Genomic DNA, 115,343 nt, shown 5'->3' with positions numbered 1-115,343 from the left:
CGAGCTGATCCTGGAGCGGGTGCTGGAGCACGCGGGGCTGGAGAAGGGCCGCGAGTACCAGACCCAGGTCAGCCTCAAGAGCGCCGACGGCGAGCGGTTCCAGCCCGACGTGCTGATCATGCTGCCGGGCGACAAGCAGGTGGTGGTCGATGCCAAGGTCAGCCTCACGGCCTACCAGCAGTTTGTCGGCAACAACGACGAGGCTGCGCTCAAGCAGCACGTGCAGTCGCTGCGCAATCACGTCAAGGGTTTGTCGAGCAAGGACTACAACCGCCTGGAGGGCCTGCACAGCCTCGATTTCGTGCTGTTGTTCGTGCCCATCGAGGCGGCGTTCTCGGCGGCGCTGCAGGCTGAGCCCAACCTGTTCCAGGAGGCCTTCGACCGGCAGATCGTGATTGTCAGCCCGACCACCTTGCTGGCCACACTGAGGGTGATCGACAGCCTGTGGAAACAGGAACGCCAGGGCCAGAACGCCCGCGAGATCGCCGAGCGCGCCGGCTGGCTGTATGACAAGTTCGTGCTGTTCATCCAGGACCTGGACGAGCTCGGCGCCCGCCTGGCCCAGGTCGACAAGGCCTATGCCGCGGCACGCAACAAGCTGTGCGAGGGGCGCGGCAACCTGGTCAGCCGCAGTGAGCAGCTCAAGCTGCTCGGCGCACGGGCCAGCAAGAGCCTGCCGGCCGAGCTGGTCGAGCGCGCCCTGAGCGACGAGGTCCTTACTGAACCAGGCTCAGATGCCGATTGAGCAGGGCGCGCAGCGCTGCCGGCTTGACCGGCTTGGCCAGGTAGTCCAGGCCTGCGGCATGGACCAGGGCGATGGTCTCGTTGCGTCCGTCGGCGCTGATCACGACACCGGGCACTGGCTCGCCCAGGCGCGCCCGTAGCCAACCCATCAGACCGGTACCGGTCTCGCCGTCATCCAGGTGGTAGTCCACCAACGCCAGGTGCGGGCGCAGGCCCTTGCCGAGCAGGGCCTCGCATTCGGCCTGGTTGCGCGCGGTCCACACCTGGCAGCCCCAGCGGCTGAGCAGGCTATTCATGCCGATGAGGATGCTGTCTTCGTTGTCCACGCACAGCACCTGCAGCCCGGCCAGCGGCTGGCCGGCCTGTTCCACGGGGGCGGGCGTCGCGGGCGCGGGGCTGCGGGCGATGGGCACGCTGACGCGGAACACGCTGCCCTTGCCCGGCCAGGAACGTACCTCCAGCGCGTGCCCGAGCACCCGGCACAAACCATCGGCGATCGCCAGGCCCAGCCCCAGGCCTTTCTCGGCGCGGGTCTGGTGGCTGTCCAGGCGCTTGAACTCCTGGAAGATCACCGCCAGCTTGTCGTCGGCGATGCCGGGCCCGCGGTCCCACACTTCAAGCCAAAGACGTTCGCCCTTGCGTCTGGCGCCGAGCAGGATCGGACCCTTGCCGTAGCGCAGGGCATTGGTGAGGAAGTTCTGCAGCACCCGGCGCAGCAGTTTCATGTCGCTGTCGACCTGCAGGCGGCTGCCACGCAGGCGAAACTCCAGGCCCTTCTCGGCGGCCAGCACCTTGAACTCGGCGCCAAGGGTGTCGAACAGCTCATGGAGGGCGAAAGGCTTGATGTCGGGGGTGACCTTGCCGTTCTCCAGGCGCGAGATGTCGAGCAGGTCGCTGATCAGCTCTTCGGCGGAGCGCAGCGAACTGTCCATGTGCTGCACCAGTTGCCGGGCTTCGTCGTTCATGCCTTCGGCCTGCTGCGACAGGGCGGCGGAGAACAGCCGGGCGGCGTTGAGCGGTTGCATCAGGTCGTGGCTGACCGCGGCAAGGAAGCGGGTCTTGGATTGGCTGACCGCCTCGGCGCGGCTCTTGGCCTCGGTCAAGGCTTGGTTCAGCTGTGACAGCTCATGAGTACGCTCGGCGACCCGCTGTTCCAGCCCTTCGTTGGAGTCGCGCAGGGCCTGCTCGGCTTCGCGGAACGGGGTGATGTCGGTGAAGCTCATGACAAAGCCGCCGCCGGGCATAGGGTTGCCGATCAGCTCGATCACCCGGCCATTGGGGAACAGCCGCTCGGAAGAGTGGGCACGGCCCTGGCGCATCCAGTGCAGGCGCCGCGCCACGTGCACCTGTGCCTCGCCCGGGCCGCACAGGCCGCGTTCGGCGTTGTAGCGGATGATGTCGGCGATCGGTCGGCCGACGCTGATCAGCCCGTCGGGGTAGTTGAACAGTTCGAGGTACCGGCGGTTCCAGGCCACCAGGTGCAGGTTCTGGTCGACCACGCTGATGCCCTGGTTGATGTTCTCGATGGCCCCCTGCAGCAGCGCACGGTTGAACTGCAGCACTTCGCTGGCTTCGTCGGCGATGCGCACCACGTCCTCGAGCTGCATGTCGCGGCCTTCGATGGCGGCCTTGACCACCGCCCGGGTCGAGGAAGTGCCGAGAACGCCGGCCAGCAGTCGTTCGGTGTGCTCGATCCAGTCGCCGTCGGCGTTCTGGTTCGGGTTGAAGCCCTTGCCCTGACGGTAGGCGAAGCGGATGAAGCTTTGCCGCGCGCGCTCTTCGCCGACGAATCGCGCGGCGAGCTTGAGCAGGTCGTCGATCTGCACTGCCAGCAAGGGTTTGCTGGAGGGGCGGGCATTGGTCTGCTGGCCGATGAAGCGTCCGGCTTGCCAGTGCTCGGAGACCCGCGTGCGCGACAGGATCGAAACCCAGACGAACAGGGTGAAGTTGCCCGCCAGTGACAGCACCACGCCCTGGGTGAGCGGGGTTATCGGCAGGTTGAGTGGGTTGCCGTGCAGCCAGGCCAGGCCCGGGAACACTTGCAGTGGCCAGCCCAGGCTGTGGGCGGCGATTGGCAGGACCAGGGTGTAGAACCACAGGAAGATGCCGGCGGCCAGTCCTGCGAATACGCCGCGGCGGTTGGCCTGCTTCCAGTACAGCGCGCCGAGCATGGCCGGAGTGAGCTGGGTGACTGCGGCGAAGGCGATCTGGCCAATGGTCGCCAGGCTCGCGGTGGAGCCGAGCAGGCGGTAGCTGACATAGGCCAGCAGCAGGATCACCACGATGGTCACCCGGCGCACCGAGAGCATCCAGTGGCGGAATACCTCGAATGGCCGTTCGGCGTTGTTGCGCCGTAGCAACCAGGGCAGCAGCATGTCGTTGGAGACCATGGTCGACAACGCCACGGCCTCGACGATGACCATGCCGGTGGCCGCCGAGGCGCCGCCGATGAACGCCAGCAGGGCCAGGCTCGGGTGCGCCTCGGCCAGCGGCAGGCTGATCACGAAGGAGTCGGAGATCACCGTGCCCGGCAGCAGCATCTGCCCGGCCAGGGCGATGGGCACCACGAACAGCGCTGCCAGGGCCAGGTATAGCGGGAACACCCAGCGCGCCAGGCGCATGTCCTGTGGCTCGATGTTCTCCACCACGGTGACGTGGAACTGCCGCGGCAGGCAGATGATCGCCATCATCGCCACGGCGGTCTGCACCACCATCGACGGCCAGTTGATGGTTTCTTCCCAGTAGTCGTTCAGGTGCACGGATTGCCGGGCTTGGGTGAACAGGTCGTCGAAGCCGTCGTACAGGTTGAACACCACGAAGGCGCCCACGGCAAGGAAGGCCAGCAGCTTGACCAGCGATTCGAAGGCGATTGCCAGGACCATGCCGCGGTGGTGCTCGGTGACGTCCAGGCTGCGGGTGCCGAAGACGATGGCGAACAGCGCCAGCACCAGCGATACCACCAGTGCGGTGTCCTGCACCCGGCTGCCGGTGGCGTCGGCGTTGGCGCCGATCAGCAGGTTCACCCCCAGCACGATGCCCTTGAGCTGCAGGGCGATGTACGGCAGGACGCCAACCAGGCAGATCAGCGCCACCACCACCGCGAGGCTCTGCGACTTGCCGTAGCGGGCAGCGATGAAGTCGGCGATCGAGGTGATGTTCTGCTGCTTGCTGATCAGCACCATCTTCTGCAGTACCCAAGGCGCGAAGATCAGCAGCAGCACCGGGCCCAGGTAGATGGGCAGGAACGCCCAGAGCTGCTCGGCGGCCTGGCCGACCGCGCCGAAGAAGGTCCAGCTGGTGCAGTAGACGGCCAGCGACAGACTGTACACCCAGGCGCGCAGACGCGGCGGCAACGGTGTGCTGCGGCGGTCGCCGTAAAAGGCGATGGCGAACATGATGGCCATATAGGCCAGGGCGACCACGGCGATCAGCCCGCTGGACAACGACATGCAAACTCCGGAGCAAAAAAGAAAACGCGGTCCCGATCAATCAGTCTGGCACGCAGGGCGCGGTTCGTCAGCGCCGACGATGGTCGCAGTGGCAGGACGTCGCAGGCCCCGCGATGGGCCAGTATTGCCAACTAAGCCTGGCGGGCCCTGCGTGTGCCCATCCAGTAGAACACCGCCGCCAGTAGCACCGACCCGATCAACAGGCAGAACACCGTCACCGGCACCACATGCCCCAGTGCCAGCCCTACCAGGATCGGCCCGAGCCCAGCGCCGAGGTTGGAGAGGTTCTGCGCGCCATAATAAACCCCGCGCAGATGCTCCGGCGCGATCAGGTCGATGAACATGAATTCGGCCGGAATCACGATGATCTCGCCCAGGGTGAATACCAGCATGGCCAGGCACCATGCCGGCGCCGAAGCGGCCACCGAGAACCCTAGCAATCCGGCAACGAACATGGCCATGCCTGCCATCAGCCAGGGCATCAGGTGCTGACGGGTGATGCGTCGGCCGATCAGGTACTGCAGGCCGATTACTGCCAGGGCATTGGTGGTGACCAGGTAGCCGGCCAGACGCGCCACCTCGGCGGGATCGTTCAGGGTCACTACCAGGTATTGCGAAAGGTAGGCGGTGAACTGGCCGAACACCACTGCACTGAGCACGCCGCCCAAAGTGAAGCACACCAGGCGCCGGTCGCGCAGCATGCCCAGGGCGACCTGGGTGAAGCCCGCTGCCGGCCTTTCCTCGCGCAGGCTCAGCAAGTTGCGTTCGCCAAGGCGGTAATAGACCAGGCTCAGGCTGAGGCCGATCAGGGCCGAAACCACGAACGGCAGGTGGTCGTCCGCCTCGATCAGCAGCACCCCCAGCATCGGCCCCGCAGCCCAGGCGATGTTGTTGAAGGTGTACTTGATGGCGAACACTTCGCCGCGTTGGTTCTCCGGCAGCAAGGCACAGAACCCCGCCTTGGCGGCAATGTCCACCACGGTCTGGGCCAGGTAGGCGATCACCAGGAAGCAGAAGAACAGTGCAGCCGAAGTGCTGGCCACGATGCCGAGGAAGGCCACGGCGAACACCAGGGTGCAGGCGACGATCAGGGTATGACTGTGCAGGGTGTCGACCAGGTGTCCGCCATAGAGGCTGAGCATGGAGGCCAGGAGCATCGCGCCGCCGACCAGCAGGCCGGTCTGGCCGACCGACAGGCCCAGGTGCGTTGACAGGTACACCACCAGATAGGGCAGGGTGATGGCCCGGGCCATGGTCAAGGTGAAGGTGGTGAACAATAGCAGGCGAACCGCAGCGGGGTAGCCTTTGAGGGCGCGTAGCATCGACTGATCCTTGTCATTGTCAACGGTCAAGCATATGTCAAGTGCGGGCCGGGCTGCTATATCTTTGAAATCGATAACAGATAGAGAAATTACCCGTTATATAGATATTCTTTCCAGGCATAAGATATTCATACCTTACACAAGGGCAGGAGACAGCTTATGCCATGCACCCAGACCCGCGCGCCTTCCTGGCGCCCGTTCAGCCAGTTGGCCCACCCCCGCGAAGTGATCCGCCAGTTCACCCCCAACTGGTTCGCCGCGACCATGGGTACCGGCGTGCTGGCCCTGGCCTTCCATCAGGTCCAGATGCCGGGGTTGGACAGCGTGGCCGAGGGCCTGTGGTGGCTGACCATCGGCCTGTTTACCCTGTTCTGTATCCTGTACGGCGCCCGCTGGGTAATGTTCTTCGATGAGGCGCGGCGGATTTTCGCGCACTCCACCGTGTCGATGTTCTTCGGCACCATCCCCATGGGCCTGGCCACCATCCTCAACGGTGCCCTGGTATTCGGCTTGGCGCGCTGGGGCGAGGGCGTGGTGCCGTGGGTTGAAATGCTTTGGTGGCTGGACGTGGGCCTGGCGCTGCTATGCGGCGTGGCAATTCCCTACCTGATGTTCACCCGCCAGGAGCACAGCATCGACCAGATGACCGCGGTGTGGCTGCTGCCGGTGGTGGCAGCGGAGGTCGCCGCCGCCAGTGGCGGGTTGCTGGCGCCGCACCTGGTGGATGCGCACCGGCAGTTCCTGGTGGTCATCACCAGCTATGTGATGTGGGCGGTTTCGCTGCCGGTGGCGTTCAGCATCCTCACCATCCTCATGTTGCGCATGGCCCTGCACAAGCTGCCGCCGGCCAACATGGCCGCCTCCAGCTGGCTGGCGCTGGGCCCGATCGGTACCGGCGCGCTGGGCATGCTGGTGCTCGGTGGCGATGCGCCAGCGGTGTTCGCCGCCAATGGCCTGGGCAGTCTCGGTGAGGTGGCGCGTGGGCTGGGGCTGGTGGCCGGGATCGTGCTGTGGGGCGCCGGGTTGTGGTGGTTGCTGACGGCGGTGCTGATCACCCTGCGCTACATGCGCCAGGGCATGCCGTTCAACCTGGGCTGGTGGGGGTTCACCTTCCCGCTTGGCGTGTACTGCCTGGCCACGCTGAAGTTGGCGGGCTGGCTGCAGTTGAGTTTCTTCAGCGTATTCGGCCAGGTGCTGGTGGTGGCCTTGGCCATACTCTGGGCGCTGGTGGCCAGCCGAACCTTGCGCGGGGCCTGGCGCGGCGAGCTGTTCGTGTCGCCGTGCATTGCCCAGCGCTGAGCGGCTTCACAGGTTAGGGGTGTAGTCGAAGGCGCTGGTGGCTTGGTCATCGGTGAATGGGGTGACGGCCGAATGCTTGTTCATCACGCTGTTGACCAGCGACCCTGGGAACATCTGGATGCTGTTGTTGAAGCGCTCCACCTCGCCGTTGAAAATCACGATGGCCGCGCCGACGTTCTCTTGCTGCTCGGCAATTTCACGCATGAGGTTGTTCATCAGCTCCGAGGCCTTGAGCTCGGGGTAGGCCTCGAAGGCCACGCGCAGCCCACCGAGCAACGAACGGGTGGCGCCCTCGGCTTTGGCCAGGATCTTGCCGTTCGCTTCCACAGGCAGTTCGGCAATGGCGCTGCGCAGGCGGGTGATCCCGGCCAGCACGCTTTGCTCATGATCGCGGTACAGACCAGCCTGCTCCTGCAGCGCATCGAGGACCTTGGTCTTCTGCCGCTCATAAGTCAGCACATCGGCCCAGGCGCGTTTGACGCGGTTATGGTTACCGACGATGCCGTTGTACAGGCTGATGACGATCAGCGGTACGCCGATCAGTACGGCCAGCAGGATAAGGGCGAAAAGGTCCATGTCAGTGCTCCGTCTGGATCTGTACCGGGGTAGGTAGATTGAAATTGTCGTCGTGCTGCTCGGCCAGTGTGTGCACGGCGTCGAGCAATACGGTGAGCTGCGGCAGGTGCACGCCGTGCTCGATCAGCAAGCGGAAATCGCTCGTGCGGGTCAGCTCGCAAGTCAGCTTGAAGCCAAGCGGGTTGTCGTTGCAGCTCAGGCACAGATGCCCGTTCTGCGAGAACTCCAGGTTGGGCGTCTCAAGCTGGCGATGCAGTTCGATCAGGAGCTGGCCGCTACTAGCGACCAGGCTAGGCAACGGGCTTGCCTTTATCGTGCATTCCCGTGCAGATTTGTGGCTTCGGGCGCTGAGCGTGCCTCCAATGACAAAGCCCAACCAGGTACAAGGACGATGAGTCACCCCTCGCAATTCACCCTGCTCGGCAAGCGGCGCTTCCTGCCGTTCTTCATCACCCAGTCGCTGGGTGCCTTCAACGACAACCTGTTCAAGCAGTCGCTGATCCTGGCGATCCTCTACAAGCTGAGCCTGGAAGGCGACCGCTCGATCTGGGTCAACCTGTGCGCCTTGCTGTTCATCCTGCCGTTCTTCCTGTTCTCGGCGCTGGCCGGGCAGTTCGGCGAGAAGTTCGCCAAGGACCGCCTGATCCGTGCGATCAAGCTGGCCGAGATCGTCATCATGGCCATCGGCGCGACCGGTTTCGTCACCCATCATCTGGAACTGATGCTGGTGGCGCTGTTCGCCATGGGCACCCACTCGGCGCTGTTCGGCCCCGTGAAATACTCGATCCTGCCCCAGGCCCTGCGTGAGGAGGAACTGGTGGGCGGCAACGGCCTGGTGGAAATGGGCACCTTCCTGGCGATCCTGGCCGGCACCATCGGCGCCGGTATGCTGATGTCCTCCAACCAGTACGCGGTGCTGGCCGCCACCGGGGTGGTGGGCACCGCGGTGCTGGGCTACCTGGCCAGCCGCTGGATCCCCCGCGCCGCTGCTGCCGCGCCGCAGATGAAGCTGGACTGGAACATCTTCAAGCAGTCCTGGCTGACCTTGCGCCTGGGCCTGGGCCAGACCCCGGCAGTATCGCGCTCGATCGTTGGCAACTCGTGGTTCTGGTTCGTCGGCGCGATCTACCTCACGCAGATCCCGGCCTACGCCAAGGACTGGCTGCACGGCGACGAGACCGTGGTCACCCTGGTGCTGACCCTGTTCTCGGTAGGCATCGCCGTCGGGTCGCTGCTGTGCGAGCGCTTGAGCGGGCGCAAGGTGGAGATCGGCCTGGTGCCGTTCGGCTCGTTCGGCCTGACCCTGTTCGGCCTGCTCTGGTGGTGGCACTCGGGGGATGTCCCGGTCGGTGCCGTGCCCCATGACTGGCTGACCTTGCTGGCCATGAGCCAGGCCTGGTGGATCATGCTATCGATTGTCGGCCTGGGTATTTTCGGTGGCTTCTACATCGTGCCGCTGTACGCGCTGATCCAGGCGCGCACCGCGGAAGGCGAGCGGGCCCGGGTGATCGCCGCCAACAACATTCTCAACGCGCTGTTCATGGTAGTGTCGGCGATCATCACCATCGTCCTGTTGAGCCTGGCCAAGCTGAGCATCCCGCAGCTGTTCCTGGTGGTGTCGCTGCTAAACATCGCGGTCAATGCCTACATCTTCCGCATCGTGCCGGAATTCACCATGCGCTTCTTGATCTGGCTGCTCAGCCACTCGATGTACCGGGTCGAGCACCGCGAACTGCAGCGCATTCCCGACGAAGGCGCGGCGTTGCTGGTATGCAACCATGTGTCGTTCGTCGATGCGCTGCTGATCGGCGGCGCGATCCGCCGGCCGATCCGGTTTGTCATGTACTACAAGATCTACAACCTGCCGGTGCTCAATTTCGTGTTCCGCACCGCGGGCGCCATCCCCATTGCCGGGCGCGGCGAGGACGAGGCCACCTACGAGCGCGCCTTCGCCCGCATCGCCCGGTACCTGGCCGATGGCGAGCTGGTGTGCATCTTCCCTGAGGGCAAGCTGAGCGCGGATGGCGAGATCGATGTGTTCAAGGGCGGCGTGAACCGCATCCTGCAGGAGACGCCGGTGCCGGTGATCCCGTTGGCGTTGCAGGGGTTGTGGGGCAGCTTCTTCAGCCGTGACCCGAACAAAGGCTTCTTCAAGCGCCTGTGGTCGCGGGTGACCCTGGTGGCCGGCGCCGCCATCCCGGTGGAGGCGGCGCAGCCCGAGGCGCTGCGCGAGCAGGTGAGCCTGCTGCGCGGCGACGTTCGCTAGGGGTAACGGAGGAAGGTCAGCTGGCGCTGACCTTCAGGCCGACCAGGCCGGTGATGATCAGGGCGACACTGGCCAGGCGGATCAGCGCCATGGATTCACCGAACAGGATGATCCCGGCGATCACCGTGCCGACCGCGCCGACGCCGGTCCAGATGGCATAGGCGGTGCCCAGCGGCAGCTCCTTCATGGCCAGGCCCAGCAGGCCGAGGCTGATGACCATGGCGCCGACCGTCAGCACGGTGGGCAGGGGGCGGGTGAAGCCGTCGGTGTACTTGAGGCCGACAGCCCAGCCGACTTCGAACAGGCCGGCGAAGAACAGGATGATCCAGGACATGGTGAGTCTCCATCGTTATCAAAGATGGGGCCGTCCCCGGTATGTTCACGCACAGCGTCGTGAGGCCGTCCTCACAGTGCGCACTATAGTGCCCATTTGCCGAGGCTGGGGCAAGTTTCAAGGATCGGTGGTTGCCTCATCGCCGGCAAGCCGGCTCCCACAGGGTTAGCGCATGGCTGGCTTCATGCGGTCGGTGTGGGAGCCGGCAGGCCTGCGATGAGGCCGGGTCAGGCAACATCAATTTCTGGCAGATACGATGTTCTCAACCTCGGGCGCAGGCTCCTTCATCCGCCGGAACCACGTCGACAGCAAAGCCCCGGAGATGTTGTGCCATACGCTGAACAGCGCACTGGGCACCGCGGCCAGGGGTGAGAAGTGCGCCGACGCCAGGGCCGCGCCCAATCCGGAGTTCTGCATGCCCACCTCCAGTGCCAGCGCCTTGCGCTGGGCCAGCGGCAGCTTGCACAGCTTGCCGGTCAGGTAGCCCAGCAGGAAGCCGAAGCTGTTGTGCAGCACCACCACCGCCATGATCAGCAGCCCCGATTCGGCGATCTTCGCCTGGCTGACCGCCACCACCGCGCAGACGATCATCACGATGCTTACCACCGATACCAGCGGCAGCACCTGCACCGCCAAGTGCACCCGGGCGCCGAGCAGGCGCTGGGCGAGCACGCCGAGCACGATCGGCAGCATCACCAACTGCAGGATCGACCAGAACATGTCCATGAACGAGACCGGCAGCCACGCCGAGGCGAGGAACCAGATCAGCGCCGGGGTGAGCAGCGGGGCGAGCAGGGTGGTCACCGCGGCGATCGCCACTGCCAGTGCCAGGTCGCCCCTGGACAGCCACACCATGACGTTCGACGCCGTGCCGCTCGGGCAGCAGCCGACCAGGATCACGCCCACGGCGATTTCCGGCGGCAGATGGAACAGCTGGCACAACAGCCAGGCCACCCCGGGCATGATCACGAAATGCGCCATGACCCCCAGCGCCACCCGCCAAGGCTGGCGGGCGACGGCGGCGAAGTCGTCGAGCTTGAGGGTCAGGCCCATGCCGAACATCACCAGGCCCAGCAGCGGCACGATGGCGACCTTGAGGGCGACGAACCACTGCGGCTGAAGGAAGGCCAGGCAGGCGAACACCAGCACCCACAGGGCGAAGGTGTTGCCGACGAAGCGGCTGAGGGCGGCGAGGGCACGCATGGGGCAATCCTTGTTGTTCTGTTCAGCTGCCCCCGATCATACTCAAGACCAGCTCAGAATGGGCCAGCCGTTGGTTTGCGCGTGCTCGCGCAGCACCGGGTCCGGGTTGACCACATGGGGGTGATCCACCTTCAGCAACAGCGGCAGGTCGTTGCGCGAGTCGGAATAGAAGCTCGCGCCCTCGAGGTTTTCCTGTTCCTGGTCGAGCCACTCCAGCAGGCGGGTGATCTTGCCTTCGCGGTAGGTGAGCACGCCGTGGGTCTTGCCGGTGAACACGCCGTTGACCGCTTCCAGTTCGATGGCCAGGTATTCGTCCACGCCCAGGCGCGCGGCGATCGGGCCGACCAGGTGAGCACCGCTGGCCGAGATGATCAGGACCCTGTCGCCACGCTGGCGGTGCTCGGCGATGCAGCGGCACGCATCACCGTAGATGATCGGCTCGATCACATCCTCGACCCAGGGCTCGACCAGGTGCTCCACCTCTTCCAGGGTGCGCCCGGCGATCGGCTCCAGGCTGAAGGCCATGTAGTCCTCCATCTGCAGGTGGCCTTTGCCGTAGGCTTCCATCAGTTCATGGTCGCGCTTGAGGAAACTCTTGCCATCGACCCAGCCCAGTCGGGCCATCTGCTTGCTCCACAACGACGCGCAGTCGCCGTGGATGAGGGTTTCGTCCAGATCGAAAATTGCCAGTGCCATGCGTTGAATCTCCTTAGGCCACTTCCCGTAGCGCCGTGGGGTCGATCGACAAGGATACCCGTTGTCCGTCCGCGTGCAGATCGCTGGCGCAACGATTGAGTACGTCCACCACCAGTTCCACGCCGCGTACCTGGACGCGGTAGCGGATCACGTTGCCCAGCAGGCTGTGGCTGCGGATCTCGCCATCCAGCTCGCCGTTCAGGCTCAGGGTGATCGACTCTGGCCGGATCGCCAGGCGCGCGTCCACCGGGCGTTGCAGCAGGCGGCTGGCGCTGTCGGCGTCGAGCAGGTTGTAGTTGCCGATGAAGCCGGCGGCAAACAGGTCCACGGGCGCGGTGTAGAGGGTTTCGGCATCGCCGCTCTGGACGATGCGTCCCTGGTTCATCAGGACGATGCGGTCTGACATGGTCAGCGCTTCTTCCTGGTCATGGGTGACGAAGATGGTGGTCAGCCCCAGCTCGCGCTGGATGGCGCGGATCTGTTCGCGCAGGTGCTTGCGAATACGCGCATCCAGCGCCGACAGTGGCTCGTCGAGCAACAGCAGGCGCGGGCGGGTGACCAGCGAGCGGGCCAGGGCCACGCGCTGGCACTGGCCGCCGGACAGCTGGTGCGGGTAGCGCCCGGCGAAGCTGCCCAGCTCGACCAGGTCGAGTACCTCGCGCACCCGTGCCTGGCTTTCGTCGGCCTTGACCTTCTGCATGCGCAGGCCGAAGGCGACGTTCTGTTCCACGGTCATGTTGGGGAACAGTGCGTAGCTCTGGAACACCATGCCGATGCCGCGCTTCTGCGGGCTCAACGGCACGATATCCTGGCCGTCGAGCAGGATCCGCCCGCTGTCCACCGGGGTCAGCCCGGCGATGCAGCGCAGCAGCGTGGACTTGCCGCAGCCGGAGGGGCCGAGCAGGGTGACGAACTCGCCGCGTTCGATCTGGCAGTCGATGTTCTCGAACACCGGGCTGCCGGCGTAGCTCTTTTGCAGTTTCTGTACGCTGACGAAGCTCATGTCAGGTCTTGTCCTTGTTCAGGCGGTTGGCAACCCAGGTCAGCACCAGCACGAAGGCGAAGTAGGAGATCACCAGGGCGCTGTTGAAGTGGCCGCTGCTGTTGCGCATGTTGTTCAGGTACACCTGCAAGGTCTCGTAGCGGGTGCCCACCAGCAGGTTGGCGAACACGAACTCGCCGAACAGGAACGAGAACGACAGCAGCAGCGCCACCATCAGGCCCTTGCGCAGGTTCGGCAGCACCACCAGGAATGCCGCCTGCCAGGTGCTGGCGCCGAGCAGTTGCGCGGCGTCCATCAGGTCGCGCAGGTTGATCGCCTGCAGGTTGTTGGTAATCGCCCGGTACATGAACGGCAGGGCGATGGTGAAGTAGCAGCCGATCAGGATCCACGGCGTGCCGACCATGGCCATCGGCCCGCTGCCATAGAGTTGCAGCAAGCCCACCGCGGACACCACCGGCGGCACCGCGAACGGCAGCAGGATGAGTACGTTCATCAAGGCGTCGAGCTTGGGGAAGTGGTAGTGCACCACGAACAACAGCGGCAGGATCAGCACCACCGACAGCACCAGCGCGCCCACGCACACCAGCAGCGACTGTCCGAAGGCGGCGAGAAAGCGCGGTTCGCTCCACAGTGCCACATACCACTTGATGGTCAGCCCGCTGGGCAGCAGGGTCGCCGACCAGCTGGTGGCCAGCGAATAGAGCAGGGTGCCGGCCAGTGGCAGCAGCAGGATGAGGAACAGCAGGTAGACCACCGCGCGGTGGTAGAGCCCGCCGCGTTTGTTTTCAGCGCGCATGGTAGCTCCTCTTGAGCAGCCATTGATGGGCCACCGTGACCACGGTCATCAGGCCCACCAGCACCATCGCCAGCGCGCTGGCCAGGTTCGGGTCGAGGCTGATATCGCCGGCGACAAGACCGGCGATGCGAATCGGCAGCACGTTGAAGTTGCCGGTGGTCAGGGCGTAGACGGTGGCATAGGCGCCCAGGGCGTTGGCCAGCAGGATGACGAAGGTGCCAAGCAGCGCCGGGGTAAGCACGGGCAGGCCGATGTGCCGCCAGAACTGCCAATGGCTGGCGCCCAGCAGCGCGGCGGATTCACGCCAGTCTTCGCGCAGGGCGTCGAAGGCGGGGTAGAGCAGCAATACGCCCAGGGGGATCTGGAAGTAGGTGTAGACCAGGATCAGGCCGGTCTTGGAGTAGATACTGAAGTCGCCGAGCAGCCCCATCTGCTTGAGCAGCAGGGTGAGCGCGCCATTGAAACCGAGCAGGATGATGAAGGCGAACGCCAAAGGCACGCCGGCGAAGTTGCTGGTCATGTTGGCGAAGGCGCTGACGAAGTCGCGCAGTTTCGAGTCGACTTGGCGCAGCGAATAGGCGCCCAACGTGGCGATGACGATGCCGAACAGGCTCGACCAGAAGCTGATCTCCAGGCTGCGTTGCAACGCCTGCAGGTAGAACTTCGAGGCGAAGATCTTGCTGAAGTTGGCCAGGCCCCAGCCACTCTCGCTTTGCAGGCTGTTTATCGCAACCCAGGCCAGCGGCGCGATCTGGAAAATGATGAAGAACACGGCGAACGGCAGCAGGCAGAGCAGGGCCAGGTAGCGGCCGCGATGGCTTGCATTCACTTGAGCAGCTCCCGGCAGACCGGTTTGTCGTGGGCGGCGCCGAGCAGTTCGCAGATCGTGCCGCACAGCTCGGTCTGCAGCGGCTTGGCCGCAGGGTCGAGGCTGAAGGCTTCACCGAACACGAACAGCGGCACTTCACGCTCCTCGGCGAGCAGGCCGTTGTGCGAGCGGTCGTTGTTCATGCCGTGGTCGGCGGTGACCAGCACCTGGTAGCCCTCCTCGAGCCAGCGCGGCAGGTAGTCGGCCAGCAGGATGTCGGCGCTGCGCGCGGCGTTGCGGTACTGGCTGCTGTCCAGGCCATGGCGATGGCCGGCGTCGTCGATGTTCATCGGGTGCACCAGGAGGAAATTCGGCGCATGGCGACGGCGCAGGTATTCGGCGTCGGCCAGCAGGTGCGAATCGGGGTAGTGGTCGGCGTAGTAGAACAGGCCATGCTGGATCGGCAGCTTCGGCGCGTGGGTGTGGCGGTCGCGCAGCGGGTCGAACGGCGAGCGGTTGTACAGTTCGCTCATCCAGTGGTAGGCCGCCGCCGCGGTGCCCAGGCCGGCCTCGCGGGCGTAGTGGAACACGCTGCGCTGGTTGGACAGGCGGTTGACGTTGTTGTGCACGATGCCGCTGTCGATTGGCGGTACACCGGTGAGAATGCATTCGTAAAGTGGTCGCGACAGCGACGGCAGCTCGCACTCCACGCGGTACAGCGCGGCGCGGTCGGCCTCGACATAGGCGTGCAGGTGGCCCATGGCGTGATGGGCCACCTGGTGGTTGAGGCCGTCGAGCAGGACCAGGATGACGTTGTGTGACATGTTGGCTCCAGGGGAAACGGGGCCTCGTGGGAGTGGCGGTGCGCCGATGCTCCCACGAGGTGGATGGCGCTTACTCCATCTCGATGATCACCTGCTCCTGCCACTTCTGTGGCAGGGCCTTGGAGGTCGCTTCCCAGGCCGCAGCATCTTTGATTGGCTGGGCGGCCTTGTACTGCTCGTTGGGCAGCAGCTTGGCCTGTACATCCGCCGGCAGCTTCAGGTGTTCGGCACGGATCGGTCGGGCGTGGCCGATGGCCAGGTTGGTCTGGCCGGCATCGCTGAAGATGTATTCACGGGTCAGCTTGGCCGCGTTCGGGTGCTTGGCGTATTTGTTGATGATGGTGGTATAGCCGGAGATGACCGACCCATCGGAGGGGATCAGCACCTCGAAGCGTTTCGGGTCGATCTGTTCGCGGTAGCTCAGGCCGTTGAAGTCCCACACCACGCCCACTTCCACCTCGCCTTTCTCCAGGGTCTGGATGGTTGGGTTGGCCAGCGACAGGCGCTTCTGCTGGGCCAGCTTGGTGAACAGCTGCAGGCCCGGCTCGATGTTCTTCTCGTCGCCCTTGTAGGCGATGGCGGCGGCAAGCACGCCGTTGGCGGCCTGGGCGGCGGTGCCTACGTCACCGATGGCGACCTTGTACTTGCCCTTTTCCAGGTCGTGCCAGGTGCTTGGGCGGTCCTCTTCCTTCACCAGGTCCTTGTTGATGATGAAGGCGATGGTGCCGGTGTAGGCCAGCGCCCAGTGGCCGTCCTGGTCCTTGGCCCACGCCGGGACCTGGTCCCAGGTGCTTGGCTTGTAGGGTTGGGTCACGCCCTTGGCGACCGCGATCGGGCCGAAGGCCGCGCCGACGTCGCCGATATCGGCGCTGGCGTTGTCCTTCTCGGCATCGAACTTGGCGACTTCCTGGGCCGAGCTCATGTCGGTGTCGCTGTGCTTGAGGCCGTATTTTTTCGCCAGGTCTTCCCAGGTGCCTTTCCAGTTGGCCCAGGCATCGGGCATGCCCACGCTGTTGACCGTACCTTCCTTGCGGGCGGCGTCTTCAAGGGCCTTGAGGTCCTGGGCCATGGCCGAGGTGCAAAAAGCGATGGCCGAACCGAGCAGTGACGCCATGAACAACTTTTTCATCCGAAGCTCCTTTGGTGGGTGCCTTGCATTCGTTGTTATGAACTGAAGCGGTGCTTGCGACCCCTTGGTCTAGGTCAGCAAACCTTGCGCCAAGGTAGGCCTGTTGCGTGACAGTTTGATGTAAGGGGCGGGGGCGGGTGGCAGGCCCAAGGCCCTGGAACTACAGCGTAGACCAGATCGAAAGCCTTGATTCGCGTGGGCTGGCGCGGATCTGGCAGATCTGGCAAGTGCCCTGTGGCGCCTGTGTCACAGGATGTTCATCAGCTGTCCCTAGGCTTGCACTACGCTCCAACTGCCCCGTTTCGGGGCTGGACTAGTCCAGATAGGTAACCTTTGATGCAAGCGACGCCACCGCGCGCGGTAACAGCTATCTGCCATGCGCTGCAGGAGCAGATCGAACACGGCCTGCTGGCACCCGGCGGCAAGCTGCCGGCCGAGCGCAGGCTCAGCGAGGTGTTCGACACCACGCGTATCACCCTGCGCGAGGCGCTGGTGCAGCTCGAGGCCATGGGCCTGATCTACCGCGAGGAGCGCCGTGGCTGGTTCGTCGCGCCCGAGCGGCTGACCTACGACCTGATCGAGCGCAGCCATTTCCATGCGATGGTGCGCGACCAGGGGCGGGTGCCGAGCACTGAGTTACTGTCTGCGCGCCTGCAGCCGGCCTCTGCGTCGATCTGTGCGCGCCTGCGCCTGCCGGCGTTGTCCAGCGTGGTGAGGATCTGCCGTTTGCGCCGGATCGATGGGCGAGCGGTGCTGTATGCCGAGCACTATCTCAACCCGCGTTACTTCCCGGGGATCCTCGAGCTGGACCTGGCGCGGTCGCTGACCGAGATCTACGCGCGGGAATACGCCATTCACTATGGGCAGGTGTGCTTTGAAATCCTGCCGACGGCGTTGCCGGCCGAGGCGGCGGCTGCCTTGAAGGTGTCGGCTGGCAGCCCCGGGTTGCATATCACCCGGGTCAACAGCGACCAGCATGGGCACCTGATCGACTGCGACCTGGAATACTGGCGTCACGATGCGATCCGCATTCGCGCCGAGGCTGGGTAGGGTGAACATCGCGGTGCGCCGATGCGACTTGCCCCGCGATGCGATCTAGCTGGAAACGTTGCTCTGAGCCATTGCCCCTCCGCCAGCCGTCACCACCTGCACCGACAGCCGTGGCGTCGCCAGATCCAACCCCGCTTCATCGAGCTGGCGCTTCAACGCCAGGTTGAACGCCCGCGACACCTCCCACTGCTTGATCGGCGCGGTCTTGAACCGCGCCCGCAGGATCGCCGAGCCCGACTCGAAGCTCTCTACCCCCTGCAACTCCAGCGGCGACCAGATGTTGCGGCGCATCAGCGGGTCGTTGCGCAGTTTCTGCCCGACCTCGCGGATCAGGGTGATGGCCTGGTCGATGTTCATGCTGTGCGGGATGGCCACGCGGAAGATCGCGTAGCCGAATTCGCGCGAGTAGTTCTTGATGCTCTTGATCTCGCTGAACGGGATGGTGTGCACGATGCCATCGATGTCGCGCAGGCGCACGGTGCGGATGGTCAGGCCCTCGACCGTGCCCAGGTGGCCGCCGACATCCACGTAGTCGTCGATGGCCAGGGAGTCCTCGATGATGATGAACAGGCCGGTGATCAGGTCGGCCACCAGCGACTGGGCGCCGAAACCGATGGCCAGGCCGATGACACCGGCACCGGCCAGCAGTGGGGTGACGTTCATGCCCATGTTGGCCAGGGCGACGATCACCGCGATGATGACGATCACCACGAACATCACGTTGCGGATCAGCGGCATCATGGTCTGCGCACGGGCGTTGGCCAGCCCGCGCCGCGAATGCACCAGGGCATGGTGCACGGCGGTGTCGGCGAGGATCCACACCAGCCAGGCGACGATCAGCGTACCGGCCAGGCCCAGCAGGCGCAGGCTGACTTCATGGCCGTCACCCTCGGCGAAACTGATCATCGAGTGGCCCCAGACGCGCAGGCCCAGTTCGATGAACAGCAGCCAGATGAACAGGTGCACCAGCACATAGCCGAAGTTGCGCAGGCGTTCGGTATAGACCGCCTGGCGCTTGTTGGCGCGCCTGGGCTTTGCCGCGTGGCGACGGACCAGGCCATTGAGCACCATGCACACCACCACCAGCACCGTGCACATCAGCGACTGGCGCAGGGCGGTGCTGGTGTCGCCGGCGGAGACGAAGGTGGCGAACAGCGAGATCGCTACCAGGATCAGCGCCGGGAGGTACCAGAAGCTGCCGAGCAGTTCGATGGTGTCGCTCAGGGTGCGCCGGGTCAGTCGCCGGGACAGGGGCTGGTTGCGGATCAGGTGGGCGATCGGGCGGCGGAAGCGCAGGATGAACAGCCCCGTGCACAGAGCTGCGACCACATTGGCCAAGGTGGCCAGGGCATGGGCCAGGTGGCTGCCCAGCGCGGTGGTCAGGCGTGGGTCGCTCATCGCCTCGCCGAACGCGGCGAAGCTGCCGATCAGCCACAGCGGGCGGAACGCCTGGTGTCGCAGGATATGCAGGGCGCGGTGGCGATGCGGGCCGTCGAGCAGCGAGAAGGCAATTACGCAGATGGCCGAGAACAGGGTGCCGACCACCAGCGCGTAGGCCAGCACCATGGCCATCGACTTGCCCAGCGAGGAGGGCAGGGCGAAGCTCAGGTACACGGTGAACACCAGCGCCACCAGCCAGGGCCCCAGCTTGCGCAGGGCAAAGCGCACCAGGTCCCAGGTCCGCGGGTGTTGCGGCAGGTCTTCGGTCAGGCCGAAACGCAGGCGCACACGGTGGCCGATCCAGTTGAAGGCATAGGCCAGCAGGCCCCAGACCAGGATGACCCCGGCGAAGCCAAACAGGATCGCCGGCCATTGATGCACCGGCACCACCAGTGCGGCCAGTTCGTCCTGGGCTTGGTCGATTTCCAGGGACCAGCGCTTGAACGGGCTGGCATCGCCGCTGAACTGTTTCTCGAAGTCGTGCAGGGCACCGCCGATCAGGCCGAGCACCCCCTGTTCGACGGTGGGTTGCGATTGCCGGGTGGCGTCGCGCAGCTTTTTCAGGTCGGCCAGCAGCTTGGCGCGTTGCTGGTCGTTTTCCAGGTTCTTGATCACCTCGTCCAGGGACTTGCCCAAGGGCTCGCTGGCTTCGGGCTGGGCGGGCGTGCTGGAGCCGAGCAGGCCTGGCAGGCCGGCGGCGTGCGCTGGCGTGACGAGCAACAGGAACAGCAGCGTGATGCAACGCAGGAGGGCTGGCACCGGGAAATCTACCTCAGGTCAAACGTTTGCCCGAGTGTAGAGGTTTACGACGGCAGTTTCTCGAGGATCTTCCAGCAGGTGAGGCCGAAAATGCCGAGGGTGCCGATCCACATCATCAGCACGCCGACATTGCGTTCGCGCAGGCTGAAACCGATGGTCAGCAGCATCAGGAACAGGAACACCGGCGCGAACAGGGACAGGAACGGCGATGACATGGACAGCATCCTTCTGTTTTGGGGGCCATGTATCAAGCATAGCGCTTTGCAAGCGAGGCGGATTGACCGGGGGCAGGTGCTGATCCGATCGCGGGGCAAGCCGCTCCCACAGGTCCGCGTGGGAGCGGGTTGGCCGTCAGGGCAGTTCGCGGCTGCGGTAGAAGGCGCCGAGCACCTTCACCAGGTGGGCCAGGTCATGGCTGCCGCACAGTTCGCGGATCGAGTGCATGGCGAAGGTCGGCAGGCCGATATCCACCGTGCGCACGCCCAGGTGGCTGGCGGTGATCGGGCCGATGGTCGAGCCGCAGCCCATGTCGCTGCGCACCACGAAGCTCTGCACCGGGACTTCCTCGGCCATGCACAGGTGGCGGAAGAACCCGGCGGTTTCGCTGTTGGTGGCGTAGCGCTGGTTGTTGTTGACCTTGATTACCGGGCCTGCGTTGAGCTTGGGGCCGTGGTTGCCGTCGTGTTTGTCGGCGTAGTTGGGGTGCACGCCGTGGGCATTGTCGGCCGAGACCATCAGCGAGCGCTGGATGGTGCGCACATAGTCGTCGCCATCGGGCAGCAGGCGTTGCAGGGTCTGCTCGAGCATCGGGCCATCAGCGCCGCAGGCCGAGCAGGAGCCGACTTCCTCGTGGTCGTTGCACACCAGTACGCAGGTCTCGTCGCCTTCGGCGTTCAGCAGCGCCTGCAAGCCGGCGTAGCACGACAGCAGGTTGTCCAGGCGGGCGGCGGCGATAAAGTCGCCGTTCAGGCCGATCAACGCGGCGTCCTGGGTGTCGTAGAAGCTCAGCTCGTAATCCAGCACCACGTCGGCGTTGAGGTCGTGTTCGCGGGCTAGCTGCTCGGTGAGCAGGGCGCGGAAGTCGACGCGCTCGTCGCCGGCGACCTGCGCCAGGATCGGTGGCAGTTCGGTCTGCGGGTTGATCTGCCAGCCTTCGTTGGCGGTGCGGTTGAGGTGGATCGCCAGGTTGGGGATCACCGCGATCGGCAGCTTGAAATCGATCAGCTGGCTTTCCACCTTGCCGTCACGGCGGAAAGTGACCCGGCCGGCCAGCGACAGGTCGCGGTCGAACCAAGGGGCGAGCAGGGCGCCGCCATAGACTTCGACGCCCAGTTGCAGGAAGCCCTGGCGCTGCAGTTCGGGCTGCGGCTTGACCCGCAGGCATGGGCTGTCGGTGTGGGCGCCGACCATGCGGATACCGCCGATCAGCGGCGAATGCTTGCCGAGCTTGATGGCGATGATCGAGGAATCGTTACGGGTCACGTAGTAGCGGCCGCCAGGCACGGTGGCCCAGCTGTCGCGTTCGTCCAGGCGCTGGTAGCCGGCGGCCTCGAGGCGTTGCGCGAGGCTGGCGGTGGCGTGGAAGGGCGTCGGGGAGGCCTTGAGGAATTCGATCAGGCCGGCGTTCAGGGCATCGCGCATAAGTCACTCCAGACAGCAGTGGCGCGAGTTTAGCGTAAATGCTCGAAAAATTGTGTCAGCCCTATCGCGAGGCGTTGGAGCGGGCTTGCCCCGCGATCGGGCCCGAGTCTCAGAACGGCGCCGGACACTCGAATTTCAGGCGTTCGCCGGACACCGGATGGGTAAAGCTCAGCATCGAGGCATGCAGGCACAGCCGCTCATGGGCCGCCAGCGCCTCGGGGTTGGCGTACAGCCGGTCGCCGAGCAGCGGGTGGCCGATCGACATCATGTGCACGCGCAGCTGGTGCGAGCGCCCGGTGATCGGCGTCAGCTCGACCCGGCAGTGATCGCCGCAGCGCTCGACGATGCGCCAGAAGGTCAGGGCATGCTTGCCCTGCTCATGGTCGACCACGTGGCGCGGCTTGGTCGGCGGGTCGTAACGCAGGGGCAGGTCGATGCTGCCGCTGTCGAGCGCGGGCTGGCCCCAGCACAGCGCGGTATAGGCCTTTTCGGTCTCGCGGTCGTGGAACTGGCGTGACAGTTCACGATGGCTGTCGGCGTCGCGGGCGAGCAGGATGATCCCCGAGGTTTCCCAGTCCAGGCGGTGGACGATCAGGGCTTCCGGGTAGCCGTTTTCCTGCAGGCGGGTGATCAGGCAGTCCTTGTTGTCCTCGGCGCGACCCGGCACCGACAACAGCAGGGTCGGCTTGTTGATCACCAGGACGGCGGCGTCTTCGTGAAGGATCTGGATGTTCGACAGCGGCATTGCTAGGTCTCGGTGAAATGGCGGAAAGCACTGGGGCCGCCTTGCGGCCCATCGCCGGCAAGCCGGCTCCCACAGGGTCCCGCGTTGTCTGTGGGAGTCGGCTTGCCGGCGATAGACTGCAAAGCAGCCCCAATGATTACACCCAGCTGCGCGATCAGCGATCAGGCAGGGTGATGTTCAGTTCCAGAATCGAGCAGCTGCCCTGGTTTTCCAGTTCAATCTGTACGTCGTCGTTGCCGATGTTGACGTACTTGCGGATCACCTCCACCAGCTCCTTCTGCAAGGCAGGCAGGTAGTCCGGGGTGCTGCGCTGGCCACGCTCGTGCGCCACGATGATCTGTAGACGCTCTTTCGCTACCGACGCGCTGCTCTGTTTCTGTCTGCCACGAAAGAAGTCAAAAAGGTTCATGGTTTATTTGCCTCCAAACAGGCGCGCGAAGAATCCTTGCTTCGGCACTTCGATGAACCGCAGTGGCTTGGGCTTGCCCAGCAGGCGGTCGACGGTGTCGCTGTACGCCTGGCCTGCATCGCTCTGGTCATCGAGGATGACCGGGATGCCCTGGTTGGAGGCTTTCAGCACGGCTTGGGATTCGGGGATGACACCCAGCAGTTCGACCGAGAGGATTTCCTTGACGTCCTCGACGCCAAGCATTTCGCCTTTTTCGACGCGCTCGGGGTGGTAGCGGGTGATCAGCAGGTGTTCCTTGATCGGGTCTTCACCCTGTTCGGCGCGGCGCGACTTGCTCGACAGCAGGCCGATCATGCGATCGGAGTCACGTACCGACGAAACCTCGGGGTTGGTCACGACGATGGCTTCGTCGGCGAAGTACATCGCCAGGTGCGCACCTTTCTCGATACCGGCCGGCGAGTCGCAGACCACGAAGTCGAACTGGTCCTTGAGCTCCATCAGTACCTTTTCGACGCCTTCCTTGGTCAGGGCGTCCTTGTCGCGGGTCTGGCTGGCGGCCAGCACGAACAGGTTTTCCAGGCGCTTGTCCTTGATCAGGGCCTGCTGCAGGTTGGCTTCGCCGTTGACCACGTTGACGAAGTCGTACACCACGCGGCGTTCGCAGCCCATGATCAGGTCGAGGTTACGCAGGCCGACGTCGAAGTCGACGATGACCGTCTTATGCCCGCGCAGTGCGAGGCCGGTACCGATGGCGGCGCTGGTGGTGGTCTTGCCCACACCCCCCTTGCCGGAAGTGACGACGAGAATCTTGGCCAAGGTGTTTCACCCCTAAATAAACGGGACGTGGGTCCCTGCAAATACGAAAAACGGCAACGTGAAAAAAGTTGCGCTAAAAATGCCGGCAAGTATCCGTTAAAGACGGGTGATGTTCAACACGTCGCCGGACAGGCTGACCTGCACCCCCGAACCCCATAACGGATCGCGGCGCAGGTCTTCGCACACTTTGTACTGGCCGGCGATGGAGACCATTTCCGCAGTCATCTGCAAGCAGAAGATGCGTGCCTTGGTATTGCCCTTGATACCGGCCAGGGCGCGACCGCGCATGGCGCCGTACACATGGATGTTGCCATCGGCGAGAAGTTCCGCGCCGGGGCTGACCGAGCCGGTCACCACCAGGTCGCCGCCCTGGGCGTAGATCTGCTGGCCGCCGCGCACCGTCGAGGTGATGATCCGCGTCGGGCGCACTTCGGGTTCGGCCGGCGCAGGTGGAGGCGCTGGGACTGGCTCGGGCTTCTTCACCTCGGGTTCCGGCTCGAGCGGACGTTCGCGGGCCCCGGACGGCGGCAGCACCGGCAGGTCGATGGCGATGGCGGCGGCGATGTCCTCGATGCGGCTGGCGCGGATCGCCAGGGTGCGCAGGCCATGGTGACGGCACACGCGCATCAGCCCGGGCAGGTCGATGGCGCCTTCGTCATGGGGCAGCTTGTCCAGGGCCAGGACCAGCGGCGTGTTGCTGAAGAAGTTCGGCGCCTGCGCGACCTTCGCCGCCAGTTGGCGGTCGAGGGACTCGAGGTCGTTGCGCGCCAGTTCCAGTACGGTGATGGCAAGCATGCTGCCCTTGAGCTGGAACACGGGGGCGTTGTCGGGTGTCTGGTTGGTGCTCATGGTCTGCATAGACGGCTTGTTGCGAAAAAAGTGCCCTGACTTATAGCGATAAGACCGTTTGCCCGCAACCGATGTAGAATGCCGGGCTCATGTCTTGCCGGAAGCTTCAATGGAACGCCCGCGTTTTCGATCCTCTTTCCTTCACCCGCGATTCTGGGGCCTGTGGCTGGGCCTGGGCCTGCTGTGGCTGGTCGCCCAGCTGCCGTACCGGGCCTTGTTGGCGCTGGGGCGCGCTCTGGGCGCGGTGATGTACCGGCTGGCGGGTGAGCGCCGACGCATCGCCGCGCGCAACCTGGAACTTTGCTTCCCGGCGCTGTCCGGCGACGAACGGCAGCGCCTGCTCAAGGAAAATTTCGCTTCCACTGGCATCGCTTTCTTCGAGATGGCCATGAGCTGGTGGTGGCCAAAGGCCCGGCTGGCGCGCCTGGCTCACATCGAAGGTATCGAGCACCTGCAGGCCGCCCAGCGTGAAGGTGAAGGGGCCATCCTCATGGCCGTACACTTCACCACCCTGGAAATCGGCGCCGCCTTGCTGGGCCAGGTGCATACCATCGACGGCATGTACCGCGAACATGGCAACCCGGTGTTCGACTTTATCCAGCGCCGCGGTCGCGAGCGCCACAACGCCGACTCGCTGGCGGTGGAGCGCGACGACGTGCGCGGCATGCTCAAGCTGCTGCGCAAGGGCCGTGCGATCTGGTACGCGCCGGACCAGGACTACGGCATCAAGCAGAGTATCTTCGTGCCGTTGTTCGGTATCCCTGCGGCCACCGTCACCGCCACCACCAAGTTCGCCCGGCTGGGCAAGGCGCGGGTGATTCCATTCACCCAGAAACGCCTGGAAGATGGCAGCGGCTATCGTCTGGTGGTGCATCCGCCGCTCGAGGACTTCCCCGGTCAAACCGAGGAGGACGATTGCCTGCGCATCAACCAGTGGGTCGAGGGTGTGCTGCGCGAGTGCCCGGAGCAGTACCTTTGGGCGCATCGGCGCTTCAAATCGCGGCCTGAAGGCGAACCACGGCTGTACGACAAGAAAAAGCGTTAGGGAGCGGGCTTGCCCCGTGATAAGGCCGGTACTGGCAACCACTGACTCCAGGAAGGATGCATGACCTCAACCACCGGCCTGATCCTCTCAGGCGGCGGTGCCCGCGCCGCCTACCAGGTCGGCGTGCTGGCCGGCATCGCCGAGCTGCTGCCGCCGGGCGCCGCCAATCCTTTCCCGGTGATCGTCGGCACCTCCGCCGGTGCTATCAACGCGGTCAAGCTGGCCAGTGGCGCCACCCGCTTCGCCGAGTCGGTACAGCATCTGACGGCCTTCTGGCAGAACTTTCGCAGCCACCTGGTGTTGCGTAGCGACTGGCCAGGGGTGATCCGCCAGGCCAGTCGCTTCGTCGGCCACAGCCTGCTGGGCCTTGGCGGCCAGGTGCCGGTGGCGCTGCTCGACAGCCGCCCACTGCGCGGTCTGCTGCACGAGCATCTGGACCTGGACGGCATCGCCCACTCCCTGGCGGCCAATCAGTTGCGCGCCATTGCCGTGACCGCGTTCGGTTACGAGTCCGGCCAGGCGGTGACGTTCTACCAGGGCCGCCACACCATCGAACCCTGGCTACGACATCGCCGCATCGGCATACCCACGCCGTTGACCATCGACCATCTGCTGGCCAGTTCGGCCATCCCGCTGCTGTTCGCGCCAGTACGCCTGGGTGAGGAATATTTCGGTGATGGCGCCGTGCGCCAGTCAGCGCCGATCAGCCCGGCGCTGCATCTGGGGGCCAGTCGCGTACTGGTGGTCGGCGTCAGCGGCAACCCCCAGCGACCGTCGCCCCCCTTGCCGACCCAGCGCGTGTTCAGTGGCCAGCAACCGAGCCTGGCGCAAATCGGCGGGCATATGCTCAACAGTACCTTCATCGACAGCCTCGAGGACGATATCGAGTTGCTGCAGCGGCTCAACCATCTCAGCCATCTGCTGCCGGCGCACCTGGACGCCCGGCGCCTGGGGTTGGCGTCGATCGAGGTGCTGGTGGTGGCGCCCAGCCAACCGCTGGACGAGATTGCCGCCCGTCACCGCCGCGAGCTACCGGCGGCGCTGAGGCTGTTTCTGCGCGGGCCGGGGGCGACCAAGACCAGCGGGGCAGGGGTGTTGAGCTACCTGCTGTTCGAGGCGAGCTATTGCAGCGAACTGATCGAGTTGGGGCGCAAGGATGCCTTGGCCAAGAAGCGGGAGCTGTGCCAGTTCCTGGGGATATGAGGGCCGCTGTAATGGCCTTTCCCTGGCTCGTCGTGGCGACGACCCGCCGCGAAAGGGCCGCGTAGCGGCCCCATGCTTACTATTCGGCGATCTGCAACTTGCGCGACTGGGTATACACGTATCGCAGCTTCTCGTACTCGAACGGCGAGTTGGTCTGCCCGTAGCGGAAGTTGGTGGTGTAGCGCTTGTCCACTGCCCGCAGCACGGTCAGCTCCGGGTGGTCGCTGGCGGTGTCGGGCACGTTCAGGTAGTTGATTTCCTTCTCCCCCACGTAATCCACCACCAGCCCGGTGGTGTCGCGCAGGTTCGACGGCCCGAAGATCGGCAGCATCAGGTACGGTCCGTCCGGCACCCCGTAGAAGCCCAGGGTCTGGCCGAAGTCCTCGCTCTGCCGAGGCAGGCCCATCTTGGTCGCCGGGTCCCACAGGCCGCCGACCCCGATGATGGTGTTGAACATCAATCGGGCGGTGATCTGTGCCGAACGCTGAGGCTTGAGCTGTAGCACACTGTTGAAAAGGTTGGGCACATCACCCAGGTTGTTGAAGAAGTTGCTCACCCCGGTGCGCACGAAGCTGGGGGTGATGTAGCGGTAGCCGTCGACCACCGGCAGGAACACCCATTGGTCGAAGCGGTAGTTGAAGTGGTAGATGCGCCGATTCAGCGACTCCAGCGGGTCATAGATGTTCAGCGCGGCCAGGGTCGAGCGTTCGAATTCGCGCTGGTCCAGGCCGGGATTGAATTTCAGTTCGCGCAGCGGGTCGACGAAACCGTCCGATTCCACGGTGAGGGTTTCGGTCTTGTCGGCCTCGACCACGCTGGCACGTGGCGCGACTTCCTCGGCCAGGGCGCAGCCGCTGGCGAGCAGGGCGGTGACGAGCAGCAGTCTGTTAACCACGGAAGAACTCCAGCATGGCGTCGCTGTTGACGCGGTAGTTGAGGTTGCCGCAATGGCCGCCATGGGGGTAGAGCGTCAGGCGTTCGCCGAATACCCGGCGCAGGAAGCCGATATCGCCTGGGCCGAGAATCACATCGTCGGCGTTATGCATCACGGCGATCTTCGGGTTGTCACGCAGATAGTCCTCCAAGGCGTAAAGGCTCACCTGGTCGATCAGTTGCAGCAAGCTGTTGCCGTCGGTGCGCGCGCGCCACATCGGGATCACCTGCTCGGTCAGGTAGCAGTCGAAGTCGCACTGCAGGGCCCGTTTGAAGAAGGGTTCCAGGCTGCTGCCCTCGGTGATCGGGAATTTAGGCGGAATGATCAGCCCGCGACGGTTGATCAGGTCGGAGGTAAAGGCGATGTCGGCGGCCGAGAAGCGGAACGAGGTGCCGATGAGCATGGCCATCTGCTCGTTGGACAGGTGCTCCCGCGACTTCTGGAAGTCGTAGAGCAACGCATCATTGAGGTCGATATAGCCCTTGTCCTGGAAGTAGCGGGTGAGCTTTTCCAGCATCAGTTCATAGAAAGTGGTGCTGCGATCGATGCCCTTGACCCGGGTCTGCACCAGCTTGTCCAGGTTGGTGATCGAGGTGTACAGGTTGACCGGCGGGTTGAGCAGCAGCACACGCTTGAACTTGAAGCTTTGGCGGGTTTCGTCGAGCTTGCTGACGAACGCCGCGTCCAATGCACCCAGGCTGTAGCCGGTCAGGTAATACTCGCTGACCGGCAGGCGTGCCTGCTGGGCGCGCACCGCCTGCATGACCCGGTACAAGTCCTTGGCATCTTCGCTCGACACCCCAGGGGTAGCGAAGCGCGAGGCGGCGCTCATGAAGTCCCAACTGGTGGGCGAGGACAGCTGCACCACATGGTAGCCGGCCTGGTAGAACAGCTTCTTCAGGTATTCGTTGATGCTGCTGGAGTAGGGCGCGCCGGTGCCGGCGATCAGGAAGATCAGCGGCGCTTCGTGATCTTGCCTGGCCAGGCGGTAGCGCAGCTTCTTCACTGACCAGAAGTTGTCGGGCAGGGTGAACTCGCGTTCCGGGCGCAGGGTGAGGCTGTAGTCGGCCTGGTCGATGTCATCGTCGCTGGGCAGCGTCGGGCGCTTTTCCGGCGGCGTGGTGGCGATGGTCGCCTCGAACGGGTTGGTCAACGGGTAACCGTAGCTCGCGGCATCGACATCCCGCGCCGAGGCGGCCGCAGCCATGAGCAGGCCGCCGAGCAGGGCGGCGAGGCGCAAAGATCGAAGCATGTAGTCCCCCAAGGAAAACGCAAGGTCGTGCATTACGCAGGCTAGGACCACTGCAGACTGTACAAAGTTGCCCGTCGCCCTGTCGTTCGTCGCACCAGATGTTGCCGCGCCAGCCAACGTTTGTCTTGTGCAACATAGCTGCTAGGCCATGATTTTGCCTTTCAGCACTGCGCTGGGGGATCATGCAGCGTTTCCATTACCGCTGTTGGAGAACCGGATGTCTCGTACGTGGCCACTCTATGTCCTGCTGGCGTGCCTGGGCCTGTGGCTGGCGGCCAGCTATGGCGTGCGTTATGGGTTGATGGAGGATGCCCGGTGGGTCGGGTTGTGCAGTGCGTCAGGGGATACCTGGCAATGCCAGGCGCGATCATTGCTCGGGTTGGCAATCCACTTTCAGGTAATGGCCTGGGCGGCACTGGGCCTGGCGTTGGTCTGCCAGTTGTGGCCGGGGCGGGGCGGCTGGTGGCTGGCGGTGCTGGCGTTGGTGTTTGGGGGGCCGGCACTGGTGCTGTATACCGCGAGCATCGCGGTGTTTGCGTTGGTGCTGGCGGGGTTGCGGCTGGTGCGGTAAATGCGCGGCCGCTGGGCGGCCCTCGCCGGTAAGCCGGCTCCCACAAGGTCTGACACGCTTATCTTTGGGAGCCGGCTTGCCGGCGAATCGAGGACGAAGTCCTCGCGCTGGGTTTCACGCCGGGCGCAACCTCAGGCTGCGCCACAACGCCCCGACCATCAATACGCTGACCACCGCCCACCCCCACGCCTGCGGGTTCTGCAGCCCTTCGCGGAACAACTGTGGCGCCACCCCGGCACCCACGATGAAGGCGAGCAGGGCCACCTCGGCTCGCCGCGCCGGGACTGGTCGCAACAGATAGACCAGCGACGGCAGCAGCAACGCAGCGCTGGGAAAGCTGCGATAGCGGGGGTCGAATACCATCGCCAGCATGCTCACCGCCCCCGCGAACCCTGCCGCCAGCAACCATAAGCCTGCGTGCGCCTCGAGCCAGGCGAACAGCCGCTGGCGCCAGCCATCACGCCGGGCCAGCGCCAGTGCGCCGTGGGCCAGCACCAGCAGGTTCAGCCCGGCCAGGGCGAATGCCCATAACCACTCGCCGGCAAAGCGGGCATTGGTGCGAACCAGCTCCCCCCACAACCCCAGGCAGCCGGCGCCCAGGGCCACGAGCAACGGTAGCAGCAAGGTGGCGCGCTGGTCGGCTGGACGCCCGGCCAGGGCAAGGACCGCCAGCATCAGGGCCACGCTGGCCAGCAACCAGTGTGGCCACAGTGCCAGGTTGCTCACCGGCCCTTCGAGCACGCCCTTGTCCTGGCGGTCGGCGTCGTACAGCCCCCAGTAGCCGCCCACGGCGCCTTCGCTGGCGCGCTTCCACGGCTGGTCGAAGGCTTCGATCAGGTTGTAGCGCCAGCCGTTGGCTTCGGCCAGGGCGACGAAGCCGCGGATGAAGCGGGCCTCGTTGACCCGGCTCGGCTCGGCGGTTTCGCGCTGGCGGCCCTCGCTGGGCCAGCCGGTTTCACCGATCAGGATGTCCTTGGGCGCAAAGCGGTTGCCGAATACCTGGCGCACCTCGGCGACATGGGCCAGCGCCGCATCGATGCCGCGGGGCTCGTCCTCCCAGTAGGGCAGCAGGTGGATGGTCAGGAAATCCACCGCCGGTGCGATCTGGGGATGCTGCAGCCAGAACTCCCAGACATCGGCATAGGTCACTGGCACGCTGACCTGGCTTTTGACCTTGGCGATCAGGCCGGCCAGGCGCTCGCCGGTGATTTCCTTGCGTAGCAGCGCCTCGTTGCCGACGATCACCGCGCTGACCACGTCGGGGTTGGCGTTGGCCGCGGCGATCAGCAACTCTACTTCCTTGTCGGTGTCCAGCGGGTTGGCGTTGACCCAGGCGCCGAGCATCACTTTCAGCCCGTGCTTGCGCGCCAGCGCCGGGATCGCCTCGAGGCCGGTCATCGAGTAGGTACGGATGCACTGGAAACGCTCGCTGAGCAACGCCAGGTCGGCATCCATGCGCGCCGGGCGCAGGCGCAACGGCTGGTCGAAGGGCGACTGGTCCTTGTCGAAGGGGGTGTAAGAGGCGCACTGCAGCTTGTGCGTCGGGCTAGCGGCATCGGGCAGGTGCACGGGCCTGCCGAGCCCATACCAGAGGGCGGCGAGAAAGAGGAAGGCGAGCAGGCTGGCGAACAGGTAGAGCGTGCGCAACATCGGGCGGTCCATCGTCGTATTCGGGAGCTGGGGCTACTGCGCGGCCCCTGGGACCCGTGATAGTAGCCCGGCGCCAAGCATTTGGCATGCAAGGATCGCGCAGGCTGCCCTGACTGGGTGACGCTAATGGCACAGTGCTGTCGCTGATCGCTCGCTGAACGTCGCTGCCAGAGCAGGTCGCAGGCGCAGGCAGGTCGATGATGCAATCTCCAAGACCTGACGAGGGATGCTTTGATGGCGACTATTACAAGAATGCGACGTTTCCTGGGCGTGAGTACCGCCCTGGTTTTGGCCATGAGTACTGCGCAGGCAATGGCCAAGGAAGTCAGCATCGGTTACGTGGATGGCTGGTCCGACAGCGTCGCCACCACCAACGTGGCCGCCGAAGTGATCAGGCAGAAACTCGGCTATGACGTGAAGCTGCAGGCCGTTGCCACCGGCATCATGTGGCAGGGCGTGGCCACCGGCAAGCTCGATGCCATGCTCTCGGCCTGGCTGCCGGTGACCCACGGCGAGTACTGGACCAAGAACAAAGACAACGTGGTCGATTATGGCCCCAACTTCAAGGACGCCAAGATCGGCCTGATCGTCCCCGAGTACGTCAAGGCCAACAGTATCGAAGATCTCAAGACCGATCAGAGCTTCAAGCAGAAGATCGTCGGGATCGATGCCGGCTCCGGGGTCATGCTCAAGACCGATCAGGCCATCAAGGACTACGGCTTGACCGGGTACAAGCTGACCGCCAGCTCCGGCGCGGCGATGACTGCGGAGCTGGGCCGCTCCTACGCTAAACAACAATCCATCGCCGTGACCGGCTGGGTACCGCATTGGATGTTCGCCAAATGGAAGCTGAAGTTCCTCGAGGATCCAAAAGGCGTGTATGGCGCCGCTGAGACGGTCAACAGCATCGGCAGCAAGGAATTGGCGAGCAAGGCTCCGGAAGTTGCCGAGTTCCTCAAGAAGTTCCAGTGGCAGTCCAAGGATGAGATCGGTGAGGTGATGCTGGCGATCCAGGAAGGCGCCAAGCCCGAGGCGGCAGCCAAGGACTGGGTGGCCAAGCATCCGGAGCGGGTCAAGGAGTGGACCGGCAAGTAAGCGCTGGAAGAATCGCGGGCAAGCCCGCTCCCACAAGCATCGTGGGGGCGGGCTTGCCCGCGATGCGTTTGCGGTTGTTGCAAATTTTGCAAAACACCGTTGCATCTAAGACTAAGGTCGTCTGGTTGGCGTCCATCGGCAGAATAAAGTGGAGTCGGGTTCTCCCTAATCTGTGCTGCTAGGACAAAAACAATGAACGACAGCATTTACCAATCGATACAGAACAGTCCGCGCTTCAAGGAACTGGTCACCAAGCGCGAGCGTTTCGCCTGGATTCTCTCGGCGATCATGCTCGGTCTCTATTGCGCCTTCATCCTCCTCATCGCTTATGGCCCGCATGTGCTGGGTGCCAAGCTCAGCGCCGGCTCGTCGATCACCTGGGGCATCCCCCTCGGTGTCGGGCTGATCCTCTCGGCATTCGTGCTCACCGCGCTCTATGTCCGCCGCGCCAACGGCGAATTCGACGAGTTGAACAAGGCGATCCTCGAGGAGGCCAAGCAATGATCCGACACGCCAAAACCCTGGCCGTCCTGGCCTGCGGTGCCTTCGCACCCGCCGTGTGGGCCGCCGATGCCTTGACCGGTGAGGTGCAGAAACAACCGCTGAACGTCGCTGCCATCGCCATGTTCGTGGCCTTCGTCGCTTTCACCCTGGGTATTACCTACTGGGCCTCCAAGCGCAACAAGTCCGCGGCGGACTATTATGCCGCCGGCGGCAAGATCACCGGTTTCCAGAACGGCTTGGCAATCGCCGGTGACTACATGTCGGCAGCCTCGTTCCTGGGTATTTCCGCCCTGGTGTTCACCTCGGGCTACGATGGCCTGATCTACTCCATTGGCTTCCTGGTCGGCTGGCCGATCATCCTCTTCCTGATTGCCGAACGCCTGCGCAACCTGGGCAAGTACACCTTCGCCGATGTTGCCTCGTATCGTCTCGGTCAAAAGGAAATCCGCACCCTGTCGGCTTCCGGTTCGCTGGTGGTGGTGGCGTTCTACCTGATCGCGCAGATGGTCGGTGCCGGCAAGCTGATCGAGTTGCTGTTTGGCCTGGACTACCATGTCGCAGTGATCCTGGTCGGTATCCTGATGTGCCTGTATGTGCTGTTCGGCGGCATGCTGGCCACCACCTGGGTGCAGATCATCAAGGCGGTGCTGTTGCTGTCCGGCGCCAGCTTCATGGCATTGATGGTGATGAAGCACGTCGGCTTCGACTTCAACACCCTGTTCTCCGAAGCGATCAAGGTACACGCCAAGGGCGAGGCGATCATGAGCCCGGGTGGTCTGGTCAAGGACCCGATCTCGGCCTTCTCGCTGGGCCTGGCGCTGATGTTCGGCACCGCCGGCCTGCCGCACATCCTGATGCGCTTCTTCACCGTCAGTGACGCCAAGGAAGCCCGCAAGAGCGTGCTCTACGCCACTGGTTTCATCGGTTACTTCTACATCCTGACCTTCATCATCGGCTTCGGCGCGATCCTGCTGGTCAGCACCAACCCCGACTTCAAGGATGCCGCCGGCGCCCTGATCGGCGGCAACAACATGGCAGCGGTACACCTGGCCGACGCGGTAGGTGGCAGCGTGTTCCTCGGCTTCATCTCGGCAGTGGCCTTCGCCACCATCCTCGCGGTGGTCGCGGGCCTGACCCTGGCTGGTGCCTCGGCGGTGTCCCATGACCTGTACGCCAGCGTCTGGCGCAAGGGCAAGGCCAACGACAAGGACGAGATCCGCGTGTCGAAGATAACCACCGTCGCCCTGGGCGTGCTGGCGATCGGCCTGGGCATCCTCTTCGAGAAGCAGAACATCGCCTTCATGGTCGGCCTGGCCTTCTCCATCGCCGCCAGCTGCAACTTCCCGGTGCTGTTGCTTTCGATGTACTGGAAGAAACTGACCACCCGCGGCGCCATGATCGGCGGCTGGATGGGCCTGGTCAGCGCGGTGGGCCTGATGATCCTCGGCCCGACCATCTGGGTGCAGATCCTCGGTCATGAGAAAGCCATCTATCCCTACGAGTACCCGGCGCTGTTCTCCATGATCATCGCCTTCGCCGGTATCTGGTTCTTCTCGGTCACCGACAAGTCCAAGGCAGCCGAGAACGAACGTGCACTGTTCTTCCCGCAGTTCGTCCGTTCGCAGACCGGCCTGGGGGCCAGTGGCGCAGTCTCGCACTGATACCTCGCGCGGAACACACAATGCCCCGGCCAATGCCGGGGCATTGTGCTTCCAGGCTTGTGACATGACTTGCCGCTAGGAAATTTCTTAGGCTCGCTCGGAACGGTCTTAGTCATCGTCGTGACGTATTCACCAATACTTCTCCTCACCCGCTGGCCATGCGCCGGCAGGCATTGACCACTTCAAGGAGATCAGATTCGTGAAACGTACGTTACTCGCCCTTCCCCTGGCCATGTTCTTCGCGGGCTCCGCTTTTGCGGTGGACCCGATCGAGAAGCAGGTCCAGGTGACTGCCCAGGTGCCGACCGACGCTTTCTTCGTCGAACCGGTGGGCGGCAACTGGATGAACGACCCGCAGGAAATGGCCTGGAACTCGTATCAGGCCAAGCTCGATCCGATCCGCAAGGAATTGCAGGTCAAGAGCACTGTGGGCCCGATCACCGCCTATCTGGTTTCGCCGGCGGTCATCGCCAGTGGCACCGAAAACATCGGCCTCGACGTCAAGGTCGGCGACACCGTGTTGCAGACCACCCCTGCCGAAGTCGTCAGCGCCACCCAGGCGGCACCGGGCGCGATCATTGGCTTCGAGGTGGCGGCCCAGCCTGCGCCAGCTAGTGGTTATGTGCCGGGCAACTACCAGGGCCTGGTGAGCATGATCTTCGAAACCGCCGCACCCTGAGTCCTCTCTCTTCGTTCATCCGTTGTTCCCCCTGACCCTCGGCTCCCGCCGAGGGGCGGGTGGGTATTGCCTGCAAGCGACGCCTCATGACCAATCATTCCACCCTGGCGGCCATGGGCCGCTGGTTGCTGTTGCCGGCCTGGCTGGCCGTCCATTCGCCCGCCAGCCAGGCCGCCGGCAATGCACTTGGTGCCCTCGATGGCCTGCCGCGCGAGTTCGAAGCACATTTTTTTGATGTGCCGCTGGCAGTCCGGGTCGACCTCGATGGGCGCTACCTCGGTGATGCCATGGTGGTGCTCAGTCGCGATCAGCGCGTGCAACTGCTGGAGTTCACCGATACCCTCGACAGCCGTGAACCGGAAAGCCTGCGCCGCCGCTGGCGCGAGCGCCTGATTGACGGCCGTCCGTTGGGGGACTGTCGCGCCGATTGCCCCGACGGCCTGCGCGCGGTGCACTACAGCCTGGTGAACTCGCAGCTGTCGCTATTGACCGACCAGGCCGAGATCTCCGATGTCAGTGAACGTTTTCATCGTCAGCCGGAGCAGGGCAGCTATGGGCTGCTGCTGCGCAACCAGCTCAACCTGGTCAATGACGGCCATGCCACCAGTGGTCGTTATGCCTTGCAGGGCCAGGGCAGCGTGGGCAACTGGACCACCTTGGCCGACGGCCAGCTCGACCGGGGCAGCGACAGCCGCCAGGGCACGCGCCATCGGGTCGACCAGTTGTATGCCGAGCGCCTGGTGGAAAACCAGTTCTATCGGCTGGGATACTTCACTCCCAGCGCCCAGGGTTTGACCCGCCAGCCGCGGTTGATGGGCTCCAGGGCTGACACCACCCTTGGCCTGATGCTTGGCAGCAGCGACAGCCTGACTATCGACACTGGCGCACCCAGTGCCACGCCGATCTACGTGACCCCCAATCGTCCAGCCGTCGCCGAGGTCTATCGCAATGGCGTGCTGATCAACAGTCAACCGGTGCAGCCTGGTTTGCAGGCCCTCGACACCAAAGTGCTGCCCGGAGGCATCTACGAAGTCGAGGTGCGCCTGGTCGAAGACGGCCAGGAAACCTCGCGCAGTCAGGAATTCATCTACAAACCCAGCAACTGGCGCAGCACCGACGCGCCCTGGCGCTACAACCTGTACCTGGGGCGCCAGAGCACGTTGTTGAGCAACTGGGAGCGGGGCAACGACGACAGCCTCGCCGCTGGCGTGCTGGCCAACTACATGCTGCATCCGCGGGCGATCCTGGGCTTGTCGGCGCAGCGCGTCGATGACGCCCTGCAGTATGGCACCTCGCTGGACTGGGACATGCGGGAGCGGTTCAAGCTTTACGCCAACCTGTTCCAGACGCAAGGCCAGGGCAACGGCTACGACTTCCAGCTGATCCATGCCTATGACAGTGGCTCGTTTGTTGCCAGCCACAGTCGAACCTGGCTGGCGCGCCCTGAATGGCGTCGCCTCGATGATGGAGCGTCGCGGCCATTCCAGGCACGCCAGACGCAGTCGTCCCTGTCGCTGAGCCATCGCCTCGATCCGCGCAATACCGTCAGCATGCGGCTGTCGCAGGCTGAAGGCGCCAATGCCGGCACCGGTCTCGACCTGGGGTGGTCGTACTATGGCCGGCTGCTGGGCTCCGATGCCAACTGGCGGTTGTCGCTGTTCGATCGTCCAGGAACGGCAGCCACCGGCGAGTCTCGCAGCCGCGGCGTCAACTTGAGCCTGAGCATGAGTCTGGGTGGCGGCAGTGGTCGGCGTGTGTCCGCCAGTGTCGGCAGCCGCACCTCGCGCGACGGTGGTCGCGACCTCAACGCCTCGCTGGCCTACCAGCAAGATGTCGATATCGGCCCACTGCGCAGCGTCGGCGCTACGCTCACTGCGGACCGCTACGGCGCAGGGCTTGGCGGCGACACCCAGTTCGAGAACCAGGTCGTGCACGGCGACGCCTATGTCCAGCGTTCGTCCTACAGCGGCGACTTCAACGGTGGCCTCAATCTGCAGAGCATGTTGGCCGTGGGAGCTGGCAAGGCGGCCATGAGTGGTCAGTACCTGCCGCACCAGGCCGGGCTGATCGTAGATGTCGAGACCGATATCGACGGGTTGAAGCTGCGCGCCGACGACCGCCATGGCGGTTCCGCCAACCTGCGGCCTGGGCGCAACGTGATCCCGGTTGCAGCCTACAAGGCCGGGCATGTGCAGTTCGACTTCGAGGGCAGCGCGGGCACCGCAGCCGTCATCCAACCCGCGAGCCTGGACTATCACCTCAACCGTGGCGGCATCGAATACCGTCAACTGCGGGTGTTGCGTACCGTTACCGTGTTGGGGCGCCTGTTTGACGAGCATGGCAAGCCGATGCGCGGCGCCCAGGTGATCAATCACGCCAGCCGCAGTGTTACCGAAACCGATGGCTTCTTTGCGGTCGAGATGAGCGAGTCGACCCCTAGCCTGGAGGTTCGCCAACAAGGGCGAGCGGTGTGTCTGCTCAGCCTGGACATCAACACCCTCGAGCGCGAGGACGATGTGCTGCTGGCTGGCGATCAACGTTGTGTGCCTGGGGTGGCGCAGGTCGAAGCAGCGGTTGCACGCAATGGGCAGGGTTAAGCCGTTCAGTAAGACGCATCTCAGGTGATAGCCCTGCACAGAGCAAAGGCCTACTGCCGTTTGGGACGTTTCAGGTTGCCATGCGGGAAGGATCCCGCTGGTTCGGCCATGGCCACGGAGCCACTCCCCATCAATACTTTCCCGTCAATGACGCACGGAGTTCGCATCATGAATATTTTCCGCCTGCTGGCCTCGACACTGCTGACGCTGCCCCTGGTCGCCAGTGCCGCCCCCGAGCTCAATGTCGGCGCGCTTTACGACTACATTGACGGTGACAAGAGCACCTTGCTCAAGCGGGTACGCAACAGCGGCGACACCACTGCGTTCGTCAAGGTCAGCGTCGCCGAACTGGTGTATGACGCAACTGGCGTTGCCCGTGAAATTGTCACTGATGGGCTGCCACTGGAGCAGCGCGGCTTGGTCGCCAGCCCGGCGCGGCTGATCGTACCCGCCCAAGGCATGCAAGCGGTACGCCTGCTTTACCGTGGCTCACGGGAGCAGGAGCGCTATTTCCGTCTGCGCTTCGTGCCGGTGCTACCGGAGCAGGGCGATGGTTTCATGGTGGATGAGCAGGAGGCTGAAAAGTACCGTGACAGCCTCAAGGCTGGGGTCAATCTGCTGGCCGGATATGGCTCGCTGTTGTTCGTCCGGCCTGCCGAGACACGTTATCAGACCCACGTAGGGCGCGCAGGCGGACAACTGACGGTCGTGAACCAGGGTAATGCCACGGTCGTGCTCGATCATTTTCGCCTGTGCCAAGCCGCAGGGCAGAAATGTGGGCCCGCCACCAAACACCACATCCTGCCGGGTCGCACCCGACAGTTCGATGGGCAGGTCGGCAAGGTGCATCAGCTCGAGTTAATCGAGGGCGGTAATGCCAAGGCAATGGTGGTGGAGGGATGATCGTGCGTTTTTCTTCCACCAGACAGCGAGGGTGGGCGCGCTGGGGCTGGGCGATTGTACTGTGCGGGGTCATGCCAGTGGCCAGCGCATTGGAAGTGACTATCAGCGCACAGTATCGGGGTGGCGGATCAGGTCGCTTCGAAAACACAACCCCACCGGGTGGGGTGTGCAGGTACTGGCCTGCCACGTGCGGAGGGGTCACGACGGTCGACTTGCCGATTACCTTCACGAAAAAAGCGGTACAGGAGGCGGCGGATCCGCGCGACGAGTTCTTCCTGCAGCTTCCCGGGCGGCGTGAGGTGGATGTCTACCACGATGAAACCGGTGAGCCGCGACGAATGAGCTTCGAGTGGACGTTGTTCAGCGTGGTTGCCAAGAGCGCAAGACTCGATCGCAATCCAACCTATAGCCGGATACTCGGAGGATGTGTTTCCGGTGGTGGAGCGTCCGGCGGTTGGGGGGATGGCAGGGCTCGGGTGCTTTGGCGTCTCAGTGATTCGCTGACGCCTGGAGCTTGCTGGTCGCGTAGCACCTATGCCCCCGCAGGCACTGTGATGCAGGCTGACGTGGAAGAACTCAGTGTGGGTTTCAACCTGAACATACCGCCACCGTACCGGCTCAAGGCCGGCAAGTACCGGGGCTTCACCACCTTTCGCATCGGACCGGGCGGTGATTTCGACTTTGGTAACGATGTCAGCAACCTGAGTGGTGACAGCCTCACCGTCAATTTCGAACTCGATGTGCAGCACGCCTTCATGTTCGAGTTTCCACCCGGCTCTGATCGCGCTGTGCTGGAGCCCAGGAACGGCTGGCAGGCCTGGTTGGCAGGTGGCAAGGCGCCGCAGCGCATCTATCGCGACCTGCCGTTCAGGGTGTGGTCCACCGGCCCGTTCAAGGTCTACAAGCTTTGCCAGCACGACATGGGCGCGCATTGCGCGATCAGCAGTGACGAAGGGGAACAGGTGGCCGTGGAGGTCGCCATGAGTCTGCCTGCGGGTATCCAGCACCGGGGCCAGGCGGTGGAACGCCTGCAGTTGCCTACTGGCCGCTTCGCGGCGCTTCAGTTCGAGGCCGCCATGCCAACGCTGAACCGACCAGGCCAGTTGCATTTCGAGGTGGGACGCAATGATGTACAAGCGATGCTCAAGCACCCTGGCAGTAATTATGCCGGCCAGGTCACCGTTGTCTTCGACGCCGAGCTTTAAGCGGCTGACGTAGCGCGCGAGGTAAACGCTATGCACAGAGCCCTTGTGGTCGACGACCACCCTTTCATCCGCAGCACTGTCTGTATGCTGCTGCGCCAGCAACGCCTGGAGATCATCGGCCAGGCCGACAATGGCATCGACGCGGTGCGCCTGGCCCGTGAGCAGACACCGGACCTGGTGATTCTCGATATCGCCATGCCGGGCCTGGACGGGCTGGAAGTAATCGCCCGGATCAAGGCCCTGGGGACGCTCACCCGTATAGTGGTGCTGACCTCGCAACTGGCCGAGTCCTACTCGTTGCGCTGCATGCAAGCTGGGGCCGTTGGGTATGTGTCCAAAACCGATGATCTCGATGAACTCGGCAAAGCGGTACGCGCAGTTCTGTCAGGCTACAGCTACTTTCCCGAAGTGGCGCTCAGCTCGGTCAACCGCCGCGACCTGCAGGCAACCGAGGCACAGTGCATCGCCAGTTTGACCGATCGCGAGTTGATGGTCCTCCAGCACCTGGCGCGAGGCTATAGCAACAAGGCCATCGGCGAGGCGATGTTGCTGAGCAACAAGACCATCAGCACCTACAAGATTCGCCTGCTGGAAAAGCTGCGACTCAGCTCGTTGATCGACCTGGCGGATTTCGCCCGTCGCAACGCGCTCATCTGAGCGCGGTCCCCGTGTTCCTGCGTGCCTTGCTGATAGGGATACTGGGGGGGCTGAGCTACCTGCCAACTTGCGGGGCCGTGCAATTGCATGCACGTCCCGCCCCACAGACGCCGCCGCCGGCCCTGGATAACGAGGAACTGCGTTGGCTGTGGGAGCACCGCGAGTTGCGCCTGGGCGTGATCGCCCGTGACAATCCACCGTTCGACATGCTTACCACAGGGCAGGCCTACGAGGGCATCACCGCCGACTACGTCGGACTGCTGGCGAGCCAACTGCGCCTCGAAGTGCAGTTGCAGGTGTTTGCATCGTTCGCCGAGGCGGCAGCTGCCCTGCGCCAAGGCAGTATCGACCTGCTCGGGTCCGTCAGCCCACAGCAGGCGCTTGAGGCAGGTTTGCATCTGTCTGCGCCCTATGCTCAGGATCGCCCCTTGCTGGTCGCCCCGCAGCAGCATGCGCGGGAACGAGTCAGCAGGGGCGCCAGCTTCAGGTTGGCGCTGGTCGACGGATACCGCCCGCGTGAACAGGTTCAGGCGTTGTACCCCTTGGCCGAAATCCAGCTTCATCCCTCGCCGTTCAGTGCCTTGGCGGCCCTCGCCTTGGGTGACGCCGACCTTTATCTGGGCAGCACGCTGGGAAGCCGTTATCTCCTGGGCCGCAACCAATGGAACGGTGCCGAGGAAATTGGCCATGCGGCCCTGGCCCGCCAGGCTGTCGGTTTTGCCATGGCCCGGGACAACAAGGCGTTGATCGGCCTGGTGGATCGGGTACTGGACGGCCTTGGTGATCAGCATGCGGATATTCACGAGCGTTGGCACGCCCGACCTGCTGCCGTGCACAGGTCGCCAGGCATCCCGCTGAGCGATGCCGAGCGGCACTGGCTAGCCGAAAACCCACGCATCAAGGTCCTGGTGAATGAACAGGCGATGCCGCTGAGCTATCGCGATGGTAAAGGGCAACTGCAAGGGCTGAGCCTCGATCTGTTGCAATTGCTTGGTCGGCGAACGGGCTTGGAGTTTCAGGTCGAGGCAGGTGGTACTACGGCACAGATGGTCGAGCAGGTGCGTATGGGAAAGGCACAACTGATTGCCGGCCTGCCCTACAGCCCGGCGCGTGGAGAGCGCCTGGGATTCAGTCGAGGCTATCTGAGCTCTGCGTATGTACTGGTGATGCAGGGGCACGCCGACCGGCCAGCTGAGCTGGCCCAGCTGAACGGGCGGCGGCTGGCACTGGAGGAGGGCAGCTTGGCGCAGGTGTTGCTGGCCCAGGCGTATCCGAGGGTCGTGCAGTCACCGGTCAGTGGCGCATTGGAGGCGGTACACGCGGTGGCCGCCGGGAGGGTCGCGGCAGCCGTTTTGCCCCTCGACCAGGCCCGCTTGCTGGTCGCGCGCTGGTACCCGGGGCGGCTGCGGATCAGCAGTCTGGCCTTGCCAGCGGCGCATTTCGCGTTCGCCAGCAGCCCGGGGACGGTTCATCTCCAGAGCATCCTTGACAAGGCAATGCTCGACCTTGCCCCACGCGAAATCGATGCTTTGGTCCGGCGCTGGCGCAGTCCGCTGATCGTTGCCGCCAGTGCCTGGCAGCGGTACCGGCCTCACCTGCTGCTGGGATTTCTCGGCGCTTTTGTCGCATTGGTGGTGGCGCTGCTGTGGATCCGCTACCTACGCCGTCTGCAGGTGCAACTGCGGCGGGCCAAGCAAGGGGCCGAGGCAGCAAGCCACGCCAAGACGCATTTTCTGGCAGCCATGAGCCATGAAATCCGTACGCCGTTGCATGCCCTTCTGGGCATGCTGGAACTTGCCCAGCGCAAGGCGAGCCAGGGCGTGCTCGATCACTTGGCCATCGAGGTGGCCGCTGACGCTGCCCGGGGACTCCAGGAGCTGATCGGCGATATCCTCGATGTAACCCGTATCGAGGCGGGCGAGTTGCAGTTGACGCCGGCAGTGGCATGCCTGCGCCAACAGGTGTCGCAGGTTATCCAGTGGTTCGACCACCAGGCCCGTGACAAGGGATTGCGGCTCGATCTGACTGTTGAGGGAGAAGTTGACCGCCCGGTGCTGCTTGACCCGGTGCGCTTTCGGCAGGTGTTGGCGAACCTGTTGAGTAATGCGATCAAGTTCACCCCGCAGGGGCGGGTACAGGTGAGTGTCTGTGCTCAGTCCCGCAGCGATCGCCTGGTGGTACGCCTGATCGTCGAGGACACCGGTATCGGCATTGCCAAGGCCGAATTGGCCGAGCTGGGCCAGCCCTTTCGCCAGGCCAGCAACCAGTCCCAGTCCCCGCGCTGCAGTACCGGGCTTGGCTTGGGCATCTGCCGCAGCTTGTGCCAGATGATGGGCGGTGACTTGCAGTTGAACAGCGAGCTGGGCAGGGGCACCCAGGCGCAAATTCACCTGGAGCTGCCAATACCCCCACTGGATCCGTCAGCGACCGTGGTTGAGCGATGCGGTGATGCCCCTTCGGATGCTGTACCGCTGCGCGTGCTGGTGGTGGACGACTATCCGGCGAATCGATTGCTGTTGGCTCAGCAACTCGACTACCTAGGGCATCAGGCGCGGGTTGCCGAAGATGGAGCGCAGGCTCTACGGCTGTGGTTGAACGAGCACTTCGATGTCGTCATCAGCGATTGCCGCATGCCGCGCCTCGACGGTTATGGTTTGGCCAAGGCGATTCGTCTGCATGAGCGACGCAAGGGCCGGACAGCGTGTCGGTTGGTCGGGCTCACCGCCAGCGCGTTGGCGGACGAACGACGGCGATGCCGTGCGGCAGGCATGGATGATTGCCTATTCAAACCCCTAGGCTTGCAGGCGCTGATTGGCGCCCTGGGCGGTAGTGTTGCGCAGCAGGGCAAGCGTCTGGGGGCTCAGTGCGCGGACAAGGCGGTGTTCGATTTCGAGCATCTGCGACAGTTGGCGGACAATGATCAGGGCGCGCTGGAGGCGGTGCTCGCCGACCTGCGTCGCAGCAACCGTGATGATCTCGCCCGCCTGGCAGATTCAGCCGAGGACCCAATGGCTCTGGCGGTCTTGGCGCACCGGGTCAAGGGCGGCGCACGCATCTTGCGCGCGGTTGACCTTATCAACGCCTGCGAGCGGCTCGAAGGCAGTTGTGCCCGCGAGCCCTTGGATCTTGAACGACTGCGCCGAGATGCTCAGGCCTTGCATGCGGTGATGCAAGACCTGGAGCGCTATCTGGCCAGTTTCACTCAGGACTCAGGGATGAGTCTCATGCCAGACCGGGTTCATATCCTGCCAAGCAACAAGAGGATCAACAGGACCACCAGTACCACCCCGATAATGCCGGACGGGCCGTAACCCCAAGCGCGGGAGTGAGGGAAAACCGGTAAGCCGCCGATCAGCAGCAGGATCAGGATGATGATGAGTATCGTGGTCATGGCGAAGTCCTTGCGTTATGGAAGGGCTGGGGCATAGCGGTAGCCGCTTAATGTTTCCGACCGGTGCCCTTGGATAAAAATTCAATCCACCTGCCTGGCGTTTTAATGGCCTGCCGCCCGATGGCGCCGTATTCAGCAGTTTGATGCCGTACCGGCAGCCGTGGAGTTGTGGCTAGACTCCAGCCATTCCCACTGTTCAAGGCGCTGCACCATGCACAACCGAATGATGATCACTGGCGCCGGCTCCGGCCTTGGCCGCGAGATTGCCCTGCGCTGGGCCCGGGAGGGCTGGCATTTGGCCCTGGCAGACGTCAATGAGGCGGGGCTGCGCGAGACCCTGGCCTTGGTGCGCCAGGCGGGTGGCGACGGCTTCACCCAACGCTGCGACGTGCGCGATTACAGCCAGCTTACCGCCCTGGCCCAGGCTTGCGAGGAGAAGTTCGGTGGGGTCGATGTGATCGTCAACAATGCCGGAGTGGCCTCTGGTGGCTTTTTCGCCGAGCTGTCCCTGGAGGACTGGGACTGGCAGATCGCGGTCAACCTGATGGGCGTGGTCAAGGGCTGCAAGGCGTTCCTGCCACAGCTCGAGCGCAGCCGCGGGCGAATCATCAACATTGCCTCGATGGCGGCGCTGATGCAGGGGCCGGGCATGAGCAACTACAACGTGGCCAAGGCCGGCGTATTGGCGCTCTCTGAGAGCCTGCTGGTGGAGCTGCGCCAGGTGGAGGTAGCGGTGCATGTGGTGTGCCCGTCATTCTTCCAGACCAACTTGCTCGATTCGTTCCGTGGGCCAGATCCGGCGATGAAGGCGCAAGTGGGCAGGCTATTGGAAGGCTCGCCGATCAATGCGGCCGATATCGCCGAGTACATCCATGCTCGGGTGGCTGCTGGAGAGTTCCTGATCCTTCCCCATGAAGCCGGGCGACAGGCCTGGAAACTCAAGTGTCAGGCGCCTCAGCGGCTATACGATGACATGGCGGACATGGCGGTCAAGATGCGGGCAAAGTCGCGTAAAGCTAACTAATCAGAGAGTTTCTGTAGGTTTTCTTTACCTTCACAAGTAGGAAATGTCTATTTCTGCGACGAAGGATTGAGTAGGCGAAAGCTGGCGAGGCAGTCTCCGATTTTCCCTTGAGCGAGAGGCAACGGAGCATGCTGGTTATCGGACGCGAAGTGGGCGAAGTCATCGTCATTGACGGCGGCATCAGGATTCAGGTGATGTCGGTGGAGAACGGCCAGGTGCGCTTCGGCATCTGCGCTCCTCGAGATGTTGAGGTGCATCGGATAGAAGTCTACAAACGTATCAAGGCCCTGGAGCTACAGAAGCAGCGGGCCTGACGGGCCGTTACTCCAGCAGTTCCCGCGGCACTTCATGCCGGGCCAGCAACTGGCATTGCTGGCTTTCCAGGTCGAACAAGATGAACGCCTGCCCTTTGGCCAGTGCCTGGCGTACCCGAAGCACCCGTGTTTCCAGCGGTGTGTCGTCGCCATTGTCGGTGCCGTCGCGGGTGACGAAATCCTCGATCAGGCGGGTCAGGGTTTCGCTTTCGAGTTGGTCGTGGGGAATCAGCATGGGATTGCGCAGTGGTGAAGGGAATGAGCACATGCTACGTGAAATCATCTGTCATGCGCAGTCGATTGGCGTAGGAGGTCTGTGTAGGAGCGGCGCAGCGTCGCTCCTACAGATTGTGCACATCGCTATCAGCCCTTGTTGCCCACCAAGCTGTCCACCGCCGGCACCCTGGTGTCGCTTTCCATTTGCGCATCGTGCTCCAGCTGGTGGCTGAAGCGCTCCAATGAAGCGTTGGCTGGCTGTGAATCGCTGGCAAACACCGGCGGGCTCAGCAGGTAGGCACCGAGCAGCCGGCTGAGGGCCGCCAGACTGTCGATATGGGTGCGCTCATAGCCGTGAGTGGCGTCGCAGCCGAACGCCACCAGGGCGGTGCGGATATCGTGCCCGGCGGTCACTGCTGAGTGGGCGTCGCTGAAGTAATAGCGAAACAGGTCGCGGCGCACGGGCAGGTCGCGGTCACCGGCCAGTTTCAGCAGGTGGCGCGACAGGTGGTAGTCGTAAGGTCCGGACGAATCTTGCATGGCCACGCTCACCGCGTGCTCGCTGGACGCCTGTCCCGGTGCCACCGGCGCGATGTCGATACCGACAAACTCGCTGACGTCCCACGGCAGGGCAGCCGCGGCCCCCGAGCCGGTTTCCTCGGTGATGGTGAACAACGGGTGGCAGTCGATCAGCGGTTGCTGGCCGCATTCCACCACGGCCTTGAGCGCTGCCAGCAACGCCGCCACGCCGGCTTTGTCGTCCAGGTGACGTGCACTGATATGGCCGCTTTCGGTGAACTCAGGCAAGGGGTCGAAGGCGACGGAGTCACCGATGGCGATGCCCAGTGCTTCACAATCGGCGCGGGTGGTGCAGTAGGCGTCCAGGCGCACCTCCACATGCTCCCAACTGATCGGCATCTGGTCGATGGCGGTGTTGAAGGCGTGACCGCTGGCCATCAACGGCAGTACGCTGCCGCGGTACACGCCCGTGTCGGTGAACACGCTGACCCGGCTGCCCTCGGCAAAGCGGCTCGACCAGCAGCCCACCGGTGCCAGGGCCAGGCGGCCATTGTCCTGTAACTGGCGAACGCTGGCGCCGATGGTGTCCAGATGCGCCGAAACGGCACGGTCGGGCGAGCTCTGGCGGCCCTTCAGCGTGGCGCGAATGGTACCGCGACGTGTCAGCTCGTAGGGGATGTTCAGTTCATCCAGGCGCTCTGCGACGTAGCGCACGATGGTGTCGGTGAAACCGGTGGGGCTGGGGATGGCGAGCATTTCCAGCAGAACGCGTTTGAGGTAGTCGAGGTCAGGTTCGGGGTGTTTCTCAGGCATCAGGATTACTCCTTTGTTTCGAGGGCCTCATCGCGGGGCAAGCCCGCTCCCACGCGATTGCGTGGGAGCGGGCTTGCCCCGCGATGGATTTCAGGCCAAAGCCCGGCTATGCGGGAACAACAAGTCGACGAAGCGCTCGGCCGTCGGTTGCGGTTCATGATTGGCAAGCCCGGCGCGCTCGTTGGCTTCGATGATCACATAGTCCGGGTGCTCGGCATCGCGGACCATGAAGTCCAGGCCGACCACTGGGATCTCCAGGGCGCGGGCGGCGCGCACGGCGGCATCGGCCAGCACCGGGTGCAGGCGCTCGGTGACATCCTCCAGGGTGCCACCGGTATGCAAGTTGGCGGTGCGACGCACGGCCAGGCGTTGCCCGGCGGGCAGGATGTCGTCGTAACCCAGGCCCTCTCCTTTGAGCGTACGTTCGGTCTCGTCATCCAGCGCAATACGGCTCTCCCCGCCCGTGGCGGCCTGGCGCCTGCGGCTCTGCGCTTCGATCAGGGCACGGATGCTGTGCTTGCCGTCGCCGATAACGTGAGCCGGATGGCGAATCGCCGCGGCCACCACTTCGAAGCCAATCACCACGACGCGCAGGTCGTAGCCGGCATGGAAGCTTTCCAGCAGTACACGGTTGTCAAAGCGCCTGGCCTGTTCCACGGCGTTGCTGACTTCCTCGATCGTCGTGAGGTTGACCGCCACCCCTTGGCCCTGCTCGCCATCAACCGGCTTGACCACAACAGCGCCATGCTCTTCGAGAAACGACAGGTTTTCGTCGGCGTTGCCCGCCAATTGCTGCGCCGGCACCTGCAGGCCGGCATTGTGCAGGGCGCGCTGGGTCAGGCGCTTGTCCTGGCACAGCGTCATGGTCACCGCGCTAGTCAGGTCGCTCAATGATTCGCGACAGCGGATCCGCCGCCCACCCAGGCTGAGAGTGAACAGGCCGCTGGCGGCATCATCGACCTGCACCTCGATGCCACGTCGCAGCGCTTCGTCGACGATGATCCGCGCATAGGGGTTGAGCGTCGCCTCGGGGCCGGGGCCGAGGAACAGTTGCTGATTGATGCCGTTCTTGCGCTTGATGGCGAAGGTCGGCAGGTTGCGGAAACCGAGCTTCTTGTATAGGCGCTTGGCCTGGCGGTTGTCGTGCAGCACCGAAAGGTCGAGGCAGGCCAGGCCGCGGCTCATGAAGTGCTCAATGAGGTGGCGCACCAGCACTTCGCCGACGCCGGGACGCGTGCACTGAGGATCCACCGCCAGGCACCACAGGCTGCAGCCGTGTTCAGGATCATCGAAAGCCTTGCTGTGGTCCAGGCCCATGACACTGCCAATCACTGCTTGGCTGTCCTCGTCCTCGGCCAGCCAATACACCGGTCCGCCGAGTTCTCGTGGGGTCAGCAGCTCGGGGTCGACCGGCAGCATGCCGCGGGCCTGGTACAACGTGTTGATCGCCTGCCAGTCCGCTGGCCCCTGCGCCCTGCGGATGCGAAAACCACGGAACACCCGCTGTGCAGGGCGATAGTCGGTGAACCAAAGGCGCAAGGTATCGGAAGGGTCGAGGAACAACTGCTGCGGCGCCTGGGCCAGTACCTGTTGAGGCGCCGCGACATACAGGGCGATGTCGCGCTCGCCCGCCTGCTCCTGCAGCAGGTCTTCAGCCAGGCTGAGCGGATCGGGGTAGGTATGCCCGATCAAGAGCCGTCCCCAGCCACAGTGCAGCGCCCGTGGCCTGTCGTGAGGCTCGCTGCCATCACCGGCCAGGCGTGCCTGCAGACGCTCGTAGGATGGCGCCTGGCCGCGCAGCAAGCGCTGGCCGTAGGCGATCTCATGGGCTTTCATCGGTCAGATTCCTTGTTCGCTGAGCCACAGGTTCAGGGCCGCCAGTTGCCACAGCTTGGAGCCGCGCAGGGGCGTAAGCTGGCCGTGTGGGTTACTCAGCAGGCGGTCGAGCATGGCCGGATCGAACAGGCCGCGATCCTGGCTCGGGTCGGTCAGCAGCTCGCGTACCCAGCCCAGGGTGGCACCTTCCAGGTGTTTGAGGCCGGGTACGGGGAAGTAGCCCTTCTTGCGGTCGATCACCTCGTGGGGGATGACCCGGCGCGCCGCCTGCTTGAGCACCTGCTTGCCGCCGTCAGGCAGCTTGAAGCGCGCCGGGATGCGCGCCGACAGCTCTACCAGGCGATAGTCGAGGAACGGCGTGCGCGCTTCCAGGCCCCAGGCCATGGTCATGTTGTCGACCCGCTTGACCGGGTCGTCCACCAGCATCACCGTGCTGTCCAGACGCAGCGCCTTGTCCACCGCGTCCGCCGCGCCGGGGCGGGCGAAGTGCTCGCGGACGAAGTCGCCGGCCGCGTCGTTATCCAGCCGCCAAGGCGCCTGCACGGTGTCGCGGTACTCGGCATGGCTGCGGTCGAAGAAGGCCTTGCGATAGGCCGCGAAGGCATCTTCGGCGCCATCGACCTGCGGGTACCAATGGTAGCCGGCGAACAGTTCGTCGGCGCCTTGGCCGCTCTGCACGCCTTTGCAATGCTTGGCCACTTCCCGGGACAGCAGGTAGAAGGCGATGCAGTCGTGGCTGACCATCGGTTCGCTCATGGCGCGGAATGCCGCCGGCAGTTGCTCGATGATCTCGTGCTCGGCGATGCGCAATTGGTGGTGGCGCGTGCCGTAGTGCCGGGCGATCAGGTCGGAGTACTGGAACTCGTCGCCGCGTTCGCCGCCGGCATCCTCGAAACCGATGGAAAAGGTCGACAGGTCGTCCACCCCGGCCTCGCGCAATAGGCCGACCAGCAGGCTGGAGTCGACACCGCCGGACAGCAGCACGCCGACATCCACCGCCGCGCGCTGACGGATGGCCACGGCGTCGCGGGTGGCGTCGAGCACGCGGCTGGTCCAGCCTTCCAGGTCGAGATCGCGTTCGTCCGGGTTCGGGCCGTAATGCAGCTGCCACCAGGTCTGGCGCTCGACTTCGCCATGGCGGTCGACGCGCATCCAGGTGCCGGGCTCGAGCTTCTGCACATTGGCCAGCAGGGTGCGCGGCGCGGGCACCACGGCGTGGAAGTTCAGGTAGTGGTTGAGCGCCACCGGGTCGATCACCGGGTCGATATCGCCGCCCTTGAGCAGCGCCGGCAAGGTCGAAGCGAAGCGCAGGCGCTCGCCGTTTCGCGACAGGTACAGAGGTTTGACGCCCAGGCGGTCGCGGGCCAGGAACAGGCGCTGGTTGTCGCGCTCCCAGATGGCCAGGGCGAACATGCCGTTGAGCTTGGGAAGCAGTGCCGCGCCCCAGGCGTGGTAGCCCTTGAGCAGCACTTCGGTGTCGCCATCCGACCAGAAGCGGTAGCCCAGGTCCTGCAGCTCCTGGCGCAGCTCGGGAAAGTTGTAGATCGCGCCATTGAAAGCCAAGGCCAGGCCCAAGTCATTGTCGACCATGGGTTGTGCCGAGCCGTCGGATAAATCCATGATCTTCAGGCGCCGATGGCCAAGGGCGATCGAGCCCTGGCTATGGAAACCCCAGGCATCGGGGCCACGGGGCGCCAGGTGGTGGGTGATGCGCTCCACCGCGGCGAGGTCCGCCGGGCGAGGCGCTTGGTCGATGGGGGTGAAACGTAACTCTCCTGCTAATCCGCACATAAGTCCTTACCGGTTTTGCCGTTGGGGAGGGTGTGCCGCGAAGGCGGGCACTTAGGTAGTGACCGGGGCAGGATGTGAGAGTTTTAGATCGATCTGTTATATAGGGCGAGTGGTCGCCGGTTTCGCGAGTAGGACTTTCGCCGACAAGGTGCTTCTGTGCATTGAAGCTACCTTGCCGACAATGAGGTTGGAAATGGTCAGGCCAGGTTCACCGTTGCCACCGGCTTGCGTGATGCCAGGCTGACCAGCACGAAGCTCAGCAGGCCGATGCCCAGGCTGTAGTAGATCGGCGAATTGGCATCCAGGCCGTCCTTGAACATGAAGAACAACGCGGTGGCGAAGCCCAGCGTCATACTGGCGATGGCGCCGGCGGTGGTCGCGCGTTTCCAGAAGATCGCCCCCATCAGCGGGATCAGCATGCCGCCCACCAGCAGGTTGTAGGCCAGGGTCAGGGCGCTGATCACATCGTTCACCGCCAGGGCGATGCCCAGCACCACCAGGCCGGTGAGCAGGGTGAAGAGGCGGTTAATGCCCAGGCTCGACTGCTTGCCCCCGCGTAGTTTTGGCAGCAGGTCTTCGGTCAGGGTGGTCGAGGCGGCCAGCAGGCCGGCGCTGGCGGTGGACATCATCGCGGCCAGGGCGGCGGCCATCAGCAGGCCACGGATGCCCTCGGGCAGTTGGCCCTTGATCATCTCGGCGAAGGCGTTGTTCGGGTTGGCAAGGTCCGGCATCAGCACGTGGGCGGCCATGCCGATCAGTGCGCAGGCCAGGCCGTATAGCACGCAGTAGACACCGGCGGTGGTGCCGGCGCGCTGGCAGACCTTCTCGTCACGGGCGGTGAACACGCGCTGCCAGATGTCCTGGCCGATCAGGATGCCGAAGAAGTAGATCAGGAAGTAGGTAATGATGGTGTCCCAACCGATGGTGGTCCAGCTGAAGCTGGCCGCCGGCAGCTTGGCCACCAGGGCATCCCAGCCGCCGGCCTTGTACAGGCACACCGGCAGCAGGATGAACATCAGGCCCACGGTCTTGATCACGAACTGGACGATGTCGGTCAGGGTCAGCGACCACATGCCGCCGATGGTCGAGTACACCACCACCACGCCGCCGCCGAACAGCAGGGCCATCCAGAAGGGCACGTCGAGCAGGACCTGCAGCACTGTGCCCATGGCCAGGGTCGAGGTCACCGCGATCATCAGTGCGTAGGCGAGCATGATCGCCGCGCTGGCCTGGCGGGCCATCGGGTTGTAGCGGCGCTCCAGCACCTGGGTCACGGTGAAGATCTTCAGGCGCAGCAGCGGCTTGGCCAGGAACAGGTTGAGGGCGATGATCCCCAGGCCCAGGGCGGCGCACAGCCAGAAGCCGGAGATGCCGTGCACATAGCCCAGGCGCACGGTGCCGACGGTGGAAGCGCCGCCGAGCACGGTGGTGGCCATGGTGCCCATGTACAGGGTCGGGCCGAGGTTGCGCCCGGCCACCAGGTAGTCTTCGTGAGTCTTCGCGCGCCGCATGCCGTACCAGCCAAGCGCGAGCATGCCGGCGGCATAGATCAGTACAACGATGATGTCCAAGGCCATTGGGGGTCTCCCGATTATCTTTATTATGGCGAGATCGGCCGTCCGGACGGTGCAAGGCGCCCGGCGGTTCTGTCTTGTGTTGGCGGGCCTCTATGGCCCTCCCGAATGGCTCCTGCCGGGGGTGTTTCTATGCTGGTGTCGTGACGTCTTCATCGCTGGCAAGCCAGCTTCCACAGGAAACCGGTTTGCCAGCGATGAGGTATCAGCGGCGTACCACCCCTGGCAGCACGCAGAGCATTTCGAACAGCAGGTTGGCACCCAGCAACGAGGTGTTGCCGGTGGTGTCGTAGGGTGGGGAAACCTCGACCAGGTCGCAGCCGATCAGGTCCAGGCCGTGGCAGCCGCGGATGATCTCCATCGCCTGGATGGTGGTCAAGCCGCCGATCTCCGGGGTGCCGGTGCCGGGCGCCCAGGCCGGGTCGATGCCGTCGATGTCGAACGACAGGTAAACCGGGCCGCCAGCGACTTTCTCGCGCACTTCGGCCATCAGCGGCGCCAGCGACTTGTGCCAGCACTCCTCGGCCTGCACCACGCGAAAGCCCTGGCGGCGGCTCCAGTTGAAGTCGTCGGCGGTGTAGCCCTGGGCGCGCAGGCCGATCTGCACCACGCGGTCGCAATCGAGCAGGCCTTCTTCCACGGCGCGGCGGAAGGTGGTGCCGTGGGCGATCTTCTCGCCGAACATGTGGTCGTTGACGTCGGCGTGGGCATCGATGTGGACCAGGCCGATCTTGCCGTGCTTCTTGTGCAGGGCACGCAGGATCGGCAGGGTGATGGTGTGGTCGCCGCCCAGGGTCAGCGGGATGACATTGTGCTCGACGATTTCGTCGTAGGCCTCTTCGATGATGCGCACGGCGTCGAGCAGGTTGAAGGTGTTGATCGCCACGTCACCGATGTCGGCCACCGACAGCGAGTCGAACGGGGCGGCGCCGGTGGCCATGTTGTAGGGGCGGATCATCACCGACTCGGCGCGGATCTGCCGCGGGCCGAAGCGGGTGCCGGAACGCAGCGAGGTGCCGATGTCCAGCGGCACGCCGATGAACGCGGCGTCCAGGCCTTCGGCGCTTTGCAGGTGGGGCAGGCGAAGCATGGTGGCGATGCCGCCGAAACGCGGCATTTCGTTGCCGCCCAGTGGTTGGTGGAGAATCTTGTCCACGGTGGGCCTCATCAGTCGGTCGATTGTTCTGTTTGTTCGAACCTGTGCCGCCGCGCGCCTGGATCATCTGGTCATGCTGGCGGGCAGGGACATTTCGCCGCAGTCTGCGCAAGGTAGTGGTCGGGAAGAATCGCTACCGACAAATACTTACTTCAGGATTCTCTGAACTATCGGCCGGCAACCGAGTTAGACTCTGGCGATTTCCACCCTGCGGACCCTGCGCCATGGCTTCATCGCTGCCCGACCTGAAACTGCTGCGCATCTTCGCCAGCGTGGTGCGCCACCAGGGGTTCGCCAACGCCCAGCGTGACCTCAACCTGTCGACCTCGGCGATCAGCACCTACATGAGCCAGCTGGAAAGCGCCCTGGGCATCGTGCTCTGCCACCGTGGCCGGGGCGGCTTCAGCCTGACCAGCAAGGGCGAGCTGTTCCACCAGGAGACCTTGCGCCTGCTCGGTGAGCTGGACGGTTTCGAACAGTACGCCGCGGCGCTCAAGGGCGAGCTGCGCGGCACCCTCAACCTGGGGGTGATCGACTCCACCGTTGGCGACAGTGCCCTGCCGCTGGCCGAGGCCATCGGCGCCTACAGCCAGGAACACCCGGCGGTGCACCTGCATTTGTCGGTCTCGAGCCCCTACGAACTGCAACTGGGGGTGCAGGACAACCGCCTGGACCTGGCCATCGGCGCGTTCTCCTCGCGCATGAGCGGGCTGGTGTACCAGCCGCTGTACCGCGAGCAGCACTGGCTGTATTGCAGCAGTCGTCACGCGCTGTTCGGCGAGCGGCGCATTCCTGAGCCGGTGATCACCCAGCAGCGCATGGTCGGACGGGGCTACTGGAGTCAGGCCGAGCTGGCCAGGCATGGTTTCAAGCACAGCGCGGCCACCGTGGAGAGCATGGAGGCGCAGTTGATCCTCATTCTATCCGGCGCCTACATCGGCTACCTGCCCGAGCACTACGCCCAGGCCTGGGTCGACAAGGGCGACCTGCGTGTGCTGTCGCCGGCCACGTTCGGCTACCAGGCACCGTTTTCCCTGATCATCCGCCGTGGCCGCAGCCGGGAACCGTTGATCCAGACCTTCCGCGACCTGCTCAAGAGCCAGCTCAACGTAGGGTGAGGACTGTCGCGTTGTGAACATTCCGTCAGGGCGGGCGAATTTTCTACAAAACTTGACCGCTGGCATGCTGGCCTTCTGCTAAATATCTACTTGCTTTGATGATTTTCCCACTCATCTGGATAAGCAAGGGATCGCCAACGATGCGCATGAATTTGCCCGTCACCGAGCACGAAAGAACCTTTCCCCAAGACCAGCGGCTGATCTCCACCACCGACCTGAACAGTCGCATTACCTATTGCAACGACGCATTCGTGGCCATCAGCGGCTTCACCTACGACGAACTGGTCGGCCAGCCACACAACCTGGTGCGTCATCCCGACATGCCGCCGGCGGTCTTCGGGCATATGTGGGACACCATCAAGCAAGGCAAACCGTGGATGGGCGTGGTCAAGAACCGCGCCAAGAATGGCGATTTCTACTGGGTCAGCGCCTACGTCACGGCGGTGTACGAGAATGGCCGCATCAGTGGCTACGAATCGGTGCGCTCGGTGCCGAGCCGGGAGCAGATCCGCCGGGCGGAAAAGCTGTACGCCCGTCTGCGGGCGGGGCGCTCGCCGGTCCCGCTGGCAGCACGCCTGGGGCATGGGATCGGCCATGGCTGGCCGCTGATCGGCGCGGGCCTGCTGTCGGCCGCCGCCTACCTGTGGTTTCCCCCCTATGCGGCGCTGGGGGTGCTGATGGCCAGCCTGCTGGCGGCCTGGTACGTGGTCGAGCACCGGCAGAACCAGTCGATTCGCCGTACTCTCGAAGAGCACCCCAAGGCCTTTACCAGCCCGCTGGTGGCCTTGACCTACAGTGACAACCCCGGCCTGCAGGGCCAGCTAGACCTGGCCATCATCAGCGAAGAGGCGCGCCTGCAGACCGCGCTGACCCGCCTGGTGGATGCCGGTGTCGGGGTCAAGTCACGGGCCGCGCAGTCCGCCGGGCTGTCCGATGCCCAGGCGCAGATGCTCGACCGCCAGCGCAGCGAGACCGACCAGTCGGCCACCGCCATCGCGCAGATGGCGGCGACCATCCAGCAGGTGACCCATAACGTGCAGACCACCGCCCACGCCGCCAGCGACGCTGACCAACTGGCCCAGCAGGGCAGCGACCTGGCGCAGCAGAGCCTGCGCGCCATGGGCAGCATGAACGAGGCGGTCAGCGACATCGGCCAGGCGGTCAATGCCCTGGCCGAGCAGACCCAGTCCATCGGCAGCGTGGTGGATGTGATCACCTCGATTGCCGAGCAGACCAACCTCCTGGCGCTCAATGCCGCCATCGAGGCGGCGCGGGCCGGCGAGCAGGGCAGGGGCTTCGCCGTGGTGGCGGACGAGGTGCGGTCGCTGGCGCAGCGCACCCGCGCCTCGACCGAGGAGATCCACCACATCATCTCCACCCTGCGTTCCGGTGCCGACCGTGCGGTGGCCAGCGCCAGCCGCGGGCAGCAGATCTCCAGCGACAGCGTGCACAGTGTCGAGGCGGTGCAGGAGGCGTTGTCGGGGATCGCCCAGGCGATCAGTCGCATCACCGGCATGAGCCAGCAGATGGCCACGGCGTCGGAGCAGCAGAGCCATGTGGCCGAGGATATCAACCAGCAGATCGTGCGCATCGCCCATTTGTGCGACGAGAGCGCGGGGCAGGCCAAGCAGGGCGCCGAGATCAGTCAGGACCTGGAGCGCATGGCGGAGTACCTGCACAGCCTGGCGGAGCGGTTCAACCGCTGATGCCCGTTGCCTTCATCGCCGGCAAGCCGGCTCCCACAGGGACAGTGCAAGGCTTGAGGTTTGCGCGGTCGGTGTGGGAGCCGGCTTGCCGGCGAAAGGCCCGCAAAGCGGGCCCAAATTTCCAGCCTGTGGCAAAATCCCTCCGCCAACGGAGATCCCCATGCCCAGACCTCGCTGCGAGCGCTGCCAGCGCCCGCTCGCCCATTGCCTCTGCCCACTGATCCCGCACCTGGACAGCCGTACCCGCGTGATCGTGTTGCAACACCCCAGTGAAACCGCCCACGCCCTGAACACGGCTCGCCTGGCCGCCCTTGGGTTAGTGAATGCAGAGTTGCGGATCGGCGAGGTGTTCGATGACCTGGCGACCTTGCTGACGACACCGGGTTATCGCCCGGTGCTGTTGTTCCCAGGTGATGAGGCAGAGGTCCTGCAGGCATACGGCCAGGGTGATGATCTGCCGTTGCTGCTGATCGTACCCGACGGCACCTGGCGCAAGGCACGCAAGATGCTCTACCTGAACCCGCAGCTGGAAGCCTTGCCACGGGTGACGCTGGGCGCAGTCCTGCCTTCGCGCTACCGGTTGCGCAAGGCCCCTGAGCCAGGCGCCGTATCCACCCTCGAGGCGATCGTGCAGGCGCTGAACGTGCTGGAAGCGCCTGCTGGCTTCGATGCGTTGTTGCGCCCGTTCGAGGCGTTGATCGACGGGCAGATCGCAGCCATGGGCGCGGAAACCTTCGAGCGTAATCACGGCCAGGGTTGATCAAACGGTTGGCTGTGCCGGCCTTATCGCGGGGCAAGCCCGCTCCCACTGATATTCAGATCGCGCTCAGCGCTCGCGCAACGCCTCGGTCCGGGCCTTCATCACCGGCTTCAGCAGATAGTCCAGCACGCTCTTCTGCCCGGTAATGATGTCCACCGTGGCGACCATCCCCGGGATGATCAGCAGCGGCTTGTTGTCGCCCCCCAGGTGGTTCTTGTCGGTGCGCACCTGGATCAGGTAGAACGCATTGCCTTTGTCGTCGGTGACGGTGTCCGCGCCGATCAGCTCCAGCTTGGCCTTGAGCCCGCCGTAGATGGTGTAGTCGTAGGCGCTGAACTTGACCATTGCGGTCTGCCCCGGGTGCAGGAACGCCACGTCCTGCGGCCGTACCTTGGCCTCGATCAGCAGGTTGTCCTCGATAGGCACGATCTCCACCAGGTCGCTGCCGGGCTGCACCACGCCGCCGATGGTGTTGACCTTGAGCAGCTTGACGATGCCGCGCACCGGCGACACCACGGTGGTGCGGTTGACCCGGTCGTCGATGGCTATGCTGGTGGCGGTGATCTTCGACAGTTCGGTGCGTTTGTCGTTGAGCTCCTTGGCGGCGTCGGAGCGAAAGCTTGCGTCCGATTCCTGAATCTTGCTGCGGATCTCGGCGATCGCCGCTTCGGCGCGGGGTATGGCCAGGTTGGTCGCGTTCAGCTGGCCGCGCGCCTCGACGCTGCGCTGCTTGAGGCGCAGGATCTCCACCGGGGAGATGGCGCCCTTGCTCACTAGCGGCGAGGACATGTCCAGTTCCTGCTGCAACAGGCCCACCGCCGAGCGGTACTGGTCGACCTTGGAACGAAACTCGGCCAGCTCCTGAGTCTTCTGCCGTAGCTGTTCATTGAGGGTCTGCTTCTCGCTGGTCAGGCGGCGCTGGCGTGATTCGTATAGCGCGGCCTCGTCCTCGGCCACCTGCGGCGCCTTGGCGCGTACTTCGCTCGACAGCACGAAGGGGCGGCCTTCGGATTCGGCCGACAGGCGCTCCACCTGCGCGGTGAGGGCGTAACGGTCGGCCTCGCTTTCACCCTTGTTCGACTTGAAGCGCGTGTCATCCAGGCGCAGGAGGGTGGCGCCCTTGTCGACCATCTGCCCCTCGCGCACGAAGATCTCGGTGACGATGCCGCCTTCGAGGTTCTGCACCACCTGCACCTTGCTCGACGGGATTGCCTTGCCTTCGCCGACGGTGACTTCATCGAGCACCGCGAAGTTGGCCCAGACCAGCGCCACCAGCAGCAGGATCGCCGCCAGCCACACGGTCAGGCGCGACAGGCTGGGCGACTCCTGCAGGGTGGCGCCGGCCAACTCTGGCATATAGTCGCGTTCGGCGCGGCTGTCGCCGCCCTGGAGGTAGCTGCGCACGCTGTGGCTGATGGGCATGTTCTACCTCCGATGCAGGCCGGGGCCCGCTCCCACAGGGATTCAACAGTGTTGGTTTACAGCGCCGCGCCGATACGGCCCTTGCGCAGCGCGTCGATGACCGCATCCTTCTGCCCGTCGGCAACGATCTTGCCGTTGTCCAGTACCAGCAGCCGGTCCACCAGGCTGAGCATCGAGGTGCGGTGGGTGACCAGCAGCAGGGTCTTGCCGGGCACCCAGTTCAGCAGGCGCTGGCGCAGTTGCTCTTCGCTGCTGTTGTCCATGTGGCTGGTGGGCTCGTCGAGTATCAGGATCGGCGGCTCCAGCAGCAGGGCCCGGGCCAGCAGCACGGCCTGGCGCTGGCCGCCGGAGAGCAGCTGGCCGCGCTCGCCCACCGGGCGGTCGAAGCCTTGCGGGTGCTGGCGGGCCAGCTCGCTGACGCCGGTCAGTTCGGCGACTTCCAGCATGCGCGCGTCGCTGACGTGCCGTGCGCCGAGGGTGAGGTTGTCGCGCAGGCTGCCGGCCAGCAGCGGCAGGTCGTGGGCCACGTAGCCGAGTTGGCTGCGCAGGTCGCTGATATCCAGTTGGCGCAGGTCGAGGTTGTCCAGCAGCACCTGGCCTTCGTCGGGGTGATGGAATCCCATCAACAGCCGGGCAAGGGTGCTCTTGCCCGAGCCGCTGCGGCCGATGATACCGATGCGCTCGCCCGGCTTGAGGGCGGCGCTGACGTCGTTGAGGGCTGGCGCCGTTTGCCCGGCATAGCGGAAGGTGGCGTGGTTGATGGTGATGCCACCTTGCAGCGAGGTGTGCTCCAGCGCCTGGTGCTCGGCCTCGCGCTCCTGGGGCAGGCTCATCAGGGCGTCGGTGCTGCGCATGGTCAGCTGGGCTTGTTGGTAGCGGGTGATCAGCCCAGCGATCTGGCCGAGCGGGGCGAGCACCCGGCTGCCGAGCATGTAGCTGGCCACCAGCGCGCCGACGCTGAGGTTGCCGGCGATGATGCTGTACACCCCGGCGACGATCGTCGCCATGCCGCAGAACTGCTGGATGAACAGCGTGCCGTTGCTGGCCAGCGACGACAGGTTGCGGGCATGGGCGTCGAGGCGGGCGATGGCGCCGTTGGTGTGTTCCCACTGGTACTGGCGTTCGCTTTCGGCGCCGCACGCCTTGAGGGTTTCCAGGCCGCCGAGGGTCTCGATCAGCAGCGCCTGGCGCACCGCGCCGAGGCTCAGGCTTTTTTGCACGGTGTCGCGCAGGCGCACCTGGATGAACAGCGCCAGGCCTACCGCCAGCGGGAAGGCGATCAGCGGGATCACCACCAGCCAGCCCCCGAGCAGGCCGATCACCAGCAGCATCAGGGCCACGAACGGCAGGTCGATGATGCTGGTCAGGGTCACGGCGGTGAGGAATTCGCGCAGCCCTTGGAAGTCATGGATGCTCTGGGCGAAGCCGCCGATGGTGGCCGGGCGCGCCTTCATGCTCATGCCGGTGATGCGTTCGAACAAGGTGGCAGAGAGAATCAGGTCGGTCTTCTTGCCGGCCAGGTCCAGCAGATGGGCGCGAACCATGCGCAGCACCAGTTCGAAGGCGGTGCCGATGAACAGGCCGGCGACCAGCACCCACAGGGTGGACAGCGCCTGGTTGGGGACCACGCGGTCGTAGGTCTGCATGACGAACAGCGGCACCATCAGGCCCAGGAGGTTGATCAGCAGGCTGGCCAGCAGGGCATCGCTGTACAGCCAGCGGGAGTGGCGCAGGGTGTCGCGGAACCAGGCGTTGACCCGCGGGATCAGCGGCGCGCGTACATCCTCCAGGGTATGCCGGGGGCGCGCGAACAGGGCCTGGCCGCTGTAGGCCTGCGCCAGGGCTTCGCGCTCGACCCACTGCTCACCACCCTCGGCCTCGCAGGGCAGCAGCAATGCCCGGCCGTTTTCGCCCCAGCGTTGCAGCACGGCGCTGCGGCCGTCATCGAGGATCAGCAGCACCGGCAAGTTGAGCGGGGAAATGGCGTCCAGGTCACGCCGCAGCACGCGAGCCTGCAACCCGGCACGCGCGGCGGCGCGGGGCAGCAGGCCCAGGCCCAGGCGTTGCTCGGCCAGTGGCAGGCCACTGCACAGGCTGGCACGGCTGGCCGTGCAGCCATGCAGCTTGCACAGGATCAGCAGGCCATCGAGCAACGGATCATCAACATCCAGGCGCGGTTGCGCGCTTTGCATACTGGTCACGATGGCCTACTCCTGCCGCGGTGGACGGGAAATGGGCGCTGGCGAAAAGTCCCTTGTCTCGTCAGAACCTAACGCATGTCAGGCAATGTCGCCTCGTTGCGCACTTCGGTCTTGGCGATGGCTTCCGGCGGCAGCGAGATACGCTGCTTGCTCAGCAGCTCGCCCATGGTCGCCAGCACCCGGTACATGGAGAACTCTTCGGTATAGCGCACCTCGGTGTAGCGACGGTTGGCGTTGTACAGCTCGTTCTCGCTGTCGAGCACGTCGAGCAGGGTGCGCTGGCCCAGGCCGAACTGGTCCTGGTAGGCGGCACGCACGCGCTGGGTGGTCTCGGCGTACTCGCGGGCGCTTGGGGTCTGCTTGCGGGCGTTGTTCATCGCGTTCCAGGCCAGGCTGAGGTTTTCGTTCAGCTCGCGCAGGGCGTTGTTGCGGATGTCCATCGCCTGGTTGATCTTGTGCGCGTCCGACTGCAGGCGGGCCTTGTCGCTGCCGCCGCGGAACAGGTTGTAGCTGAGCTCGACGCCGGCCTGCCAGTCATTGTTGTCGTGCCCCTTCTGGCCGCCGAGGTTGTTGTTGGCACCGGTGGCCAGCACTGCATCCAGGCGTGGGTAGAAGGGCGACTTGGCCACTTCGTATTGCTGCTCGGCGGAGCGCACGTCGGCCTGCGCCGACTTGAGGTAGGGGTTGTTCTCGAGCATGCCCTGGCGGGCATTGAGCAGGTCGCCCGGTACTTCGCCCTTGATGGTGACCGGGGTTTCCAGCTCGTCCGGCAGGCGCCCGACTACGCTGTAGAAGTTGGCCTCGGCGTCGGCCAGGTCGACTTCGGCGGTATCCAGGTTGTTCTCGGCCAGTGCACGACGGGCGCGGGATTGGTCGAGGTCGGCGGTGCTGCCCACGCCGCGCTCGCTACGCAGGCCGATCTGGTCGTTGACCCGCAGGTGGGCCTGCAGGTTGTTCTTGGCCAAGCTCACCAGCTCGCGGCGCTTGAGCACCTCTAGGTAAACCTCGATCGCACGCAGGGCGATGCTCTCGGCAGTGGCCTGGGTGTAGTAGGCGCGTGAGGTGGCCACCGCTTCGGTGCGGGCGACCTCGTTGGAGGTATTGAAGCCGTCGAACAGCATCTGCCGCAGGCGCAGTTCCGACTGGGTGTAGTTGAGCGTTTCCTTGTTGTGGTTACGCGTGCCGTCCGGGTTGAAGCCGCGGGTGTTGGTGTTGTCCGAACGTTGCCGGCCGTAGCCTGCGACCAGATCGACGGTTGGGTAGTACCCCCCGCGGGCGAACTTCACATCCTCGTCAGCGGACAGCCTGCTGTTGCGGCTGGCGCTGATCTCGGGATGCTGGTCCACGGCGTTCTGGACAGCCTCGGTAATCGACATCGCCTGACTGTTGGCACACGCCATGGCCAACAAAATCGCACTGGTGATGGGGGTTAAAGCGCGCATGGGGTACATCTCCCTGGTCCTGAATAATGTCCTGCTGTTCGCCAAAAAAATGACGAAAAATTAGAATCAAACCGTTTCAGGTTTGTAACAACAGAGCTAAGAACATTTACCGGGCGAGCTAAGAAGATTTTTTCATAAGATATATGCGAAAAAAAACTTATGCGGTCTAAGAAATCCGGGACATTGTTTCATTCAGGTGGTTACGGGAATTGGCTGGGACAGGCGATTTTCGGGCTTTGGTGAAAGTTCCAGATTTTTTGCAGCTAAGGAGACAGGGGAGGAAGGCGAAAGCGGAATTTGGCGACAAAAAAATGGCACTCAATAATGGCCATTCGCCCTGTCCACTATCGCGGCAGTCGTCACAAGGAGCGTGGTTTCTCACGAACGTGACAGCAACGGTTCCAGCAACCATGGCACTCGGAACCTTGCGCACATTACCCGGCACGCCTTGATCTGCGAAAAGCCCATCGGCAGGGGAGGCGTACGCTCATGGCTAAATTAGTCGGTGTGGTCGGCAAGGTAGTCGGCCAGGTATTCGCGGTGGGCGATGACGGTCATCGCCGCCTGTTGGTGGAAGGGGATCGCCTGTTCGCCGGCGAGCAACTGGAGACCGGAAGCGAGGGCGCGGTGGCGGTGCGCTTGCAAAACGGTGCCGAGCTGACCCTGGGCCGTGGTAGCAGCCTGGAGATGACCCCCGACCTGCTGGCCGATCGCGCTCCTCATGTACAAGCGCCGGACACGCAGCCCAGCAACGCCCAGCTCAGTGACGTCGAGCAACTGCAAAAAGCCATTGCCGCAGGCGCCGACCCCACGCAGGAAGCCGAAGCGACCGCGGCGGGCGGCAACCCTGGTGGCGTGTCGGGTGCGCTCGGTGGCGGCCACAGTTTCGTGATACTGACCGAGGTGGCCGGTCGGGTGGATCCCACCATCGGTTTCCCTACGGCGGGCTTCAACGGCTTCCCTTTGCTGGCCAACCTCGAGCTTGGTGGGCTCGATGGCAATGACGCGGCGCCCCTGCCAGCCGGCGCGCCACCCGCCGACAATCCGGTCAGCCTCACCGGCCTGGATGTCAGCCCTGCCGAGTTGAGCCTGGACGAGGCGAACCTGCTCCAGGGCTCGGCCAGCAACCCTCTGGCCTTGACCCAGTCGGGCAGCTTCACGGTGGTTGCCGCCGATGGCGTGTTCAACCTCAGTGTCGGTGGCATCAATGTGGTCACCGCTGGCGTGGTGACCGGCGTCGGCCAGTCCATCGTCACCGGGCTCGGCAATGTGCTGACCATCACGGGCTACAACCCGGCCACGGGCGTGGTGAGCTACAGCTACACCCTGACCGGCGCGGAACATCATCCGGACGGTGCCGGGACCAATACATTGGGCGAGCAGTTCCCGGTGCTGGTCAGCGACACCGATGGCGATGTGGCCAGCGGCACGCTGGACGTTATCGTTCGTGACGATGTGCCCAGGGCTGTGAATGACAGCAATGCCACCACCGCCACCGAGCAGCATCTGGAACTCAGCGGCAATGTGCTGACCAACGATATCCAGGGCGCGGACCGCATCCCCAGCGGCCCGGTGGTGGCCGGTACCTTCGTTGGCACCTACGGCACCCTGGTGCTGGCGGCGGATGGTTCCTACACCTACACCCTCAATACCAACGATCCGGACTTCAAGAATCTGCACGGTGGCGGCAGTGGGGTGGAAAACTTTACCTACACCCTGAAAGACGCCGACGGCGACACCAGCACCGCGACCCTGACCCTCAACGTCAGCAACCTCGATGACCCGGTGACCCTCGGCGGGCTGGACGTCAAAGGCGGCGAGCTGACCGTCTACGAGAAGAACCTGGCCGACGGCAGTGCACCCAATCCCGATGCGCTGACGCAGAGCGGCACCTTCACGGTGACGGCGCCCGATGGCCTGCAGACCTTGAACGTCGGCGGCATCACCGTGTTCAGTGGCGGCGTGGCGGCAAGTTTCCCGCAGTCGATCACCACTACGCTGGGCAACACCCTGACCATCACCGGTTACAACCCGGCCACGGGTGTGATCAGCTACAGCTACACCTTGCTGGACAACGAGAGCCACGCCAACGGCGACGGCGCCAACAGCCTGTCCGAGCATTTCACCGTCACCGCCACGGACACCGATGGCAGCACGGCCACTGGTTCGCTGGACGTGAACATCGTCGACGACCTGCCCAAGGCCAATCCCGATGCGGCCAGTGTCGTCGAAGGCGGCACGGTCAGCGGCAACGTGCTCGACAACGATACGTCTGGCGCGGACGTACGGGCCGATGGTCGTTACGTGGTGGGTGTGCGAGCCGGCTCCGACACCTCGACATCGGCCAGTGGCCAATTGGGCGATCCGGTCCAGGGCCAGTACGGTTACCTGACCCTCGATGCCCAAGGCAACGCCACCTATCACGCCAACCCCAATGCCGTGGCGCCGGCGGGCGCCACGGATGTCTTCGTCTATACCGTGCGTGACAGTGATGGCGACGAAAGCACCACCACCATTACCATCGACGTGCGCGATTGCTCGCTGATCGCCGGGCCTGACAGCGAGGTCACGGTCTACGAGAAAGCACTTGATCTGAACAAGGATGGCAACGATCTGGCCGGTGGCAATGTTACCGGCAGTGAACCGGGTTCCACCGGCGAGACGGCCAGCGGTTCGTTGGCCAGTTCCGTCAGCGGTGGCGTGGGCGGGCTGACCTTCACCTTGGTCGGTAACGCCACCGGCCAGTATGGCCAGATCCAGCTCAATACGGATGGCACCTACACCTACACCTTGACCTCCGCGCCGAACTCGCCGAAGCACGTCAACGATGGCCCGAATGTGCTGACTGAATCCTTCACCTACCAGGTCAAGGATTCGCTCGGCAACACCACCACCAGCGCCATCGTGATCAGCATCGTCGATGACGTGCCCAAGGCTCACAGCGACTTTGCCAATGTCTACGAAGGCGGCACGGTCAGCGGCAATGTGCTGGTCAACGACGTGGTTGGTGCCGATGTGCGTGCCGATGGGCAATATGTGGTCGGCGTGCGCGCCGGCAGCGACACCGCGACCTCGGCCATCGGCCAGCTGGGCAGCAACGTGGCGGGGCAATATGGCTACCTGACGCTCGACGCCCAGGGCAATGCCACCTATCACGCCAATCCCGATTCGGTGGCACCGGCCGGTGCCACGGACGTGTTCGTCTACACCATCCGCGATGCCGATGGCGACGAAAGCACCACCACCATCACCATCAACGTGCACGACAACTCCCTGGTCGCCTGCCCGGATGACACGGCCAAGGTCTACGAGAAAGCCCTGGACCTGACCAAGGATGGCAACGACCTGGCAGCGGGCAATGTCACCGGCAGCGATCCGCAGTCCAGTGCGGAAACCACCAGTGGTTCGCTGGCAGGTTCGGTAAGCGGCGGTATCGGTGCGTTGACCTTCACCCTGGTCGGCAATGCCACCGGCCAGTATGGCCAGATCCAGCTGAACAGTGATGGCAGCTACACATACACCCTGACCTCGGCGCCGAACTCGCCCAACCACGTCAACGATGGCCCGAACGTGGTTACCGAGAGCTTCACCTACCAGGTCAAGGATTCGCTCGGCAACACCACCACCAGCACCATTGTGGTCAGCATCGTCGACGACGTGCCCAAGGCCCATAGCGATTTCGCCAATGTCTACGAAGGCGGTACGGTCAGCGGCAATCTGCTGGTCAACGACGTGGTTGGTGCCGATGTGCGTGCCGATGGGCAGTATGTGGTCGGCGTGCGCGCTGGCAGCGACACCTCGACCTCGGCTATCGGCCAGTTGGGCAGCAATGTGGCGGGGCAATATGGCTACCTGACGCTCGACGCCCAGGGCAATGCCACCTATCACGCCAACCCCAATGCGGTGGCGCCAGCCGGTGCCACGGACGTGTTCATCTACACCATCCGCGATGCCGATGGCGATGAAAGCACCACCACCCTCACCATCGATGTGCACGACATTTCGCTGGTGGCCTGCCCGGACGAGACGGCCAAGGTCTACGAGAAAGCCCTGGACCTGACCAAGGACGGCAACGACCTGGCAGCGGGCAACGTCACCGGCAGCGATCCGCAATCCAGTACGGAAACCACCAGTGGGTCGCTGGCAGGTTCTGTCAGCGGCGGTATCGGTGTCTTGACCTTCACCCTGGTCGGCAATGCCACCGGCCAGTATGGCCAGATCCAGCTGAACGCGGATGGTTCCTACACCTACACCCTGACCTCGGCGCCGAACTCGCCCAACCACGTCAACGATGGCCCGAACGTGGTTACCGAGAGCTTCACCTACCAAGTGAAGGACTCGCTCGGCAACACCACCACCAGCACCATTGTGGTCAGCATCGTCGACGACGTGCCCAAGGCCCATAGCGATTTCGCCAATGTCTACGAAGGCGGCACGGTCAGCGGCAATGTGCTGGTCAACGACGTGGTTGGTGCCGATGTGCGTGCCGATGGGCAATATGTGGTCGGCGTGCGCGCCGGCAGCGACACCTCGACCTCGGCCATCGGCCAGCTGGGCAGCAACGTGGCGGGGCAATATGGCTACCTGACGCTCGACGCCCAGGGCAATGCCACCTATCACGCCAACCCCAATGCGGTGGCGCCAGCCGGTGCCACGGACGTGTTCATCTACACCATCCGCGATGCCGATGGCGATGAAAGCACCACCACCCTCACCATCGATGTGCACGACATTTCGCTGGTGGCCTGCCCGGACGAGACGGCCAAGGTTTATGAGAAAGCCCTGGACCTGACCAAGGACGGCAACGACCTGGCAGCGGGCAATGTCACCGGCAGCGACCCGCACTCCACCACGGAAACCACCAGTGGTTCGCTGGCCGGCTCGGTCAGCGGCGGTATCGGTGCCTTGACCTTCACCCTGGTTGGCAATGCCACCGGCCAGTATGGCCAGATCCAGTTGAACAGCGATGGTAGCTACACCTACACCCTGACCTCGGCGCCAAACTCGCCCAACCACGTCAACGATGGCCCGAACGTGGTCACCGAGAGCTTCACCTACCAGGTCAAGGATTCACTCGGCAACACCACCACCAGCACCATCGTGGTCAGCATCGTCGACGACGTGCCCAAGGCCCATTGCGACGTGGCCTCGGTCAAGGAGGGCGCCAGCGTCAGCGGTAACGTGCTGGACAACGATGTGGTCGGCGCCGATGTGCGTGCCGACGGGCAGTACGTGGTCGGTGTGCGCGCCGGCTCCGACACCTCTACCTCGGCCATCGGCCATGTCGGCGACACCATCGTTGGCCAGTACGGCTACCTGACCCTGGACAGCCAGGGCAACGCCACCTACCACGCCAACCCCGACAGCGTGCCGGCCGCCGGCGCGACCGACAGCTTCGTCTACACCATCCGTGACGCCGACGGCGACGAGAGCACCACGACCATTCGCATCAATGTGCAGGACAGCAAGCTGGTGGCGTGCGAGGATAACGACGTCACCGTGTACGAAAAAGCCCTGGACCTGCACAAGGACGGCAATGACCTGGCCGCCGGCACCGTCACCGGCAGCGATCCAGGCTCCACTGGCGAGACGGCCTCCGGCAGCCTGGTCGGGTCGGTCCAGGGCGGCGTCGGTGCGCTGACCTACAGCCTGGTCGGCAATGCCGTGGGCCAGTACGGGCAGATCCAGCTCAATGCCGACGGTTCCTACACCTACACCCTGAACTCGGCGCCGAAGACCCCGGGGGGGGCCAACGACGGCGCCAACACGGTCAACGAGTACTTCACCTACAAGGCTACCGACGCCTTGGGCAACAGCGTCACCAGCACCATCGCCATCAACATCGTCGACGATATGCCGACGGTCCAGTGCGCGGTACGCAGCATCACGCCCGGCCAGGTGGACTCCAACATCCTGCTGGTGGTGGATGTGTCCAGCAGCATGGCGGCAAGCTCCGGCGTGCCGGGGCTGACCCGTCTGGAACTGGCCAAGCAGGCGATCAATGCCTTGCTCGACAAGTACGACGAGATGGGCGACATCAAGGTGCAGATCGTCACCTTCGGCACCGGTGCGCAGGTGCAGACCCCGGTATGGGTCACGATCGGCGAGGCCAAGAACCTTATCGCCGGGCTCAGCCCAGGTGGCTCGACCTACTACGATTCGGCGGCGACCAAGGCCCAGGAAGCCTTCGCCACCACCGGCAAGCTGGTAGGCGCGCAGAACATCAGCTACTTCTTCTCCGACGGTGAGCCCACCAATGGCCATGCCATGACCGCGCCACGGGAAGCCGCCTGGGAATCCTTCCTCGACAGCAACGGCATCAAGTCCTACGCCATCGGCATGGGCAGCGGGGTCAACGAGGGCAACCTCAATCCGCTGGCCTACGACGGCAGCAGTCATACCGATACCAATTCGGTGGTGGTCACCGACCTCAGCCAGCTGAGTGCGGTGCTCTCCGGTACGGTGCAGGGTGCGCCAATTACCGGAAGCCTGATGAGCGGCGGCGACTTTGGGGCCGACGGTGGTTTCATCAAGGCGCTGCTGGTCGATGGCACCACCTACACCTACGATCCGAAGGCCAATGCCGGGCAGGGCGGATACGCGGCCAGTGGCGGCGCGGACAAAGCCACCTTCGACACCGTGAGCAACAGCCTGAGCATCAAGACCGGCCTGGGCGGCACCCTGGTGGTGAACATGGACAACGGCGAGTTCACCTACACGCCACCGAAGGACAACGGCAGCGGCCAGGTGGAGAAGTTCGGCTTCACCGCCAGCGACAACGACGGCGATACCCGCAATGCCAGCCTGACGGTCAACATCAACAGCAATGGCGCGCCGGTCGCGGGTGCCGACCACATCATCACCAATATCAAGGGCGCTACCCTGACGGTGCCGGCAGAGGCGCTGCTGGCCAATGACCGCGACCCGGACCACGACACGCTGAGTGCCGCGCCGACCACCTTCAATACCAACTTCGCCGACAAGGGCGCGGGCTTCACGACGGGCACCCAGGCGCAGAACATCAAGTTCGATGCCACCGCCAGCAAGGCCGAGAACCAGTTGCGCGACCTGGCCCGCAGCGAGTTCACCAGCCTCAACGGCAGCATGACCGCTGCCCTGGTGGTGGCGGGTTACCTGGGCTCGATCAGCACCGCCAATGCCAACGACGAGGACACCCTGACGGTGACCCTGCGCAAGGGCGAGACCCTGACCCTCGACCATGACCGGCCTGCGGGCAACCTGCTGATGGAATGGAAGGATGCCAGCGGCAGCTACCAGACCATCGCCGATGGCGGCAGCTTCACGGCCACCCATGACGGGGTGTACAGCATCCATGTGATCAATACCGAGAACGCCGCCGGCAACAGCAAGGCTGCCGAGAACTACAAGCTGAGCCTGGTGGTGGACTACAGCAATGCCAGCAACGAGGACTATCACGGCAGCTACACCGTCAGCGATAACCACGGCGGCTACGGCACCGGAGCGGTGGATATCACTTACCAGGCCGGCAACACCCTTACCGGCACCGGCGGTGATGATGTCCTGCTGGCCGGGGCCGGCGATACCACCCTCAACGGTGGCGCCGGTAACGATGTGCTGGTGGCGGGGGCGGGCAACAACAGCCTGCACGGTGGTGATGGCGACGACCTGCTGATCGGTGGGCCTGGCAATGACCTGCTCGACGGCGGAGCCGGCAATGACACTGCCAGCTACGCCAAGGCCACCGCCGGCGTGACCGTGGACCTTGGCCATGTCGGGCAGCAGAACACCGTCGGCGCCGGGCTGGACACCCTGAGCGGTATCGAGAATCTGATCGGCTCGGACTACAACGACACCTTGACCGGCAATGACGGTGACAACCTGCTCAACGGCGGCGCGGGCAACGATGTGCTCAAGGGCGGTGCCGGCAACGACATCCTGATTGGCGGGCCGGGCAACGACACCCTGACCGGCGGCAGTGGCAACGACAGCTTTGTCTGGCAGAAGGGCGATACCGGGCATGACACCGTGACCGACTTCACCCCCGGCAGCGATCACCTGGATCTGTCGCAACTGCTACAGGGTGAGAACGCCACCAGCGCCTCGCTGGACGACTACCTGCACTTCAAGGTCAGCGGCAGCGGCGTCAGCGTGGTGTCGACCATCGAGGTAAGCAGCGTCGCTGGCGCGGCGCCGACCCAGACCATCGACCTGGCCGGAGTGGACCTGGCGCAGCACTACGGGGTGTCCGCCGGGGCGGGCGGGCTGATCGCGGCCGGGCATGACACCGCGACCATCATCAACGGCATGCTCAATGACCATTCGTTGAAGGTGGATACGGTGTAAGCCAGCAGCCCATCGCGGGGCAAGCCCGCCCCGCGATGGCGTCACTGTGGCCGGTGCAGGGTCTTCTGCTTGAGGATCCAGGCGCTGACCAGCACCGCGCTGGTCAGCATGAACGCCCGCGCCCAGAACAACGGCACCAGGTAGCAGGACAGCCCGATGCTGGCCCACATCAACCCGATCGCATAGACCTTGCCCTTGAGCGGAATCCCCTCACCGCTGAGGTAGTCGCGGATCCACGGCCCGAGTTTCGGGTGGTTCACCAGCCAGTGGTGAAAACGTGGCGAGCTGCGGGCGAAGCAGGCCGCCGCCAGCAGCAGGAACGGGGTGGTGGGCAATACCGGCAGGAAGATCCCCGCCACCCCCAGCGCGACGCTGAGCCAGCCGGCGGCCAGCAGCAGGTAGCGCACCACCTCGATCAGTGGTGGCGTGGCTTGAGCAGGGCAGGCTTCTCTTCGGGGGCGTGCAGCAGCAGGAACAGTGCGCTCAGTGCCTCGGGGATCTGCACGATCATGTCGTCCTGCAGGTTGGCGTTGCCGGCAATGTCGGCGAACTCGGGTTGTTCGTCGAACAGACCGGAACCGACCATGATCGGCAGGAGCATTTCGCTGACTTCTTCCTCGGCGTTCTCGAACCAGGCCTCTTCACGCAGGAACACGCCCTCCATGAAGCCGATGCACCAGCCGCGCAGGTCGGAATCGTCCGGCTCTTCGGTCAGGTCTAGTTCACAAGGCAGGTCGAATTCCTCGTCGCTGGCCAACTGGCGGGCGATGTGGCCCTTGAGCGCGACCAGGGTGGCCTCGATCTCGGTGCGCTGGGCATCGCTGGCGTAATGGGGTTCTTCGGCGAACAGCGCGTCGATCCATTCGCGTTCTGGAACTTCCTCGGAGCAGATCGACAGCGCGGTCAGGTAGCCGTGGGCGGCGACGTAGTCCAGCGCTTCTTCGTGCAGCTCATCGGCGTCGAGGAAGGCTTGCAGGCGGGTCAGTTGCTCGGCGAAGGACATTACAGGGCTACCTTGGGGAATAAACGATGCTGAATTCTAGCACCTTGCGGCGCTCGCGGGGCAAAGCGAACGTCTGTCACCGGGGCATGCCGGGGTACGCGGCAGTCGGGTATACTCCGCTGTTTTTCGTGCCAGGTGGCGTTTTGCGGCCATCCGGCAAAAACCGCTTACGCATTCGGTGTGTGCGCGGCGGATTTATCGTCCAGCCTGAGTCCAGGATGGTACGGCGATTTTGGAGTGGCAAATGCTCGAACAGGCTCAGCGCGTCCTCAAGGATGTCTTCGGTTACGATAGTTTCCGCGGGCGCCAGGCAGCGATCATCGAATGTGTGGCGGGCGGTGGCGACGCGCTGGTACTGATGCCCACTGGTGGCGGCAAGTCCCTGTGCTTCCAGGTGCCCGGCTTGCTGCGCCCCGGCTTGACTGTGGTGGTGTCGCCGCTGATCGCGCTGATGGACGACCAGGTCGCCACCCTCGACGAGCTGGGCGTGGCCGCCGCTGCGCTGAACTCCACGCTCAGCGCCGAGCAGCAGCGCGACCTGGCCGGGCGCCTGCGCCGCGGCGAGGTGAAGATGCTGTACCTGGCTCCTGAGCGCCTGGTGCAGCCGCGCATGCTGGACTTCCTGCGCGGCCTGGACATTTCCCTGTTCGCCATCGACGAGGCCCACTGCGTCTCGCAATGGGGCCACGACTTCCGCCCCGAGTACCTGCAACTGGGCCAGCTCGCCGAGCTGTTCCCCCATGTGCCGCGTATCGCCCTGACCGCCACCGCCGACATGCGCACCCGCGAGGAGATCGTCCAGCGCCTGCACCTGCAGGGCGCCGAGCGTTTCCTGTCGAGCTTCGACAGGCCGAACATCTTCTACCGCATCGTGCCCAAGGAGGCGCCGCGCAAGCAGTTGATGGCGTTCCTCGGCGAGCGGCGCGGCAACGCCGGCATCGTCTATTGCCTGTCGCGCAAGAAGGTCGACGAGACCGCGGCCTTCCTTTGCGACCAGGGCTTCCCGGCGCTGCCGTACCACGCCGGCCTGGCTGCGGAGACCCGCGCCGCCAACCAGCACCGCTTCCTCAACGAGGAAGGGCTGATCATGGTCGCCACGATTGCCTTCGGCATGGGCATCGACAAGCCCAACGTGCGCTTCGTTGCCCACCTCGACCTGCCCAAGTCGCTCGAGGCCTATTACCAGGAGACCGGCCGTGCCGGCCGTGACGGCCTGCCGTCGGACGCCTGGATGGCCTACGGCCTGCAGGACATGGTGATGCTCAAGCAGATGCTGCAGAACTCCGAGGGCGACGAGCGCCACAAGCGCATCGAGCAGCACAAGCTCGACGCCATGCTGGCCCTCTGCGAGGAAACCCGTTGCCGCCGCCAGTCGTTGCTGGCCTATTTCGACGAGGTGCTCGAGAAGCCCTGCGGGCACTGCGACAACTGTGTCGACAACGTGCAGACCTGGGACGCCACCGAGCCCGCGCGCCAGGCCTTGTCGGCGGTGTTTCGCACCGGCCAGCGCTATGGTGTCGGCCATCTGGTCGATGTGCTATTGGGCAAGGACACCGAGAAGGTACGCAATTTCGGCCACGAGAAGCTGTCGGTGTTCGGCGTCGGCAAGACGCTGGCCGAGGCCGAGTGGCGCTCGCTGTTCCGCCAGTTGGTGGCGCGCGGGCTGGTGGACATCGACCTGGAAGGCTACGGCGGCCTGCGCCTGTCCGATAGCTGCCGGCCGCTGCTGCGCGGTGAGGTGAACCTGCAACTGCGCCGCGACCTCAAGCCGCAGACCGTGGCCAAGGCGTCCGGCGGTAGTGGCGGCAGCCCGGCCAGCCAGCTGGTGCGCGCCGAGGAGCGCGAACTGTGGGAGGCGTTGCGCACCTTGCGGCGCAAGCTGGCCGAAGAGCACAGCGTGCCGCCTTATGTCATCTTCCCCGACTCCACTTTGCTGGAGATGTTGCGCAGCATGCCCACCAGCCTCAGCGACATGGCCCAGGTCAGTGGCGTCGGCGCGCGCAAGCTGGAGCGCTACGGCCAGGCCTTCCTCGAGGTGCTCAATGGCTCCGGTGGCACCGAGGAAGCGCCGAAGGTGGTGCTCGACCTGCGTCACGAACTGGTCAGCCTGGCCCGCGCCGGCATGACGCCGGCGCAGATCGCCGGGCAGCTCAACTGCACCGAGAAGAACGTCTACAGCTTGCTGGCCGAGGCCATCGGCCGCCAGGAGCTGAGCCTGGAGCAGGCGCTGGACTTGCCCGAAGAGCTGATGATGGAAGTACAGGATGCCTTCCTCGACGGCGAGGGCGAGCTGCCGCCGGTGTCAGCTGTGGCACCGCTGTTCGGCCAGCGGGTGCCCGAAGGTGTGCTGCACTGCGTGCGGGCGGCGCTGGCGGTGGAGTTCGGCGTGTGATTGCCGGCATTTGTGCCATTTGCTGACCTTTGTCATACCCTTACATGATTATCAGTCATTTCCATGGCGTCGAACCTTGCCTGATCGGTCGGGCCATGGTTAGCTGGCTAATAATTAGTTCTATTCATTGAGTTACTTATGCCCCTGACCGACAACCAACACCGCTTCGGCATGCAGCTGGCCCAGATGTCCCGAGGCTGGCGCGCCGAGCTGGACCGCCGCCTGGCCGGGCTCAACCTGTCGCAAGCCCGCTGGCTGGTGCTGCTGCACCTGGCCCGGTTCGACGAGGCGCCGACCCAGCGTGAGCTGGCCCAGAGCGTGGGCGTCGAGGGCCCGACCCTGGCGCGCCTGCTCGACAGCCTGGAAAGCCAGGGGCTGGTGCGCCGCCAAGCCGTGATGGAAGACCGTCGGGCCAAGAAGATCCTCCTGTGCCCGCCGGCCAAGCCGCTGATCGACCAGATCGAGACCATCGCCAATGCGTTGCGGCTCGAGTTGTTCACCGGGGTCGATGAGGCCGACCTGGAAGTGTGCATGCGCGTGCATGCGAAGATTCTCGATAATCTCGAAAAGTCCTGAGCTTTACCCGGATCGCGGGGCAAGCCCGCTCCCACAAGATTTTGCTTGGCTTGTGGGGGCGGCTTGCCCCGCGATCATTTCTAGAAGGTATGCCCCAGGTTCAGGTACACCGCCTTCTCATGCGCATCGTTGGCGCCATAGCTCAAGTTCAACGGCCCCAGCGGCGTTTCCAGCCCCAGGAAGATGCTCGCCGCATTGATGTAGCCGCTGTCGAACTCGTTGTCGTTGTTCCACGCACGGCCGCGCTCCAGCGAGCCGCCCAGGTACAGCGGGAAGTCCAGCGGCAGGTAGGCGCGTGGCGTCAGGCGGCGGTAGTAGACCATGCGCAGCAGGCTCATGTTCTGCCCGGAGATCGAGTCTTGGCGGAACCCCGATAGCTGCCGTGCGCCGCCGAAGACGAAGCTTGAGGTCACCACTTCGGCATCGTCCAGGGTGCGTCCGTAGCGCCCGCCCAGCACCAGGGTGTTCGGCCCGCTGCTGATGGCCTTGTCGAGGTTGAACAGCCACTGCCGGTAGTTTTGGTCCGAATCCAGTGACTTGTCGTACTTGCGCACGGTCAGGCCTATGTCTTCGCCGCTGTGCGGGAAGTAGACGTTGTCGAAGGTGTCGAAGGAGTACTTGAGTTCGTAGAAGCCCTCATTGAAGCTGACCTTGGGCAGGTCCTGGTCGCCGATACGCACCTCGGCGTTGCCCCAGGCCTTGCCCACGCCCAGGCGCACCTCGCCGTAGGTGCCGATCTGCCGCCCGACATTGAGCCCGAAGCCGTAGCGTTCGAGGCGGTATTCGGCCACCGGGTCGTTGTCCAGGGTGGCCTCGACATTCTGCGAACCCAGGGCCAGGTAGGGGGCGATGAAGTAGCGCGAGCCCACGTCCAGCGGCTGGTAGAACTCGCTGTACAGCTCCTGTTCGTCGCCGATCTGGGCCCGGGTCAGCCATTCGCCGCCGAGCCGGTTGATGCCGTTGACCCGGTAGCTGGCGCCAAGGTTGAAGGCGCTGTCGCCGCGCAGGTCGTCCGACAGGTTCAGGCCCAGGCGCAGGTAATCGGTACCGCCACGCCGCCCGCGGGCGTTGATCACCAGGGTATGTTCATCGCCCTTGTGCGCGACGCGGTATTGCACCTGGTCGAAGTAGTCCAGCCCATAGAGGGTGCCCATGTCGGTCTGCAGGCGGCCGAGGTCCAGCGGTTCGCCGATGGGTTGGCGGATGTAGTAGCGGATCACGTCGTCGCTGACCTTGGAGTCGTTCTCCACCTTGATGGCGGTGATGATCGGCGTGCGCTGCTTCGGCGAACGCGCCATTGCCAGGTTGCTGTCACCCTCGCGCCGGCGCAGCGACGCCAGGCGCGGATCGAGGGCGCGGGTGGCGCGGTAGCCGGCATCGATCATATCCTGGGCGCGGCCGAAGTCGGTGACGCCGAACGCGGACAGCGGCGGCTGGACGAGGATGTCCTCGCGGCGCAGGCTGGCCAGCTGTTCCTCGGAGTTACGCCGGGTCATCAGGGTGATCGACTGGTTGAGTACATCCACCACCGTGGCCAGTTGCTTGCGGTTGCGCAGCGGGGTGCCGATGTCGACTACGATGGCCAGGTCCACGCCCATCTCGCGCACCACGTCCACCGGGATGTTGTCGGTCATGCCGCCATCCACCAGCAGCCGGCCGTCCAGTTCCACCGGGGCGAACACTGCCGGAATCGACATGCTGGCGCGTATCACCTGGGGCAGGTGGCCGCGGCGGAAGATCACCTTCTCGCCACTGGTAATGTCGGTGGCCACGGCGCGAAACGGGATCGGCAGCTTGTCGAAGTCGCGCACGTCGGCGGCATGGGCCAGCTTGCTTTCCAGCAGCAGGGCGAGGTTCTGGCCCTGGATCACGCCCAGCGGCAGGCCCAGGCTGCCGTCGTCGCGAAAGCTCAGCTTCTGCTTGACCAGGAAGTCGCGGTCGTCCTGCTTGCGTCGGAACGGCACGTCCTTGCGCGGTGGGGCGTCGGACAATGCCTGTTGCCAGTCGAGGGTGGTGGCCAGTTTTTCCAGTTCGGCGATGCTGTAGCCCGAGGCGTACAGCCCGCCGACCACCGCGCCCATGCTGGTGCCGGCGATGGCGTCGATGCGCACGCCCTGTTCTTCCAGGGCCTTGAGTACGCCGATATGGGCCAGGCCGCGGGCGGCGCCGCCTGACAGCACCAGGCCGATTTTCGGTCGCGCCGTTTCGGCGGCATGCAAGGTGATGGAAGTGAGCATCAGCAGTAGGCAGAACAGCAGGCGGCGCATCGTGAGTCTCAAACCAGAGGGTAAAGACCGCTAGTATAAGCGGCCCTTCCTACGGAGTTCCCCGACATGGCAGACAGCAAGCCACAAATTGTCATCACTTATTGCACCCAGTGCCAATGGCTGCTGCGCGCCGCCTGGCTGGCGCAGGAGTTGCTCAGCACCTTCGCTGACGACCTCGGTCAGGTCGCCCTGGAACCTGCTACCGGCGGGGTGTTCCGCATCACCTGCGACGGCGTGCAGATCTGGGAGCGCAAGGCCGACGGCGGCTTCCCCGAGGCCAAGGCGCTCAAGCAGCGGGTGCGTGACCAGATCGATCCGCAGCGCGACCTGGGTCACAACGATCGCTGATCAGGCGCTTTCGGCCACGGTCTGCCGGGAGGGTTGCTCGGCGGCCAGGCGGCTGGACAGGATGATGGCGAAGATGATCAAGGCACCACCGGCGAGCATGCGCAGGGTCGGCTGTTCGGCGAACACCACCCAGGCCACGGCGATGCCGTAGACCGGCTCCATGCCGAACACCACCGCGGCGGTACGCGCCTTGATCACCGCGAGGCTGGCGACGAACAGGCTGTGGGCGACGCCGGTGCAGAAGATGCCGAGCAGGGCGATCCACAGCCAGTCCATGGGTGCCACGGCAGCCAGGCCCGGCGCGGCGAACGGCAGCAGGCACAGGCTTACCACCAGGTTCTGCCACAGCGCCGCCTGTACGGCGGGCAGGCGCCCGGAACCGGCGCGGTTGGTCAGCGACAGCAGCGAGAACAGCAGGCCCGAGAGCAACGCCCAGAGCAGCCCGCCGGTGGCCTCGCTGGCGAGGTCGAAGGCGGGGGTGACCAGCACCAGGCCGATGCTCACCAGCAGCACCAGGACAGCCTCGTTGCGGCGAATGCGTTCACGGAACAACAAGCCTTCAAGGATCACCGTGAATGCCGGAAAGCTGGCGAAGCCGAGGGTGGCGATGGCCACGCCGCCGACCTTGACCGCGATGAAGAAGCTCACCCAATGCCCGGCCAGCAGCACACCCCCCAGCAACAGGCGGCGCAAGTCCTGGCCGCGCAGCGGTTGCCAGGCCTGGCGCGCCAGGCCGGCAAACAGGCCCAGCGCCAGCACGGCGAACGCGGCACGACCAAAGACGATGATCGAGGGGCTGGCACTGGCGGCCAGTTTGCCGAAGACGCCAGTCAGGCCGAAGAACAGCGCGCCGATATGCAGGGCGCCAAGGGCGGTGCGGTGGTTCATGGTGGTCCTTTGAGTACAGTGAGCGTTGCGTGCTGGCTCCATCACGGGACAAGTCGCGATGAGGTCGATACAGGCAGCAGTGTATGTTCGATCCTCAGGCAGATCTGTCGCCCACCTCGCGCCCGTTGTTGCCAGACTCGCGCCGCAACGCCAGCGGCGTGCAGCCGAACGCCCGCAGCACCGCCGCGCTGAATGCGCTCTGCGAGCCATACCCCACGCGCGCGGCAATCTCGCCCACCGGCAACACCGTCTCACGCAACAGCCGGCGCGCCATCGTCAGCCGCCGTTGGCGGATGTAGTCCATCGGCGTCAGGCCGCACTCGCTGGCAAACCGCGCATGCAGCCGCGCACTGGACAGTCCGGCCAGTCGCGCCAGGTCGGCGACCTGCAGCGGGTAGGCGGCGTGCTGCTCGATATGGCGGTCGAAGGCAGCATAGGGCAAGCGCCTGCTGGACAGCACCGGGGCGCAGGCCTGTGGATTGAGGCTGGCCAACAGCAACACCGCTCCCTGGCGGGCAATCAGCGGGTCGTCCACGGGGCTGCTTGCCAGCCAGTCCACCAACTGCTGCTGGCGGCTGTCCAGGCTCAGTGGGCCGGGGCTGTCGAGCAGGCGCCGGCTGTCGTGGGCGTGCTCGCCCAGATGATCGCCGAGCCATTGTCCGCCCGGTACGTCCAGTACCAGGCAATCGCTGCCCTCTCGGCTCCCACAAGTGTGGTGGGCACCGGCGGGAACCACCATCAGGTCCTGGCGAGCGACCCGGCCGCCGCGTCCATCCACCTCGAAATCCAGGCGCCCGCCGAGGCCGAACACCAACTGTGGATGGTCGTGGCTGTGGGCGATCAGGTCGTGGCGGTAGTGGCGCAACGAGAGCAAGGGGCCGGCGGTCATGGTGAGTCCTCACGGGGCAGGCGAAGATTGTACACCTGCAGGCGAGGGCAGGATGGTCATGTACCTGCCACCAATCTGTCACCTGCGCCTGCCAGTCTCCAGCAAACAGCGCCGGAGCCTGCCCATGAGCCACGCCGAACCTCTTCGCCCGTCACGCAAGCAGCGTGTCCGCACCCTGTGGATTTCCGATGTACACCTGGGCACCCGCGACTGCCAGGCCGAACACCTGGCGCATTTCCTCAAGGGCTACCAGGCCGAGCGTATCTACCTGGTCGGCGATATCATCGATGGCTGGAAACTGCGCAGCGGCATCTACTGGCCTCAGGCCCACACCAATGTCATCCGCCGCCTGCTGACCCTGAGCAAGCGCGGCACCGAGGTGATCTACATTACCGGCAACCATGACGAATTCCTGCGGCGCTACTCGAAACTCATCCTGGGCAACATCCAGCTGGTGGACGAGGCCGAACACCTCACAGTCGACGGCCGGCGCCTGCTGGTGATCCATGGCGACCAGTTCGACGTGATCACCCGCTACCACCGCTGGCTGGCTTTTCTTGGCGACCGGGCCTACGAGTTCACCCTGGTGCTCAACCGTTGGCTCAACCACTGGCGCGCCCGCTATGGCTACGGCTACTGGTCGTTGTCGGCGTACCTCAAGCACAAGGTCAAGGGCGCGGTTAACTTCATCAGCGACTTCGAGGACGCCATCGCCCACGAGTGCACCCGGCGTGGCTTCCATGGTGTGGTGTGCGGGCATATCCACCATGCCGAGATCCGCCAGGTGGGCGAGGTGGAGTACCTCAACTGCGGCGACTGGGTGGAGTCGTGCACCGCGCTGATCGAACACTGGGACGGGCGGATCGAGCTGTACCGGTTTGCCGAGGCGCAGGCGCTGGAAGCAGCGCTGCGCTTGGCAGAGCTGGGCGAGCCGGCCTAGTGTCTCGTCGGCTGAGCCTGTGATCGCGGGGCAAGCCCGCTATCGGTAGTGGCAGATCAGGCGGTGGCTTGCAGGGCTGCCTTGTAGATGGACTGCCTGGGCTGGGCGAACAAGCGCTCCAGCATGGGCTCGAAGAACGCAAGCGGCAGGCTTTCATAGTCCGGATCGAACGCCGCCGCGTCGTAGCGGGCGCAGAACTCGAGGGTCCGCTGGTAATGCGGGTGATCGCGGAATTGCTCGCGCAGGTTGCGATTCATGCCCAGGTGGTGGAAGAAGAAGTAGCCCTGGAAGATCCCGTGTTTCTCGATCATCCACAGGTTCTCGTCGCTGACGAACGGCTTGAGGATCGCCGCGGCGATATCGGGGTGGTTGTAGCTGCCCAGGGTGTCGCCGATGTCATGCAGCAGGGCGCAGACCACGTACTCTTCATCGCGGCCGTCGCGGTGGGCACGGCTGGCGGTCTGCAAGGAATGGCTCAGGCGGTCGATGGGGAAGCCGCCGAAGTCGCCGTCGAGCAGGCGCAGGTGGGCGAGGATGCGCTGGGGCAACTGCTGGGCGTAGGCACGAAAGTCGTCGGCGATGATCGCCCAGTCCTGGGCGGTGCCATCGCGCATGTGGCTGAAACTGGCTTGCTTGCTCATCACCGCGTGCCGCTCGTGTCGGGGAACATACCGCAGTGTTGGCCAGGATCCGGGCTTTGGCAGTGGCCGGCCGGGACGCGAACCTGGCCTTGCGGGCCGATTCAGAGGCTCAGGCGGCCCAGCAGGATGTCGCGGAACATGGCGAAGTCGCCGACCAGGCTGTACCAGGGGTGGCTGAAGGTGGCGGGGCGGTTCTTCTCGAAGAAGAAGTGCCCGGCCCAGGCGAAACCATAGCCGGCCAGCGGCACGGCCAGCAGCAACAGCCACTTGCCGCTGCCGATGCTGTAGGCGAGCAGGGCGATCACCAGGCTGGTGCCGACGAAGTGCAGGCGACGGCAGGTGGGATTGCTGTGCTCGCCCAGGTAATAGGGGTAGAACTCGGCAAAACTGCGGAACTGCGCGGTGCGGGTCATGGCGGGCTTCCGGATCTGCGGGTCTTGCTGACAGGATACACGGCGTGGAGCCTGAATCGAGTCTAGAGTCACTGGGTGCGATGGCCAGTGACAATAGGCGCCAATTGAGTATCCTTTCGGTTCACCGCAGGAGCGGTCAGCACAAGAGCCTGTCATGAGTGAGAGAACCACGTCAGCCAGCTGGGCATCAGGGATCGTCAAGGCACTCGAGCTGGAAGGGCTCGATTGCCCGGCCATGTTCAAGCAGCTCGGGCTCGACTTCGCCGCCTTGGACGACCCCGACGCGCGATTCACCCAGGATTCGATGACCCGGCTGTGGCAGCTGGCGGTCGAGCTTTCCGGCAACGAGGCGATCGGCCTGAACATGGCCAGGGTGGTACGCCCCGCTTCGTTCCATGTGGTGGGCTATGCGTTGATGTCCAGTCGTACCCTGGCCGAGGGCTTCGAGCGACTGGTGCGCTACCAGCGCATCATCGCAGAGAGTTCGGACTTGAGCTTTCGCCTCGAACCCGACGGCTATGCCTTGGTACTGACCGTGCACGGCGATCACCTGCCGCCGACCCGGCACAGCGCCGAAGCCTCGCTGGCCTGTGCCCTGGCGTTGTGCAGCTGGCTCAGCGGGCGGCCGATCCAGCCGCGGCGTGTACTGATCCAGGGCGCCCTGCCGAAAAATGTCGAGCCATACAAGGTGGCTTTCCACGCGCCGCTGCAGTTTGGCGCGGCCCATGACGCGCTGGTGTTCGCACCCGCCGACATGGAGGCGCCGTTGCCTACCGCCAACGAGGCGATGGCGGTGCTGCACGACCGTTTCGCCGGCGAGTACCTGGCGCGTTTCTCGGAAAGTCGGGTGACCCACCGCGTGCGCCAGGTGCTCTGCCGCATACTGCCCCAGGGCGAGCCCAAGCGCGAAACCGTGGCCCAGGCCCTGCACCTTTCGCAGCGCACCTTGCAGCGGCGCCTGCAGGACGAGGGCACCAGCTTCCAGACCCTGCTCGACGACACCCGCCGCGAACTGGCCGAGCAGTACCTGGCGCAGCCAGGCACCACGCTGCTGGAAACCTCCTACCTGCTGGGGTTTGCTGATCCGAGTAATTTCTACCGGGCGTTTCGCCGCTGGTTCGACAGCACGCCGAGCGAGTACCGCACGCGTCTGTCGGTCAGTGACGCCAGAACGCCGGCATGCACAACACCAGCACCGTGATGATCTCCAGGCGGCCCAGCAGCATGCCGCCGGCAAGGATCCATTTGGCGGCATCCGGCAGCGTCGCGTAGTTGCCGGCCGGGCCGATCACTTCGCCCAGCCCGGGGCCGACGCCCGAGACGGTCCCGGCGGCACCGGTGAGCGCGGTCATCCAGTCCACGCCCAGCAGCGACAGCAGCAGGGCGATGATGCAGATGGTGATGGCGAAGAAGAACGAGAAGGTCAGGATCGAGCGCACGATCTCTTCGTCGAGTCGGTGGCCGTTGTATTTCTGCTTGATCACCGCGCGCGGATGGATCAGCTGGTTGAGGTTGGCCTTGAGCAGGATGTAGGCGACCTGGAAGCGGAAGATCTTGATACCGCCGGCCGTCGAGCCGGAGCAGCCGCCGACGAAGCCCAGGTAGAAGAACAGCATCAGCGAGAAGTTGCCCCACAGGCTGTAGTCGCCCAGGGCGAAGCCGGTGGTGGTGACCACCGAGGTGACGTTCAGCGCCACGTGGCGCAGGGCATCGAGCCAGTGCAGCTCGGTGGTGGCCCAGTACCAGGTGCCGAGGACCAGCCAGGTGGCCACCAGCATGGCCAGCAGGCCCTGCACCTGCTGGTCCTTGATCAACGCCCGGCGGTGGCCGCGCAGGGTCGCCACGTACAGGGTGAATGGCACGCTGCCCATGATCATCACCACCACCGCGACCCAGTGCACCGCAGGGATATCCCATTTGGCCAGGGACTGGTCGGAGGTGGAGAACCCGCCGGTGGAGATCGCCGACATGGCGTGGTTGATCGCATCGAACAGGCCCATCCCCGCCCACCAGAAGGCCAGGCTGCCGAACACGGTGATGCCGACGTACACCGCCACGATCGACTTGGCGACCATGTGCGAGCGCGGCATGACCTTCTCCGAGCGGTCGGAGGACTCGGTCTGGAACAGGCGCATGCCACCGATGCGCAGCAACGGCAGGATCGCCACCGCCATGCCGATGAAGCCGATGCCGCCCAGCCAATGCAGCATCGAGCGCCACATCAGGATGCCCGGCGACATGCTGTCCAGGCCGCTGAGCACGGTGGCGCCGGTGGCGGTGATGCCGGACATGCTTTCGAAGAAGGCGTCGGTGTAGCTGATGTGCTGGGTCAGCAGGAAGGGCAGGGCGGCGAACACGCAGACCACCAGCCAGCTGCTGACGGTCAGCAGGTACATGTCGCGGGGGCGCAGGTGCACGTGCTCGGGGCGGCCGGGGATGACCAGGCCCAGGCCCGCGAGGAAGGTGATCAGGCTCGACCAGAGGAACGACGGCATGTCGCCGGTGCGCTCGAAGACCACCAGGGTCGCCATGGGCACCACCATGCTCACCGCCAGGGTGATCAGGAAGATGCCGATGATGAAACCAATGATCCTTAAGGTCGGCAACGCCATGTGATCTGCTCTGACTCGCTACGGAAAGGGCGCCATTCTACCTGTGGGCCGGGTCTTGTAAACGCCGATTGCTGGCCTCCACGGAGCGGGCTTGCACCGCGATGGCCGGATCGCGGGGCAAGCCCGCTCCCACGATCCCCCTCGATGGTGCAGAATGGCCGCACTTTCAATCTGCCAGGAGGGTAGCCCATGGAGGCTCTCGACGCATTGCTCAACCGTGTTTCCGTGCCACGCCTGACTGACCCTGCGCCCAATGCCGCCCAGCGCGAGGCGCTGTTCCAGGCCGCATTGCGTGCGCCTGACCATGGCCAGCTGCGCCCCTGGCGTTTCCTGACCATCGAAGGGCAGGGCCGGGAAAAGCTCGGCGAGCTGTTCGCCGAAGCCGTGCAAGCCAAAGGTGAGGCCACCCAGGCGGCGCTCGACAAGGCCCGGGCGATGCCGCTGCGTGCGCCGTTGCTGATCGTGGTGATCGCCCGGCTGCAGGATCACTTCAAAGTGCCGAAGATCGAGCAGCGACTGGCCGCCGGCTGCGCCGCCCATGGCATCCTGATCGCCGCCCATGCCCAGGGTATCGGCGCGGTATGGCGCACCGGCGACATGGCCTTCGACGCCCATGTGCACAAGGGGCTGGGGCTTGCCGAGAACGAAGAGCTGATCGGTTACCTGTATGTCGGCACGCCAATGGCCGAGCCACGCACCGCGCCGATCCTGGAAACTGCCGAGTACGTCAGCGCCTGGGGCGAGTGATTGAGTGGGGCCGCTGCGCAGCGGCCCCTGTATTAGTCAGCCAGCGCTAACTTCGCTGGGCAGTTCCAGCGTAGCCACGAACCCACCCTGCGGATGGTTCGCAAGCTTCAGGCTGCCACCATGGCGCTCCGCCGCCTTGCGTGCAATCGCCAGCCCCAGCCCATGTCCCGGCGCCTCTTGCCCCGGTGCCCGGAAGAATGGCTCGCCCAGCTGCGCGAGATGCTCGGCCGCCACCCCCGGCCCATGGTCGCGCACGCTCAGCACGATACGGTCCTGTTCGCGGCTGGCGCGCAGCTCGATCGGCTGCCCGGCCGGATTGAAGCGCAGCGCATTGCGCAGCAGGTTGTCCACCGCTCGTTCGATCAGCGTCGGCCAGCCTTGCAGGGTCAGGCCAGGCTGCATCTCCAGACGCACCTCCTGATCCGGCGCTGACAGCTGGGCATCCTTGCGCACGCCGCCCAGCAAGGCATTGAGGTCCACCGGCTCGGCATGTGCCTGCTCGGCATCGACCCGGGCAAGCACGAGGATTTCGCTGATCAAGTCTTCCAGACGATCGCATTCGCGGGTCAGGCGTGGCCACAGGGCCTGACGCTGTTCCGGCTCGGCGCGCTCGGCCAGGGCCAGGGCGATGCGCAGCCGGGCCAGGGGTGAACGCAGTTCGTGGGACACATCGCGCAACAGCTGGCGCTGGCTGCCGATCAGGCTCTGCAGGCGTGCGCCCATCTTGTTGAAGTCGTTGGCCAGCACGCCGAACTCGTCACGGCGCACGGCCAGCCGCGCCAGGCTGTTCTGCTGGTAGCTGGTCTGCCCCAGGTCGTGCACGGCGCCGCGCAGGCGGCTGAGCGGGCGGGTGATCGACAGGGTTACCAACAGGCTGAACAGGGTCAGCACCACCAAGGCTATGCCCAGGGCGCTGAGCGGCCAGATAAGGCTTTCGCGGTGCCAGGCGGCCAGCTCCGGGTGGGGGATACGGTAGATCAGCAGGTAGGTCTCACCGCTGCCGGGGCTGGTGTATTCCTCGGTCAGGCGGCGCCACGGCAGGCGACGTTCGTCGTTGTGCTGGCGTGCCTCGAAGGCCGCGGCGCGGCGCGGGAAGGTGCCGGGGACCACGGCATCGCCGCTGTCGTCGAGCACCTGCACGTCGATCTTGTAGCGCTGCTTGCGCCGTTCCAGGAAGCGTTGCGACGACTCCAGGCCTTCCTGTTCGTAGTGCTGGGCCCAGTGGCTGGCCAGGTTGTTCAGGCCTGGGTGGCGACTGAGGATCCAGGTGTCCTGGTTGAGCATGTGCCCGAGCAGGATTGACAGCCCGGCGACCAGGGCGATGGCCAGCCAGAAGCTGGCCAGGATGCGCCAGAACAGTGAACGCAAGACAAGCACCTCCAGGAAATGGCGAAAGCCCGGCGCGCTGGGAAGCGGGCCGGGCATCGGGCTGACAGCTTACTGGGCCTTGCCGGTTTTTTCAGCCTTCCAGGCCTGGAACTCCTGCCACTCGGCCTTGCGCGCGGCGCGCTCCTTCTGCAGGTCGTCGAATTTCTTCTGCTGGTCGGGCTTGAGCAAGGCGCGGATCTGGCCTTCGGTCTTGTCGTGGCTGGCCTTGAGCTCGTCCTTCAGGGCTTTCTGCTCGGCGGCGGGCAGCTTGGCGATGTAGCGTTCGTTGATGTCGCGGCGTTGCTTCATCTGCTCGCCCATCAGCTTGCCGATCTGCTGGCGCTGGTCGCGGCTCAGGTCCAGCTGGGCGAAAGGCGCGTCACCGCGATGATGCGGGCCGTCGTGGCGCGGGCCGCCTTCGGGCATGGCCATGGCCACGGTCGGCAGGGCGGCGGCGAACATCAGGGCGATAAGGGTCTTGCGCATGGTGTCTCTCCTTTCAGGGGCCGGTGGTTACCGGATGAGCCCAGTCTAGGGAGATCAAGGTCAAGGGCGGTCAGGCGAGGGTAAAGGCTGGGTAAAGATGACAGGGCCGCGCAGCGGCCCCGGTTTTACTACAGACTGTAGTAATAGCCGCGGCTGCGCAGGGCGACGATGCGCGGGCGGCCATCCGGGTGCGGCCCGATCTTCTTGCGCAGGTTGCTGACATGCATGTCCAGGCTGCGGTCATAAAGCGTGAGCTTGCGGCCCAGGCCGATCTGCGCCAGTTCCTGCTTGTCCAGCGGCTCGCCGGGTTGGCGCAGCAAGGCTTCGAGGATGCGGCTTTCCGACAGCGTGAGGGTCATCTCGCGCTGGTCGATGCTGACCACGCCGCGTACCGGGCTGAAGATCAGGTCGCCGATCTCCATCTGGCTGCTGGGCGCGCTGGGGTGGCTGCGGCGCAACACCGCGCGCAGGCGGGCGGTGAGCTCGCGGGGGTCGCAGGGCTTGGCCAGGTAGTCGTCGGCTCCCAGCTCCAAGCCAAGGATGCGATCCAGCGGCTCGCCACGGGCCGAAAGCATCAGCACCGGCAGGTCGGTGTGTTCGCTGCGCAGCTGTTTGAGCAGTTCCAGGCCGCTGCCGTCGGGCAGCATGACATCCAGCACCACCGCCGCCGGGGCGTGGGTGGCCAAGGCCTGGCGCGCACTCTGGCCATCGTGGCAGGCGCGCACCGCAAACCCTTCCTGGGTCAGCCAACTGCCGAGCAGCTCGCACAGTTCCTGGTCATCATCAATTAGTAACAGCTCGCTCATTTCTCACTCAATTCAACCATTGCCGGCGTCTTCTGTGTCCGCCGCTGGCTAAGATACCGCAGACTGCGGACAACAGTGCAACGGCCGAGCCGATCAGGAACCATTGCTGCTGGTCGGTCAGCGGGCTTCGCGGGGCGCTGGCGCCTGCCTGCAGTTCCTTGATCGTCAGCTTCAGGCGCTGGTTGTCCTGGCGCAGGCGGGCGAGCTGGGCGCTTTCACGCTCGCTGTCCTGGTTCTGCAGTTGCTGGGTCAGCGCCGTGCGCTGTTTCTCGCTTTCTTCCAGGCGCTGCTGCAAGTCGGTGATCCGCGCCCCGGCTTCCAGCGACAGCGGCTGTTCGGCCGTGGCGAAAGGGGACAGCAGCAACAGGCAAAGCAGCAGGGACATCGGACCTTGACGCATTGGAACTCCTGATTCGTATCGATTCAGGAGGTTGTCGGCCAGTCGTCGGATTTTATGAGTAGTGCCGCGCGGGGTGTAGCAGGGAGCGGCTTCGTGGGGGCGGGCTTGCCGCTGCGAAGCCCGTCCCGGTAAAGCCTGTTACGGCAGGACTTGCTTGAACGGCTTGACCACGACCTTGGCGTACACGCCCGCGGCAATGTACGGATCGGCGTCGGCCCAGGCCTGGGCGGCGGCCAGGGAGTCGAACTCGGCGACGATCAGGCTGCCGCTGAAGCCGGCGGCGCCCGGGTCGTTGCTGTCGATGGCCGGGTGCGGGCCGGCAAGCACCACACGGCCCTCGGCCTTGAGCTGCTGCAGGCGTTCGATATGCGCGGGGCGGGCGGCCAGGCGGTTTTCCAGGGAGTTTTCGACGTCGCTGGCGATGATGGCGTAGAGCATGTCAGTCCTTGGGTTTGGAGGTGGAGGGGTCGGCATCGTGCAGGTGGCGCGACAGGTAGACCCCCTGGGCCACCAGGAACAGCACGGTCATGCCCAGGCTGCCGAATACCTTGAAGTCGACCCAGATGTCCTGGAAGGTGAAGGCGACGAACAGGTTGGCGGCGCCGCACACCAGGAAGAAGGCGATCCACGCCACGTTCAGGCGGTTCCACACTGTTTCTGGAAGTGTCAGGGCATGGCCCATTATGCGTTTGATCAGCACCCGGTCACCGATGAAGTGGCTGCCGGCGAACGCCAGGGCGAACAGCCAGTTGACCACGGGCGCCTTCCACTTGAGGAAGGTCTCGCTGTGGAAGGCCAGGGTCAGGCCACCGAACACCAGGCAGGCGACCAGGGTCAGCAACTGGCCCTTCTCCAGCTTGCCGTGGCGCAGGAACAGCGCGCCGTAGACCACCACGGAGCTGACGATCAGCATGGCGGTGGCGCTGTAGATCCCGCCGAACTCGAAGCCGTGGCCGGCGAATTCGACCGGGCGCGGGTCAAGCTTGTAGACGATGAAGAACAGCAGCAGCGGGATGAAATCGATGAATTGTTTCACAGTGGCAGCCAGAAGCGGGATGTGACGGCATAATAACAAACATCGATTCCTGCGAAAGCGCTCCTCCATGAATGTTGATCTGCACTGTCACAGCACGGCCTCCGACGGCGCCCTGTCGCCCACGGCACTGGTCGCCCGGGCCCATGAGCACGGGGTGCGCACGCTTTCGCTCACCGACCATGACACCCTCGAAGGCCTGCCGGAGGCGCGCCAGGCGTGCCTGGACAACGGCATGCAGTGGGTCAGCGGCGTGGAGCTGTCGTGCACCTGGGGCGGCGCCACCATTCATGTGCTGGGCTACGACTTCCCCCTCGACGCGCCGCCGTTGCTCGATGCCATCGCCAACCTGCACCGTGGTCGTTGGCTGCGCGCCGAGGAAATCGACCGCAAGCTGGCGGCCAAGGGCATGCCCGGCGCGCTGGACGGCGCGCGGGCCGTGCAGCAGGAACTGGGCGACAGCGGCAACGCCCCGGCGCGCCCGCACTTCGCCGAGTTCATGGTCCGCGCCGGCTTCGTCAAGGACCGCGGCGAGGCGTTCCGCAAGTGGCTGGGCGCCGGCAAGCTGGGCGACGTCAAGCTGCACTGGCCGACGCTTGAGGAAACTGTCGCGACGCTGCGTGAGTCCAATGCGTGGGTGAGCCTGGCCCATCCCATGCACTACGAACTGACCCGCAGCAAGCGCAGACGGCTGATTGCCGACTATATTCAGGCTGGAGGGCAGGCACTGGAAGTGGTCAACGGGATGATGCCGCCCGAGCAGGTGGGGACGATGTCGATCCTCACCCGTGAGTTCGGCCTGCTGGCAAGCGCCGGCAGCGACTTCCACGGCCCTGGCACCTGGGGCGAGATCGGTGCCTACCGGCCATTGCCTGAGGACCTGCCACCCCTGTGGCGCCGATTCCGACATGAACAGCCTATGGCGGTATGAACAGGACGACTTCGTGAGCCAATTTTTCCAGATTCATGCGGAGAACCCGCAGCCGCGCCTGATCAAACAGGCTGTCGAGATCATCCGCAAGGGTGGGGTGGTGGTTTATCCGACCGACTCGGCCTATGCCATGGGCTGCCAGATCGGTGACAAGGCTGCCATCGAGCGCGTGCGCCGCCTGCGCCAGCTGGACAAGCACCACAACTTCACCCTGCTGTGCTGCGACCTGTCCGAGATGGGCACCTTCGCCAAGATCGACACGGCGACGTTCCGCCTGCTCAAGGCCCACATTCCGGGCCCGTACACCTTCATCCTCAACGCCACCCGCGAGGTGCCGCGCCTGCTGATGCACGACAAGCGCCGCACCATTGGCCTGCGCGTGCCGTCCAACCCCATCGTCCTGGCCCTGCTCGAGGAACTGGGCGAACCGCTGATGAGCGTCAGCCTCATCCTGCCGGGCGACGAGGAGCCGATGACCGACCCCTACGAGATCCGCCAGCGCCTGGAGCACCACGTCGACCTGATCATCGACGGCGGCTTCGGCGACCTGAAGGCCTCGACCGTCATCGACCTGTCCGGTGACGAGCCCGAGCTAATCCGTGAAGGCTGCGGGGATCCGACGCCGTTCCTGGTCAACGCGTGAGCCAGGTACAAGCCCCCGAGGCGCCGGCCACAGAGGCGCAGACGCCGTTCCAGCTGCAACTGGCCCTGGTCTACGGCGAAGCCCTGACCGAGATGCCGGTCGACCTGTACATTCCGCCGGATGCCCTGGAAGTCTTCCTCGAAGCCTTCGAAGGCCCGCTGGACCTGTTGCTGTACCTGATCCGCAAGCAGAACGTGGACATTCTCGACATCCCCGTGGCCGAGATCACCCGCCAGTACATGAGCTACGTCGAGCTGATGAAGAGCGTGCGCCTGGAGCTTGCGGCCGAGTACCTGGTGATGGCCGCCATGCTTGCCGAGATCAAGTCGCGCATGCTGCTGCCGCGTTCCGGCGAGGTCGAGGAGGAGGAGGGCGACCCGCGCGCCGAACTGATTCGCCGGCTGCAGGAGTACGAGCGGTTCAAGGCCGCCGCCGAAGGTATCGATGAGTTGCCCAGGGTCGGACGCGAAGTCGTCGTGCCGCGCCTGGAGGCTCCGCAAGCCAAGGTGCGCAAGTTGTTGCCGGAGGTGGCGCTGGAAGAGATCCTGCTGTCCATGGCCGAGGTCATGCGCCGCAACGACCTGTTCGAGAGCCACCAGATCACCCGCGAGGTGCTGTCGACCCGCGAACGCATGAGCGAAGTGCTCGACCGCCTCAAGGGCGGTGCCTTCGTGCCCTTCGTCGAGCTGTTCACCCGCGAGGAAGGCAAGCTCGGCGTGGTGGTGACCTTCATGGCGATTCTCGAGCTGGTGAAGGAATCCTTGATCGAACTGGTGCAGAATGAGCCCTTCGCCCCGATTCACGTCCGTGCCCGGGCAGAATGACCTGACAACTATCGATGAACCTGAACGAACCCCGTGAACTGGCGTCGCTGATCGAGGCCTTCCTGCTTGCCTCGGGCAAGCCGCAATCCCTCGAGCGCCTGTACGAGCTGTTCGAGGAGGCCGAGCGCCCGGCCCCCGCCGTTTTCAAGAAGGCCCTGGAAGTGCTGGGCAAGTCCTGCGCTGGCCGCGCCTTCGAGCTCAAGGAAGTAGCGACCGGCTATCGCCTGCAGATCCGCGAGGACTACGCACCCTGGGTCGGCCGCCTCTGGGAGGAGCGTCCGCAGCGCTATTCCCGCGCGCTGCTGGAAACCATGGCGCTGATCGCCTACCGCCAGCCCATCACCCGTGGCGAGATCGAGGACGTGCGGGGTGTGGCGGTCAACAGCAACATCATCAAGACGCTCATGGAACGCGAGTGGATCCGCATCGTCGGCTACCGCGAGGTGCCCGGGCGACCGGCGATGTTCGCCACCACCAAGGCATTCCTCGATCATTTCAACCTCAAGAGCCTCGATGAGCTGCCGGCGTTGGTCGAGCTGCGCGAGCTGGAGGTGGAACCCGAGGTCGATCCGGACGATGCGCCGGTACCCGCACACCTGCAAGCCCTGGCCGATGCCAGCCTGGGCGAGGAGGGCGAGGAAATGGAGCCGAAGGAGGAGACCAGCTTCCGCTCGCTGCTGGTGGAGCTCGACGCAATGGAAGAAGGGCTCAAGATCGATTTCGATGATTTGCGCGATGAGGCTTCCACCGAGCCCGAGGACGAACCAAAGGCCTGACAACCTAACTCTGTGGAAGCTGGCTTGCGCCTTTGGGCGGAATCTGCTGAACGATCGGCAAAAACCTTCTACCCTCCAGTGCGTTCCCTTGCTGAACCGCGTATGATGCGCGCCCGCTTTCACTACTACACCGGGAGGTGCCCAGATGAGTGACAAAGACCTGCAAGACCAACAACCTACCCCGCCGTCCGGCGAAAAGCTGCAGAAGGTGCTGGCGCGCATCGGCGTCGGCTCGCGCCGTGACGTCGAGGCCTGGATCGGCCAGGGCCGGATCAAGGTCAACGGCGTCGAGGCCACCCTCGGCCTGCGCGTCGACCTGCACGACGCCATCACCGTCGACGGCAAGCTGATCAAGCGCGTCGAAGCCGCCGAGGCGACCCGCCGCGTAATCATGTACAACAAGCCCGACGGCGAGATCTGCACCCGTGACGACCCGGAAGGCCGCCCGACCGTGTTCGACCGCCTGCCGCGGCCGAAAGAGGGCCGCTGGATCAACATCGGCCGCCTGGACATCAACACCACCGGCCTGCTGCTGTTCACCACCGACGGTGAGCTGGCCAACCGCCTGATGCACCCGTCTTATGAAATGGACCGCGAGTACGCAGTGCGTGTGCGCGGCGAAGTCGACGACGACATGGTCGACCGGCTCAAGGCCGGCGTGGTGCTCGAGGATGGCCCGGCCAAGTTCACCGATATCCAGAAGGCGCCAGGTGGCGAAGGCTTCAACCACTGGTACCACTGCGTGGTGATGGAAGGACGCAACCGTGAGGTGCGTCGCCTGTGGGAATCCCAGGGTGTGGTGGTCAGCCGCCTGAAGCGCGTGCGTTTCGGCCCGGTGTTCCTCAACTCCGACCTGCCGATGGGCCGCTGGCGCGAAATGAGCCAGGGCGAGATCGACATTCTCGCCGCGGAAGTCGGCCTGCAGCCGGTGGCACTGCCGGAAATGAAGCTCAAGGCCAAGGACAAGCTCGAGCGCCTGCAGCGCAAGTCGACCCGTCCGCTGGGGCGTGGCGAGCGCGTGCGCACCCTGCGTCCTGCCGCCGAAGGCCAAGCCGAGCGTCCGGCACGTGCGCCGCGTGAAGACGCAGCGCCGCGCAAGGGCAACCGCGGCAGCACGGTGGCCGAGCGTCCGAGCGAGATGCGCAAGCGTCCGTCCCGTCCTGAAGGCGACAAGCCGGCAGGTCGTGGTCGCGGCAAGCCGCGCGGCTGATTCGGCCCGGTAGCGAGAGAGCCAGCCTTCGGGCTGGCTTTTTTGTGCCTGCGGTAAATGGCCCATCGCGGGGCAAGCCGCTCCCACGAATAGTGTGCGCATCGAGGCAGCGGGCCTGCCCCGCAATGGGGCGCAAGGCGGCCCCAAGTACTTGAACGGACAGAAAATTTCCCGACTAGTGGCAAATTTTCAAACCACCTTGTAAAGAAAGTTATACGTTTTTGGGCGTTTTGCCCGGCTTAGCTGTGCTTTTCCATTCTTCGTCACAAAATCTTTCCAAAGCCTGCGCGCCAGAGCCTCCCCGGCCCTCTCCACCCCCTTCCCAAACCCCCGCCCAGGCGCTGAGATAGCGCCATTGCCGTGTGCAGAGCCAGGCAGGATCGCCAGGCACTTAAAACAACAAAATGGAGGCGCCATGCACGCCGATCACTCCGCCTTTTCAGGCCTTCACCCCAGGAACGCTGCGTTTTTTCCACAGGAAACGATGCAACGCGTTGACGCCTGCGCGTTTGCAGGGGTATACAATGCGCCGCGTTTTACCTGTGACTCCCTTGCGTACCGCGCACGCTTGCTGACACCCGGTTGATCCGCCCCTGGCCACCAAGGCCACGAGCGACTGCCCGTCACAAGTATCCAAGGTAACCACCTTGCCCATTCCGCTGCGCCACGAGTGCGGTGGGTCCGATTCCGTCACAGATAAAAACAAGCAGGTGACTTCGTTCATGAGTGGACATAACTCACAGTCCGGCGAACTCAAGCGTGGCTTGAAGAACCGCCATATCCAATTGATCGCCTTGGGCGGCGCCATCGGCACCGGGTTGTTCCTGGGCTCGGCCGGCGTGATGAAGTCCGCCGGTCCGTCGATGATCCTCGGCTATGCGATCTGCGGCTTCATCGCCTTCATGATCATGCGCCAGCTCGGCGAGATGATCGTCGAAGAGCCGGTGGCCGGCTCCTTCAGCCATTTCGCGCACAAGTACTGGGGCGGTTTCGCCGGTTTCCTGTCGGGCTGGAACTGCTGGGTGCTGTATATCCTGGTGGGCATGTCGGAACTGTCGGCGGTGGGCAAGTACGTCCACTACTGGTGGCCGGAAATCCCGACCTGGGTAACCGCGGCGGCGTTCTTCCTGCTGATCAACGCGATCAACCTGATGAACGTGAAGTTCTTTGGCGAAGCCGAATTCTGGTTCGCCATCATCAAGGTGGTGGCCATCGTCAGCATGATCGGCCTGGGTGCCTACCTGCTGACCAGCGGCAGCGGCGGTCCTGAAGCCTCGGTGACCAACCTGTGGGCCCATGGTGGTTTCTTCCCGCACGGTGTCAGCGGGCTGGTGATGGCGCTGGCGTTCATCATGTTCTCCTTCGGTGGCCTGGAGATGCTCGGCTTCACCGCCGCCGAGGCCGACAAGCCGAAGACCGTGATCCCCAAGGCGATCAACCAGGTCATCTACCGCATCCTGATCTTCTATGTCGGCGCCCTGGTAGTGCTGCTGTCGCTGACCCCATGGGACAACCTGGTGGCGAGCATCGACGCCTCCGGCGGCAGCTACGGCAGCAGCCCGTTCGTCCAGGTGTTCTCGTTGCTGGGCAGCGACGTGGCGGCCCACCTGCTGAACTTCGTGGTCCTGACCGCGGCGCTGTCGGTGTACAACAGCGGCACCTACTGCAACGCCCGCATGCTGCTGGGCATGGCCGAGCAAGGTGATGCGCCGGCGGCGCTGGCCAAGGTCGACCGCCGCGGCGTGCCGGTACGTTCGATCCTGGTCTCGGCAGCCGTGACCCTGATCGCGGTGCTGCTCAACTACCTGATGCCGCAGAATGCCCTGGAGCTGCTGATGTCGCTGGTGGTGGCGACCCTGGTGATCAACTGGGCGATGATCAGCTACTCGCACCTCAAGTTCCGCCAACACCTTGACCGCACCGGCCAGAAGCCGCTGTTCAAGGCCCTGTGGTACCCGTACGGCAACTACCTGGTGCTGGCGTTCGTGGTGCTGATCCTGGGCATCATGCTGCAGATTCCGGGCATCCAGGTGTCGGTGTACGCGATGCCGGTGTGGCTGGTAGTGATGTATGTGGCCTACCAGCTCAAGAGCAAGCGTGGCTCCCAGGCCAATGGCGCTGCCGGCAGCATCGCCAAGTAAGCGCTGAGGCGCACCAACAAAAAACCCGATGCCGAATAACCGGCATCGGGTTTTTTGTTGCCTGTGCAGGCCTCAGATCTGTTCGAGCAACCAGCCACGAAACGCTCGCAACGATGGCAATGCCTCGTTCCTGGGTGGATAGATCAGGTAGTAGCTACGCTGGCTGGCAAACGGTGTGCCCGGGCTGAACAGTTCGCCGCTGGCCAGTTCCTCCTGCACCAGGATCCTGGGCACCAGGCCAATGCCTATGCCTGCCCGAACCGCCTGTATCAAATGCGAGGTCAGCTCGAAACTTGGCCCAAGGCGCATCGCCCGGTGGGGCAGGGCATGGTGGGAAAACCACTCGCCCCAGGCATGGGGGTTATTGGCGACGTTGAGCAGTACTTCCTCGCTGATCCTTTGCGGGCTCCATTGGCCATCCGCATTGGCTTCGGGCGGCAGGATCACCACCAATTCCTCGGCATGCAGGCGATGGCAGATCAGTCCGGGCAGGTCGTGGCTGGCAACGCCGATGGCCGCGTCGATTTCGCTAGTGTCGAAGTTGATGGCTTCGATACGTGAATGAATGTGTACCAGCATGCCGGGGTGAGCGCCGTAGAAGGCATGCAGGCGCGGTAGCAGCCATTTCGAGCCGAAGGTCGGCAGCGTTGCCAGGCGCAGGGTTCCGACGCCCGACTGATAGGCCAAGGCCTGCAGGGTGGCGCTGCGGATGCGCCCGAGGGCTTCGCTGAGTTCGCGCTGGTAGAGGCGGCCGACGTCGGTCAGTTGCACCTGACGCCCCTCGCGGCGAAACAGGGTGAGCCCCAGCTGTTGCTCCAGTGCCTGCACCTGCCGGCTCACCGCGCTCTGGGTCAGCGACAGCTCGGCGGCGGCGCGGGTATAGCTTTCATGCCGCGCGGCGGCCTCGAAAGCCAGAAGGAGCGACATCGAAGGGGTGAGGTGGCGGTAATTCATTCATAAAGCTCATCGATAGCGGCAGGAATATCCGTTTGCCCCTGGCGCGAAACTACAGGAACATTGACGTATTCGAAATCCTCCCATGATCCATTCATGCCGGAGCGACAAGATTTCCGTGAATTAGCCGATATCAAAGAGGCATCCTTCGATGATCGCCCAGCTGCCGCCCCGCGCGCCCGCCGCCCAATACCCCGAATTCCTCGACGCCCTGAAGAACAGCGGCTTCCGTGGCCAGATCAGCGCCGACTACGGCACCCGCACCGTGCTGGCCACCGACAACTCGATCTACCAGCGCCTGCCCCAGGCGGCGGTGTTCCCGCTGGACGTCGACGACGTGGCGCGGGTCGCCACGCTGATGGCCGAGCCGCGTTTTCGTGACATCAAGCTGACCCCGCGTGGCGGCGGTACCGGCACCAACGGCCAGTCGCTGACCGACGGCATCGTCGTCGACCTGTCGCGGCATATGAACAGCATCCTTGAAATCAACGTTGAGCAACGCTGGGTTCGGGTGCAGGCGGGTGTGGTCAAGGACCAGCTGAATGCCGCGCTCAAGCCCCACGGGCTGTTCTTCGCCCCGGAGCTGTCCACCTCCAACCGCGCCACCGTCGGCGGCATGATCAACACCGACGCCAGTGGCCAGGGCAGCTGCACCTACGGCAAGACCCGCGACCACGTGCTCGAATTGCACAGCGTGCTGCTCGGCGGTGAGCGCCTGCACAGCCTGCCGATCGACGATGCGGCGCTGGAGCAGGCCTGCGCCGCCCCAGGCCGGGTCGGCGAGGTGTACCGCATGGCCCGCGAGATCCAGGAAACCCAGGGCGAGTTGATCGAGAGCACCTTCCCCAAGCTCAACCGCTGCCTGACCGGCTACGACCTGGCGCACCTACGCGACGATCAGGGCCGCTTCAACCTCAACAGCGTGCTGTGCGGGGCCGAGGGCTCGCTGGGCTATGTGGTCGAGGCCAAGCTCAATGTGTTGCCGATCCCCAAGTACGCGGTGCTGGTCAACGTACGCTACACCAGCTTCATGGACGCCCTACGCGACGCCAATGCGCTGATGGCGCACAAGCCGCTGTCGATCGAGACCGTAGACTCCAAGGTGCTGATGCTGGCGATGAAGGACATCGTCTGGCACCGCGTCGCCGAATACTTCCCGGCCGACCCCGAGCGCCCGACCCTGGGCATCAACCTGGTGGAGTTCTGCGGTGACGAACCGGACGAGGTCAACGCCAGGGTCCAGGCCTTCGTCGCGCACCTGCAGGCGGACAAGAGTGTCGAGCGCCTGGGCCACACCCTCGCCGAAGGCGCCGAAGCGGTGACCCGCGTCTATGTGATGCGTAAGCGCTCAGTAGGGCTGCTGGGCAACGTAGAGGGTGAAGTGCGCCCGCAGCCGTTCGTCGAGGACACCGCGGTTCCGCCGGAGCAACTGGCCGATTACATTGCCGACTTCCGTGCATTGCTCGATGGCTATGGCCTGGCCTACGGCATGTTCGGCCATGTCGATGCCGGTGTGCTGCACGTGCGCCCGGCGCTGGACATGAAAGACCCGGCCCAGGCCGCGCTGGTCAAGCCGATCTCCGATGCCGTGGCGGCGCTGACCAAGAGCTATGGGGGCCTGCTGTGGGGCGAGCACGGCAAGGGCCTGCGCTCGGAGTACGTGCCGGAGTACTTCGGCGAGCTGTACCCGGCGCTGCAGCGGCTCAAGGGCGCGTTCGACCCGCACAACCAGCTCAACCCGGGCAAGATCTGCACCCCACCGGACAGCGCCGAAGGCCTGACCTCGGTGGATGGCGTGACCCTGCGCGGCGACCTGGACCGCAGCATCGATGAGCGCGTGTGGCAGAGCTTCGGCAGCGCAGTGCACTGCAACGGCAACGGCGCCTGCTACAACTACGACCCCAACGACGCCATGTGCCCGTCGTGGAAGGCCACCCGCGAACGCCAGCACTCGCCCAAGGGCCGTGCCTCGCTGATCCGTGAGTGGCTGCGCCTGCAGGGCGAGGCGAACATCGATGTGCTCGCCGCCGCCCAGCGCAAGGCCTCCTGGCTCAAGGGGTTGCCGGCGCGGCTGCGCAACAGCCGTGCGCAACGGCAGGGGCAGCACGACTTCTCCCACGAGGTGTACGACGCCATGGCCGGTTGCCTGGCGTGCAAGTCCTGCGCGGGGCAGTGCCCGATCAAGGTCAACGTGCCGGATTTCCGCTCACGCTTCCTCGAGCTGTATCACGGCCGCTACCAGCGTCCGCTGCGCGACTACCTGATCGGCTCGCTGGAGTTCACCATCCCGTACCTGGCTCATGCGCCGGGCCTGTACAACGCGGTGATGGGCTCGAAGTGGGTGAGCAGGCTGCTGGCGGACAAGGTCGGCATGGTCGACAGCCCGCTGATCAGTCGTTTCAACTTCCAGGCCACCCTGACCCGTTGCCGGGTTCAGGTTGCCAGCGTGCCCGCGCTGCGTGAGCTGACCCCGGCCCAGCGCGAGCGCAGCATCGTGCTGGTGCAGGACGCCTTCACGCGCTATTTCGAGACGCCACTGCTGGCCTCGTTCATCGAGCTGGCCCATCGCCTGGGGCACAAGGTGTTCCTCGCGCCCTACAGCGCCAACGGCAAGCCGCTGCATGTGCAGGGTTTTCTCGGTGCCTTCGCCAAGGCGGCGGTCCGCAACGCCACCCAGCTCAAGGCCTTGGCCGACTGCGGCGTGCCGCTGGTGGGGTTGGACCCAGCGATGACCCTGGTCTATCGCCAGGAGTACCAGAAGGTCGATGGCGTGGAGTGCCCGTCGGTACTGCTGCCCCAGGAGTGGCTGATGAACGTGCTGCCCGAGCAGGCGCCGTTCAAGGCCGACAGCTTCCGCCTGATGGCCCACTGCACCGAGAAGACCAATGTGCCGGCCAGTACCAGGCAGTGGGAGCAGGTATTCGCCCGCCTGGGGTTGAAGCTGGTCACCGAGGCCACCGGCTGCTGCGGTATGTCTGGTACCTATGGGCACGAGGCGCGTAACCAGGAGGTCTCGAAGACCATCTTCGAGCAGTCTTGGGCGACCAAGCTGGACAAGGCGGGGGAGGCCCTGGCGACTGGGTATTCATGCCGCAGCCAGGTCAAGCGCATGACCGAGAAGCAACTGCGCCACCCGCTGGAGGTAGTGCTGCAGTTCGCGCAGCGCTAGTGATATTGTCGGGGCCGCTATGCGGCCCAATCGCCGGCAAGCCGGCTCCCACTCTGATCGCATAAGCCCGAGACATGCGCTAACCCTGTGGGAGCCGGCTTGCTGGCGATTAGGCCGGTGAAGCTACAGCCGAATCAGGATTGATGTGCACTTTGGCGCATCCGCCGCGCCTGGCGATACAGGTACAGGCTCAGCACCAGCCCGCACGCCGCCGCCCCAGCCGCAAACAGGAACATCGAGGCAAAGCCGAAGCCAGCCGCAACGGCGCCCACCAACGGTCCGGTGATGCCCAGCGACAGGTCGATGAACAGCGAGTAGGCCCCCACCGCCGCGCCGCGGTTGGCCGCCGATACCTGGTTGACCGCCTCCACCCCCAGTGCCGGGAACACCAGCGAGAACCCGAAACCGCTCAACGCTGCACCCGCCAGGGCCAATCCGGGCGTCGGCGCCAGCCATAGCATCAGCAATCCCAGGGTTTCCACCGACAGGCAGGCGACAGCGACGCGAAAACCGCCGATACGGTTGATCAGGTGGCCAAACAGCAGTCGTGCACAGATGAAGCTGGCGCCGAACAGGCTCAAGGTCAGTGCGGCGTCTGGCCAATCGCGGCTGGCATAGTACAGCGTGATGAAGGTGGCGATGGTGCCGAAGCCGATCGAGCCCAGGGCCAGGCCAGCTCCATGGGGGAACACTTTTCCCAGCACCCGCAGGAACGGCAGGCGAACGCCGGCGACCACCGGCGCGGCGCGTTTGGGCCAGGCCAGCAGCAAGCCGAGCGCGCCCAGCAGGATGATGCTCGCGCCCATGCTCCACAGGCCCAGTTGCTTGACCATCAGCACCCCCAGTGGCGCGCCGATGGCCAGTGCGCCATAACTGGCGATGCCATTCCACGAAATGACCTTGGCAGTGTTCTGCGAGCCGACCCGCCCGATCCCCCAGCCGATTGAACCCGATCCCACCAGGCTTTCGGCGCTGCCCAACACCAGGCGGCCGACGAACAGGCAAGCCAGGCTCATCCAGGGCAGGTGGGTAAGGAAGCTGCAGGCCAGCATCAAAACGCCGCTCAGGCCGCAGCCGAACAGGCCGTACATGACCGCTTTCTTGCTACCGAGGTTATCGATGACGCGGCTGGCGGTGGGGCGGCTGAGCAGGGTGGCCAGGTACTGCACACTGATCACCAGGCCCGCAATCACGGTACTGAAACCCAGTTCGTTGTGTACGTAGCCGGGCAGCACGGCCAGCGGAATGCCGATGCTCAGGTAGCCGATGAAGGTGAACAGGACAATGGCGACCACCTGGGGCGTGGTCGCGAGGGATGAAGGCCGATGCTCGGGCATGAGAGGTTCCGGAACCGATAAAGCGAATGCCGGGACATCATAGCCGCGCAGGCCAAGGTTTGTAGATGAAGGATTTCGTTGGAAGCGATGGCCGCCTTGACCACCGCCAGATTCTCTCGCAAGCGTCAGTTGTTGTACGGCAGCAGCCAACTGACGCTGAACTCGGCATTCGGGTAGTCAAGGCGTAGGCGGGGGAGGACAAAGCCGCCACAGGAGCGGCAAGTATCCATCAGGGTGAAGACCTTGATGCTGGCCACGTCGTCGGGCCGGTTGAGAAGGTCCTGATTGATCGTCGAGGCGATCAGGCGCTCGGAGTCCAGGTGGCGGCGGTGGTTCCTGATGGTCAGCCAGTTGGCGCGTCGCAATACCGGGAGATGAGTGAAGCGTGGGTCCGGGTCCACCCCCTGCATGCGTGCGCGGGCGTCGATGTAGTCGATAGGTGGATGCTGGCCGGGCGCAGGGGTGGTGACAATGATTCCCCTTCTGGCCCGGCCGCCGGAAAGTGCGAAGTACACGCGGCGATTGCCGTTGCCGAAGGTGACTGTGGCGAAGGCCAGGTTGGCGCCCGACAGATGTTGCTTCAATTGTTCCATGCCGTCATCAGTGAGCATCTGGGCTAGGGTCATCGGGGCGTACTCGGCACGTGTGCCTGAGGCCGGCAGCAACCGATTGAGGATGCCGTTTACATGCAATTGCTCCACGGTGGTGAACCTGGCCAGGTTATGGAAGCGGGGGATGATTGATTTGTTCAGCCCCATCACGTCGGTGAGTGAAAAACCGGCCAGGCCATCCTGGGCATGGGCTGATGTCAGAATATTACGTGCGAAGAGTGGGTACTGCGATTCCTCCATTTGGTCGAGCGCACTATGCAGGGCGGTCGGCCCGGTGGGGGGCGCGGTGCGTCGCTGGTGGCGCATCCAGTCGCGCAACAAGCCTGCGAGGTTGTCGATGTCTTGTTGCAGGTCAGGTCGAGAGGCCACTATTCGATAGGTTTCGCTGACGTCAAGATACTGGGTGATGGCGTCGAGGTTAGTGACCCGGGTGAATGTCAGGCGTGTGCTTTGCTCTGGCACGGGATATCGGGTAGGGCTCAGCGTGCCATTTAGCAGGGCTGCTACCTGACTGCGTTGCCAAGCCTCGAAATCGAAAGGTGTGCCATAGAATACGCCGGTATCGGCTTCGACCAGCAACCAGTCCCGATCGCGATAGTGTACGCGAGCACCGCGCAAGGTACGCCGATCAGCGAGCACTCGGCTCAGCCTGCCAAGCCTTACGGGTGGGCAATGGCCGGTGAGCAGCGCGACTTGGTCGGCTGTCATGGAGGCGGGTAGGCCAAACCAGTGCTCGCTCAGGGGGTAGCCAGGCACTCCCTCGTTGTAACAGTGCGCAATGTTGGGTAACCCCATCAAATCGGCGTCTTCATCACTCAACGGTTTGAGAATCAAGCGTTGGGTGTGGCGGCCCCTGTTGGGCATCACTTCCTCGGTGTACTGCACCAGCCGGTTCTCCCTGATCATGACGTGGGCAACGCTATCGCTGTTCGCGCCGTTCGCCCGGTAGGTGATCGGTACTGGTTCGATGCGAATGGTCTCGAATGCCCGGCTGACCTGCTGGCCGTACGCTGGCGTGCCGGCTTGGTTGGCAACAGGCGCCAGCTGTATCGCAATCCCCTGTGGTGGCGCGTCGGGGTAAGGGGGGGGCAGGCGCACAGGGGGCTGTGACCACAGCAATGGCGTCTGTGGTACACGCTGGGCCAAGCCTGCGGATTGACCGATCCGGTGGCGGTAGGCGACACCATTGATGATTGCGTCTACATGATCAGGGTCGCGGAGGATAAAGATCGGGTAGACCACCGGGTTGGACGTCTTGTCCCAGGCCCGGGTGATATCCTCGCCTTCGCCGAGCAGCAGCGTGATGACATCGGGTTTATGGCCGGGTAGCAGTTTTTCTTGAGGGAGTACTGCGCCGAGCTGTGCGCGGGCACTCTCATCGAGGGCGCCGCTCCAGCTTCCGGAGCCTGCGCCATGGCGATACAGCTTGGCGGGTATCGGCTGGTCTTTCCAGTACCTGGCGGCTTGCAGCATTCCAAGGCGCATGGCGCTGGCGCTCTTGCCGGCCATACCATATAGCCTCGCCAGGGGCCTTATGATGCGCCCACCGAGGGCAAATGTTGAGCCCAGGGCGCCAAGGGCGTCCAAGCCGCAGCTCAGGGCTTCGGTACCACTGCGAACGTCCGCGCAGCTGAGTCCTGGCACACTGTTGGAGAGCAGTCTTAACAGATAGCGCCCCGTGCTGTCCTTGCGCTTTTCGGCAAGAAAAAGTTCGAGAGGCGTTGCGCCCTTGCCGCTGCTGTAAAGCTCATCGCGGTTCCCCAGGGCCACCGAAGTGGCGTAACAGCGGGCCAGTGCCTGCAACCGGTCTTCGTTCGGTGCACTGGCCAGCGCGACAGTTTCTGCAATGGAGCTGGTGTGCCAGGGGAGATCGACTTCGTTGTACTCCCGGTAGTCGAAATGAAGTGTTGCGGTCCATACCGCGCGCCGCTGTGCGGTAACGACGTGGCGGCGCCATTTCAATGTTTCCGGAAACAGTTCATAAAGGGTATCTGCCGCCTCCCCGGGAAGATAGACGACTATCCCTTGGGTGCCGATTTCTGGCTTCCAGTCAGAGGCCGGCGAGTGTTCCTGCCTGGGAATGCCGCCTTTGACAGGACCTATGTAGGTCGGCCAAGTGACCGCATGGCACTGCCACCTGCCGTCACGCAATTGGCGCTGAGCCGTTTGCGGAAGATGGCGCAGCAAGCGGTGCATCATGTCTTCGTAGACTGCCTGGGCGCGTCGTTGCCACGCCTTGAATTCATGGTCGTAGAGTGCCGTGGCGTCAGGCAGTTTGCTGTGCTGGTAGCCAGCGCCGTGGTCCAGATAAGCGTTGAGGTGCAACTGTTTGTTTCACGATGACTCCAGCCCGGTAGTTCGCTGGACTGCGACGTAGCCCGATACAGCAGGTTTATCAATAGCTTACGCGCTTCCATCATATGCCGGTGCTTTCTGAAACTTGACCCGGTTCTCCCTCGCGCCGCTCCTATCTGGCTCCTGGAATCCGGGTCGTTCCAAGGAGTCATCATGGCAAAGATCAAGCTCACCAAGACCGCCGTAGAGTCGGCGCAACCCCAGGCGAAGGACATCGAACTACGGGATACCGTCGTGCCCGGCTTCCTTTGCAAGATTACCTCGACGGGACGCCGGGTGTTCATGCTCCAGTACCGCACGAACTCTGGCCAGCCCCGCAAGCCCTCGCTGGGACTCTACGGGGAGCTAACCGTCGAACAGGCGCGGGTCAAAGCGCAGGACTGGCTGGCCGAGGTTCGCCGGGGTGGTGATCCCGGCGGTGCCAAGGCCGAGGCGCGCAAGGCGCCCACGATGGCCGAGTTGTGCAAAAAGTTCATGGAGGACTACTCCAAGAAGCGCAACAAGGTCAGCACGCAGGACGGCTACCAGGGCGTCATCGACCGCAACATCATCCCGCTGCTGGGCCGCAAGAAGGTGCATGACGTGAAGCGGCCCGACATTGCGGGGCTCATGGAAAAGCTGGCCTACAAGCCGACCGAGGCCAACAAGACCTTCGGCGTGCTGCGCAAGATGTTCAACTTGGCCGAAGTCTGGGGCTTCCGCCCGGACGGCACGAATCCGTGCCGCCACGTCCCGATGTACCCGCCGGGCAAGGAAACCCGGCTCATCGTGGACGAGGAAATGGTGCGGATCTTCCGCCAGTTGGAGAAACTGGAGGCGGAGGGGCTGGAGAACTACGTCATCCCGTTGGCGATCCGGCTGCAATTCGAGTTTGCGGCGCGGCGCTCCGAAATCTGCCCGCTCGAATGGAGCTGGCTGGACTTCGAGAACCGGCGCGTGGTGTGGCCCGACAGCAAGGTTGGCGGCATTTCCAAGCCCATGAGCGAGGAAGCCTATCGGCTGCTTTCGACGGCGCCGCGTCTGGAAGGCTGCCCTTACGTCCTGCCGTCGCCGAACGACCCGGCCAAGCACCTGACCTTTGGCGAGCACTATGGCGGCTGGTGCCGGACGCTCAAGGCCGCCAGCGTGCCGCACGTAGGCACGCACGGCATCCGTCATCGCTCGACCACCGACATTGCCAATTCCGGTGTGCCGACCAAAGTGGGAATGAAGCTGACGGGCCACAAGACCGTGGCGATGTTCATGCACTACGTCCACACCGAGGACAAGCCGGTGCGCGAGGCGGCCGAGCTGGTGGCCAGCCGCCGCCAAGCCATCACGGGCGCGCGGCAGCTTGCGGAGGCGGTGGCATGAACGGGCGCCGGCCATCAGCAGCATCGCTCGCAGCGCCCGCGGCGCTGCTGGGCGACATTCGGGCACTGATCGAGGCGGCGCGCTTGCGCGCCGCCTCGACGGTGAATAGCGAGCTTACGATGCTCTACTGGCGCATCGGCCAACGCATCCACACGCAGGTCTTGGACAGGCGCCGGGGCGCCTACGGCAAGGAAGTTCTGCCCACCTTGGCTGCGCAGTTGGTGGAGGAGTACGGCAGCAGCTTTGCAGAGCAGAACTTGCGCCGCATGGTGCAGTTCGCCGCCACCTTCCCCGACGAGCGAATTCTCGTATCACTGATACGAGAATTGAGCTGGACGCACTTCATCGCCCTGATGCCGCTGAAAGACCCGCTCCAGCGGGACTACTACGCACAGATGGCCAGCACCCAACGCTGGAGCGTGCGGACGCTGCGCGAGCGTATCGACTCGATGCTGTACGAGCGCACGGCGCTTTCCCAAAAGCCGGAAGAAACCATAGCGCAGGAGTTGGCGACCCTGCGCGATGCGCAGCGCATGTCGCCGGCCCTGGTCATGCGCGACCCGTACATCCTCGACTTCCTGGGCCTGCGGGACACTTGGCAGGAAGGCGACTTGGAAGCGGCGATCATCCGTGAAATGGAGTCCTTCCTGCTGGAGCTGGGCGCGGGCTTCTCATTCGTCGCCCGGCAGAAGCGCATTCCGATCGACGACGAGGATTTCCACCTTGACCTTCTGTTCTACAACCGCAAGCTGCGGCGGCTGGTTGCGGTGGAGTTGAAGGTAGGTGACTTCAAGGCGGCCTACAAAGGGCAGATGGAGCTTTACCTTCGGTGGCTAGACAAGCACGAACGGGAGCCGGAGGAAGCCTCGCCGCTCGGGATCATCCTTTGCACCGGCAAGAAGCGCGAGCAGATCGAATTGCTGGAGCTGGACAAGTCCGGCATCCACGTTGCCGAGTATCTGACCGCCTTGCCGCCGAGGGGCGTGCTGGTGGAGCGGCTGCAACAGGCAACGCAACGGGCGCAGTTGCAAATCGAGCAGCGCAAGACGGACAACGAGTAGTCCTGTCCCAAGCAGTCGGGCGTCCCGGCGTGCCGCCGTCGCGCTGTCGTGCTGCGCATCGAGCTTCGCTGCGCGAGTCTCGCCCCTGTCGGGCTTCCATCACTGACGCCTCCGTCCCGGCTCGTTGATCCGGGCCTGCGCGCTCCGCTTGCCAAAAATCGACTCTGTGCAGTGGGCGGGTGTGGGCGGTCTTGCTGTTCCCTTCACCGTATCACGGCGTTCTCGCCGTCAAGGGCGGCGCGCGCCATGCGCGCTTGCGTCCTGGCGGCCGTCTGCGACCCCTGACTGCTTGCGCTGCGCCGTGCTGCCGCCGGTTCCGGGCAATTCCGCCCGAGCAACCGGAGCACGATCATGTCGCAACTGTCCTTTCCCTCGTTCGATTCCTGTCTGCTGGTGCGCGACGCGCACGGGCGCTATCTACCGGCATCGGCCGACGACATTCTGGAAGCTGCGCGCCAGGTCATTGACCGGAAAATGCGGCGCGGAGCAGAGTTCACTTCGCCGGCGGCGGTCAAGGAATACTTGCGTACAAAGTTGGCCAGCTTCGAGCATGAGGTGTTCGTAGTGCTGTTCATGGATACGCGCCATCGTCTGATCGAATACAGGGAGATGTTCCACGGCACTATTGACGGTGCGTCGGTGTATCCGCGCGAAGTGGTCAAGGAGGCGCTGCGGCTCAATGCGGCGGCGGTCGTCGTTTCGCACAACCATCCGAGCGGAAACCCCGAGCCGAGCGCGGCTGACCGGGCGCTGACCCAGCGGCTCAAGGAAGCGTTGGGTCTGGTGGACGTGCGCGTGCTCGATCACATCATCGTTGCGGGCAACGAAACGGCATCGTTCGCCGAGCATGGGCTGATCTAGCCCAAGGGGCTTCGGCCCCTTTTTGCTGCGCCTGGTGGCATAGCTATGGCCCTCGCGGCCTGATGCTCAGGCCGTCGCAACCTGAATCATCTCGTCGTAATGTTTCTTGTCCACCTCTTCCAGCCACTGGAAGATGTTCCCGATGACGCTGTGGCTTTCGCCTGCCAAGTTTTCTGCGGATTCCTCTGTTATCTCAATAACGTCGCTATGTGAATACTTATTGATAAAGCGGTAGATTTTTTCTTTAAGCTCTGGTGTCGTGATGGTGCAATCTTTTAGGCCAGCCTCCATCAATTGACTAATGTCGCTTCGACGCCTTGGATATTTGAAGGTGAAAAACGATTCAACAAGCTTTCGGGCGAGGTTGGCGGTCAAGAACGCCTCATCTCGATTGAGTGTTGTGTGCGCCCTATATTCGTAGAGCTTCTTGAAGATATAGTGGTACTCGGAACCGTAGTTCTTGAGTGAGTCGTCGGCATCCACAAGTAGGGAGTGACGAGGGGAGCCAGGTGGCGCATCCAGGCGATAAAAGAAGCAATTCTCGGCGTTGCCTTTTTTGACTCGATTCCTATTGGTGCCAGTGAACCAGTCTCTCACTAGCTTAAAGTAAGTGAAGTTGTGAGTCAGCACAAAAAGTTGCTTGGCTTCAGTGCATTGCGTTCTCAAAAACGAGTAGGCGTGAAACAAGTGATTAGAATCAAAGCTTGAGACCGGATCGTCAACGACGACGATCGTATCCTTGATGTTATTTCCATTTTCTTTGAGCTTCGTGATGAAATAGACAAATGCAATCGCAGTTTTCTCACCTTCGCTCAAATTCCCATCGTGCTCACCAACCCCGTTTCTGATGATCTCATAGCCTTTCTTCTTCTGATTGAAGTTCAGGCAAAGCTCAGAGCGGCCAATGAAGCGATGCAGGATGTCATTGAACTCCTTTGCCCCGACCGTTTCATTCGAGAGCGCCGCTTCTATGGCTCCGACCTCTAGACTAATTTTTTCAATTTCCTTATGGTCGTTCTTTGCTTCTGACTCAAGGTCATTGCACTTCTTCTCACTTCCAGCATAGTCAAACTCTTGCACCTCAGCCGCAGCAAAGTGAAGCTCCAGTGCCACCTTGCTTTTTGAGGTCTCAGATTTGAAATTTGAAGTCTTATTGTTGTGCTTTCCAACGAGAGCAACAATCGATTTCAGGATGTCATTGAAATTGGTGACATCGTCTTCAACCACATCCGAGATCTGAATGTCTGTCTTCCCAGGGTCTGTGATCTTGGCCTTCAGGGCTTCCCGCCAGGCGTCGATTTGCTGGTCGATCTTTTCAGCAGCAGTTGCGTAGTCCTTTTGAAGCTTCTCTGCCTCGGCCGATAGTTCTTTATAAAACTCGGTCGATGCGGGAAACTGATTAGCTGGAGCGCCTTGAGATTCAATCCATGTCGCCGCGTTCTGAAGTCGGCTCTGAAACTCCGTGAACTCCTTGCTGAAGTGGGCAGCAAGCGCCTCGGCACGAAGCTGGGCGAACGGAGAGCCGCAGAACTCGCAGGATTGCGAGTCGTGGTTTTTATGGATTTCCAAGCCTGCTTGAACCCATTCGCGGATTTCCGGGTTATCGGTCAGCCGCTGGATTGCTTGATTGACCGCCGTAGTCCCAATCAAATCTCTGATGCGGCCCGCCGCTTTCTTAAAGTAGTCCGGCTCAATGGCCGTTGAGGCGAAAGCAATGCTTGGAAGCTGATCTGGCTTGGCGGCATTCGTAAGGTCGATAACCCTCTCATCTGGAAGAACCGACTCCGCCTTGATAATTGTCTCGCCGTTATTCTGTATGAAGTTGAAGAGCTTGCGGCGGTCGTAATTCAAGTAATAACTGTCGCTCGTATCAATCGCCTGAAGTCCAAGCTTCATTTTCTTGGCAGCATTGGTCAGGAACTTCTCTAATGCCTCACGCTGCTTCTTGATATCGCTTTGCTTGTCGTCGTGAGCCTTCTTTTTCGACTGAAGCTCGCTCTTCAGCTTCTCCAGCTTCTGCAAGTCATCAATCTTCTCTTTCGCAATAAGAAGGATGCTCTTTACGGATTTGTCCCAATCAATGTTCTCATGCACGAAGCGTTGATTGAAAACATGAATATTCAATTGGGATGAGTGGAGTGTGGATTCCGTGATCGTTGAGCCATCCTCCAGAACTACTGAAAATTGGCCCGTGCTGAAGCGGGGAACCATCGAGCGAAGCTCAAAGCAAGAGAATAGATTCGATAACGTTGACTTGCCTGTTCCATTCCAACCATAGACCAGGTTGTACCGGCCGAACTTTTGGATCTTCGTTCCATTGAAGTCGCTGAAGATTCCGAACTGTTTGAGGCGGTTGATGCAGACAATCATCTCTATATCTCCGTGTTCTTGCTTTCCCATCATTTGCTTGCGAAACAAATGGTAAACGAAGAGTCCTCTTGCGTCTCCGCTTCGCGGATCGCGCTGCTCCAGGTTCGCTAGTCGCTCATCCCTGGCGGGACTGGCTTCGCCAGCCTTCCGCATCGCTGACGCCTACGGCCCGGCTTCCAGCTTCGGGCCTGCGCGCTTCGCTTGCGTGCGGTCAGCACAAAGGGATGGCCGTTGCCTTGTCCAGCCGTCTCCCCTGACTTCATCACCTTACCCGCGACCGTAGCCCGCGACCGTGTGCCGTCAAGGCGCGCAGGGCCGTGTCCTCGGCTGCGCCTGCGGGCCGCACCAACCCTGCGCTTGGCTCCTTGACGGCCCCCGTCCGCGCGCTCCTTTGGGCGCGGGCGATGAACTCAGGAAAGACGGTGGCAACAGGGCCAACCGGGTTCCTCGTGCCGACCGCACCAAACAGCCGAAAGGCTGGGCTCCGAATCTAGAAATCCGGTGTGCGGTGTGAACAGCAAACCTCTTTTGTCAGGAGAAAGACCATGCAACTCGCATCCCGTTTCGCTTTCCGCTCCCCCTCGCTGCGCAGCGATTACCCGCTGTCCGACGACCAGATTCACCGCGTGGCCCCGTCCATCTTCGCGGATGCCCCGCACGAGAGCCGTTCGCAGCGGTACGCCTATATCCCCACCGCCGCCGTGCTGACCGAGCTTCGCAAAGAAGGCTTCCAGCCTTTCATGGTGACGCAAACCCGCGTGCGCGACGAAGGCAAGCGCGAGCACACCAAACACATGATTCGCTTGCGCCATGCCAGCCAGATCAACGGCGCGGAGGCCAACGAAATCGTGCTGCTGAACTCGCACGACGGCACCAGCAGCTATCAGATGCTGGCCGGAATGTTCCGGTTCGTGTGCAGCAATGGCCTTGTCTGCGGCAACACCGTGGCCGATGTGCGAGTGCCCCATAAAGGCGACGTGGCCGGTCTGGTCATTGAGGGGGCTTACGAAGTCTTGAGCGGTTTCGATCGGGTGAAGGAATCGCGCGATGCCATGCGCGGCATCACCTTGGACGATGGCGAATCCGAAGTGTTCGCCCGCGCCGCGCTCGCCCTCAAGTACGACGACCCCGACAAGCCCGCGCCCATCACGGAATCGCAAATCCTGATGCCGCGCCGCTTCGACGACCGCCGCCCCGACCTGTGGAGCGTGTTCAACCGCACCCAAGAAAACCTGACCCAAGGCGGGCTGCGTGGCCGCAGCGCCAACGGGCGCCGACAGCAAACCCGCCCGGTGCAGGGCATCGACCAAAACATCCGACTAAATCGCGCCCTCTGGCTGCTGGCCGATGGCATGCGCCAGTTGAAAGCCTGAATCCCCACGCGGCAGGGGCAGGCAGCAGCCCTTGTCGCTTTCTTCGCTGCTGCATCCCTGAACCGATAGGAGTTATCACCATGAACGCCGTTACCCAAACCGAAGCCCGCGCCATCAACACCGCCGCCGCTATCCCGCTGGAAGCCGCTGATCCGACCAAGAACCTGATTCTGGTTCCGCTGTCGCGGCTGGTGTCGCGTCCCACTGGCCGCAACGTGCGCAAGACCCCGCGCATGTCCATTCCCGAACTCGCCGCCAGCATCCAGCGTGTCGGCCTGCTGCAAAACCTCATCGTGATTGCCGCCGCCGATGGCGAGCATTACGAGGTCGTGGCCGGTGACCGTCGCCTCGCAGCGTTGAAGCTGCTGGCGAAAAAGCACCGCATTAGCAAGGAATGGGAGGTGCCTTGCCTGCTGGTGGCCGATGGCACCGCCCGCACGGCCAGCCTCACCGAGAACGTGCAGCGCGAAGCCATGCACCCCGCCGACCAGTTCGAGGCGTTCGCCGCGCTCGTGGCCGAAGGCCGCAGCATCGAGGACATTGCAGCGGATTTCAGCGTCACGCCGCTGGTGGTGCAGCGCCGTCTGAAACTCGCCAACGTGTCGCCGCGCCTGCTGGCCGACTACCGGGCCGAGGCCGTGAGCCTTGACCAGTTGATGGCCCTCGCCATCACCGACGACCATGCTGCGCAGGAAGCCGCGTTCTACGATGCGCCCACATGGCAGCGCGGCCCGCACAACCTGCGCGACCGCCTGACCGAACGCGAAATCGACGCCTACCGGCATCCGCTGGTGCGCTTTGTCGGGCTGGACGGCTACGAGCAGGAAGGCGGTGGCATCCGCCGCGACCTGTTCGCGGAGGGCGACAAAGGCGTGTATCTGACCGATGCCGCACTGCTGGAACGGCTGGCGCAGGACAAGCTGGCAGGTATCGCCGCCAAGGTGCAGGCCGAGGGCTGGGCGTGGGTGGATGCCACGCCGGGCATGACCCATGCCGATCTGCAAGCCTTCCAGCGTGCGCCAAGGGAACGCCGCAGTCCGAACAAGCGCGACGCGCAGCGCATCGAGAAGCTGCAAACCAAGCTGCACGAACTGGCCGAGGCGGTGGATGCCGCGCTGGACGACGAGGACGAGGAAAAGGCCGATGCCTTGCAGGAAGAAGGCGAACGCCTGGGCGAGCAGTTGCAGGCGCTGGAAGATGGCTTGCTGGACTATGCGGCCAACGTGAAGGCCGCAGCCGGTGCCATTGTCACCATCGACCGCGACGGGCAGGCCGCGATTCATCGCGGGCTGCTGCGCGAAGCGGAGGCCAAGGCACTGCGCACGCTGGAGCGGCTGCGGCAGGGTTTCGGCAGCGAAGGCGAAGCCGCGAACGAGGACGCAGGCGAGGACGACGAGCAGCCCAAGACCGCCGCCATGTCTGACCGACTGGCGCAGCGGTTGAGCGCGCACCGTACCGCTGCGCTGCAAATCGAAGTTGCACGGCATCCGCAAGCAGCGCTGGCCGCCGTGGTGCATGGCATGGTGCAGACCGTCTTGCAGGAAAGGCACTACGGGCACGACCTGCCGCTGGGTGTGCGCCTCACGGTGCAAGACCGGCTGGAAGGCATGGCCCCGGACTGGCCGGAATCACCCGCCGCCGTGGCGCTGCGCGAACTGCAACAGGTGGCAGGCGAAACCTTGCCGGAGGACAGCGCCGAACTGTTCGCCGCGCTGCTGGCGAAATCACAGGATGAACTGGTGCGGCTGTTGGCCGTGTGCTTAGCTTCCACGGTGGACGTGGTGACGCCTCGCGCCACGCCGCACCAGCCCGGCGCGGAACTGGCGCAGGCCGTGGGGCTGGATATGGCCGCGTGGTGGCAGCCCACCAATGAGGGTTACTTCCGGCATGTGCCGAAGGCCGCGATTCTGGAAGCCGTTGGCGGGTTCGCGCCCTCGCACGTCACCCGACTGGCGAAGTTGAAGAAGGGCGACATTGCCAGCGAAGCCGAACGGCTGGCCGCTGGCACCGGCTGGATGCCCGCCATCTTCCGCTCCGAAGGCCCGCAGCAGACCGGGCAGGACGCGCCGGCGGATGGCGAAGCCGAAGCACAGGAAGAAGTGGCCGCCGTGGCGGATGACCAGCCGCAGGCCGAGGCTTTGGCCGCGTGACTTCGCACCGTAGATAGCGCCCCGGTTCCGGCCGGGGCGCTTCATGTTGAGGATGCCTGCCATGACCCACCAACCCGCAAACCGCCCCCGCATAGCTGCGACCTATGCCTCCGGCACGGTGCGCGCCCGCCGCTGGCACGGCGACGGCGACGTGCGCGGCTACCGTCCGCCGCGTGGCTGGACGGCCCGCGCCGACCTGACCGATCTGCATCCCCTCACGGGCCGCGCCTTGCCGCGCGCCGTGTGGTGGATCATCGAAACCAAGGAATAACGAGCCGCACCGGCCCCAAGCCGTGCCGCCTTGGGGCCGGTGGTCGAAAACTCCGGGCGCGGCGGTGGCCGCGCCCGGTTTCACTGCTCAAAGCCAAAACGCCCCATCGCCGCCTTCGGACAGGCGGCGATGGGGCCACGCACAAGGGCGCTCGTGCGCGAAATCCACGAAGCCAGCAAGTGTGGCGGCGCATCGCGCCGCCAACGATTCGACCGAGCCCCGCCGCAATGGGCGGGGCTGGTGTGGCTACGCCCCGGCTTGCTGCGGCAGGTTGCACGAAAGCGTGCCGTCCCCGACGCTGGCGGTTCGTTGTCTGTACGTCACGAAAGACGGTTCACCGACACGCCGCCCAGCCTCGCTTCTATGGAGCTTCCACACCACGCCTCAGTATGTGGCCGTGAGCTGCGGCAGGGGCGCTCTGGCCTTGTCGTCGGGGCATTGACCTGGCCCGCGTCAGGGCGCAAGCCGGTGCAGCCGTCACGCGGGGATGCCGAGTTGGCCACGTCTCCATTCGGGAGCGGGCGGCCTGTGCGTCCTTGTCTTGTTGTGAATCCTGGCGGTGGCGCGGCTGCGCCTTGTGCTTGATGGCCGCAACCTTGCAGCGAAAACAATTTCCCCTGCGCTGCGCGCATTCCTCGCGGGACAAATTCTTTTCGCTTCCAGGTTCTCCACGTTGTTGCGACCGCTGTGCGGTGCGACCAGCCCATCCCCCGCCGGCCGGATCACAACAAGGACGCACTGGCGCGACCTTGTTCAACCCGAAAGGAGAAACATCATGGCTAACATCGGCACCTTCACCGCAGAGAAAGACGGCTTCACCGGCACGCTTCGCACCCTGACGCTCAACGTCAAGGTCAAGCTGGTTCCCAACGACAAGGGCGACACCGAGAACGCCCCCGACTTCCACCTGCAAGCGGCTGGCCACGAAGTCGGCGCAGCGTGGAAGAAGACCAGCGAGGCCGGGCGGGAATACCTGTCCGTATCCATCGACGACCCTTCGTTCCCGGCGACGGTCTATGCCCGCCTGATCGAGAACGAGGACGGCACGCACGACCTGATCTGGTCGCGCAACAAGCCGAAGGCGGCCTGACAGCCGCTTACCGCGTCCCGCCCACTGCGGCGGGGCGCGATGCTGCTGATCGCAGCACCGCACGCGCAGGATTTCTGCTGCTGCCGCGTGCTGGATACGCCCGTCACGGCGGGCCTGCATGCGTGCCTTGTGGCTCGCAATCCGTGTCAACGAGCGGTGTGTGGCGTGTCGGCGCTGTAAGCGCCGCCGGGCTTTCGGGCTTCGCCCCGTGCCGGCAAGCCGTCACGGCCATCCGGCTTCAATCCCTCACGCCTTCGCGCCTGCGGCGCTGCGCGCTCCGCTTGCTGCAATTCAGTACCACACGCCAACGCGCTAAGGCGTGTCGGGCTCTTCCAATATCGCCCTGAGTTCCTGGCGCACCTGTGCCAGCAATTCATCAGCTTCGCGGGTGCTGTCACCGGCATAAGCCAATGTGAGCAGCGTGAGCGGATGCACTTCCATGACCTCGCACAGATCGGCCAGCTTCTGGATGGTTGGGCTTTTCAGGTCGCGCTCCAGCGTGCTCATGTAGGTGCGACTGGACACGTTGGAGAACGCTTCCTGGCTCAAACCACGCGCCTTCCTTACCGTCCGAATCGCCGCTGCCAATGAGTTCTTCGCTGCCACCTATGGTTTCCCCAAAAAACCAAGATGACAGCCCATTGCGCCCTATAGGACTACAATCTATAGTGTTCATTTGGTGGTGATGTTTTCCTTTTCCGTGCTTTTACGGAGATCCGCATCTGCGGATTTCCTCAGACCCAGGGAACCGCATCCGTGTCTTTCCTGACTTCCACCAATACGCCTTCGTGCCTCTCCGCTTTTGCGGCTTCGTGCGCTTGCGCATACGTGCATCCGTCCGCAGGCACAGATGCGCCTCGGCGATTGCGTGTGTTCGTGGAAGGGGCGCGGCCTTGACCACGCTTGTCACCGAGGAAGACCGGGTGCACCTACTGGCCCACGGCCTCACCCGCGCCGCAGGCCAGGAATGTGACCCGCTGCCCGTGGTGCGCCTGTTCACACCGGACGCACATGCGACCTGGCTATTGGCCGCGCTCGATCCGACCGATGGCGATACGGCCTACGGCCTGATCGACCTCGGGATCGGGATGCCTGCCCTGGCGACGGTGAAGCTGTCCGATCTGGCGTCCATCGTCGGGCCGCTCAAGCAGCCCGTGATACGAGATCGGTATTTCCAGCCGACGCGGCCGCTGTCGGAATACGTTCGACTGGCTCAGGAAAACGGTTCGATCACCGATTGACGCATTCCAGCGCGACCAGGCAAAAAGTATCGCATTGTGACTATTTCGGTCTTAGCCAAGACCTGGCAAGTCTTGATCCGCATGCTTGCACCAGGGTGGTGCGCTCCTGACCAAAACAGTCATGATGCCAGGCGCGAGATTCGGCACGGTGTTCAATGCTGCACCCCATTTCCGGGCGGTGCAGTCGTCGCATTTAGACGATTTCGGCAATGCACTGGAGCGAATCTGTCTTGACACCAGCAGTTAAAGCGTAACCCGAGTTTGATGACCACTTGATGGCGATTCGATAGCTCCCGCACAGCGGAATTGTGGCGACGTTCCCAGAAACAGGGAGGTTTCGCCATGACTGACCGCAGCAGCCAACACTGGTATCCCACGGCCGCGTATCTCTACACGCTGCACCTCGATGGCCCAGCGCTGGCTTGGGAGTATTTGCGCAGGAATCCAAGCTACCGGCGCGACTGGCTACGCCGGCGTCGCAAGCCTGATGCGGCGCAGGCCTGGGGCCTGCGCCTGCTGGAAGATCCCGGCCTGGATGCGCGCGACGCACATCCTGCTTGGTTCCCCGATCACGATGCCGTGGTGCAGCTATACCCCGACGCCGACCCACCACCCGATGCGCATACCTTCGAGTTCTGGCGCATTCCTGGGCGCAAGCAACTGACCCACGACGGCAAGCGCCTGGTGCTCGTATCGCATTGGCCAGGCTGCTGCGTTCGGCTGGCACTCGCACCCGACCTGGAAGATGGTTCGGCCTATCTCTACGCCACACGCGCCTGCGCCACGCCCTGTGCGCGCTACCGCACGCTCGCTGCGAAGCTGGATGCGCTATCTGCCGCAACCGTGGCCACGCCTGTGGCAACAGCCCGCTCCCGCCCCACGCCCGCCGCGCTGCTGGAACTGCATACCTTGCAAGCGCTCGACGCGACCCTCGCGGGAGCCTCCTTGCGCGAGGTGGGCGAAGGTCTGTTCGGCGCGGATGCCGTCGCGGCCGACTGGCACAAAGACAGTGCATTGCGTGCCCGCGTACGGCGGCTGGTACGCCGCGGCGATGAGCTGATGCACGGCGGCTACCGCCGACTAGCGCAGCT

95 protein-coding genes and 1 pseudogene (2 of these 96 running past the window's edge) are annotated in these 115,343 nt (G+C 64.2%); 45 read left to right on the top strand and 51 right to left on the bottom strand.

The genetic code is table 11. From position 1 onward, the window contains the following. On the top strand, positions 1–745 hold the 3' portion of the coding sequence (locus tag LU688_RS20895; protein ID WP_177182929.1) for a DNA recombination protein RmuC. 614 nt of this gene lie to the left of the window's left edge; the window shows 745 of its 1,359 coding nt (coding positions 615–1,359); its start codon lies off the left edge, out of view; its stop codon occupies positions 743–745. On the opposite strand, the gene LU688_RS20890 is transcribed toward LU688_RS20895, so the two are convergent. Beyond that, positions 717–4,193, bottom strand: coding sequence for a hybrid sensor histidine kinase/response regulator (locus tag LU688_RS20890; RefSeq protein ID WP_094011821.1), 3,477 nt, complete (start codon positions 4,191–4,193; stop codon positions 717–719). The two genes, LU688_RS20895 and LU688_RS20890, sit on opposite strands and share 29 nt — an antisense overlap. A gap of 131 nt (positions 4,194–4,324) precedes the next feature. Next, the gene (locus LU688_RS20885; protein ID WP_094011822.1) at positions 4,325–5,515 is read right to left on the bottom strand and encodes an MFS transporter; all 1,191 of its coding nucleotides are present in this window, start codon (positions 5,513–5,515) and stop codon (positions 4,325–4,327) included. A 159-nt stretch (positions 5,516–5,674) separates the two neighbouring features. Here LU688_RS20885 and LU688_RS20880 point away from each other — a divergent pair, with 159 nt between their 5' ends. Further along, positions 5,675–6,814 carry a TDT family transporter gene (locus LU688_RS20880; protein ID WP_094011823.1) on the top strand — a complete coding sequence of 380 codons (1,140 nt, stop codon included), beginning with the start codon at positions 5,675–5,677 and terminating at the stop codon, positions 6,812–6,814. A gap of 6 nt (positions 6,815–6,820) precedes the next feature. Here LU688_RS20880 and LU688_RS20875 read toward each other — a convergent pair whose 3' ends face one another. Both LU688_RS20875 and LU688_RS20870 read right to left on the bottom strand, forming a co-directional pair. Next, positions 6,821–7,390, bottom strand: a complete 570-nt coding sequence (locus LU688_RS20875) for a LemA family protein (RefSeq protein ID WP_094011824.1) — start codon at positions 7,388–7,390, stop codon at positions 6,821–6,823. 1 nt (position 7,391) lies between these two features. Then, positions 7,392–7,688 (bottom strand): hypothetical protein, encoded by a 297-nt coding sequence (locus LU688_RS20870; protein ID WP_094011825.1) that lies wholly within the window; start codon positions 7,686–7,688, stop codon positions 7,392–7,394. A gap of 93 nt (positions 7,689–7,781) precedes the next feature. Between LU688_RS20870 and LU688_RS20865 the strand changes: the two genes are divergently transcribed. Further along, positions 7,782–9,656 carry an MFS transporter gene (locus LU688_RS20865; RefSeq protein ID WP_094011826.1) on the top strand — a complete coding sequence of 625 codons (1,875 nt, stop codon included), beginning with the start codon at positions 7,782–7,784 and terminating at the stop codon, positions 9,654–9,656. Positions 9,657–9,672: 16 nt separating this feature from the next. Here LU688_RS20865 and sugE read toward each other — a convergent pair whose 3' ends face one another. The 8 genes from sugE to LU688_RS20825 all read right to left on the bottom strand — a co-directional run bounded on the left by sugE (position 9,673) and on the right by LU688_RS20825 (position 16,449). Continuing rightward, entirely contained in the window at positions 9,673–9,990 is a 318-nt protein-coding gene (sugE, locus tag LU688_RS20860) for a quaternary ammonium compound efflux SMR transporter SugE (protein ID WP_023631604.1), read from the bottom strand. Between the two features lie 237 nt (positions 9,991–10,227). Continuing rightward, positions 10,228–11,193: a bile acid:sodium symporter family protein gene (locus tag LU688_RS20855; protein WP_094011827.1), complete on the bottom strand. Its 966-nt coding sequence runs from the start codon at positions 11,191–11,193 to the stop codon at positions 10,228–10,230. A 42-nt stretch (positions 11,194–11,235) separates the two neighbouring features. Beyond that, entirely contained in the window at positions 11,236–11,889 is a 654-nt protein-coding gene (locus LU688_RS20850) for an HAD family hydrolase (RefSeq protein ID WP_094011828.1), read from the bottom strand. A 13-nt stretch (positions 11,890–11,902) separates the two neighbouring features. After that, complete coding sequence (locus LU688_RS20845; RefSeq protein WP_094011829.1) at positions 11,903–12,892, bottom strand: ABC transporter ATP-binding protein; 990 nt, start codon at positions 12,890–12,892, stop codon at positions 11,903–11,905. A 1-nt stretch (position 12,893) separates the two neighbouring features. Further along, entirely contained in the window at positions 12,894–13,688 is a 795-nt protein-coding gene (locus tag LU688_RS20840; RefSeq protein WP_094011830.1) for an ABC transporter permease, read from the bottom strand. Then, the gene (locus LU688_RS20835; protein ID WP_094011831.1) at positions 13,678–14,517 is read right to left on the bottom strand and encodes an ABC transporter permease; all 840 of its coding nucleotides are present in this window, start codon (positions 14,515–14,517) and stop codon (positions 13,678–13,680) included. The genes LU688_RS20840 and LU688_RS20835 overlap by 11 nt, the downstream gene beginning before the upstream one ends. Continuing rightward, complete coding sequence (locus LU688_RS20830; RefSeq protein ID WP_023631599.1) at positions 14,514–15,320, bottom strand: alkaline phosphatase family protein; 807 nt, start codon at positions 15,318–15,320, stop codon at positions 14,514–14,516. Before LU688_RS20830 ends, LU688_RS20835 begins: the two co-directional genes overlap by 4 nt. Positions 15,321–15,390: 70 nt before the next feature. Then, positions 15,391–16,449: an ABC transporter substrate-binding protein gene (locus LU688_RS20825; protein WP_023631598.1), complete on the bottom strand. Its 1,059-nt coding sequence runs from the start codon at positions 16,447–16,449 to the stop codon at positions 15,391–15,393. Between the two features lie 336 nt (positions 16,450–16,785). Here LU688_RS20825 and LU688_RS20820 point away from each other — a divergent pair, with 336 nt between their 5' ends. After that, positions 16,786–17,499 carry a UTRA domain-containing protein gene (locus LU688_RS20820; RefSeq protein ID WP_023631597.1) on the top strand — a complete coding sequence of 238 codons (714 nt, stop codon included), beginning with the start codon at positions 16,786–16,788 and terminating at the stop codon, positions 17,497–17,499. Positions 17,500–17,544: 45 nt separating this feature from the next. Here LU688_RS20820 and LU688_RS20815 read toward each other — a convergent pair whose 3' ends face one another. The 7 genes from LU688_RS20815 to minC form a co-directional block, all read right to left on the bottom strand. Continuing rightward, positions 17,545–19,698 (bottom strand): mechanosensitive ion channel family protein, encoded by a 2,154-nt coding sequence (locus tag LU688_RS20815; RefSeq protein ID WP_094011832.1) that lies wholly within the window; start codon positions 19,696–19,698, stop codon positions 17,545–17,547. Positions 19,699–19,742: 44 nt separating this feature from the next. Next, complete coding sequence (locus LU688_RS20810) at positions 19,743–19,913, bottom strand: hypothetical protein (protein WP_232888249.1); 171 nt, start codon at positions 19,911–19,913, stop codon at positions 19,743–19,745. Positions 19,914–20,049: 136 nt separating this feature from the next. Beyond that, positions 20,050–21,339, bottom strand: a complete 1,290-nt coding sequence (locus LU688_RS20805; RefSeq protein WP_023631594.1) for a M18 family aminopeptidase — start codon at positions 21,337–21,339, stop codon at positions 20,050–20,052. Positions 21,340–21,448: 109 nt separating this feature from the next. Then, positions 21,449–22,084 carry an RluA family pseudouridine synthase gene (locus tag LU688_RS20800; RefSeq protein WP_038706606.1) on the bottom strand — a complete coding sequence of 212 codons (636 nt, stop codon included), beginning with the start codon at positions 22,082–22,084 and terminating at the stop codon, positions 21,449–21,451. Positions 22,085–22,238: 154 nt separating this feature from the next. Further along, positions 22,239–22,493, bottom strand: a complete 255-nt coding sequence (minE, locus tag LU688_RS20795; RefSeq protein WP_023631120.1) for a cell division topological specificity factor MinE — start codon at positions 22,491–22,493, stop codon at positions 22,239–22,241. A gap of 3 nt (positions 22,494–22,496) precedes the next feature. Next, entirely contained in the window at positions 22,497–23,309 is an 813-nt protein-coding gene (minD, locus tag LU688_RS20790) for a septum site-determining protein MinD (RefSeq protein WP_023631119.1), read from the bottom strand. Positions 23,310–23,405: 96 nt separating this feature from the next. After that, positions 23,406–24,167: a septum site-determining protein MinC gene (gene minC / locus LU688_RS20785; RefSeq protein ID WP_038706605.1), complete on the bottom strand. Its 762-nt coding sequence runs from the start codon at positions 24,165–24,167 to the stop codon at positions 23,406–23,408. 100 nt (positions 24,168–24,267) lie between these two features. Between minC and LU688_RS20780 the strand changes: the two genes are divergently transcribed. Then, positions 24,268–25,203, top strand: coding sequence for a lipid A biosynthesis lauroyl acyltransferase (locus LU688_RS20780; protein WP_094011833.1), 936 nt, complete (start codon positions 24,268–24,270; stop codon positions 25,201–25,203). Positions 25,204–25,263: 60 nt separating this feature from the next. Further along, positions 25,264–26,406 (top strand): patatin-like phospholipase family protein, encoded by a 1,143-nt coding sequence (locus LU688_RS20775; RefSeq protein ID WP_094011834.1) that lies wholly within the window; start codon positions 25,264–25,266, stop codon positions 26,404–26,406. 79 nt (positions 26,407–26,485) lie between these two features. Here the strand turns inward: LU688_RS20775 and LU688_RS20770 are convergent, their stop codons facing one another. Together LU688_RS20770 and LU688_RS20765 are read right to left on the bottom strand one after the other, a co-directional pair. Then, positions 26,486–27,301 (bottom strand): MlaA family lipoprotein, encoded by an 816-nt coding sequence (locus LU688_RS20770; RefSeq protein WP_094011835.1) that lies wholly within the window; start codon positions 27,299–27,301, stop codon positions 26,486–26,488. After that, on the bottom strand, positions 27,294–28,592 hold the full coding sequence (locus LU688_RS20765; RefSeq protein ID WP_031315201.1) for a serine/threonine protein kinase: 1,299 nt from the start codon (positions 28,590–28,592) through the stop codon (positions 27,294–27,296). Before LU688_RS20765 ends, LU688_RS20770 begins: the two co-directional genes overlap by 8 nt. A 217-nt stretch (positions 28,593–28,809) precedes the next feature. Here LU688_RS20765 and LU688_RS20760 point away from each other — a divergent pair, with 217 nt between their 5' ends. Beyond that, a complete protein-coding gene (locus LU688_RS20760) occupies positions 28,810–29,163 on the top strand; it encodes a hypothetical protein (RefSeq protein ID WP_094011836.1) in 354 nt (117 codons plus the stop codon). Positions 29,164–29,277: 114 nt separating this feature from the next. On the opposite strand, the gene LU688_RS20755 is transcribed toward LU688_RS20760, so the two are convergent. After that, positions 29,278–30,825, bottom strand: a complete 1,548-nt coding sequence (locus LU688_RS20755; protein WP_094011837.1) for a glycoside hydrolase family 17 protein — start codon at positions 30,823–30,825, stop codon at positions 29,278–29,280. Positions 30,826–31,047: 222 nt separating this feature from the next. On the opposite strand from LU688_RS20755, the gene LU688_RS20750 reads away from it, so the two are divergent. The 9 genes from LU688_RS20750 (at position 31,048) to LU688_RS20710 (ending at position 43,425) form a co-directional block, all read left to right on the top strand. After that, positions 31,048–31,908, top strand: a complete 861-nt coding sequence (locus LU688_RS20750) for a glycine betaine ABC transporter substrate-binding protein (RefSeq protein WP_094011838.1) — start codon at positions 31,048–31,050, stop codon at positions 31,906–31,908. A 192-nt stretch (positions 31,909–32,100) separates the two neighbouring features. After that, positions 32,101–32,412, top strand: coding sequence for a DUF485 domain-containing protein (locus LU688_RS20745; protein ID WP_023629970.1), 312 nt, complete (start codon positions 32,101–32,103; stop codon positions 32,410–32,412). After that, a complete protein-coding gene (locus LU688_RS20740; protein WP_038706600.1) occupies positions 32,409–34,073 on the top strand; it encodes a cation acetate symporter in 1,665 nt (554 codons plus the stop codon). The genes LU688_RS20745 and LU688_RS20740 overlap by 4 nt, the downstream gene beginning before the upstream one ends. Before the next feature lie 199 nt (positions 34,074–34,272). Then, the gene (locus LU688_RS20735; protein WP_023629971.1) at positions 34,273–34,752 is read left to right on the top strand and encodes a CS1 type fimbrial major subunit; all 480 of its coding nucleotides are present in this window, start codon (positions 34,273–34,275) and stop codon (positions 34,750–34,752) included. Positions 34,753–34,838: 86 nt separating this feature from the next. Next, positions 34,839–37,349 (top strand): CS1-pili formation C-terminal domain-containing protein, encoded by a 2,511-nt coding sequence (locus LU688_RS20730; protein WP_094011839.1) that lies wholly within the window; start codon positions 34,839–34,841, stop codon positions 37,347–37,349. Between the two features lie 168 nt (positions 37,350–37,517). Further along, on the top strand, positions 37,518–38,252 hold the full coding sequence (locus LU688_RS20725; protein WP_094011840.1) for a fimbrial biogenesis chaperone: 735 nt from the start codon (positions 37,518–37,520) through the stop codon (positions 38,250–38,252). Positions 38,253–38,464: 212 nt separating this feature from the next. After that, complete coding sequence (locus LU688_RS20720) at positions 38,465–39,457, top strand: hypothetical protein (protein WP_232888248.1); 993 nt, start codon at positions 38,465–38,467, stop codon at positions 39,455–39,457. Positions 39,458–39,487: 30 nt separating this feature from the next. After that, positions 39,488–40,114 (top strand): response regulator transcription factor, encoded by a 627-nt coding sequence (locus tag LU688_RS20715; RefSeq protein WP_023630062.1) that lies wholly within the window; start codon positions 39,488–39,490, stop codon positions 40,112–40,114. A gap of 77 nt (positions 40,115–40,191) precedes the next feature. After that, on the top strand, positions 40,192–43,425 hold the full coding sequence (locus LU688_RS20710; protein WP_414057740.1) for a transporter substrate-binding domain-containing protein: 3,234 nt from the start codon (positions 40,192–40,194) through the stop codon (positions 43,423–43,425). Here LU688_RS20710 and LU688_RS20705 read toward each other — a convergent pair. Then, positions 43,353–43,505, bottom strand: a complete 153-nt coding sequence (locus LU688_RS20705) for a DUF3309 family protein (protein WP_023630061.1) — start codon at positions 43,503–43,505, stop codon at positions 43,353–43,355. The genes LU688_RS20710 and LU688_RS20705 overlap by 73 nt on opposite strands. 211 nt (positions 43,506–43,716) lie before the next feature. Here LU688_RS20705 and LU688_RS20700 point away from each other — a divergent pair, with 211 nt between their 5' ends. Then, complete coding sequence (locus tag LU688_RS20700; protein ID WP_094011842.1) at positions 43,717–44,529, top strand: SDR family oxidoreductase; 813 nt, start codon at positions 43,717–43,719, stop codon at positions 44,527–44,529. A 128-nt stretch (positions 44,530–44,657) separates the two neighbouring features. After that, entirely contained in the window at positions 44,658–44,843 is a 186-nt protein-coding gene (locus LU688_RS20695) for a carbon storage regulator (RefSeq protein ID WP_023630059.1), read from the top strand. 7 nt (positions 44,844–44,850) lie between these two features. Here LU688_RS20695 and LU688_RS20690 read toward each other — a convergent pair whose 3' ends face one another. The 6 genes from LU688_RS20690 to speB all read right to left on the bottom strand — a co-directional run bounded on the left by LU688_RS20690 (position 44,851) and on the right by speB (position 52,748). Beyond that, on the bottom strand, positions 44,851–45,078 hold the full coding sequence (locus LU688_RS20690) for a YheU family protein (protein ID WP_023630058.1): 228 nt from the start codon (positions 45,076–45,078) through the stop codon (positions 44,851–44,853). Positions 45,079–45,206: 128 nt separating this feature from the next. Further along, positions 45,207–46,391, bottom strand: coding sequence for an osmoprotectant NAGGN system M42 family peptidase (locus LU688_RS20685; protein ID WP_023630057.1), 1,185 nt, complete (start codon positions 46,389–46,391; stop codon positions 45,207–45,209). A 90-nt stretch (positions 46,392–46,481) separates the two neighbouring features. Then, on the bottom strand, positions 46,482–48,227 hold the full coding sequence (gene ngg, locus LU688_RS20680; RefSeq protein WP_023630056.1) for an N-acetylglutaminylglutamine synthetase: 1,746 nt from the start codon (positions 48,225–48,227) through the stop codon (positions 46,482–46,484). 3 nt (positions 48,228–48,230) lie between these two features. Then, on the bottom strand, positions 48,231–50,018 hold the full coding sequence (locus LU688_RS20675; protein WP_160290646.1) for an N-acetylglutaminylglutamine amidotransferase: 1,788 nt from the start codon (positions 50,016–50,018) through the stop codon (positions 48,231–48,233). Between the two features lie 197 nt (positions 50,019–50,215). Further along, complete coding sequence (locus LU688_RS20670; RefSeq protein ID WP_094011845.1) at positions 50,216–51,595, bottom strand: sodium:solute symporter family protein; 1,380 nt, start codon at positions 51,593–51,595, stop codon at positions 50,216–50,218. A 202-nt stretch (positions 51,596–51,797) separates the two neighbouring features. Continuing rightward, positions 51,798–52,748: an agmatinase gene (speB, locus tag LU688_RS20665; protein WP_038706597.1), complete on the bottom strand. Its 951-nt coding sequence runs from the start codon at positions 52,746–52,748 to the stop codon at positions 51,798–51,800. Positions 52,749–52,972: 224 nt separating this feature from the next. Between speB and LU688_RS20660 the strand changes: the two genes are divergently transcribed. The 4 genes and pseudogenes from LU688_RS20660 to LU688_RS20650 all read left to right on the top strand — a co-directional run bounded on the left by LU688_RS20660 (position 52,973) and on the right by LU688_RS20650 (position 56,332). Then, on the top strand, positions 52,973–53,866 hold the full coding sequence (locus LU688_RS20660; protein ID WP_046854595.1) for a LysR family transcriptional regulator: 894 nt from the start codon (positions 52,973–52,975) through the stop codon (positions 53,864–53,866). Between the two features lie 98 nt (positions 53,867–53,964). Further along, positions 53,965–54,315, top strand: a pseudogene (locus LU688_RS28045) (PAS domain-containing protein); the annotation flags it as partial. 228 nt (positions 54,316–54,543) lie between these two features. Next, on the top strand, positions 54,544–55,572 hold the full coding sequence (locus tag LU688_RS20655) for a methyl-accepting chemotaxis protein (RefSeq protein WP_371041529.1): 1,029 nt from the start codon (positions 54,544–54,546) through the stop codon (positions 55,570–55,572). A gap of 160 nt (positions 55,573–55,732) precedes the next feature. Next, positions 55,733–56,332, top strand: a complete 600-nt coding sequence (locus LU688_RS20650) for a tRNA-uridine aminocarboxypropyltransferase (RefSeq protein WP_023632203.1) — start codon at positions 55,733–55,735, stop codon at positions 56,330–56,332. Positions 56,333–56,398: 66 nt separating this feature from the next. Here LU688_RS20650 and LU688_RS20645 read toward each other — a convergent pair whose 3' ends face one another. The 3 genes from LU688_RS20645 to LU688_RS20635 all read right to left on the bottom strand — a co-directional run bounded on the left by LU688_RS20645 (position 56,399) and on the right by LU688_RS20635 (position 61,397). Next, the gene (locus LU688_RS20645) at positions 56,399–57,754 is read right to left on the bottom strand and encodes an HlyD family type I secretion periplasmic adaptor subunit (protein WP_023632204.1); all 1,356 of its coding nucleotides are present in this window, start codon (positions 57,752–57,754) and stop codon (positions 56,399–56,401) included. A 56-nt stretch (positions 57,755–57,810) separates the two neighbouring features. Continuing rightward, positions 57,811–59,946 carry a type I secretion system permease/ATPase gene (locus LU688_RS20640; RefSeq protein ID WP_232888251.1) on the bottom strand — a complete coding sequence of 712 codons (2,136 nt, stop codon included), beginning with the start codon at positions 59,944–59,946 and terminating at the stop codon, positions 57,811–57,813. 77 nt (positions 59,947–60,023) lie between these two features. Then, complete coding sequence (locus tag LU688_RS20635; protein ID WP_038707585.1) at positions 60,024–61,397, bottom strand: TolC family outer membrane protein; 1,374 nt, start codon at positions 61,395–61,397, stop codon at positions 60,024–60,026. Between the two features lie 489 nt (positions 61,398–61,886). On the opposite strand from LU688_RS20635, the gene LU688_RS20630 reads away from it, so the two are divergent. Then, entirely contained in the window at positions 61,887–69,722 is a 7,836-nt protein-coding gene (locus tag LU688_RS20630; RefSeq protein WP_289678228.1) for a retention module-containing protein, read from the top strand. A gap of 41 nt (positions 69,723–69,763) precedes the next feature. Here the strand turns inward: LU688_RS20630 and LU688_RS20625 are convergent, their stop codons facing one another. Together LU688_RS20625 and LU688_RS20620 are read right to left on the bottom strand one after the other, a co-directional pair. Beyond that, on the bottom strand, positions 69,764–70,129 hold the full coding sequence (locus LU688_RS20625) for a YbaN family protein (protein ID WP_023630695.1): 366 nt from the start codon (positions 70,127–70,129) through the stop codon (positions 69,764–69,766). 8 nt (positions 70,130–70,137) lie between these two features. Continuing rightward, positions 70,138–70,725, bottom strand: a complete 588-nt coding sequence (locus LU688_RS20620; RefSeq protein ID WP_023630694.1) for a YecA/YgfB family protein — start codon at positions 70,723–70,725, stop codon at positions 70,138–70,140. 244 nt (positions 70,726–70,969) lie between these two features. Here LU688_RS20620 and recQ point away from each other — a divergent pair, with 244 nt between their 5' ends. Together recQ and LU688_RS20610 are read left to right on the top strand one after the other, a co-directional pair. After that, positions 70,970–73,117: a DNA helicase RecQ gene (recQ, locus tag LU688_RS20615; RefSeq protein WP_160291320.1), complete on the top strand. Its 2,148-nt coding sequence runs from the start codon at positions 70,970–70,972 to the stop codon at positions 73,115–73,117. A gap of 138 nt (positions 73,118–73,255) precedes the next feature. Further along, a complete protein-coding gene (locus LU688_RS20610; RefSeq protein WP_038706592.1) occupies positions 73,256–73,693 on the top strand; it encodes a MarR family transcriptional regulator in 438 nt (145 codons plus the stop codon). 80 nt (positions 73,694–73,773) lie between these two features. Here the strand turns inward: LU688_RS20610 and LU688_RS20605 are convergent, their stop codons facing one another. Beyond that, positions 73,774–75,960 carry a patatin-like phospholipase family protein gene (locus LU688_RS20605; RefSeq protein ID WP_094011849.1) on the bottom strand — a complete coding sequence of 729 codons (2,187 nt, stop codon included), beginning with the start codon at positions 75,958–75,960 and terminating at the stop codon, positions 73,774–73,776. Positions 75,961–76,026: 66 nt separating this feature from the next. Between LU688_RS20605 and LU688_RS20600 the strand changes: the two genes are divergently transcribed. Next, positions 76,027–76,308, top strand: a complete 282-nt coding sequence (locus LU688_RS20600; RefSeq protein ID WP_094011850.1) for an Rdx family protein — start codon at positions 76,027–76,029, stop codon at positions 76,306–76,308. On the opposite strand, the gene LU688_RS20595 is transcribed toward LU688_RS20600, so the two are convergent. Next, on the bottom strand, positions 76,309–77,196 hold the full coding sequence (locus LU688_RS20595; RefSeq protein WP_038706590.1) for a DMT family transporter: 888 nt from the start codon (positions 77,194–77,196) through the stop codon (positions 76,309–76,311). A 94-nt stretch (positions 77,197–77,290) separates the two neighbouring features. Beyond that, complete coding sequence (locus LU688_RS20590; protein WP_094011851.1) at positions 77,291–78,085, bottom strand: helix-turn-helix transcriptional regulator; 795 nt, start codon at positions 78,083–78,085, stop codon at positions 77,291–77,293. 124 nt (positions 78,086–78,209) lie between these two features. Between LU688_RS20590 and LU688_RS20585 the strand changes: the two genes are divergently transcribed. After that, positions 78,210–79,025: a UDP-2,3-diacylglucosamine diphosphatase gene (locus tag LU688_RS20585; protein ID WP_160291118.1), complete on the top strand. Its 816-nt coding sequence runs from the start codon at positions 78,210–78,212 to the stop codon at positions 79,023–79,025. Between the two features lie 56 nt (positions 79,026–79,081). Here the strand turns inward: LU688_RS20585 and LU688_RS20580 are convergent, their stop codons facing one another. Continuing rightward, positions 79,082–79,666 carry an HD domain-containing protein gene (locus LU688_RS20580; RefSeq protein WP_023631732.1) on the bottom strand — a complete coding sequence of 195 codons (585 nt, stop codon included), beginning with the start codon at positions 79,664–79,666 and terminating at the stop codon, positions 79,082–79,084. A 101-nt stretch (positions 79,667–79,767) separates the two neighbouring features. Further along, a complete protein-coding gene (locus LU688_RS20575; protein ID WP_023631733.1) occupies positions 79,768–80,079 on the bottom strand; it encodes an Mpo1-like protein in 312 nt (103 codons plus the stop codon). A 154-nt stretch (positions 80,080–80,233) separates the two neighbouring features. Here LU688_RS20575 and LU688_RS20570 point away from each other — a divergent pair, with 154 nt between their 5' ends. Next, positions 80,234–81,280, top strand: a complete 1,047-nt coding sequence (locus LU688_RS20570) for an AraC family transcriptional regulator (protein WP_160291117.1) — start codon at positions 80,234–80,236, stop codon at positions 81,278–81,280. Here LU688_RS20570 and LU688_RS20565 read toward each other — a convergent pair. Beyond that, on the bottom strand, positions 81,237–82,691 hold the full coding sequence (locus tag LU688_RS20565; protein ID WP_038706587.1) for a TrkH family potassium uptake protein: 1,455 nt from the start codon (positions 82,689–82,691) through the stop codon (positions 81,237–81,239). The genes LU688_RS20570 and LU688_RS20565 overlap by 44 nt on opposite strands. Positions 82,692–82,880: 189 nt before the next feature. Here LU688_RS20565 and LU688_RS20560 point away from each other — a divergent pair, with 189 nt between their 5' ends. After that, positions 82,881–83,438: an NAD(P)H nitroreductase gene (locus LU688_RS20560; protein ID WP_038706586.1), complete on the top strand. Its 558-nt coding sequence runs from the start codon at positions 82,881–82,883 to the stop codon at positions 83,436–83,438. A 36-nt stretch (positions 83,439–83,474) separates the two neighbouring features. Here the strand turns inward: LU688_RS20560 and LU688_RS20555 are convergent, their stop codons facing one another. The 6 genes from LU688_RS20555 to LU688_RS20530 all read right to left on the bottom strand — a co-directional run bounded on the left by LU688_RS20555 (position 83,475) and on the right by LU688_RS20530 (position 87,534). Continuing rightward, positions 83,475–84,863, bottom strand: coding sequence for a sensor histidine kinase (locus LU688_RS20555; protein WP_052062223.1), 1,389 nt, complete (start codon positions 84,861–84,863; stop codon positions 83,475–83,477). Positions 84,864–84,875: 12 nt separating this feature from the next. Beyond that, positions 84,876–85,292 carry a Spy/CpxP family protein refolding chaperone gene (locus tag LU688_RS20550; protein ID WP_023632412.1) on the bottom strand — a complete coding sequence of 139 codons (417 nt, stop codon included), beginning with the start codon at positions 85,290–85,292 and terminating at the stop codon, positions 84,876–84,878. Between the two features lie 128 nt (positions 85,293–85,420). Beyond that, entirely contained in the window at positions 85,421–86,098 is a 678-nt protein-coding gene (locus tag LU688_RS20545; RefSeq protein WP_110605314.1) for a response regulator transcription factor, read from the bottom strand. Between the two features lie 7 nt (positions 86,099–86,105). Further along, on the bottom strand, positions 86,106–86,498 hold the full coding sequence (locus LU688_RS20540; protein WP_023632893.1) for an SH3 domain-containing protein: 393 nt from the start codon (positions 86,496–86,498) through the stop codon (positions 86,106–86,108). 138 nt (positions 86,499–86,636) lie between these two features. Next, positions 86,637–86,936, bottom strand: coding sequence for a YciI family protein (locus LU688_RS20535; protein WP_038706584.1), 300 nt, complete (start codon positions 86,934–86,936; stop codon positions 86,637–86,639). 1 nt (position 86,937) lies between these two features. Next, positions 86,938–87,534 (bottom strand): septation protein A, encoded by a 597-nt coding sequence (locus tag LU688_RS20530; RefSeq protein WP_023631974.1) that lies wholly within the window; start codon positions 87,532–87,534, stop codon positions 86,938–86,940. Between the two features lie 67 nt (positions 87,535–87,601). On the opposite strand from LU688_RS20530, the gene LU688_RS20525 reads away from it, so the two are divergent. The 6 genes from LU688_RS20525 (at position 87,602) to LU688_RS20500 (ending at position 94,056) form a co-directional block, all read left to right on the top strand. Further along, positions 87,602–88,462, top strand: a complete 861-nt coding sequence (locus LU688_RS20525; protein WP_038706583.1) for a PHP domain-containing protein — start codon at positions 87,602–87,604, stop codon at positions 88,460–88,462. Between the two features lie 13 nt (positions 88,463–88,475). Continuing rightward, positions 88,476–89,105, top strand: a complete 630-nt coding sequence (locus LU688_RS20520) for an L-threonylcarbamoyladenylate synthase (protein ID WP_094011886.1) — start codon at positions 88,476–88,478, stop codon at positions 89,103–89,105. Continuing rightward, on the top strand, positions 89,102–89,929 hold the full coding sequence (locus tag LU688_RS20515) for a segregation and condensation protein A (protein WP_094011858.1): 828 nt from the start codon (positions 89,102–89,104) through the stop codon (positions 89,927–89,929). Before LU688_RS20520 ends, LU688_RS20515 begins: the two co-directional genes overlap by 4 nt. A 14-nt stretch (positions 89,930–89,943) precedes the next feature. Beyond that, entirely contained in the window at positions 89,944–90,705 is a 762-nt protein-coding gene (gene scpB / locus LU688_RS20510) for an SMC-Scp complex subunit ScpB (RefSeq protein WP_094011859.1), read from the top strand. Between the two features lie 145 nt (positions 90,706–90,850). Then, a complete protein-coding gene (gene rluB, locus LU688_RS20505) occupies positions 90,851–91,915 on the top strand; it encodes a 23S rRNA pseudouridine(2605) synthase RluB (protein WP_038706581.1) in 1,065 nt (354 codons plus the stop codon). A 722-nt stretch (positions 91,916–92,637) separates the two neighbouring features. Next, positions 92,638–94,056, top strand: a complete 1,419-nt coding sequence (locus LU688_RS20500; protein ID WP_023632492.1) for an amino acid permease — start codon at positions 92,638–92,640, stop codon at positions 94,054–94,056. 72 nt (positions 94,057–94,128) lie between these two features. Here LU688_RS20500 and LU688_RS20495 read toward each other — a convergent pair whose 3' ends face one another. Further along, positions 94,129–95,010 carry a LysR substrate-binding domain-containing protein gene (locus LU688_RS20495; RefSeq protein ID WP_038706580.1) on the bottom strand — a complete coding sequence of 294 codons (882 nt, stop codon included), beginning with the start codon at positions 95,008–95,010 and terminating at the stop codon, positions 94,129–94,131. A gap of 151 nt (positions 95,011–95,161) precedes the next feature. Here LU688_RS20495 and ydiJ point away from each other — a divergent pair, with 151 nt between their 5' ends. Continuing rightward, positions 95,162–98,179 carry a D-2-hydroxyglutarate dehydrogenase YdiJ gene (gene ydiJ, locus LU688_RS20490; RefSeq protein WP_232888130.1) on the top strand — a complete coding sequence of 1,006 codons (3,018 nt, stop codon included), beginning with the start codon at positions 95,162–95,164 and terminating at the stop codon, positions 98,177–98,179. Positions 98,180–98,313: 134 nt separating this feature from the next. Here the strand turns inward: ydiJ and LU688_RS20485 are convergent, their stop codons facing one another. Both LU688_RS20485 and LU688_RS20480 read right to left on the bottom strand, forming a co-directional pair. After that, complete coding sequence (locus LU688_RS20485; RefSeq protein WP_038706578.1) at positions 98,314–99,516, bottom strand: MFS transporter; 1,203 nt, start codon at positions 99,514–99,516, stop codon at positions 98,314–98,316. 125 nt (positions 99,517–99,641) lie between these two features. Next, complete coding sequence (locus LU688_RS20480) at positions 99,642–102,452, bottom strand: deaminase domain-containing protein (protein ID WP_232888129.1); 2,811 nt, start codon at positions 102,450–102,452, stop codon at positions 99,642–99,644. 183 nt (positions 102,453–102,635) lie between these two features. Here LU688_RS20480 and LU688_RS20475 point away from each other — a divergent pair, with 183 nt between their 5' ends. The 3 genes from LU688_RS20475 to radC all read left to right on the top strand — a co-directional run bounded on the left by LU688_RS20475 (position 102,636) and on the right by radC (position 105,757). Next, positions 102,636–103,835, top strand: a complete 1,200-nt coding sequence (locus LU688_RS20475) for a tyrosine-type recombinase/integrase (RefSeq protein ID WP_001062689.1) — start codon at positions 102,636–102,638, stop codon at positions 103,833–103,835. Beyond that, positions 103,832–104,896, top strand: coding sequence for a PDDEXK nuclease domain-containing protein (locus LU688_RS20470; protein WP_003092331.1), 1,065 nt, complete (start codon positions 103,832–103,834; stop codon positions 104,894–104,896). Before LU688_RS20475 ends, LU688_RS20470 begins: the two co-directional genes overlap by 4 nt. Positions 104,897–105,247: 351 nt before the next feature. Further along, positions 105,248–105,757, top strand: coding sequence for a RadC family protein (radC, locus tag LU688_RS20465; RefSeq protein WP_003092330.1), 510 nt, complete (start codon positions 105,248–105,250; stop codon positions 105,755–105,757). 66 nt (positions 105,758–105,823) lie between these two features. Here the strand turns inward: radC and LU688_RS20460 are convergent, their stop codons facing one another. Next, positions 105,824–108,127 (bottom strand): ATP-binding protein, encoded by a 2,304-nt coding sequence (locus LU688_RS20460; protein ID WP_006379607.1) that lies wholly within the window; start codon positions 108,125–108,127, stop codon positions 105,824–105,826. Between the two features lie 545 nt (positions 108,128–108,672). On the opposite strand from LU688_RS20460, the gene LU688_RS20455 reads away from it, so the two are divergent. The 4 genes from LU688_RS20455 to LU688_RS20440 all read left to right on the top strand — a co-directional run bounded on the left by LU688_RS20455 (position 108,673) and on the right by LU688_RS20440 (position 113,011). Then, positions 108,673–109,500, top strand: coding sequence for a DUF932 domain-containing protein (locus LU688_RS20455; protein ID WP_003092327.1), 828 nt, complete (start codon positions 108,673–108,675; stop codon positions 109,498–109,500). Positions 109,501–109,580: 80 nt separating this feature from the next. Then, positions 109,581–111,650: a ParB/RepB/Spo0J family partition protein gene (locus tag LU688_RS20450; protein ID WP_000994919.1), complete on the top strand. Its 2,070-nt coding sequence runs from the start codon at positions 109,581–109,583 to the stop codon at positions 111,648–111,650. A 61-nt stretch (positions 111,651–111,711) separates the two neighbouring features. After that, on the top strand, positions 111,712–111,921 hold the full coding sequence (locus LU688_RS20445) for a hypothetical protein (RefSeq protein ID WP_022580212.1): 210 nt from the start codon (positions 111,712–111,714) through the stop codon (positions 111,919–111,921). A gap of 775 nt (positions 111,922–112,696) precedes the next feature. After that, the gene (locus LU688_RS20440) at positions 112,697–113,011 is read left to right on the top strand and encodes a DUF736 domain-containing protein (protein WP_001273857.1); all 315 of its coding nucleotides are present in this window, start codon (positions 112,697–112,699) and stop codon (positions 113,009–113,011) included. Positions 113,012–113,323: 312 nt separating this feature from the next. Here LU688_RS20440 and LU688_RS20435 read toward each other — a convergent pair whose 3' ends face one another. Next, positions 113,324–113,617 carry a helix-turn-helix domain-containing protein gene (locus LU688_RS20435; RefSeq protein ID WP_006379425.1) on the bottom strand — a complete coding sequence of 98 codons (294 nt, stop codon included), beginning with the start codon at positions 113,615–113,617 and terminating at the stop codon, positions 113,324–113,326. A gap of 287 nt (positions 113,618–113,904) precedes the next feature. Here LU688_RS20435 and LU688_RS20430 point away from each other — a divergent pair, with 287 nt between their 5' ends. After that, positions 113,905–114,252, top strand: a complete 348-nt coding sequence (locus LU688_RS20430) for a DUF2958 domain-containing protein (protein ID WP_016487838.1) — start codon at positions 113,905–113,907, stop codon at positions 114,250–114,252. Between the two features lie 342 nt (positions 114,253–114,594). After that, positions 114,595–115,343: the 5' portion of a DUF2285 domain-containing protein gene (locus tag LU688_RS20425; RefSeq protein WP_003092318.1), read on the top strand. The gene runs 22 nt beyond the window's last position; 749 of the gene's 771 nt are visible here — the first part of the coding sequence; the start codon lies at positions 114,595–114,597; the stop codon falls past the right edge of the window.

The sequence above is a fragment of the Pseudomonas soli genome, from assembly GCF_021283165.2.
Taxonomy (GTDB): Bacteria; Pseudomonadota; Gammaproteobacteria; order Pseudomonadales; family Pseudomonadaceae; genus Aquipseudomonas; species Aquipseudomonas soli.
This window is presented reverse-complemented; position numbering and strand designations above follow the sequence as displayed.

What these genes read in the sequence shown, in the direction of transcription:
- LU688_RS20740 (WP_038706600.1), top strand. Translation starts at nt 32,409, where the DNA reads ATGATCCGACACGCCAAAACCCTGGCCGTCCTGGCCTGCGGTGCCTTC.
- LU688_RS20605 (WP_094011849.1), bottom strand. Translation starts at nt 75,960, where the DNA reads ATGCGCCGCCTGCTGTTCTGCCTACTGCTGATGCTCACTTCCATCACC.
- LU688_RS20885 (WP_094011822.1), bottom strand. Translation starts at nt 5,515, where the DNA reads ATGCTACGCGCCCTCAAAGGCTACCCCGCTGCGGTTCGCCTGCTATTG.
- LU688_RS20675 (WP_160290646.1), bottom strand. Translation starts at nt 50,018, where the DNA reads ATGTGCGGATTAGCAGGAGAGTTACGTTTCACCCCCATCGACCAAGCG.
- LU688_RS20780 (WP_094011833.1), top strand. Translation starts at nt 24,268, where the DNA reads ATGGAACGCCCGCGTTTTCGATCCTCTTTCCTTCACCCGCGATTCTGG.
- LU688_RS20655 (WP_371041529.1), top strand. Translation starts at nt 54,544, where the DNA reads ATGGCCAGCCTGCTGGCGGCCTGGTACGTGGTCGAGCACCGGCAGAAC.
- LU688_RS20705 (WP_023630061.1), bottom strand. Translation starts at nt 43,505, where the DNA reads ATGACCACGATACTCATCATCATCCTGATCCTGCTGCTGATCGGCGGC.
- LU688_RS20820 (WP_023631597.1), top strand. Translation starts at nt 16,786, where the DNA reads ATGCAAGCGACGCCACCGCGCGCGGTAACAGCTATCTGCCATGCGCTG.
- LU688_RS20730 (WP_094011839.1), top strand. Translation starts at nt 34,839, where the DNA reads ATGACCAATCATTCCACCCTGGCGGCCATGGGCCGCTGGTTGCTGTTG.
- LU688_RS20645 (WP_023632204.1), bottom strand. Translation starts at nt 57,754, where the DNA reads ATGCCCATCAGCCACAGCGTGCGCAGCTACCTCCAGGGCGGCGACAGC.
- LU688_RS20670 (WP_094011845.1), bottom strand. Translation starts at nt 51,595, where the DNA reads ATGGCCTTGGACATCATCGTTGTACTGATCTATGCCGCCGGCATGCTC.
- LU688_RS20685 (WP_023630057.1), bottom strand. Translation starts at nt 46,391, where the DNA reads ATGCCTGAGAAACACCCCGAACCTGACCTCGACTACCTCAAACGCGTT.
- LU688_RS20475 (WP_001062689.1), top strand. Translation starts at nt 102,636, where the DNA reads ATGGCAAAGATCAAGCTCACCAAGACCGCCGTAGAGTCGGCGCAACCC.
- LU688_RS20445 (WP_022580212.1), top strand. Translation starts at nt 111,712, where the DNA reads ATGACCCACCAACCCGCAAACCGCCCCCGCATAGCTGCGACCTATGCC.
- LU688_RS20500 (WP_023632492.1), top strand. Translation starts at nt 92,638, where the DNA reads ATGAGTGGACATAACTCACAGTCCGGCGAACTCAAGCGTGGCTTGAAG.
- LU688_RS20495 (WP_038706580.1), bottom strand. Translation starts at nt 95,010, where the DNA reads ATGAATTACCGCCACCTCACCCCTTCGATGTCGCTCCTTCTGGCTTTC.
- rluB (WP_038706581.1), top strand. Translation starts at nt 90,851, where the DNA reads ATGAGTGACAAAGACCTGCAAGACCAACAACCTACCCCGCCGTCCGGC.
- LU688_RS20535 (WP_038706584.1), bottom strand. Translation starts at nt 86,936, where the DNA reads ATGCTCTACGCCATCATCGCCAGCGACGTCGAAAACTCCCTGGAAAAC.
- LU688_RS20865 (WP_094011826.1), top strand. Translation starts at nt 7,782, where the DNA reads ATGAGTCACCCCTCGCAATTCACCCTGCTCGGCAAGCGGCGCTTCCTG.
- LU688_RS20745 (WP_023629970.1), top strand. Translation starts at nt 32,101, where the DNA reads ATGAACGACAGCATTTACCAATCGATACAGAACAGTCCGCGCTTCAAG.
- LU688_RS20700 (WP_094011842.1), top strand. Translation starts at nt 43,717, where the DNA reads ATGCACAACCGAATGATGATCACTGGCGCCGGCTCCGGCCTTGGCCGC.
- LU688_RS20825 (WP_023631598.1), bottom strand. Translation starts at nt 16,449, where the DNA reads ATGAAAAAGTTGTTCATGGCGTCACTGCTCGGTTCGGCCATCGCTTTT.
- ngg (WP_023630056.1), bottom strand. Translation starts at nt 48,227, where the DNA reads ATGAAAGCCCATGAGATCGCCTACGGCCAGCGCTTGCTGCGCGGCCAG.
- LU688_RS20660 (WP_046854595.1), top strand. Translation starts at nt 52,973, where the DNA reads ATGGCTTCATCGCTGCCCGACCTGAAACTGCTGCGCATCTTCGCCAGC.
- scpB (WP_094011859.1), top strand. Translation starts at nt 89,944, where the DNA reads ATGAACCTGAACGAACCCCGTGAACTGGCGTCGCTGATCGAGGCCTTC.
- LU688_RS20485 (WP_038706578.1), bottom strand. Translation starts at nt 99,516, where the DNA reads ATGCCCGAGCATCGGCCTTCATCCCTCGCGACCACGCCCCAGGTGGTC.
- recQ (WP_160291320.1), top strand. Translation starts at nt 70,970, where the DNA reads ATGCTCGAACAGGCTCAGCGCGTCCTCAAGGATGTCTTCGGTTACGAT.
- LU688_RS20630 (WP_289678228.1), top strand. Translation starts at nt 61,887, where the DNA reads ATGGCTAAATTAGTCGGTGTGGTCGGCAAGGTAGTCGGCCAGGTATTC.
- LU688_RS20450 (WP_000994919.1), top strand. Translation starts at nt 109,581, where the DNA reads ATGAACGCCGTTACCCAAACCGAAGCCCGCGCCATCAACACCGCCGCC.
- LU688_RS20555 (WP_052062223.1), bottom strand. Translation starts at nt 84,863, where the DNA reads ATGCCCGGCCCGCTTCCCAGCGCGCCGGGCTTTCGCCATTTCCTGGAG.
- LU688_RS20750 (WP_094011838.1), top strand. Translation starts at nt 31,048, where the DNA reads ATGGCGACTATTACAAGAATGCGACGTTTCCTGGGCGTGAGTACCGCC.
- LU688_RS20540 (WP_023632893.1), bottom strand. Translation starts at nt 86,498, where the DNA reads ATGCGTCAAGGTCCGATGTCCCTGCTGCTTTGCCTGTTGCTGCTGTCC.
- LU688_RS20690 (WP_023630058.1), bottom strand. Translation starts at nt 45,078, where the DNA reads ATGCTGATTCCCCACGACCAACTCGAAAGCGAAACCCTGACCCGCCTG.
- LU688_RS20855 (WP_094011827.1), bottom strand. Translation starts at nt 11,193, where the DNA reads ATGCGTGCCCTCGCCGCCCTCAGCCGCTTCGTCGGCAACACCTTCGCC.
- LU688_RS20775 (WP_094011834.1), top strand. Translation starts at nt 25,264, where the DNA reads ATGACCTCAACCACCGGCCTGATCCTCTCAGGCGGCGGTGCCCGCGCC.
- LU688_RS20610 (WP_038706592.1), top strand. Translation starts at nt 73,256, where the DNA reads ATGCCCCTGACCGACAACCAACACCGCTTCGGCATGCAGCTGGCCCAG.
- LU688_RS20695 (WP_023630059.1), top strand. Translation starts at nt 44,658, where the DNA reads ATGCTGGTTATCGGACGCGAAGTGGGCGAAGTCATCGTCATTGACGGC.
- LU688_RS20800 (WP_038706606.1), bottom strand. Translation starts at nt 22,084, where the DNA reads ATGCCGCTGTCGAACATCCAGATCCTTCACGAAGACGCCGCCGTCCTG.
- radC (WP_003092330.1), top strand. Translation starts at nt 105,248, where the DNA reads ATGTCGCAACTGTCCTTTCCCTCGTTCGATTCCTGTCTGCTGGTGCGC.
- LU688_RS20830 (WP_023631599.1), bottom strand. Translation starts at nt 15,320, where the DNA reads ATGTCACACAACGTCATCCTGGTCCTGCTCGACGGCCTCAACCACCAG.
- LU688_RS20640 (WP_232888251.1), bottom strand. Translation starts at nt 59,946, where the DNA reads ATGCAAAGCGCGCAACCGCGCCTGGATGTTGATGATCCGTTGCTCGAT.
- minE (WP_023631120.1), bottom strand. Translation starts at nt 22,493, where the DNA reads ATGAACCTTTTTGACTTCTTTCGTGGCAGACAGAAACAGAGCAGCGCG.
- LU688_RS20545 (WP_110605314.1), bottom strand. Translation starts at nt 86,098, where the DNA reads ATGAGCGAGCTGTTACTAATTGATGATGACCAGGAACTGTGCGAGCTG.
- LU688_RS20565 (WP_038706587.1), bottom strand. Translation starts at nt 82,691, where the DNA reads ATGGCGTTGCCGACCTTAAGGATCATTGGTTTCATCATCGGCATCTTC.
- LU688_RS20635 (WP_038707585.1), bottom strand. Translation starts at nt 61,397, where the DNA reads ATGCGCGCTTTAACCCCCATCACCAGTGCGATTTTGTTGGCCATGGCG.
- LU688_RS20460 (WP_006379607.1), bottom strand. Translation starts at nt 108,127, where the DNA reads ATGATTGTCTGCATCAACCGCCTCAAACAGTTCGGAATCTTCAGCGAC.
- LU688_RS20590 (WP_094011851.1), bottom strand. Translation starts at nt 78,085, where the DNA reads ATGACCGCCGGCCCCTTGCTCTCGTTGCGCCACTACCGCCACGACCTG.
- LU688_RS20525 (WP_038706583.1), top strand. Translation starts at nt 87,602, where the DNA reads ATGAATGTTGATCTGCACTGTCACAGCACGGCCTCCGACGGCGCCCTG.
- LU688_RS20600 (WP_094011850.1), top strand. Translation starts at nt 76,027, where the DNA reads ATGGCAGACAGCAAGCCACAAATTGTCATCACTTATTGCACCCAGTGC.
- LU688_RS20455 (WP_003092327.1), top strand. Translation starts at nt 108,673, where the DNA reads ATGCAACTCGCATCCCGTTTCGCTTTCCGCTCCCCCTCGCTGCGCAGC.
- LU688_RS20890 (WP_094011821.1), bottom strand. Translation starts at nt 4,193, where the DNA reads ATGTCGTTGTCCAGCGGGCTGATCGCCGTGGTCGCCCTGGCCTATATG.
- LU688_RS20570 (WP_160291117.1), top strand. Translation starts at nt 80,234, where the DNA reads ATGAGTGAGAGAACCACGTCAGCCAGCTGGGCATCAGGGATCGTCAAG.
- LU688_RS20575 (WP_023631733.1), bottom strand. Translation starts at nt 80,079, where the DNA reads ATGACCCGCACCGCGCAGTTCCGCAGTTTTGCCGAGTTCTACCCCTAT.
- LU688_RS20470 (WP_003092331.1), top strand. Translation starts at nt 103,832, where the DNA reads ATGAACGGGCGCCGGCCATCAGCAGCATCGCTCGCAGCGCCCGCGGCG.
- LU688_RS20580 (WP_023631732.1), bottom strand. Translation starts at nt 79,666, where the DNA reads ATGAGCAAGCAAGCCAGTTTCAGCCACATGCGCGATGGCACCGCCCAG.
- LU688_RS20585 (WP_160291118.1), top strand. Translation starts at nt 78,210, where the DNA reads ATGAGCCACGCCGAACCTCTTCGCCCGTCACGCAAGCAGCGTGTCCGC.
- LU688_RS20880 (WP_094011823.1), top strand. Translation starts at nt 5,675, where the DNA reads ATGCCATGCACCCAGACCCGCGCGCCTTCCTGGCGCCCGTTCAGCCAG.
- LU688_RS20810 (WP_232888249.1), bottom strand. Translation starts at nt 19,913, where the DNA reads ATGTCATCGCCGTTCCTGTCCCTGTTCGCGCCGGTGTTCCTGTTCCTG.
- LU688_RS20440 (WP_001273857.1), top strand. Translation starts at nt 112,697, where the DNA reads ATGGCTAACATCGGCACCTTCACCGCAGAGAAAGACGGCTTCACCGGC.
- LU688_RS20560 (WP_038706586.1), top strand. Translation starts at nt 82,881, where the DNA reads ATGGAGGCTCTCGACGCATTGCTCAACCGTGTTTCCGTGCCACGCCTG.
- LU688_RS20875 (WP_094011824.1), bottom strand. Translation starts at nt 7,390, where the DNA reads ATGGACCTTTTCGCCCTTATCCTGCTGGCCGTACTGATCGGCGTACCG.
- LU688_RS20840 (WP_094011830.1), bottom strand. Translation starts at nt 13,688, where the DNA reads ATGCGCGCTGAAAACAAACGCGGCGGGCTCTACCACCGCGCGGTGGTC.
- sugE (WP_023631604.1), bottom strand. Translation starts at nt 9,990, where the DNA reads ATGTCCTGGATCATCCTGTTCTTCGCCGGCCTGTTCGAAGTCGGCTGG.
- LU688_RS20850 (WP_094011828.1), bottom strand. Translation starts at nt 11,889, where the DNA reads ATGGCACTGGCAATTTTCGATCTGGACGAAACCCTCATCCACGGCGAC.
- LU688_RS20715 (WP_023630062.1), top strand. Translation starts at nt 39,488, where the DNA reads ATGCACAGAGCCCTTGTGGTCGACGACCACCCTTTCATCCGCAGCACT.
- LU688_RS20725 (WP_094011840.1), top strand. Translation starts at nt 37,518, where the DNA reads ATGAATATTTTCCGCCTGCTGGCCTCGACACTGCTGACGCTGCCCCTG.
- LU688_RS20650 (WP_023632203.1), top strand. Translation starts at nt 55,733, where the DNA reads ATGCCCAGACCTCGCTGCGAGCGCTGCCAGCGCCCGCTCGCCCATTGC.
- LU688_RS20755 (WP_094011837.1), bottom strand. Translation starts at nt 30,825, where the DNA reads ATGGACCGCCCGATGTTGCGCACGCTCTACCTGTTCGCCAGCCTGCTC.
- LU688_RS20550 (WP_023632412.1), bottom strand. Translation starts at nt 85,292, where the DNA reads ATGCGCAAGACCCTTATCGCCCTGATGTTCGCCGCCGCCCTGCCGACC.
- ydiJ (WP_232888130.1), top strand. Translation starts at nt 95,162, where the DNA reads ATGATCGCCCAGCTGCCGCCCCGCGCGCCCGCCGCCCAATACCCCGAA.
- LU688_RS20595 (WP_038706590.1), bottom strand. Translation starts at nt 77,196, where the DNA reads ATGAACCACCGCACCGCCCTTGGCGCCCTGCATATCGGCGCGCTGTTC.
- LU688_RS20805 (WP_023631594.1), bottom strand. Translation starts at nt 21,339, where the DNA reads ATGCGCGATGCCCTGAACGCCGGCCTGATCGAATTCCTCAAGGCCTCC.
- LU688_RS20845 (WP_094011829.1), bottom strand. Translation starts at nt 12,892, where the DNA reads ATGAGCTTCGTCAGCGTACAGAAACTGCAAAAGAGCTACGCCGGCAGC.
- LU688_RS20760 (WP_094011836.1), top strand. Translation starts at nt 28,810, where the DNA reads ATGTCTCGTACGTGGCCACTCTATGTCCTGCTGGCGTGCCTGGGCCTG.
- minC (WP_038706605.1), bottom strand. Translation starts at nt 24,167, where the DNA reads ATGCAGACCATGAGCACCAACCAGACACCCGACAACGCCCCCGTGTTC.
- LU688_RS20765 (WP_031315201.1), bottom strand. Translation starts at nt 28,592, where the DNA reads ATGCTTCGATCTTTGCGCCTCGCCGCCCTGCTCGGCGGCCTGCTCATG.
- LU688_RS20620 (WP_023630694.1), bottom strand. Translation starts at nt 70,725, where the DNA reads ATGTCCTTCGCCGAGCAACTGACCCGCCTGCAAGCCTTCCTCGACGCC.